This window comes from Vibrio splendidus 12E03 (genome assembly GCF_000272105.2).
Taxonomy (GTDB): Bacteria; Pseudomonadota; Gammaproteobacteria; order Enterobacterales; family Vibrionaceae; genus Vibrio; species Vibrio splendidus_I.
This window is the reverse complement of record NZ_AJZD02000071.1, coordinates 1-86533: the sequence shown is the minus strand read 5'-3', so window position 1 is coordinate 86533 and position 86533 is coordinate 1. Positions and strand designations below refer to the sequence as shown.

General features: G+C 45.7%; 64 protein-coding genes and 2 pseudogenes. 44 read left to right on the top strand and 22 right to left on the bottom strand.

Going from position 1 to position 86533, the window contains the following annotated elements; translation table 11 throughout:
• The 9 genes and pseudogenes from A142_RS24710 to A142_RS06820 form a co-directional block, all read left to right on the top strand.
• Window positions 1-99, top strand: a pseudogene (locus A142_RS24710) (heme exporter protein CcmB); the annotation flags it as partial.
• Window positions 100-247: 148 nt separating this feature from the next.
• Window positions 248-988 carry a heme ABC transporter permease gene (locus A142_RS06855; protein WP_017064107.1) on the top strand — a complete coding sequence of 247 codons (741 nt, stop codon included), beginning with the start codon at window positions 248-250 and terminating at the stop codon, window positions 986-988.
• 14 nt (window positions 989-1002) lie between these two features.
• Complete coding sequence (gene ccmD / locus A142_RS06850) at window positions 1003-1209, top strand: heme exporter protein CcmD (protein WP_009848525.1); 207 nt, start codon at window positions 1003-1005, stop codon at window positions 1207-1209.
• Window positions 1206-1688 (top strand): cytochrome c maturation protein CcmE, encoded by a 483-nt coding sequence (gene ccmE, locus A142_RS06845; protein WP_019824849.1) that lies wholly within the window; start codon window positions 1206-1208, stop codon window positions 1686-1688. The genes ccmD and ccmE overlap by 4 nt, the downstream gene beginning before the upstream one ends.
• The gene (locus tag A142_RS06840) at window positions 1685-3655 is read left to right on the top strand and encodes a heme lyase CcmF/NrfE family subunit (protein ID WP_019824848.1); all 1971 of its coding nucleotides are present in this window, start codon (window positions 1685-1687) and stop codon (window positions 3653-3655) included. The genes ccmE and A142_RS06840 overlap by 4 nt, the downstream gene beginning before the upstream one ends.
• 5 nt (window positions 3656-3660) lie before the next feature.
• Window positions 3661-4212, top strand: coding sequence for a DsbE family thiol:disulfide interchange protein (locus tag A142_RS06835; RefSeq protein ID WP_019824846.1), 552 nt, complete (start codon window positions 3661-3663; stop codon window positions 4210-4212).
• Window positions 4209-4697, top strand: a complete 489-nt coding sequence (locus A142_RS06830; RefSeq protein ID WP_019824845.1) for a cytochrome c-type biogenesis protein — start codon at window positions 4209-4211, stop codon at window positions 4695-4697. Before A142_RS06835 ends, A142_RS06830 begins: the two co-directional genes overlap by 4 nt.
• Entirely contained in the window at window positions 4697-5917 is a 1221-nt protein-coding gene (gene ccmI, locus A142_RS06825; protein WP_019824843.1) for a c-type cytochrome biogenesis protein CcmI, read from the top strand. Before A142_RS06830 ends, ccmI begins: the two co-directional genes overlap by 1 nt.
• Before the next feature lie 118 nt (window positions 5918-6035).
• Entirely contained in the window at window positions 6036-6821 is a 786-nt protein-coding gene (locus A142_RS06820; RefSeq protein ID WP_019824841.1) for an MlaA family lipoprotein, read from the top strand.
• Between the two features lie 89 nt (window positions 6822-6910).
• Here A142_RS06820 and A142_RS06815 read toward each other — a convergent pair whose 3' ends face one another.
• The 4 genes from A142_RS06815 to A142_RS06800 all read right to left on the bottom strand — a co-directional run bounded on the left by A142_RS06815 (window position 6911) and on the right by A142_RS06800 (window position 11315).
• Window positions 6911-8188: an outer membrane protein transport protein gene (locus A142_RS06815; RefSeq protein ID WP_019824839.1), complete on the bottom strand. Its 1278-nt coding sequence runs from the start codon at window positions 8186-8188 to the stop codon at window positions 6911-6913.
• Between the two features lie 297 nt (window positions 8189-8485).
• A complete protein-coding gene (locus A142_RS06810) occupies window positions 8486-9748 on the bottom strand; it encodes an outer membrane protein transport protein (protein ID WP_019824837.1) in 1263 nt (420 codons plus the stop codon).
• Window positions 9749-10045: 297 nt separating this feature from the next.
• Window positions 10046-10774, bottom strand: coding sequence for a DUF3379 domain-containing protein (locus A142_RS06805; RefSeq protein ID WP_019824835.1), 729 nt, complete (start codon window positions 10772-10774; stop codon window positions 10046-10048).
• Window positions 10767-11315 carry a sigma-70 family RNA polymerase sigma factor gene (locus A142_RS06800; RefSeq protein ID WP_029405621.1) on the bottom strand — a complete coding sequence of 183 codons (549 nt, stop codon included), beginning with the start codon at window positions 11313-11315 and terminating at the stop codon, window positions 10767-10769. The genes A142_RS06805 and A142_RS06800 overlap by 8 nt, the downstream gene beginning before the upstream one ends.
• Window positions 11316-11877: 562 nt before the next feature.
• On the opposite strand from A142_RS06800, the gene fadI reads away from it, so the two are divergent.
• Both fadI and fadJ read left to right on the top strand, forming a co-directional pair.
• A complete protein-coding gene (gene fadI, locus A142_RS06795; protein WP_019824831.1) occupies window positions 11878-13185 on the top strand; it encodes an acetyl-CoA C-acyltransferase FadI in 1308 nt (435 codons plus the stop codon).
• Window positions 13185-15401 carry a fatty acid oxidation complex subunit alpha FadJ gene (gene fadJ, locus A142_RS06790; protein ID WP_019824829.1) on the top strand — a complete coding sequence of 739 codons (2217 nt, stop codon included), beginning with the start codon at window positions 13185-13187 and terminating at the stop codon, window positions 15399-15401. Before fadI ends, fadJ begins: the two co-directional genes overlap by 1 nt.
• 300 nt (window positions 15402-15701) lie before the next feature.
• On the opposite strand, the gene A142_RS06785 is transcribed toward fadJ, so the two are convergent.
• Window positions 15702-18479: an insulinase family protein gene (locus A142_RS06785; RefSeq protein WP_019824828.1), complete on the bottom strand. Its 2778-nt coding sequence runs from the start codon at window positions 18477-18479 to the stop codon at window positions 15702-15704.
• Between the two features lie 305 nt (window positions 18480-18784).
• Between A142_RS06785 and sixA the strand changes: the two genes are divergently transcribed.
• Complete coding sequence (gene sixA, locus A142_RS06780) at window positions 18785-19249, top strand: phosphohistidine phosphatase SixA (protein ID WP_019824826.1); 465 nt, start codon at window positions 18785-18787, stop codon at window positions 19247-19249.
• Window positions 19250-19360: 111 nt separating this feature from the next.
• On the opposite strand, the gene smrB is transcribed toward sixA, so the two are convergent.
• Entirely contained in the window at window positions 19361-19891 is a 531-nt protein-coding gene (smrB, locus tag A142_RS06775) for an endonuclease SmrB (RefSeq protein WP_017064096.1), read from the bottom strand.
• A 62-nt stretch (window positions 19892-19953) separates the two neighbouring features.
• Here smrB and prmB point away from each other — a divergent pair, with 62 nt between their 5' ends.
• From prmB to hflX, 10 genes are all read left to right on the top strand, one after another.
• The gene (gene prmB, locus A142_RS06770; RefSeq protein WP_017060640.1) at window positions 19954-20886 is read left to right on the top strand and encodes a 50S ribosomal protein L3 N(5)-glutamine methyltransferase; all 933 of its coding nucleotides are present in this window, start codon (window positions 19954-19956) and stop codon (window positions 20884-20886) included.
• 253 nt (window positions 20887-21139) lie between these two features.
• Window positions 21140-21781: a LysE family translocator gene (locus A142_RS06765; protein ID WP_019824822.1), complete on the top strand. Its 642-nt coding sequence runs from the start codon at window positions 21140-21142 to the stop codon at window positions 21779-21781.
• 555 nt (window positions 21782-22336) lie between these two features.
• Window positions 22337-23794, top strand: coding sequence for a protein adenylyltransferase SelO (locus A142_RS06760; RefSeq protein ID WP_019824820.1), 1458 nt, complete (start codon window positions 22337-22339; stop codon window positions 23792-23794).
• Between the two features lie 157 nt (window positions 23795-23951).
• Window positions 23952-24680, top strand: a complete 729-nt coding sequence (locus A142_RS06755; protein ID WP_019824818.1) for a response regulator — start codon at window positions 23952-23954, stop codon at window positions 24678-24680.
• Between the two features lie 71 nt (window positions 24681-24751).
• Window positions 24752-26197, top strand: a complete 1446-nt coding sequence (locus A142_RS06750; protein WP_019824816.1) for an ATP-binding protein — start codon at window positions 24752-24754, stop codon at window positions 26195-26197.
• A gap of 111 nt (window positions 26198-26308) precedes the next feature.
• Window positions 26309-27556 (top strand): ABC transporter substrate-binding protein, encoded by a 1248-nt coding sequence (locus A142_RS06745; RefSeq protein WP_019824814.1) that lies wholly within the window; start codon window positions 26309-26311, stop codon window positions 27554-27556.
• A 180-nt stretch (window positions 27557-27736) separates the two neighbouring features.
• A complete protein-coding gene (locus A142_RS06740; protein WP_019824812.1) occupies window positions 27737-28675 on the top strand; it encodes a carbohydrate ABC transporter permease in 939 nt (312 codons plus the stop codon).
• Window positions 28672-29529 carry a carbohydrate ABC transporter permease gene (locus A142_RS06735; protein WP_019824811.1) on the top strand — a complete coding sequence of 286 codons (858 nt, stop codon included), beginning with the start codon at window positions 28672-28674 and terminating at the stop codon, window positions 29527-29529. The genes A142_RS06740 and A142_RS06735 overlap by 4 nt, the downstream gene beginning before the upstream one ends.
• Before the next feature lie 6 nt (window positions 29530-29535).
• Window positions 29536-30648, top strand: coding sequence for an ABC transporter ATP-binding protein (locus tag A142_RS06730; RefSeq protein WP_019824809.1), 1113 nt, complete (start codon window positions 29536-29538; stop codon window positions 30646-30648).
• Window positions 30649-30916: 268 nt separating this feature from the next.
• Window positions 30917-32284 (top strand): GTPase HflX, encoded by a 1368-nt coding sequence (gene hflX, locus A142_RS06725; protein ID WP_017060632.1) that lies wholly within the window; start codon window positions 30917-30919, stop codon window positions 32282-32284.
• A 113-nt stretch (window positions 32285-32397) separates the two neighbouring features.
• On the opposite strand, the gene pfaD is transcribed toward hflX, so the two are convergent.
• Genes pfaD through A142_RS25620 form a run of 5 tightly spaced genes read right to left on the bottom strand, consistent with a single transcriptional unit; the run spans window position 32398 to window position 50063 of the window.
• Window positions 32398-34035, bottom strand: a complete 1638-nt coding sequence (gene pfaD / locus A142_RS06720) for an eicosapentaenoate synthase subunit PfaD (protein WP_019824806.1) — start codon at window positions 34033-34035, stop codon at window positions 32398-32400.
• A gap of 38 nt (window positions 34036-34073) precedes the next feature.
• The gene (locus A142_RS06715; protein ID WP_019824805.1) at window positions 34074-39998 is read right to left on the bottom strand and encodes a beta-ketoacyl synthase N-terminal-like domain-containing protein; all 5925 of its coding nucleotides are present in this window, start codon (window positions 39996-39998) and stop codon (window positions 34074-34076) included.
• On the bottom strand, window positions 39995-42043 hold the full coding sequence (locus tag A142_RS06710; protein WP_019824804.1) for a PfaB family protein: 2049 nt from the start codon (window positions 42041-42043) through the stop codon (window positions 39995-39997). The genes A142_RS06715 and A142_RS06710 overlap by 4 nt, the downstream gene beginning before the upstream one ends.
• A complete protein-coding gene (locus A142_RS06705; protein WP_019824803.1) occupies window positions 42043-49872 on the bottom strand; it encodes a type I polyketide synthase in 7830 nt (2609 codons plus the stop codon). Before A142_RS06705 ends, A142_RS06710 begins: the two co-directional genes overlap by 1 nt.
• A complete protein-coding gene (locus A142_RS25620) occupies window positions 49872-50063 on the bottom strand; it encodes a hypothetical protein (protein ID WP_020628682.1) in 192 nt (63 codons plus the stop codon). Before A142_RS25620 ends, A142_RS06705 begins: the two co-directional genes overlap by 1 nt.
• A gap of 530 nt (window positions 50064-50593) precedes the next feature.
• Between A142_RS25620 and A142_RS06700 the strand changes: the two genes are divergently transcribed.
• The gene (locus A142_RS06700; protein ID WP_019824801.1) at window positions 50594-51409 is read left to right on the top strand and encodes a 4'-phosphopantetheinyl transferase family protein; all 816 of its coding nucleotides are present in this window, start codon (window positions 50594-50596) and stop codon (window positions 51407-51409) included.
• A 20-nt stretch (window positions 51410-51429) separates the two neighbouring features.
• Here the strand turns inward: A142_RS06700 and A142_RS06695 are convergent, their stop codons facing one another.
• Entirely contained in the window at window positions 51430-51837 is a 408-nt protein-coding gene (locus A142_RS06695; RefSeq protein WP_029405620.1) for a thioesterase family protein, read from the bottom strand.
• A gap of 346 nt (window positions 51838-52183) precedes the next feature.
• Here A142_RS06695 and A142_RS06690 point away from each other — a divergent pair, with 346 nt between their 5' ends.
• From A142_RS06690 to A142_RS06680, 3 genes are all read left to right on the top strand, one after another.
• Window positions 52184-53179, top strand: a complete 996-nt coding sequence (locus A142_RS06690) for a TRAP transporter substrate-binding protein (RefSeq protein WP_019824797.1) — start codon at window positions 52184-52186, stop codon at window positions 53177-53179.
• Window positions 53180-53243: 64 nt separating this feature from the next.
• Window positions 53244-53999 (top strand): TRAP transporter small permease, encoded by a 756-nt coding sequence (locus A142_RS06685; RefSeq protein ID WP_019824795.1) that lies wholly within the window; start codon window positions 53244-53246, stop codon window positions 53997-53999.
• 2 nt (window positions 54000-54001) lie between these two features.
• Window positions 54002-55363, top strand: a complete 1362-nt coding sequence (locus tag A142_RS06680) for a TRAP transporter large permease (protein WP_019824793.1) — start codon at window positions 54002-54004, stop codon at window positions 55361-55363.
• A gap of 45 nt (window positions 55364-55408) precedes the next feature.
• On the opposite strand, the gene A142_RS25085 is transcribed toward A142_RS06680, so the two are convergent.
• The 3 genes from A142_RS25085 to A142_RS06670 form a co-directional block, all read right to left on the bottom strand.
• A complete protein-coding gene (locus A142_RS25085; RefSeq protein ID WP_019824791.1) occupies window positions 55409-55582 on the bottom strand; it encodes a hypothetical protein in 174 nt (57 codons plus the stop codon).
• A gap of 78 nt (window positions 55583-55660) precedes the next feature.
• Entirely contained in the window at window positions 55661-57010 is a 1350-nt protein-coding gene (locus A142_RS06675; protein ID WP_019824789.1) for a sigma-54-dependent transcriptional regulator, read from the bottom strand.
• Window positions 57011-57039: 29 nt separating this feature from the next.
• Complete coding sequence (locus A142_RS06670; RefSeq protein WP_019824787.1) at window positions 57040-58860, bottom strand: sensor histidine kinase; 1821 nt, start codon at window positions 58858-58860, stop codon at window positions 57040-57042.
• Between the two features lie 163 nt (window positions 58861-59023).
• Here A142_RS06670 and A142_RS25615 point away from each other — a divergent pair.
• The 8 genes and pseudogenes from A142_RS25615 to A142_RS06635 form a co-directional block, all read left to right on the top strand.
• Window positions 59024-59206: pseudogene (locus A142_RS25615) on the top strand (hypothetical protein); the annotation flags it as partial.
• A 294-nt stretch (window positions 59207-59500) separates the two neighbouring features.
• Entirely contained in the window at window positions 59501-60799 is a 1299-nt protein-coding gene (gene tig, locus A142_RS06665) for a trigger factor (RefSeq protein WP_017106221.1), read from the top strand.
• A gap of 105 nt (window positions 60800-60904) precedes the next feature.
• Complete coding sequence (gene clpP, locus A142_RS06660) at window positions 60905-61531, top strand: ATP-dependent Clp endopeptidase proteolytic subunit ClpP (RefSeq protein ID WP_004736080.1); 627 nt, start codon at window positions 60905-60907, stop codon at window positions 61529-61531.
• An 81-nt stretch (window positions 61532-61612) separates the two neighbouring features.
• The gene (clpX, locus tag A142_RS06655) at window positions 61613-62893 is read left to right on the top strand and encodes an ATP-dependent protease ATP-binding subunit ClpX (protein ID WP_009847283.1); all 1281 of its coding nucleotides are present in this window, start codon (window positions 61613-61615) and stop codon (window positions 62891-62893) included.
• A 132-nt stretch (window positions 62894-63025) separates the two neighbouring features.
• Complete coding sequence (lon, locus tag A142_RS06650; protein ID WP_019824784.1) at window positions 63026-65377, top strand: endopeptidase La; 2352 nt, start codon at window positions 63026-63028, stop codon at window positions 65375-65377.
• 169 nt (window positions 65378-65546) lie between these two features.
• The gene (locus A142_RS06645) at window positions 65547-65840 is read left to right on the top strand and encodes an HU family DNA-binding protein (RefSeq protein ID WP_012604504.1); all 294 of its coding nucleotides are present in this window, start codon (window positions 65547-65549) and stop codon (window positions 65838-65840) included.
• Between the two features lie 218 nt (window positions 65841-66058).
• Entirely contained in the window at window positions 66059-67924 is a 1866-nt protein-coding gene (ppiD, locus tag A142_RS06640) for a peptidylprolyl isomerase (protein WP_019824780.1), read from the top strand.
• Between the two features lie 225 nt (window positions 67925-68149).
• Entirely contained in the window at window positions 68150-68449 is a 300-nt protein-coding gene (locus tag A142_RS06635; protein ID WP_017060617.1) for a ComEA family DNA-binding protein, read from the top strand.
• Here the strand turns inward: A142_RS06635 and rrtA are convergent.
• Window positions 68440-68988, bottom strand: coding sequence for a rhombosortase (gene rrtA, locus A142_RS06630; protein ID WP_019824777.1), 549 nt, complete (start codon window positions 68986-68988; stop codon window positions 68440-68442). The two genes, A142_RS06635 and rrtA, sit on opposite strands and share 10 nt — an antisense overlap.
• 9 nt (window positions 68989-68997) lie before the next feature.
• Between rrtA and A142_RS06625 the strand changes: the two genes are divergently transcribed.
• Complete coding sequence (locus A142_RS06625) at window positions 68998-69597, top strand: tRNA-uridine aminocarboxypropyltransferase (RefSeq protein ID WP_019824775.1); 600 nt, start codon at window positions 68998-69000, stop codon at window positions 69595-69597.
• A gap of 32 nt (window positions 69598-69629) precedes the next feature.
• Here the strand turns inward: A142_RS06625 and A142_RS06620 are convergent, their stop codons facing one another.
• The 3 genes from A142_RS06620 to A142_RS06610 all read right to left on the bottom strand — a co-directional run bounded on the left by A142_RS06620 (window position 69630) and on the right by A142_RS06610 (window position 73015).
• Window positions 69630-70973: an anti-phage deoxyguanosine triphosphatase gene (locus A142_RS06620; RefSeq protein ID WP_019824773.1), complete on the bottom strand. Its 1344-nt coding sequence runs from the start codon at window positions 70971-70973 to the stop codon at window positions 69630-69632.
• A gap of 55 nt (window positions 70974-71028) precedes the next feature.
• Window positions 71029-71613, bottom strand: a complete 585-nt coding sequence (gene yfbR / locus A142_RS06615; protein WP_019824771.1) for a 5'-deoxynucleotidase — start codon at window positions 71611-71613, stop codon at window positions 71029-71031.
• Between the two features lie 169 nt (window positions 71614-71782).
• Window positions 71783-73015, bottom strand: coding sequence for a pyridoxal phosphate-dependent aminotransferase (locus A142_RS06610; protein WP_019824769.1), 1233 nt, complete (start codon window positions 73013-73015; stop codon window positions 71783-71785).
• A gap of 296 nt (window positions 73016-73311) precedes the next feature.
• Between A142_RS06610 and A142_RS06605 the strand changes: the two genes are divergently transcribed.
• The 7 genes from A142_RS06605 to A142_RS25075 all read left to right on the top strand — a co-directional run bounded on the left by A142_RS06605 (window position 73312) and on the right by A142_RS25075 (window position 81069).
• Window positions 73312-74619: an isochorismate synthase gene (locus A142_RS06605; RefSeq protein WP_029405618.1), complete on the top strand. Its 1308-nt coding sequence runs from the start codon at window positions 73312-73314 to the stop codon at window positions 74617-74619.
• The gene (menD, locus tag A142_RS06600; protein WP_019824766.1) at window positions 74616-76340 is read left to right on the top strand and encodes a 2-succinyl-5-enolpyruvyl-6-hydroxy-3-cyclohexene-1-carboxylic-acid synthase; all 1725 of its coding nucleotides are present in this window, start codon (window positions 74616-74618) and stop codon (window positions 76338-76340) included. Before A142_RS06605 ends, menD begins: the two co-directional genes overlap by 4 nt.
• 9 nt (window positions 76341-76349) lie before the next feature.
• Window positions 76350-77150: a 2-succinyl-6-hydroxy-2,4-cyclohexadiene-1-carboxylate synthase gene (gene menH / locus A142_RS06595; RefSeq protein ID WP_019824764.1), complete on the top strand. Its 801-nt coding sequence runs from the start codon at window positions 76350-76352 to the stop codon at window positions 77148-77150.
• A 102-nt stretch (window positions 77151-77252) separates the two neighbouring features.
• On the top strand, window positions 77253-78119 hold the full coding sequence (menB, locus tag A142_RS06590; RefSeq protein WP_029222208.1) for a 1,4-dihydroxy-2-naphthoyl-CoA synthase: 867 nt from the start codon (window positions 77253-77255) through the stop codon (window positions 78117-78119).
• A 75-nt stretch (window positions 78120-78194) separates the two neighbouring features.
• Window positions 78195-79202, top strand: a complete 1008-nt coding sequence (gene menC / locus A142_RS06585; RefSeq protein WP_019824761.1) for an o-succinylbenzoate synthase — start codon at window positions 78195-78197, stop codon at window positions 79200-79202.
• A gap of 52 nt (window positions 79203-79254) precedes the next feature.
• Window positions 79255-80688 carry an o-succinylbenzoate--CoA ligase gene (menE, locus tag A142_RS06580; protein ID WP_019824759.1) on the top strand — a complete coding sequence of 478 codons (1434 nt, stop codon included), beginning with the start codon at window positions 79255-79257 and terminating at the stop codon, window positions 80686-80688.
• A gap of 213 nt (window positions 80689-80901) precedes the next feature.
• Complete coding sequence (locus A142_RS25075) at window positions 80902-81069, top strand: hypothetical protein (RefSeq protein WP_017056955.1); 168 nt, start codon at window positions 80902-80904, stop codon at window positions 81067-81069.
• A gap of 133 nt (window positions 81070-81202) precedes the next feature.
• Here the strand turns inward: A142_RS25075 and A142_RS06575 are convergent, their stop codons facing one another.
• From A142_RS06575 to A142_RS06565, 3 genes are all read right to left on the bottom strand, one after another.
• Window positions 81203-82123 (bottom strand): YeiH family protein, encoded by a 921-nt coding sequence (locus tag A142_RS06575; protein ID WP_029405617.1) that lies wholly within the window; start codon window positions 82121-82123, stop codon window positions 81203-81205.
• Between the two features lie 146 nt (window positions 82124-82269).
• Window positions 82270-84144 (bottom strand): MFS transporter, encoded by a 1875-nt coding sequence (locus tag A142_RS06570; RefSeq protein ID WP_019824756.1) that lies wholly within the window; start codon window positions 84142-84144, stop codon window positions 82270-82272.
• Window positions 84145-84161: 17 nt separating this feature from the next.
• The gene (locus A142_RS06565; RefSeq protein ID WP_017064073.1) at window positions 84162-84752 is read right to left on the bottom strand and encodes a TetR/AcrR family transcriptional regulator; all 591 of its coding nucleotides are present in this window, start codon (window positions 84750-84752) and stop codon (window positions 84162-84164) included.
• 200 nt (window positions 84753-84952) lie between these two features.
• Here A142_RS06565 and A142_RS06560 point away from each other — a divergent pair, with 200 nt between their 5' ends.
• Together A142_RS06560 and A142_RS25070 are read left to right on the top strand one after the other, a co-directional pair.
• Window positions 84953-85861, top strand: a complete 909-nt coding sequence (locus A142_RS06560) for a Tim44 domain-containing protein (RefSeq protein WP_019824753.1) — start codon at window positions 84953-84955, stop codon at window positions 85859-85861.
• A gap of 332 nt (window positions 85862-86193) precedes the next feature.
• The gene (locus A142_RS25070) at window positions 86194-86349 is read left to right on the top strand and encodes a hypothetical protein (RefSeq protein ID WP_162926809.1); all 156 of its coding nucleotides are present in this window, start codon (window positions 86194-86196) and stop codon (window positions 86347-86349) included.
• Window positions 86350-86533 lie beyond the last annotated feature (184 nt).

Sequence of the window (86533 nt, the reverse complement as noted above, 5' to 3'; positions counted from 1 at the left end):
TAAAACGGCCAATTGGCGGTGCTTGGGGCAATGTTAATGGGTGCGATGACTATGACGCCTTTTGCGATCAGTGCCGCACTTAGAGTGAGTGTGAACTGATTGGGGTTCCGTTATCGTATAGCCAATGTGAACCAAACGTGTCGATTGGACTCATAGAGTCAGTAAAACTGAAAGCAAGACAAATAAAATTATTATAATTATAGCTTTAATAGCTGTAAGCAATATGAAGTAAGAGTGAGATTACAACATGTGGAAATGGCTCCATCCCTATGCCAAAGCAGAAACCTCTTATCAGCTTGCTGGTAAACTTTTGCCATGGTTTTCGATCCTAGCGCTATTGTGTCTATCCGTCGGTACCGTGTGGGGGCTTGCATTTGCGCCTTCTGATTACCAACAAGGCGATAGCTTCCGTATCATCTACATCCATGTTCCGTCTGCAATTTGGTCGATGGGCGTATACATGTCGATGGCGATTGCTGCCTTTATCGGTTTGGTATGGCAGGTAAGGCTATCAGATATGGCTGCACTGGCGATGGCACCGATTGGTGCTGTGTTTACCTTCATTGCGTTACTAACCGGCGCGGTTTGGGGTAAACCAATGTGGGGTGCTTGGTGGGTTTGGGATGCGCGTTTAACCTCAGAGCTGATTCTTCTATTCTTATACTTAGGTGTGATTGCACTTCACCACGCTTTTGACGACCAAAAAACAGCAGCCAAAGCGGCAGGCATTTTGGCTATCGTTGGTGTCATCAACCTACCTATCATTCACTTTTCAGTAGAGTGGTGGAACACACTTCACCAAGGCGCGACGATCACTAAGTTCGACAAGCCTTCTATTTCAAGTGACATGTTATGGCCGCTTCTTCTTAACATCTTCGGCTTCGCTTTTTTCTTTGGTGCTGTGACTATGGTTCGTTTCCGTAACGAAATCATCAGTAAAGAAAGTCACCGTCCATGGGTTCGCAAGCTTGCGGCTGAAAAAGCGTAGTAGGGTAGGTAATTATGTATTTTGAATCTTTGAGTGATTTCTTTGCCATGGGAGGCTATGCCTCGTATGTATGGAGTGCATTTGGAATCACATTCCTCGCGATGATCATTTTACTGGTCGTAAGCGTTCGTCGTGGTAAGCAATTACTAAATGAAGTACAAGCTAAGATTGATCGTCAAGCTCGTATCGATGCAGCAAAAAATATGGAGAACACTCTATGAACCCAAGACGTAAAAAGAGGCTGGGCATTGTCTTAGCGATCTTTTTTGGTATCAGTGCGACTGTTGGATTGATGGTTTACGCACTTAACCAGAACATGGATCTGTTCTACACACCAACTGAGCTGGTCAACGGCAAAGATGGTAAGAAACCTGAAGTTGGTCAACGCCTACGTATTGGTGGCATGGTCGTAGTCGGCTCTGTAAGCCGTGACAATGAATCACTACGTGTAAGCTTTGATTTGCAAGATGTAGGCCCTAAAGTAACGATTTTATATGATGGCATCCTTCCTGATCTTTTCCGTGAAGGCCAAGGTATTGTTGCTCAGGGTGTCCTTAAAGATGCGACGACAATTGAAGCGTTCGAGGTGTTGGCAAAGCACGATGAAGAGTACATGCCTTCTGAAGTTGCAGAAGCAATGAAGAAGACTCATGAGCCTTTGCAATACACAACTGAACAAAAAGAAGGAAATGCTCAATGATAGCCGAGATCGGCCATTTTGCGATGATCCTGTCTTTGGGACTTGCATTGCTGCTAAGCGTGCTCCCATTGTATGGAGCCGCTCGAAATAACACATTATTGATGAACAGCGCACGACCGTTGTCGTGGGGTATGTTCGGATTCTTAGCGATTTCGTTCTTTATCTTGTGTTACGCGTTCTACACAAATGATTTTACGATTCAATATGTAGCGAGTAACTCGAATAGCCAACTGCCTTGGTACTACCGAATCACGGCGGTTTGGGGCGCTCACGAAGGTTCATTACTGCTTTGGGTTCTTATCCAAGCAGGTTGGACGGTTGCAGTAGCGACGTTCAGCCGTGGTATGCCTCAAGAGTCTGTGGCTCGCGTACTGGCTATCATGGGTTTGATTACTGTCGGCTTCTTGCTGTTCATTATCGTAACCTCTAACCCGTTCCTACGTACATTGCCTTTCTTCCCTGTAGATGGGCGAGATTTGAACCCACTACTGCAAGATCCGGGTTTGATTATTCACCCGCCAATGCTTTACATGGGTTATGTAGGTTTCTCGGTAGCGTTCTCTTTTGCAATCGCTTCTCTAATGAGTGGTCGTTTAGATACGGCATGGGCTCGTTGGTCTCGCCCTTGGACAATCGCTGCTTGGTTATTCCTAACGGTAGGTATCGCACTAGGTTCTTGGTGGGCTTACTACGAACTTGGCTGGGGTGGCTGGTGGTTCTGGGATCCAGTAGAAAACGCTTCATTCATGCCTTGGTTGGCTGGTACTGCTCTAATGCACTCACTAGCGGTAACTGAAAAGCGTGGCACATTTAAAGCTTGGACAGTACTGCTGGCTATCTCTGCATTCTCGCTAAGCTTACTAGGTACATTCCTAGTTCGTTCGGGCATCTTGGTATCGGTTCACGCATTCGCGTCGGATCCTGCTCGTGGTATGTTTATTCTAGGTTTCCTAGTCTTTGTTATCGGTGGTTCACTGCTGTTGTTCGCTGTTAAAGGCGCATCGGTTCGTGTTCGCGGTAACTTCGATTTGGTTTCTCGTGAAAACGCATTGCTTGGTAACAACATCTTATTGATTGCAGCGCTTGTCGTTGTATTAGTCGGTACGCTACTGCCATTAGTTCACAAACAGTTAGGCTTGGGCTCGGTATCTATCGGTGCACCATTCTTTGACATGTTGTTCTTCTGGTTAATGATCCCGTTCTCGTTCCTGCTTGGTATCGGTCCTCTGATCCGCTGGAAACGTGACAACCTATCTAAGCTTGTTAAACCAATGCTGATTTCAGGTGCATTTTCACTTGGCTTGAGTGCGCTAATGGTTGCTCTACTGGCTGACCGCTTCAGTGGTACTGCTTTTGCTGGTTGGGTAATGGCGTTCTGGATCATCTTCATGCACGGCTTTGAGCTGCATGAGCGTGCGACTCACCGTCATACATTCCTGAAAGGTCTAACTAAGCTACCTCGTAGCCACTGGGCAATGATGTGCGGTCACATTGGTTTAGCCGTGACAGTGATTGGTATCGCGATGGTGCAAAACTACAGCATCGAACGCGATGTACGTCTGGCGCCAGGTGAAAGCTACCAGCTTGAAGAATACAGCTTCCTGTTTACAGGGGTTCGTGACAAAGATGGTCCTAACTACGATGGTTATATTGCTGACTTTGAAATTACCAAAGAAGGCAAATACATCAACACGCTTCACGCTGAAAAACGTTTCTACACCACAGCTAAGTCTATGATGACAGAAGCAGCGATTGACCGTGGCGTAACGCGCGACCTTTACATCGCAATGGGTGAACGTTTAGACGACAACAAATCTTGGGCTGTACGTATCTACTACAAACCATTTGTACGTTGGATCTGGGCAGGTTCTTTGATTATGTCGATTGGTGGTGCTATTGCTATCAGTGACCGTCGTTACCGTTTCCGTAAGCCAACCAAAAAGTCGGCTCAAGAGCAGGAGGCTTAATTCGAATGAACAAGAAGATTTTATTCATTCCTTTGATTGCGTTCATGGTTCTCGCTGGAATCTTTGCAACGCAATTGATGCGCAATCAGTCGGGCGATGACCCGACTAAGCTTGAATCGGTATTGATTGGTAAGCCTGTTCCTGAGTTCGGTCTAGAAGACTTAGAACAACCAGGTAAGTTTCATGATCAAGCGATCTTTAAAGGTGAGCCACTGCTTCTTAACGTATGGGCAACTTGGTGTCCTACTTGTTACGCAGAGCACTCTTACCTGAACAAGCTCGCAGCTCAAGGCGTTAAGATCATTGGTCTTAACTACAAAGATGACCGCAACAAAGCGGTTGGTTGGTTAAAAGAACTGGGTAACCCGTACCTTATCAGTCTGTTTGATGGCAACGGTATGCTGGGTCTTGACCTTGGCGTATATGGTGCACCTGAGACCTTCTTAATTGATGCCAACGGCGTGGTTCGTTACCGCCATGTCGGTGATGTGAACCCAACCAACTGGGCATCGACGCTTGAGCCGATGTATCAAGAGTTGTTGGAGGAATCGAAATGATTAGAAAGGCACTGATTACGCTATTCGCTACGTTCGCAATCTCAGCGACAGTTGCGGCTGCGCCTATCGAATTTCATGAATTTGATACTGTGGATCAAGAACAGCAGTTCAAAGAGTTGAGCAATACGCTGCGTTGCCCTAAATGTCAGAACAACACGATTGGTGATTCGAACGCTGAACTTGCGGTCGACTTACGCCAGAAAGTGTACGAAATGACAAAAGACGGTAAGTCGAAGCAAGATATCATTGATTACATGATTGCTCGCTACGGTAACTTCGTTACTTATAACCCGCCGCTGACGCTGGCAACTTCAATTCTTTGGATTGGTCCATTTGCGGTCGTTGTGTTCGGTTTCGGTTTGATTATTTTACGAAGCAGAAAATCAAAGTCGAAAGCCGTAGAGTCAGATAAAGACTGGGATGCAGACAAAGAAGCTCGCTTAAAAGCGTTACTCGATGAAGAGAACGACGGAGATAAGAAGTAATGACTCTATTTTGGATTTCTACCATTATCCTTTCGCTAGCGGCAATTTTCTTAATTGTTCTACCCTTCATTAATAAGAAGGCGAACAATGACGAAATGCTTCGCGACGAGTTGAACAAAGCATTCTATAAAGACCGTCTTGTCGAGTTAGAAGTAGAAGCAGAAGAAGGCCTTGTTGATAATCAACAAGAACTGATCGCTGATTTGAAACAGTCTCTACTGGATGATGTACCTGCTCAGCAAGAGATGAAGAAGACTCAGATTTCAACGCTTGGTGTGGTTGTACCGTCGATCATCCTTGTCGTGGTTGTGACTTATGGTATGTACTTTAAGTTTGGTGCATTGGACAAAGTTCAACACTGGCAAGAAGTGAGCTCAAACCTTCCTGAATTGTCTAAAAAGCTAATGTCATCGGAAGGCGGTGCATTAACGGATGACGAACTGGAAGATTTGACTCTAGCGCTTCGTACCCGTCTACATTACCAACCAAAAGATTCAACAGGTTGGTTGCTATTGGGTCGTATTGCACTGGCTAACCGCGACGCTGAAACAGCAAAAGATTCTATGGAACGAGCTTACAAGCTTGAACCTAAGAATGAAGATGTTCAGTTAGGTTTCGCGCAAGCACTGATGCTTTCTCCTGATGAAACTGATCAAAACCAAGCTCGCTTGATTTTGAGCCGATTGATTCAAAACGACTACGTCGACCTTCGCGTGTTCTCACTGCTAGCGTTTGATGCGTTTGAGCGTCAAGACTATCCCGGTGCAGTGAAGTACTGGAGTATCATGCAGCAAATGATTGGTCCACAAGACAGTCGCTACGAAATGCTTTCGCGCAGTATTGAAAGTGCTCAGCAAAAAATGGGCGACGCGATGGGTGTCGACCAAGGTAAGACTGTTGCTGTAACACTAGACCTTTCTGCTGATGTGAACGCAGATCCTAACTCTGTGTTAATCGTGTCAGTACACAGAGCTGATGGTTCTCCAATGCCTATCGCTGCGGCTCGTTACCCACTAGGGACTTTCCCTCGTACTGTTGTGCTTGATGATGGCAACAGCATGTTGGAAGGGCAGGAACTGTCTAGCCTAGAAACTCTCATGGTTAGAGCTAGGCTTGATACAGATGGTAACGTTTCAACTCGCGACGGTGATTGGTACGGTGAAAGTGAAGTGGTAGAACTGGGTGCTCCAGTGACCATTGATATCAATAAGCAATATTAATCATCACTTTGCATAAGCGCTAGCTATTCCGATTTGTTGATAAACGGTATAGACTTACGCAAACAATTGAGGTCAGCGATTGCTGGCCTTTTTTATTATTCCTTATGGAAAAGGTGATATGTCTGTCAGTGTTTTAAGACTCTCGAGTTTACTTTTTATCGCAAGCTTAACGGTGGGTTGTTCAAGTGCGCCGGACGAAAGTGTTAACGATGATAACCTCGAAACCTCTGAATACGTCGAAGAGTCCCACCCGAATGATCCTTTTGAAGGCTTCAACCGCGCGATGTGGGATATCAACTACGAATATCTAGATCCTTATCTGGTTCGCCCTGTTTCCCTCGCTTATGTTGACTACACCCCTGTGCCAGTGCGTTCTGGTATCTCCAATTTTTTAGCCAACTTAGACGAGCCATCAAGCATGGTGAACAACCTTATTATGGGCAACGGTGAAAAAGCACTCGACCATTTCAACCGTTTTTGGATCAACTCAACGATTGGTTTGTTAGGCTTAATCGATATTGCCAGCGAAGCGGGGATCACCAAATACGATGATAAGTCGTTCTCTGATGCGATTGGTCATTATGGGGTAGGGAATGGTCCGTACTTCATGGTGCCGGGTTATGGGCCGTTAACAACGCGAGAAGTGACTGAAACCGTCGATGGCTTGTATGTTCCTTTATCTTTCTTGAACTTCTGGACGAGCTTAGGTAAATGGGCATTTGAAGGCATGGAAACACGTGCTCAATTAGTATCACAAGAAGCGCTGTTGGATGATTCTCCAGATCCATACGCATTAACGCGTGATGTATATATTCAACGCCGTGACTTTAAAGCCGAGATCGAGCCTGAAGAGGTCGACCTTGAAGAAGAAGATTTGATCGATGGTTATCTAGAAGATTACTAGAAACATGATTTAGAAAATCGATAAAAGAAAGGCTCGATGTTGATGCAACATCGAGCCTTTTTAATGCTTTCTACTTTTAGGGAGGTAGATTAGAAGCGGTAGTTAGCTTGTATACCTACTAGCCAGATGCTACCTGTTACTTCACCTTCGAAGCTGCCACCAAATAAATCTGCTGCAGCATCGGTTTCATGCATTTTAGCGTCTTTCGCTAGGATGTAAGTGAAACCAGCATCTAGAGTTAGCTGCTTAGACCATTGGTAGCCTGCACCAATGCTCAGCCAAGTACGATCTGTTTCTGGGATAGTCGCAGTGCGGTGCTCTTCGCTTACTGCCGAAGTGTCGTAAGCAATACCAGAACGCAGAGCCAGTTTTGGTGTCATTTGGTAAGTCGTACCAATTGCAAAGCGGTAGTTGTCTTCCCAGTTCTCTTGCTTGATCTCAACGCTGTTTTCACCAGGGAAATCCGCTACAAGTTCTTTAAAGCTGCTCCAGTTTGTCCAGTTAACACTCGCGTGAACTGCAACTTTTTCTGTTAGCTGGTGGAAGCTCGCAAGTTCTGCTGTTGCTGGAAGTGCAAGGTCCATTGAACCATTTTTGTGCGCCGCCGGGTTTGCTTGGTTGAAACCAAAGCCTTGTGCATAACCTTCTAGAGTTAGATCAACTTCTGACTTGTAAGTAAAGCCAAGGCGGTTGTTTTCATTAATCTGCCACGCTGTACCAATTTGCCAGCCCCATGCAGTGTCATCACCTTCCATATATTTTAAAGGAGTACCTGCTGGTAATGGAACAAGCGAGTTTGCTGTAGATACTGCACCAAAGCTACCTTCAGCCATAATGTAACGAATGCCACCACCAAGAGAAACACTCTCCAGTACTTGGTATGCAGCATTAAGGTTTAGCTCCATTGTAGTAACACTTGCTTCGTTACCATGGTTAGCGCCACCAAAGTCTTTCCCTAGGTCTGTTTCCATACCGTAGTTAGTACCAGCAGCAAAACCTAAAGCAAATTTTTCGTTGTACTTATGAGAAACGTAAAAGTTTGGGATAACTGCACTGTGTGCAAAATCACTAGAATTTGATGAAGTTGTTTTGCCCATCATAGACGTAGAAGTACCGTCGATATCGATGTTCGGGTCAACATAGATAGCACCAACAGAAACCTGAGTGCCTTCTAGATAAGTCAGCATGGCAGGGTTACGCCATTGTGCGTCTGCACCGTCAGCCATTGCAGCTTCACCCGCGTATGCACGGCCTAGGCCTGTTGCTGAGTATTCTGCTAGCTGAAAACCTGCCGCTTGAGTCACGGTAGAAGTCGAAAGTAGTCCAACTGCCACTGCAGCAGATAGAAGAGTCTTATTTATTTTCATTATTATGTTCGCTGAATCATAAGTATTTAGTGGCGTGATTCTACTTTTAGAGTCATTACTTTAAAAATGAAATTCGAATAAAACAGTGTTTTAGGGGTTTAATAATCAATTGTGACTAATTATTAGGTAAATATTCTGAATGTTTCGGCTGTGTTGCGAGGTTTGAGCGTACACTTGTAGTCATTTGTAGCTAGCGCAGGCTACAGTTGTAAGCTTAAATTGATGCGGGTCAGTGGTTTAGAAAATAAAAAAGGGTCGCGTAATGCGACCCTTTGGGTATTTATAACCTAGCTTTTATTAGAAGCTGCGGCTGTATTGCAGGCCTAGTAGGATTGCATCAGCATGCGTTGTTGCGCTAACAGAAGTTGCGCCTAAGCTTTCTTCAACTTTAGTATCATCACCTAGTAGGTAAGTGAAACCAAAGTCTACGTTAGAATCGGTATTAATGTGGTATGTGAAACCAGCAGAGAACCACTGACGATCTGAATCTGGTACAGAGATAGAAGTTAGTGAATCTTGTGCACTTGTGTCGTACATGTAACCAGCACGAAGCGTCCAATCAGTGTTCAGGTAGTATGTACCACCAATAGCGTAGTGCCAACCATCTTGCCATTTGTAATCTTTCTGGTACGCGCCTGTGCCGCCGCTCAATGCGTAAGCCAGTGTCGATTGAGTAGGATCTAGCTTCTCAAAATCAATTGAGTCGAATGCACTCCAACCAATCCATTGAACAGAGTAGTGAACAGCGAATTTAGTGTCTTCAATTTTGTGGAAACCAGAGAACTCTGCCATATCTGGTAGAGGCAGTGTGATTTCTTGACCGTTGTCATCTTCCGCGGTGAACTCAGGGCTGTAACGGTAAGATAGACCAAAACGGTTGTTTTCATCTAGCTCGTAAACTGTACCTACGTTAAAGCCAACAGCCCAACCAGTTGCACCATCTACGTCAAGTAGTTTTTGTCCTGCGGCTGGGCCAAAGCCGACACCAGCAGTACGCTTCATTGTGCCTTCACCGTAGATCAGGTCAAGACCGGCACCAAAGCTCCATTGATCGTTTAGACGGTAAGAGCCTGCAAGACCGAAGTTGATGCTCATTACATCTGTTAAACCGCCATATTCACTAGCTAGGTAATCATCTGAAAACTCAGTTTTAGTACCGAAGTTAGAGTAAGCGTTCACACCCCAAGCAAACTTTTCATTAACAGGAACAATGAGGTGAATGTTTGGAGCTACAGAAGTATCACCAACATCATCAACGTTATCGACTGGCATTGCGCCACCAAGCGTATTGTAGCTAGTATCTTTCACTTCAATCATTGAAGTGATTGTTTCAAAACCAAGAGAAAGCTCAGTTTTGTCAAACAGTGCCATTGCTGCAGGGTTACGTGCCATTACTGACGCGTTATCTGCGATTACTGCATCACCAGCGAAAGCACGGCCGATGCCGGTAGCTGATTGTGCGTTAAGTTGGAAACCTGCTGCCATCGCTTGCGAAGACGCCAGTGTAATTGTTACTGCTAAAAGAGACTTTTTAAACAGACGCGTGTTGTTGGTAGTCATTCATTTATTCCTTTATATATCCGCCTCTACAGGGCGATTAATTTGAGCAATTGCTCAATGGTGGCTGATCCTATTCGCAAGTATACGATATACAAATCCGACCATTGGAAATTTTGAGTGGAAAATTATGGAAATGACGCCTATCTGGCACGAAAATGGTGCGAAATGCTGTTTTTTAGAGTTTTAACTCTAGAGATATTGGTGGTGTGAATGGTTTTTCGGTTTATTTATAAATAAAGCCCAGCAATATCAGTAATATAATTGCTGGGCCTTTTGTGACGGGGCTTTAAGAGCGAATTAGCTCATCGGTTTGATCATTTTTGTCAGATTTTCGGCGATTTTGGAAACATCCTCACCATCTTCACCAACAAGGATCAGGCTACTGTTATCGATTGGTGTAACTGAACCAGACATACCTTTTTCGTCAAAATCGACGGCTTTGTCTGTTGGGATTCCAGTTAAAAATAGAGTTACTTTACCTTTCTCACCTTGGAAGACCATGTGCATTGCATTGGACTTACCAAAACCACAATGGTTCAAGTAATACACGTGATAAGGAAATGCCTCATCGAATTGATATGCAAATGGGTTCATCTTGGCGTTGATCTGCTGCGATGTAACCTGCTCATCGATAGAACTAACGAAGCTTTTTTCATCAACCACATGTTTCATCGCGGTATCGACCAAACTTGCTTGAGCGGGAGATACGAGTGCATTTCCCCAGTTAACTTGGCCAACCAATAAACCGGCTACAAATGCTACCGAGGCAGCCATCGCCATTGCTCGTCGAGCAAAAGTCGGCCTTACCACTTTGCTTTCTTCGCTTGAGGTCTGATTGAACAGAATGCGATCAGCAAGATCGTCTGGCACATCCACATTCATTGCAGAGTGGATCTGTTTATCAAGCGCTAGTACATCGTCTAAGAAGTTACTATTGGCTTCGCTATTCGCGGCCGCATCAACAATATCTTGTGTACGTTGTTTAGGTTCCGACAATACACGACGACGAAATTCCAAATCATCCATTATGTTGCCCCCTCTCTGCCTCTTCTGTATCCAACAGCTCTTTCAACTGATTTCGAGCTCTGAATAAACGTGTCATCACCGTGTTTTTGTTGAGATCGAGAATATCGGCAATCTCATCACCACTAAAACCACCAATCACTTGCAAGAAGAGAGGTTCACGGTAATCAATTTCAAGTTTCATGATCTGGGCTTGCAACCACTGATGCTGATGGTGCGGGTCATCACTGACACTAGCATCGTTACCGTGATCGTCGATATCAACCAGATCAAACTGTTTGCGTTCAAAACGTCGAGCGTTCTCGCGTCTCAAGATGGTAATCAGCCAAGATTTAGCGGCTTTTTCATCTTGAAGGCTATCGAGTGACTTCCATGCACGAAGGCAAGTTTCTTGCACTAAATCTTCGGCAATGCTTTTGTCTTTGCATAACCAATAGGCGTAGCGAAAGAGGTCACGGTGATAGGCACGTACGAGTGCTTCGTATTTTCTTTGTTTGTCCATATCAGAGTTGACCGGACGCTTGGCTTTTTTCTTTCCAAACATTTTTATTATTGACACACGAGCCTCCATAATTGCTCTGCGTATAGCTGTCCTCTATACGTTGTGCTTCGTTTATAGTCTGTTTCGTCTTTAGAGCGAACGGCGGCTGGAATTCGTAAAATCACATTAAAATTGATCTACTTCAAAATCTAAGACCCTGAAAAAGTTATAGTACACCTTGTCGTCTAGTTAGTCATTCGTGGCTAGCATGTTGAGCAAGACGACACTTCCTTTTGAAGGCTGACTTTACTTTCTCCTAATCAGGAAACTGATTATTTTCAATTGGCGTCAAGTTAATTGCTTTATACACATTCCGACCACACAGCTTTGTGTGGTTTTTTTTTTGCCTCGAGAAAACCAATCTCCTACACCGCTATAACAGTCTTTGCTTACAATAGTTTAGTCTCTTACGACAACCTTTCACCCAAAAAGGTTCGCCTGAATGTGCAGTTATATTTTCAAACAGTGAGATACTCGTATCACGTTTATTTAAACGCTCGTTTGATTTAATTAACAACTTCTTTACAATGTTTCAGGTCAGACCTCTTAACTTTAAGGAGAAACCATGGGCAAACAGGAAGTCAAAACGCGTTCTGGAGAACGTGTTGCCGTTGTCGCTGGATTACGAACCCCATTCGCTCGTCAGAGCACAGAATTTAGCCAAGTGCCTGCGGTCGACTTAGGCAAAATGGTTGTGAGTGAAATGCTCGCAAGAACTGATGTCGATCCTGCGCTAATCGAACAAGTCGTGTTCGGCCAAGTTGTTCAGATGCCAGAAGCACCAAACATCGCGCGTGAAATAGTGTTGGGTACCGGTATGGATATCAATACCGATGCTTACAGTGTGACTCGAGCGTGTGCGACCAGCTTTCAAGCAGCAGTCAACGTGACCGAAAGCATTATGGCTGGCACGATTGATGTCGGTATTGCTGGTGGTGCCGATTCTTCTTCTGTATTGCCTATTGGCGTTTCCAAAAAGCTAGCTGCAAATTTATTAGCACTGAGCAAAACCAAAACCATGGGCCAAAAACTGAAAATTCTCAAAACACTTTCAGTAAAAGATTTGATGCCAGTACCGCCTGCCGTTGCTGAATATTCGACCGGTTTATCCATGGGACAAACTGCTGAGCAGATGGCTAAGACACACGGTATTACTCGTGAAGCTCAAGATGCACTTGCTCACCGTTCTCACTCTTTGGCTTCTCAAGCATGGAAAGAAGGCAAGATTAAAGACGAAGTAATGACGGCATTTCCGGCACCGTACAAAAAGTACCTAGCGGAAGATAACAACATTCGTCATGACTCAACGGTTGAAGGCTACGCTAAGCTTCGTCCTGCTTTCGATAGAAAATACGGCAGTGTGACCGCTGCGAATGCAACGCCGCTGACTGATGGCGGCGCTGCGGTGATGTTGATGCGCGAAGGCAAAGCGAAAGAGCTAGGCTTAGAAGTACTGGGTTATATTCGTGGCTATGCGTTCTCAGCTATTGGTGTTGAAACGGATATGCTGATGGGACCAACGTACGCTACCTCGCAAGTATTGAAAAACACTGGCTTAGAACTATCGGACCTTACGCTTATCGAGATGCATGAAGCATTCGCAGCTCAAGTTCTAGCGAATGTGAAAATGTTTGCGAGTGATGAGTTCGCACAGAAGAACCTTGGCCGTGACAAAGCGATCGGTGAGATTGATATGGATAAGTTCAACGTGCTGGGCAGTTCAATTGCTTACGGCCACCCGTTCGCAGCAACTGGTGCGCGTATGATGACTCAAACATTACGTGAATTAAAACGTCGCGGTGGCGGCTTAGCACTGAATACAGCATGTGCTGCTGGTGGTTTAGGTGCAGCAATGATCTTGGAGGTAGAATAATGTCTACGACTCTTGATGCAACAACAGAAAAAGAAGCAGTCACTAACGTGGATTCAACTCCAGTGACTGAAGCACCGAAAAAGAAAGCGACTGCATTCTCTCTTAACATCGATGACCAAGACATTGCTTGGCTAGCGATTGATGTACCAGGCGAGAAAATGAACACGCTACAAGCGGCTTTTGCTGAAGAGATGAAAGCGATCTTTGAGCAGTTAAAAGAGAAGCAAAGCCGCGTTAAAGGGCTAATTGTTCATTCTCTTAAGCCTGATAACTTTATTGCTGGCGCTGATGTTCGAATGCTTGATGCGTGTAAAACGGCTGACGAAGCACAGTCTCTGGCTCGCCAAGGGCAGGAGATGTTCCAAACTCTGTCTGAACTGCCGTACCCAGTGGTCGCAGCGATTCATGGCCCATGTTTAGGTGGTGGTTTAGAGCTCGCACTGGCGTGTGATTACCGTGTATGTACCGATTCAGATAAGACTCGTCTTGGTCTGCCAGAAGTACAATTAGGCTTATTGCCGGGTTCTGGCGGTACACAGCGTCTGCCTCGCCTTATCGGTTTGTTACCATCGCTCGACCTAATCCTTACGGGCAAGCAACTGCGCGCTAAGAAAGCGAAATCGCTTGGTGTTGTGGATGCTTGTGTACCTGAAACAATACTGCTTGAAGTCGCTAAAAGCTTTGTTGAAAAGAATACGGGCAGTAAAAAAGGTAAGCGTCTAGCATCGAAAAGCCAAGCGTCGACCAAAGAAAAGCTGATTTCACGTAACGGCCTTGGTCGTAAAGTGATTTTTGAACAAGCTTCTAAGAAGACAAATCAGAAAACACGCGGAAATTACCCAGCAGCAGATGCGATTCTAGATGTCATTCGTTATGGCCTTGAGAACGGCTTTGACAAAGGCCTTCAGTATGAAGCGAAGCGTTTCTCAGAACTGGTTATGACTTCTGAATCTAAAGCCCTTCGTTCGATTTTCTTTGCGACTACGGAAATGAAAAAAGAGCACGGCGCAGACGCAGAACCCAAAGCGGTTAAGCGTGTTGGTGTGCTGGGCGGTGGTCTTATGGGCGCAGGCATCAGCCATGTCAGTGTTGCTAAGGCGAAAGTGCCTGTGCGCATTAAAGACGTATCAAATGAAGGTGTGTTGAACGCGCTTAACTACAACTTCAAGTTGTTCGATAAGCAGCGTAAGCGCCGCATTCTGAGCAGAGCGGGCCTTGAAAGTAAGATGCTTCAGCTTTCTGGTGGTATCGACTTCACGAGTTTTAACCACACCGATGTGGTGATTGAAGCGGTATTTGAAGATCTCGACCTCAAGCAATCAATGGTTGCAGATATTGAAGCCAATGCTAAGCCAGAGACTATCTTCGCGACAAACACTTCTTCATTGCCAATCCATAAGATTGCAGAGAAGGCGCAGCGACCAGAAAACGTTGTCGGTCTTCACTACTTCAGCCCAGCAGAGAAAATGCCGCTGGTTGAAGTTATTCCTCATGAAACAACGTCAGAAGAGACGATCTCGACGGTGGTTGCATTAGCGAAGAAGCAAGGTAAAACGCCGATTGTTGTGAAAGATACGGCTGGCTTCTACGTGAACCGTATTCTTGCTCCGTACATGAATGAAGCTGCGCATTTACTGCTAGCAAACGAGCCGATTGAAAAGCTCGACAGCACGTTATTGGACTTCGGTTTCCCGGTTGGCCCTATCACATTACTAGATGAGGTGGGTGTTGATATCGGAGCTAAGATCATTCCTATTTTAGTGAATGAGTTAGGCGATCGTTTCCAAGGCCCTGATGTGTTCGACATTCTTCTGAACGACAACCGCAAAGGCCGCAAGAGTGGTAAGGGTTTCTATACCTACAAAGGGAAGAAGAAGGAAGTCGATAAGTCAGTTTACAAGCTGCTTAAGCTGCAACCTGAACCTAAGCTAAGTGATAACGACATCGCAATGCGTTGTGTGTTACCTATGTTGAATGAAGCGGTTCGTTGTCTAGATGATGGCATTATCCGTAGCCCTCGTGATGGCGATATTGGTGCTATTTTTGGTATCGGTTTCCCGCCATTCTTAGGTGGTCCGTTCCGTTATATGGACCAAATTGGTATTAAGTCACTGGTTGAGATGATGAACGATTTTGCTGTGAAGTATGGTGATCGTTTCGCGCCATGTGATGGCCTACTGACACGTGCTGGTTTGGATGAGTCTTTTTACAAGTAACTCTCTCTAGAAGTAACTTTCTAGTACATTGATTATGAAGCCCGTATCAAACGATTGATGCGGGCTTTATTTTTTATGGGGACGTGCAAAAAGAAAGAGATTCCCGACTCAGTTGTTCCTTCTTGTCGGGAATGGGTAGTCATTGGTAGCACATAAGTTCCTTGGGGAGAATATCGACTCTGCTGTACCGTCATCTCCTAAAGCGACGAAGGAGCGTAATAGGAGATCTGCTTTTAAACTGCATCCAATAAAAAAGGTTGATGCTCGCACATCAACCTTCTGATTTTCTGTTAGGAATGACTAACCAAGTTCAGTATCTTTGGGCCGTAACTGAAACTCATCAATCGAGCCTATTTCCACACCTGCGGATAGCTTTTCTTCGTCCTGATGAGCATTACCATGTGCGTGCATAATCAGACGATTCGCTGTACGAGGTTTTAGCTGACTCACCACAAAACGCATCATGTCCGAACGAGTTAACCCCTTAAGGTCTTCCAATACACGCTCTCTTTGGTTGAACTCAAGATCCTTATTGCCTATTGCAACCCATAGGCGTTGAGCACGACCGCGCAAGGTGGTATCTGGCGTTGAGATCTGATTCCATAGGCCGCGTTTACTGCTGTGCCATTGGTAGTCATTTAGCTCTAACAACACCATATAAAAAGCATTGAGGAACTCATCTATTGAGGCTAACAAGTCAGCAGGGGCTGCATTAGGCGATTGCACGTACAACACAATACCTGGGTGTCGGTTGAGCGGCATATTGCCTGTGCCTACCATGTAACCTAGCTGTTGCTTGGTTCGTATCTCATGGAAAAAAGTAGCCGACATCAAATGGTTTGCCAGTGAATACAGCGCAATATTTTTAGGCGAAATATCTGGGCATTGATAATAAACCACGATTGCTGAATCATCTTGGTTACACACCACTTCACGCTGGAAGCTGCCGTTTTCACCCAACATGATTAGCGGACGTAGTGACTCTTCATAAGCCTGATCTTGAACTCGTAGGGCATCCTTGAGTGTTTCAGCCATTTTGTGAGCGTCTGCTTGTCGCCAATCACCATAAACAAACATCTCAACATGAAGCTCAGCCAAAATGGATTGAACAAATGAGGAGAGCTCATCGACTTCAATCGTCTCTAGCGCTTCAATCAACACCGCATAAGGAGGGTTGTTGGGCTGTAAGATGCCTGTCATTGCATTGAACAGTTGCGAAATAGGACGATCTTGCGACGCGTTATTCCAGTTTCTTAGCAATTGATGCTTAATTGTTTCGAAGCGTGTTGGACTAAAGTCGCGTGCTTGAAAGCGTTCAAGGATCATATTGAGCAATTGTGGCTGCTTTTCGCTGAATCCAGACAGAGTCAGTGTGACACCACCTTGGTGGGTATACATGTTGTAACCCATACCTGCAATTTCAGCCTGATACGTATCTTTCTCCAGAGAATCTAAGAACATCTCTACACATAAGCGTGTTTTGACGATGTTTCTAGGGCTAGCCACTGAGTGCGGGCTATCGATGGCGATATACACCACACCTTTCGGAACTCGAAATTGATGGTCTTGCAGGTGCCATAGCTTAAAGCCGTCCAACTCTTCTAACAGTTGTGGGTGTTTAGCGTCGCCTTCGAGCTCTGCCGGATCTAAGTCGTAGCAAATAAACGGATTTTTGCTTGGCAGCTCGAACTGCCAACCGGGGTTGATGCACGTAAAGCTCTGAACCTGTTCTGCGCTGAAAGGAGTGACTGAGTAGGGCGTAAAATACCACTTCGCTTCTCTGTCATACTCGAACCCTTGAGCAACAATGGTCGCACGCATGTTGTCGACGTTTAAGTAAGGGAGCAAAGAACGCTGTAATTCGTCATCGAAATGCGACATCTTGTAATCGCCATACACCACATCTTGCTCTTGGTAGTGCTGCATGTTGATCACCAGGTGACTCACTACATCAAGTGGTCTTGCTGGTTCTTGAAAGCGGAAAGCTGACTCTAAAACGGCACGCTTTTCTAGGTAACGCCACTCTTCAATACCTTGTTGCTCAATCAACTTGATGTATTGGAATACCGCTTGGATGATGTTATCGGTTTTGGTTAAACCTTCGATGGTCAATGAACAACTGACTGTGAAATCACGATAGTTACTGCCACTTGCGCCACCACCTGCTGAGAGAGAAGTAATCCAACCTTTCTCTTTCAACTGCATCATCAAACTGCCTTCCCCTTCATATCCTAAAAGGTGGGCAAAGAACGACAATGGTTTAATGCCGTAGTGTTCGTCCATGCTTGGCATAGGGAAGGTTAAAATCAGTTTGCGTACTTCTTTAATCGGCTCAACACGAACTTGAACGCCGGTGCTTAATTCGCCAACAATCGGTACTTCAACCTTTTTTCCTTGCAGGTTGTGATTGGTAATCGAGCTAAAACGATCCTCAACCCAGCCTTGCATTTCATCTAAGGATTGATTGCCAGACAGCGTCAGTGTCATTAGGTCTGCAGAATATTGTTGCTGGTGGAACGATAAGATCTCTTGTCTAATCGTCTCGCCGTTTCTGTCGCCCAACGTATCGATATTACCGACAGAAAACTTCGAGAATGGGTGATTGTGGTTCACTAGTTCTTTGGTAACTTGGTACAAGCGTCGAGAATCGTCGTTGAGTTTCATCTTATATTCTGAATCAACGGCTTGGCGTTCTTTATCTAATGCTTCTTCGTTGAACAGGGGAGCAGTGAAAAATTGGCTGAAGCGATCGAGTGCGGTTTCAAACGCATTCAACTCAACGTCAAAAAAGAAGCAGGTGTGCTCTGTTCCCGTCCAAGCATTGTTGCTGCCGCCATGTTGGCTGATAAAACTTTGGAACTCTCCGACCTTTGGATACTTTTCAGTTCCCAAAAATAGCATATGCTCTAAGTAGTGAGCTAAACCCTCTCGGTCTGTAGGGTCATCAAAGTGCCCCACATTAACGGCTAATGCGGCTGCTGCTTTTTGAGCATTTTGGTCCTGAACTAACAGTACGCGTAACCCGTTATTTAAGGTTATGTAACGGTATTGATGTTCATCATTTGGGCTTAAGTGCACAGGAGCATCTCCAGAGAAGGTGGTTTTTAAATTATGTACCCGATGATTCGGCGTGCAAACCTTGTAATCATATTTTGGGATATGAAGTGCTTTTTGGCGATTTCTACATCACTTTTATCGATTTTTATCAGTAATTTATTTTCTTTTAACAAGATTGTTAAGAAAGTCGAACTCTTTAGCAAGTGACTTGATATAATTATTTATATAGACTGCGGCTCCCTCTGGATTGAGGGCCAAACGCTAAGTAGCGTATCGCTGATATGGGATATATCGACTTTCGAAATGTTACGTAGACAGGATTGAACATGAAAATATTCATTATGCGCCACGGTGAAGCAGAGCATTTTGCGGACTCGGATGCAGAACGAGCGTTGACCAAGCGCGGGAAAATGGCTTCTCTTGCAGTGGCACAAGCTGCAAATGAGCAGGGGATTAGTCAATTCGATAAAGTGCTGGTGAGTCCATATTTAAGGGCACAAGAAACGTGGTTAGAGATCTCTCAGGCGTTTTCTGGCAAGAAAGTCGAAACCTGTGATGACATTACGCCTTATGGAATGTCCGACGATGTGTTTGATTTGACCTTGGCAATGGCTGAAGTAGAAAAACTAGAGACCATTTTATTTGTTTCTCATTTACCTCTAGTGGGCTACCTAACGGCAGAGTTTGCAACAGGCATGGCGCCGCCTATGTTTCCCACTTCGGGCTTAGCGTGTATCGACTTCAACCTTGAGACACAAAAAGGTGAGTTGCTTTGGAACATCAATCCATAAGCTCGTTGAGCTCTGTTTGATGACAAAGTTGCAGACAATTAGAAAGGGCATCTCAATATGATTGGGATGCCCTTTGTTGTTTTTTGGTGAGAGAGAATTCGTAAACCAGAATTATTTCTCAGGAACCGAAAGCAAGACTAACAGCGCGCCATTGCCGCCAAACTCTAACGGTGCTTGGTGGAAAGCCATCACATCTGGGTGCTGTGCTAACCACAAAGGCACCTTCTGTTTAAGGATGTGTTTACCGATACCGTGCTGAACACAGGCACACGCCACGCTCTCTTTCACGCAGTGCGCAATCATTGCGCCAAGCTCACGTTTGGCTTCTTGTTGAGTCATACCATGCATATCGAGATACACGTCAGGCACGTAGACACCACGACGTAGGCGCTTGACCTCATATTTAGAGACATCATCACGCGCATAGCGTGTTGGGCCGTCTTCGCTAAGATGCGGAATGAACTCATCCGAGAAATAAAACTCGCTATCACTGGCTTGTCTTGCCGTTCGAGTAATTTCTTTTTGCTTGGCATTTCTTTTTGGCTGCTGGACTATGGTATCCTGTTGCAACTTTTTAACGCCCTTTACTGCATCGTTGAACAGGGCGAAATCGTCATCGAAGTCGGTGTCTTTTTTGCTCATCAGGTTATGAATTCTAATTAGAAACGTAATTAGCAGTATTGTAGCGCTTTTCGGAGACAATTTTGGATAAGATTTTTGTAGAAGAAGCGGTATCAGAACTACACACGCTTCAAGATGTGATTCGTTGGACTGTTAGCCGCTTTAACGCAGCGGGCCTATTTTATGGTCACGGCACTGATAACGCGTGGGATGAGGCAGTACAACTTATCTTACCTACTCTTTATCTGCCGATTGATGTTCCTTCGCATGTGATGAACTCTCGTCTAACGAGCAGCGAACGTCTACGTATTGTTGAGCGCGTAATCAAGCGTATTAATGATCGTACACCAACGGCTTACCTAACCAACAAAGCTTGGTTCTGTGGTCTTGAGTTCTTCGTTGATGAACGTGTTCTTGTGCCTCGTTCGCCAATTGGTGAGCTGATCGAAGCTCAATTCCAACCTTGGTTAACTGAAGAGCCAACTCGCATCATGGATATGTGTACGGGTAGTGGTTGTATCGCTATTGCTTGTGCTCACGCATTCCCTGACGCTGAAGTAGATGCGATTGATATCTCTACAGACGCATTGCAAGTTGCAGAGCAGAACGTTCAAGATCACGGCATGGAGCAGCAAGTGTTCCCAATCCGTTCAGATCTTTTCCGTGATTTGCCAAAAGAGAAATACAACCTGATCGTATCTAACCCACCTTACGTGGACGAAGAAGATATGAACAGCCTGCCAGATGAGTTTACTCACGAGCCAGAACTTGGCCTAGCAGCGGGTACAGACGGTCTGAAATTGGTTCGTCGCATCTTAGCTAATGCACCAGACTACCTAACTGACGACGGTATTCTTATCTGTGAAGTAGGTAACTCAATGGTTCATATGATGGATCAGTACCCAGAGATTCCATTCACTTGGATTGAATTCTCTAACGGTGGTCATGGCGTATTCATGATCACTCGTGAGCAGCTTGTTGCTTGCGCTGATGAGTTCTCTATCTACAAAGACTAGTTTGTAGCTATTAAGCGAATGATCCGGTCATCGGGCTGTAAGCTTAGAACCTGAAACTGAGTAAGACGTTCGATTTGAAACGTTTTTATTTAAACGTCATGCAGCAATGCATGGCGTTTTTTATTGCCTAGATTAAAGATTTTTGCATTTATATCGAAGAAGTTCAGCGCAATATTTAGTTGATTAATGTGAGGGCTTATTACATATTGGTGTTTAATATTTAGTCGTTTTAGTGAGTTAAGGAGGATTCACGATGAGCTTTGATACATGGATTTATTATTTATTAGCGGTGCTGATCTTAACGGCATCACCTGGCCCAAGTTCTCTATTGTGCATGACCAAAGGTGTGCAATCTGGCTTTAAATTATCGATGTTTACCGCGTTGGGGAGCTTAACTGCGATTACTGGCATTTTAACCTTATCGTTTACCGGGCTAGGGGTAATTATTGCTTCGTCTGAAGTGGTATTTAATGTCATAAAATGGACAGGTGCGGCTTACCTTATCTTCCTTGGCTGGAAATCTCTGCGCTCTAGCCAACAAGATTATGACAAGTTACCGGATCAACAAGGCGGCTCTCGATCTGTCAAAGAAAGTGCTGCGCAGCATTACCTAAGTGGCTTTATTGTTGGCGCGAGTAACCCCAAAGCTATCCTGTTTTTTACCGCACTTTTCCCACAGTTTATTGATCCCTCAATTGCGCTCTTACCACAGTTTACCGTGTTTGCTTTGACCTTCGCAGTCATGGAATTGTCTTGGTTACTGGTGTACGCCTACTTGGGCGCGAAGTCGTCAAATTGGTTGTTTGCGAAAGGTCGAGCTAAGGTCTTTAATCGTGTCACTGGAGGTGTCTTTATTGGGGCTGGTGCACTGCTTTCGACGACCAGTCGAGCATAACTTTCTGTTTTATCAGAGAGGTGAATGATTACAGAATATTCTTGATGCTGTCATAAAAGGTTAATATTAATGTGCTTGCTGCTTTTGGCGAAAAGCCGATATATTGTAGTTACACCATCATGTTCTCAAGGAGAGACATATGCAGCATCAAGAAATGATTCAACACAGTAACTTTGGCGTAATCAGTCGTACTTGGATTTTCTCTACCCTTTCTCTAGTGGGTATTCTTGCTCTAATGTAGTCAGCTTCATGGCTCTATATTTTTAGTTTTTATTATGAAATCACTTGTTAAAAAGTCTTCAAAGTCAGAACTCTTTCTCTTATAAATGTGGCTTTTCTCATCAGGCTAGCCACTTAATTTTTTCTTAGTCATCTTCTTCTAGCAAGCTTCTCCTAGTTGCCACTTTCTCGTTGTCACTTCTTGCCTTAAGTCACGACCTTCTTTCAGTGGACTGGTTTGTCACCTTATCTCTATAAACAAGCATCATTGCACTTCTGAAGTTGTTACGAAACTGTGATAATCTTAAGTTATCTTTTATCTACAGTGTATCTCTCATGTCTGTCTGGGATTCTATTTCATTTAACAATCGATTTACTGCATTACCTCGACTGTTCTATACCCCAATTCAACCTACACCGCTAAATAATGTTCAATGGCTCGCATGGAACCATAAGCTTGCGGATGAACTCGGCTTTCCGTCATTTGATGATGCTTCCGAGGAATTGCTTGAAACGTTATCTGGCAATGTTGAACCTGAGCAGTTTTCGCCTGTAGCAATGAAATACGCAGGCCACCAGTTTGGTTCTTATAACCCGGATTTAGGTGATGGAAGAGGGCTGTTATTAGCTCAAGTTGTCGCTAAAAGTGGTGAAACGTTCGATTTACACCTCAAAGGTGCAGGTAAAACGCCTTATTCTCGTATGGGTGATGGACGCGCTGTTATTCGATCAACGGTTCGTGAGTACTTATGTAGCGAAGCGATGGCAGGGCTCAATATCCCAACCACACGTGCATTAGCCATGATGACCAGTGACACGCCAGTTTATCGTGAGAAACAAGAGTGGGGCGCATTATTGGTGCGTGCTGCAGAATCTCACATTCGATTTGGTCACTTTGAACATCTGTTTTATACCAATCAGTTGGCAGAACATAAATTACTGGCTGATAAAGTGATTGAATGGCACTTCCCAGAATGCCTCGATGAAGAGAAGCCCTACGCTGCCATGTTTAATGAGATTGTCGATCGCACTGCGGAAATGGTCGCGTTGTGGCAAGCCAATGGTTTTGCTCATGGTGTGATGAACACCGATAACATGTCGATCATTGGGCAAACTTTCGATTATGGTCCGTTCGCGTTTCTTGATGAATATGACCCTCGTTTGATCTGTAACCATTCGGATTACCAAGGTCGTTATGCCTTTAATCAACAGCCTAGAATTGGATTATGGAATCTATCTGCACTGGCTCACTCACTTTCTCCGCTGGTGGATAAGGCCGACTTAGAGGCCGCTTTAGAGCAGTACGAACCGCAAATGAACGGTTATTTCAGTCAGATGATGCGTCGTAAATTGGGGCTGCTTTCGAAACAAGAAGGCGACAGTCGTTTGTTCGAATCTATGTTCGAGCTGATGTCACAAAGCAAAGTCGACTACCCAAGGTTTTTTCGAACGTTGTCGAACCTAGACACTTTGCCTGCGCAAAAAGTGATTGATTTGGTTCTCGACCGAGATGCAGCAAAACTGTGGCTAGATAACTACTTACAACGCTGTGAACTGGAAGAGAGCTCAGTGGCAGAGCGCTGCGAAAAGATGAGACAAGTAAACCCTAAATACATCCTTAGAAACTACCTAGCTCAGCTTGCGATAGATAAAGCGGAACGCGGTGATAGCAGTGATATTGAAGCATTAATGGTGGTACTGGCTGACCCATACGCAGAACACCCTGACTACGAACACCTTGCTGCGTTGCCTCCTGAGTGGGGTAAAGCGATGGAAATCAGCTGTTCCTCTTAACCTTCGATGATTCTTTGAGTCGCTAAGTACAGGTAGAGGTCACTAAGATGTGATCTTTATCTGTTCGTTCTTCTAACTTTACAAACATGTCAATAATCAAATAATCGGCCAGCCTATACACTATGTGAATAAGTTGTAAATTTAATAGGTTTGGGCGATGCCAACAAATACTCGAATTCTCGTGGTGGATGATGATCAAGAAATCCGCGAGCTGCTGGAAGAGTACCTAACAAAATCTGGTTTCGATGTGTCTTCTGTGGGAGACGGTGTTGAACTAGAGACCCACCTGCAAAACCAAGGTTATCCCGATCTGATTCTGCTTGATGTGATGCTACCCGGTGATGATGGTTTTACCTTGTGCCAACGAGTACGTAAGCAATCGAATGTGCCTATCATCATGCTGACTGCAGTCTCGGATGAAACCGACCAGATCATCGGCTTAGAAATTGGTGCCGATGACTACATCGCCAAGCCTTTTAGCCCTCGTCAGTTAATGGCTCGAATCAAAGCGTTATTAAGACGTGTTCAAGTGGTGGATGACAAGCCGAGTGATGCACTACCAAAGCAGATTATTTTTGGTGATTGGACGCTTGATACCCTAGCGCATCGGATCTCCCATAATGAAAACGCAGAAGAGATGGACTTGTCGGGCAGTGACTTTTCTTTATTAATGCTGTTCTTAACTCGTCCTAACGAAGTTCTCGACCGAGATACTATCTCTTTCGCAACCAGAGGCCGAGAATCGCTGCCTTTTGAGCGAGGCATTGATGTGCAGCTTAGTCGCCTGAGAAGTCGACTGGGCGACAGTGGTAAATACCCTCATTACATCAAAACCATGCGTGGCAATGGCTACATTCTTGCTGTGCCTGTTCAGTATGAGCACTAAGCATGACCTACTGTTAATCAAGTAATCTAATAAAGTATTTCCAATGAAGTATTCCGTATGAAGTATCTCGTATGAACTGGTTGAGCCGGTTAAAGCCAAACTCCTTGGTAGCAAGAACCTTGTTGCTGACCTTGTTAGCCGTGGTGATAGCTCAGGGGATCGCAACGTCTATTTGGTATAGCGAATCCAAACACAAAGAATTAGAGGGGATTCGTTCTGCCTCTTCGAGCATGGCGAACATGTTTGCCTCAACGGTAACCTTCTTCCAGTCTCTGCCCGTTAAATATCGTCATATCGTATTAGATCAGATCCGCAATATGGGCGGTACGCGCTTCTTCGTTTCTTTTAATAAAGAGGCTTTGATCGTTGAACCGATACCCGATACCCGCTTAAAAACCGCCTCGATTGAAGCGATAGAAAGTGTTTTGAGTAGCAAGCTCAATAAAGTGGAATCAGTTCGTGTTGATTTCTCTCGCCCTGAACATCTTCGTTTGCTTAAAAATGACATTTACTTGAGCGATCTCCCGCGATCGTGGGCACATCATACTTTAACTTTAGAACCTCTTAACCCTCCTATTCTGGTTGTTCAGATAGAACTAGCCAGTCACGAATGGGTGTATATCGCCGCGTTGTTGCCTGCGCCATACGTAAAACTGGATGACACTATTCTTGGTCGTGAACAGGTGATCTTCTTAGTTTCCTCGACACTCATTCTTTTGGTTTTGACTTACTTGATGATTCGTCGCCAAGTGCGACCTCTTAAAAAGCTAGCGAGAGCCGCCAATGAGATGAGTATGGATATTCAGCAGCCTCCGCTAAACGAAGAGGGAGCAACGGAACTGGTGACGGCGACCCGAGCCTTTAATCGCATGCAGCAACGGATTCGTCGCTATGTTGCCGACCGAGAGCACCTTTTCTCGGCAATCTCCCATGACTTAAAGACACCAATAACGCGGCTTAGATTACGTGCAGAGTTGTTGGAGAGTGAAGTAAAGAAAGACAAATTCAACAAAGATCTCGATGAGCTTGAGATGATGGTTAAAGGTGCTTTACAAGCGGTAAGAGATACCGACCTTCATGAAAACAACGCCATTATCGACCTCAATGAGATGATGCTCTCCGTGATTGAACTGCACAACCAACATCAAACCTTGGTTGAGTTTGAGCCCATTGTGGTTGACCCGTTAGTCGCCAAACCATTAGCCATTAAACGTGTGCTGACCAATCTTATCGACAACGCTGTGAAATATGGGACATCAGCTGAAGTCGATATTAACAGTGACTCGGTGTGGGTTATCGTGACTATTCAAGATCACGGAAAAGGTATTCCTGAAGACAAGTTAGAGTTGGTGTTTGAACCTTACTTCAGGCTCGCCACTGACGACCAAGGACACGGTTTAGGGCTTGGAATCTGTCGAAACATCCTACACGGACACGGCGGAGATCTCATTATTCGTAACTCCCCTCAAGGCGGCTTAGAAGCTAAAGTCTATGTTCCACGCGGCCTAGAAGTTTAATGTAACAATTGTGTTACATTGAGCTTACCTTTTGTTTCAATCTTACAAATCAGAATAAGTAGACTCTGTATTGAACCGGACGTCGAGTCCGCTAAAACATGGAAGATAATAATGAAAATCAATAAAACCCTACTTACTCTATCTCTTCTTGCTGCCTCAACATTTTCTCAAGCTGGTGAAGTGGAAGTGCTTCACTGGTGGACTGCCGGTGGCGAAGCGAAATCCGCAGCTGTACTGAAAGAGATGATTGAAGAACAAGGCCATACTTGGAAAGATTTCGCTGTTGCTGGTGGCGGCGGTGAAAGTGCGATGACTGTTTTGAAAACTCGAGCAGTGTCGGGCAATCCTCCATCTGCGGCGCAGATCAAAGGTCATGATATTCAAGAGTGGGGTGGTTTAGGTTTTCTAACGTCTCTCGATGCAACTGCGAAACAAGAAAAATGGGATGAGCTACTGCCAGAAGTGGTCACTAAAGTGATGAAGTGGGATGGCGAATATGTCGCAGTTCCTGTCAACGTTCACCGTGTTAACTGGCTTTGGGCGAACCCTGTTGTTTTAGAAAAATCAGGCGTGACGGTTCCAACTACGTTAGATGAGTTCTTTGTTGCCGCAGACAAGATTAAAGCGGCTGGCTTCATTCCACTGGCTCACGGTGGTCAACCTTGGCAAGACGCGACGGTATTCGAAGCGGTGGCACTTGATGTGCTAGGCAGTGAAGACTACAACAAAGCGTTCGTTGACCTGGATATGGACGTGTTGTCTGGTGACAAAATGGTGGAAGTATTCACCAAGTTCAAAAAGATGCGTGATTACATCGACAGTAACTCTCCAGGCCGTGATTGGAACGTCGCAACTTCAATGGTTATCAATGGCGAAGCCGCGATGCAAATCATGGGTGACTGGGCGAAAGGTGAATTTACTGCGGCAGGCAAAGTGCCGGGTAAAGATTACATCTGTGCACCAGCTCCAGGTACTGACGGCCAATTTACCTTCAACATCGATAGCTTTGCGTTCTTTGAGTTAAGTGACAAAGAGAACCAAAAAGCGCAGCAAGACCTAGCGAAAACCATTCTTACCAAGGATTTCCAAGAAGTCTTCAACCTTAACAAAGGTTCTATCCCTGTACGTCTAGATATGGACATGTCTAAATTCGACCAATGTGCGTTGGATTCAATGGCTACCTTTAAAGCGAGTGCTGAATCGGGCGATCTTGTTCCGAGTATGGCTCACGGCCTAGCGACAACAAGCTACGCTCAAGGCGCTATCTATGACGTGGTGACCAACTTCTTCAACGAGAAAGATGCCGATCCTAAACAAGCTGCTGCCAAGTTAGCTAAAGCAGTGAAAGCCGCTATCTAATCTAACTTGATAAGCAACATACAACGCACGTGAGTGACGGGTTGTGTTGCTTTACAAACCCCCAGGGTGGGTAGGCTCGTAGGGAGCCTATCTACTCTTCACTCCCAATTCTGATATGCGTGATGCTGATGTGGTGCCGAAAGGCAAGCCATTGGCTCGATTGTGCAACAAGGATAAGTTATGGAGCATGTTTTGACTGAGTCGACTCCAAAACCCACAAGGAGCCAGCCTGCACCGAAACCGAGTTTTGCTGACAGGTTGCAACATTGGTTACCTAAGATTGTGCTAGCGCCGACCGCGTTAGTGACCGTGGTGTGTATCTACGGCTACATTTTTTGGACGGCAGCGTTGTCGTTCACTAACTCTCGATTTCTACCGAGCTTCAACTTCGTTGGTTTAACCCAATATGAAAAGCTGATGGATAACGATCGCTGGATCACCTCAATCACCAATCTCGGTGTGTTTGGTTTTCTATTTATGGCGATTGCTATCTTGCTTGGTGTCTGTTTAGCGGTATTGCTTGACCAGAATATCCGTCAAGAAGGGGCGATTCGCACTATCTATCTCTACCCAATGGCGCTGTCATTCATCGTGACAGGTACGGCGTGGAAGTGGATCCTTAACCCAGGTCTTGGCATTGAAAAGTTGATGCAAGACTGGGGATTTACTGACTTCAAATTTGATTGGCTAGTCGACTCCGAAATGTCGGTATATACCTTGGTTATCGCAGCACTTTGGCAATCATCGGGCTTCGTGATGGCGATGTTCTTAGCGGGTTTGCGTGGTATCGATTCTTCGATCATTAAAGCTGCGCAAATCGATGGGGCAAGCTTACCCACTATCTATCTCAAAATCATTCTGCCTTGCTTGCGCCCTGTGGTTTTCAGCGCGGTGATCATCACGTCACACATTGCGATTAAGAGCTTCGACCTTGTGACGGCAATGACAGCAGGTGGCCCGGGTTATTCATCGGATCTTCCTGCGCTATTTATGTACGCACACTCCTTTACTCGTGGTCAAATCGGCCTTGGTGCTGCCAGTGCCATGATGATGCTTGCCGGTATCTTAGCGATTCTCGTGCCTTACCTTTACTCTGAACTTAGGGAGAAAAAGTCATGATGAATAACATCAATTTTGCTCGAATCTTTATTTATTCAGCACTGCTTTTCTTCTGCTTAGTGTATTTAATGCCATTGTTCGTGATGGCGCTGACGTCATTCAAAACTCTGCCTGACATCAAGGCGGGTAACTTAATGAGCTTGCCGAAAGAGTGGGTTTTCGATGCTTGGTATAAAGCGTGGGATACCGCCTGTACGGGCGTGAAATGTGAAGGTATCAAAGGCTACTTCTGGAACTCGTTCCAAATGGTGATTCCTGCGGTTGCGATTTCAACATTGTTGGGTGCATTCAATGGTTATGTAGTGACGAAATGGCAATTCCGAGGCTCGAATCTGTTCTTCAGCTTGCTGTTGTTTGGTTGCTTCATCCCATTCCAAGTGGTGTTGTTACCAATGGCAACCATGCTCGGCAAGATGGGGCTAGCGAACACAACTATCGGTTTGGTGATTGTGCACGTTATCTACGGCATGGCGTTTACCACTCTGTTTTTCCGTAACTTCTACATCTCGATTCCTGATGAACTGATCAAGGCGGCAAAACTCGATGGTGCAGGTTTCTTTATCATCTTCTTCAAGATTTTATTACCGATATCAACGCCAATCATCATGGTGACGGTGATCTGGCAATTCACCGCGATTTGGAATGACTTCTTGTTCGGAGTAGTCTATTCCGGCTCAGAAACTCAGCCGATCACCGTGGCATTAAACAACCTAGTCAACACCAGTACTGGCGTCAAAGAATATAACGTCGATATGGCTGCCGCGATCATCGCCGCACTGCCAACGCTGTTGGTGTATGTCTTCGCAGGAAAATATTTTGTTCGTGGCCTAACGGCAGGATCAGTAAAAGGATAATTACCCATGGCAACATTAGATTTAAAACAGATCCGTAAAACCTATCGCAACGCGGACAACGAAACGTTAAAGGGCATCGACATCAGTATTGATTCGGGGGAATTTTTGATACTTGTCGGCCCTTCGGGGTGTGGAAAATCCACCCTAATGAATACCATCGCTGGGCTAGAAAATATTAGCTCGGGTGAAATCGTGATTGACGGTGTTGACGTGGCCCAGGTTGAACCCAAAGACCGCGACATCGCGATGGTATTCCAGTCGTACGCACTTTACCCAAACATGACGGTACGCGGCAATATCGCCTTCGGCTTGAAGATCCGCAAGATGCCACAAGACGAAATCGATGCAGAAGTGAATCGCGTCGCTGAAATGCTGCAAATTGAGCAACTGCTTGATCGTAAACCATCACAGCTATCTGGTGGTCAGCGTCAACGTGTCGCGATGGGGCGCGCTTTGGCACGTCGTCCTAAGCTGTATCTGTTCGATGAGCCGCTTTCTAACTTGGATGCCAAGCTGCGTGTTGAAATGCGTCATCAGATTAAACGACTGCACCAAAAGCTGAACACCACCATTGTCTACGTGACCCATGACCAAATCGAGGCGATGACCTTGGCTGACCGGATTGCGGTGATGAAAGATGGTGAACTGCAGCAACTCGGTACGCCACAAGAGATCTACACCAAGCCCAACAACATGTTTGTGGCGGGCTTTATGGGTTCACCATCAATGAACTTCATTAAAACTATGGTGGACTTGGATGAGGAACAAAATCCGATAATTAAAGTGGTCGGTACCGCAGATCAAGAACACCACATTCGTTTGCCACAAAGTATGCGCGACCAAGATGGCAAAGAGTTGGTGATTGGGTTGCGTCCAGAACACATTACCGAACAAGAAAGTGATGATGTCTCTGCCTCAACCAAGCTAGACTTGCAGCTGGAGGTATTGGAACCGACAGGGCCCGATACCATCGCAATGGTCAAAGTGAACGATCAAGAAGTCGCGTGTCGCTTGTCACCGGAATTTGAGGTATCGGTTGGTCAAATGGCACCACTGCATTTTGACCTATCCAAAGCAGTATTCTTTGATGCTCAGACGGAAGCGAGAATTGATTTCTAGTTTTTGAGACAGTAGCTCAATGAGAGTCTAAGCTTAAACAAAGGCAGTATCACTACTTATAATAAGTAACGTGATGCTGTCTTTTTGTTGTTTTAGCCTGTTTTATTTCCTCACGAAAACAGAGGGATAAACGAGATAAATGGATTAACTGCAATAATATCGCTAATTAGCCTCCGTTAGCTCTATAAAGCTGACCGAGAACAGCGTAGGATCGCGCTACTTTAGACCAAATACTAGGTTGCACATTAGTGCATAAACAGAAGAATACATGAAACTAACAGCAAAACCCTCAGCTAGTAACGCTTTACTTATTTCTATTACGACACCGGACTTCAAAGGTGACGAAGCAAAAGAGTCTCTTGCCGAACTTGCTCGCTTAGTAACAACCCTAGGGTTTAAAGTGGTCGGTACCCAATCACAACACCACAGTTCAACACAACGACAAAACGTGTTGGGCGCAGGTAAGCTTGCAGAAATTGCACACCTAACCGGTTACCAAGGTTCGATTGAAGAAGCCGAAGATGAAGATTTTATCGATGAATCTTTTGATTTTCGCGCTGGTATCGATGAATTAGATTTTGATGATCTTCCATCTGAAGACGTGGAATTTGGTACTGCTGACGTTGTGGTATTTGACTGTGATTTGAGCCCATCGCAACTGCGTAATGTAGAAGCGCACTTGGGTGTCGAGGTGTTTGACCGTACTGGTATCATCATCGAGATCTTTAGCCGTCATGCTCGTACTCGTACCGCACGTCTGCAAGTTGAAATCGCTCGCCTAAACTACCTAGTGCCTCGACTGCGTGAAACGGCCGATGGTGATAAAGAACGTCAAATGGGTCAGGGTGCTGGTGAAACTTCACTAGAGCTAGACCGCCGTAAGGTTCGTGATCAAATTGCTGCGCTTAAGCGTGAGCTGGTTAGTGTACAAGACGAAATGAAAAACCGACGCACACAGCGTTCGGAGCTTTTCACTGTTGCTTTAGTTGGCTACACCAATGCCGGTAAATCTTCGATGATGCGCGCGATGACTGCAACCGAAGTGAGCGGTGAAGATAAGCTGTTTGCCACTCTAGACACCACGGTTCGTGCTCTTCAGCCGATCACTCAGCCGCGTATCCTAGTGTCAGATACGGTGGGTTTCATCAAGAAATTGCCACACGATCTGGTTGCTTCATTCCACTCAACACTCGCAGAAGCGCACGATGCTTCGTTGCTGCTTTATGTGGTTGATGCTTCTGACGTTTCATTCCGCGCACAACTTGATGTGGTACACGACGTATTGGCACAGGTGGGTGTTGAAGGCAGCGAAAAACTATTAGTGCTGAATAAGTGTGATAGATTGACTGAAGAACAGCAATTAGAGCTGATCGAAGAATTCCCAGATGCGATGCTAACGTCGACTCGTGATCCGCTAGATATTACGAAACTGCACAAGTACATCGTTGGTGTTGCTGAAGAAGGCATGATCGAAGAAGAGATCACGATTCCTTATTCTGGCCAAGGCATCATCGGTGAGATTCGCTCAAACATGAGTGTGGTAAAAGAAGAGTACGACTACGAGTGCATCAAGCTTACTGTACGCTCAAGTGCAATTGATTTAGCGCGCTTGAAAAAGCGTATGCAGAAGTCTTAATTTTGCAGCGAACCTGAAAAGAACAACCAAAAGAAAAGCGACCCGATAAGGTCGCTTTTTTGTTTCGTGTCGCTGAGTAATTAGTTACTCGTCAACCAGCCCATTTCGGTCATTTACGCCATTCTTTGAGTTGGCTTCCAACGTGCTAGTTCTGGGTCAAGTTTGATACCTTGCGAAGTCAACAGGTTAACACGTGCTAAGTAAGCCGCACCGTGCATCAGGTGCTTAGCAAGGTCGACCGCATTACGCTGTTGGTAATCATCTAGGTAGCTGTCTTTTGCCCACGCGTTGAATGCGCCAAGTGCAGGGCCGGCCCATACTTGGTAATCCATTTCACGACCTTGTTCGCCTGTGTTTGACCAGCGGCTAGAAAGCCCCAAGTACCAACGGAAAATCAACGCCATTTTACGCTTCGGATTGCCTTCAGCACGTTCGATCTGTTTAGGGTCTCGCTCGTTGAAGTGCGCAACAGTCCCTGCCCAGATGTCATCCAATGTTGAACGGAATACTTGTTTCTCAAGTTTTTGACGTTCTTCAACTGGAATCGCTTCAATCGAGTCATAACGCGTGTAGATTTCGTAAAGCTTGTTTGCACGCATTGGGAACAAAGTACCGCGCTTAACCACTTGCAGCTTCACGCCCATTTCGAACATGTCTGCCGCTGGAGCCATAGTCACGTCAGCCATTTCAGTTGTCGAAAGCAGCTTACGTGTGTGTTCGCTCGCGCCAGCCTCGACACATGCTTGGTTGATTGAACCGGTAACAATGTAAGCTGCGCCCATGTTAAACGTCGCTAGAGCAGCGTCAGGCGTACCTACGCCACCACCACAACCGACACGTAGCGGAGTTTTGAATTGGTACTGAGCTTGGATCTGTTCTTTTAGTGCCATAATCGTTGGTAGTAAGGTAACCAGTGGACGATTATCGGTGTGACCACCTGAATCGGCCTCTGCTGTAATGTCATCAGCCATAGGAACAAGCTGTGCCAGCTCCATCTGTTCTGTTGTGATTCGGCCTTCATCAACCAAGGCTTGCAGCATTTTAGCTGGAGCTGGCTGCATGAACTTACTTGCGATTTCAGTACGGCTTACCTTAGCAATAACCTTGTTGCCAATCTGAATCTCACCTTGTGCATCGCGGCTAAGGCCAGCGGCACGATAGTGAACGATTTGCGGTGTTAGACCTAAGAAGGCAGAAGCCTCAACCGTTTTTACTTTATGTTTCAAAAACAGCTCAACACTGCCGCGCTCTAGTGCGGGTTCGCTTGGGCTGTGAATCAGGTTAAACGCGTAAGGACCGTTTGGCAGTGCAGCTTGAATGCGGTTAATCGCTTGCTCAACACGAGACGGGATTAAACCCGCCGCGCCAAATGAACAAAGAATGCCAGCCTGACCAAGCGCAATCACTAACTCTTCAGATGAAATGCCGTTTGCCATTGCTCCTGCGTAGTAAGCGTATTTTACGCCGTGGCAGCGACGAAAGTCTTCGTCGCCTAGGCTTTGTGTACCAAGAGCGGGAGCAAATGCGCTAACAGGTTGGCTGTTCGCAGAGCTTGCTGAATCGCCTGATGCAATCTCAGCTTGTTGGCTTACGCCTAGGCCTTTTTCTGGGTGGTTCACTACGTAACAAGCAAGGCTTAAATCTTTCAAGATTGTCGACATTGCTGTGTTATCGAAACGCGTTGTGTTCTCTTCGATCTGCCAAGGCCACGGAGATAGCTTTTCGTTATTGATTGTAGTTTGAGTTGTCATACTAAATTCTTTCCTAATTCTCTGTCTCTAATGGCGACTTATGCTTTCTTGATACCAGGAGCTTTATCGATAGCAGGGGCTTCTTCGATACAAATCGCGATGTCTTTCACTTCGTAAATACGTAGACCATCTTTACTCAGGTTTGCGTCACCAACGATGATGCGTTTGCCGTCTTCGTCTTTAATCGCAGTGATGTGTACATCCAGAGACATCTGTTTGTTCAGAGGGTTAATCTGACCACGGTATTTCCATTTCACTTCAGATTGGATTTGACCGAACTTCGGATTACGGAAGCCAGCGCCAAGATCTTTGTTTAGCGCGTAGGTTTGCATTAGTTCGATGATCGCTTCGACACCTAGAGAACCTGGCATTACCGGATCTTGATGGAAGTGGAACTGGAAGAACCAATCGCTTGGATCAATCGTACGCTCAGCGTATAGGTAACCCAGACCGTTTTTACCACCATCGCTGGTGATCTGCACCGTATCGATAAAGTTCAAGCGACCGCCAGCCAATTGGTAGTGCTCTTGCACTTCACCCGTAGCAGAAACAGGTGCATTGAAGTAACGCGTTGTTTTATCTAGCAGGTTGATGTTTACATCCGGCGTGCGGTTGTTATCAACGTGCCAAGGGTGAGTCACTTTACCGTTGTCCAAACCAAGTTGATCTTTCAGCGCAGCGCCTTTGAAGTAACCAAATACCGCCGTACCTTGGTAGAAAGGCACGCCGTCAGTGCTCAGTTCGAAGCTGAAGCTCTGTACGATATTGGTGCCCATCATTACCGTTGAAAGTAGACGAGAATCGTTGGTAATCGTTTTGCCACGCAAGTCGACGTTACGCAGCATTTTGCCGCTGCCATCTAGGTTGCGGAAAAACAGTTCTTCACCTGGGAAGCCCAGTGTTGTACCCATGTAGCCAGAGATAAATCCGTTTGGCTGCAGTGAAATCTCCATCAATACCGAATAAGGCATCAAGGTGTGGTGGCTGTTTTCATCAAAGTACCATGCGTTTTCTGGCACTTCGTACTCTGCGATACACGATGAAGGCTTCTTGAAGTCGCCACGCTTACCGTCGATCTCAACAACACGAGTGGTTAGCTGCAGGTCGCCACACGGAGTACGTGGCGGAATCATGCCACGGTAGATAGAGAAATCAGGACCGAAACATTTCTCGATATCGCCAGTCGCGAATTCGAACATGTGATAAGGCGTGAACGGAACCGTATCGGGTGTGCGATTTGGGTAATCAGGAGTCACCGGAGCTTCAACGTGTTGAAGAGGAACGACACCTTTGTTTGGTGCAGTTTCTAGGTCTTCAATTTGAGCCATAAGTGGCGCATTTACTGAAGCTTGTTGGTTCACTGCTGGCGTATGGCCCAAGTTTTCGATAGCAGGGGTCGCTACAGCTGTTTCTAAAGAAGGCAGGTAACGAGTACATTCGTCGTCTTCTTTGATCATCACACCCAAGTTTTGGAAATCAACGATCACTTTGCCGTTGAGCAAAATATCGATGTTAGCTTTTGCGTATGGGCGAGGGCTTAGACCAATCTCAGTCACTTCCATGCGGTACGTCAGCTCTGCCGATTGTGGTAGCACCTGTCCACGACAGCGTACTTGTTGAGGGGCATTTTCAAGCGGTTGGAAACGACCATTTTGAACAAGCGTATGCATGCCAAGGTGCATCATGAAGAATTGAAGCAGTTGACCACAACCTTCTGCCATCAAAGAACCAGCCATTACTGAGTCATCTTTGAAGTGACAAGGGAAGTACCAATGCTCAGGCTCTAGCTGTTTGTGACCTTCAATCAGACCAAGTCCCCATGTACCGCCTTGCGGTTCAACACGGCTAACCTTTTCGATCATCATGAACTTCTCTGAGCTGAAGCACAAAGAAGGCTGGTGGCGATCAGATTGGTGAGTTGGGCCAAAACACTCTGTAATGTTTGCAGTCAGCAGGTGGCGCAGTTCTTGGTGGTTAAACTGGGTTTTAGGACAGTGCAACATAGGATCGAAGCGTTGCCTAGTTGCCAGCTTACGAGCCTTGATTTCATCTTCAGTATGAATCACACCTTTGCCATCTGCTAGCTCTTCATCAGTGAAGAAGCCCGCACAGCCGTTATCCATTTTCAGGATCATCTTGTCGCCAACGAAACATTCGTACGAGAAGAAGAACAGCAGCGTGTCGCCATTGCGAGCAAAGCTGTTGATTGAGATATCGTAACGCAGCGTATCGCCACCACGAGGCAAGTCACCAAGGAAAGTTAATGTGCAATCAAGCAGACGATAAACACGCTCACCTTTGTTTTCGAAATCAATACCTAAGTAGCTGATCAGCATTAGGTCACACTGACCAGATTCAACTGCAACAGCCCAAGGGATCTGACCATCAACAAGATATGGCGCATCAACTGGGATGTCGTATTCGGTGGTCATGGTGCTTGGCTTGTACTCGTTAACGGTCGCGTTGAGCTTGGTTACACGAGATACCAGTAGGTAGTCGGTGGTTGGCAAGCGAACGCGGCGCGAGTAGCTATCGATGATCGCGTAATCAGGGCCAAATACGTTCGCAATATCGCCTTCAGCGTATTCAACCAGATCATCGTAATCCCAGATACATGGCTTACGGATAGGTTTTATTGGTGCTGGCGTCGCAAGTACGTTGACTGGCGTTGACTGAACCTGAGCTGGTTGAGCTTGAACAGGCTGAGCTGGTGTTTCGGTTGAGCTATCTAAACCAGACGTAATTGCGTTTAACTGTGCTTTTAATAGCGCATCAGCCATTTGCATGCCTTGGGCACGAGTGTGCAGGAATGCTTTGTGTACCTGTTGAGCTGCTTGCTGATTTTGAGCAAAAGCTTGGTTGTGTGGTGTTACAGACGGCTTTAATGCTGCATCCGTATTAGCGTCGATTTGAGACGCGTCATTTTTAGCGGATAGGACATGAGTCATATTGCTGTGGTTACCTGTTAGCTGACTGTGGCGAGTTGGCGCCAGAGTAGGGGATACTGATGTAGGAGTTTCGATGACTGGCTCTACCGCGTGCTGCGCTAATGCATTCTTCTCTAGCTCTTTTTGCGCAAGGGCTGCTTGAATGCTTGCTGTCGTTGGAATCGACGCCACTCTTGCTGCTTTTTTACCAGAAGCTTTCTGTTGAATCGTTGCCAAGTTGGTCACTGGGGTTTGGGCAATATGTTGATAAATATCGCGACCACCAAGAGTCACTTGCTTAACCAATTGACGTTTAGCATCGCTCGCCAGTTCACTGTTCAAACGAACCGATAGTGACTGAGATTCAACACTCGATTGGCTTAGTAGCAGCTGTGAACATTGTCCTTCGCTGATGTTGGCAACAATCGCACTCTTAGAACTGATATTTGGATTCAGAGGTGCAAGGTTCAGGTTGAGCAGACCGTGTAGCAGGCTTGCCATACCAGAAGCTGCAGAGCAATGACCAACACGTTGACTCGCTTGAGTGGTCTTGGTAACCCCAAAGTTGAGAGATACAAGCTCGTGTGATGAAGATTCTGGTGCATGGTTAAGCTCAAGCAGATATACATCGTTTGAGCTCATGCCGACTTGAGTCAGTAACTCATCAACAACGGCGTTGTTATTCTCGCTTGAACCAAAAGCCAATGCGTTGATGCTGCCGTAAGCCGTATCTTGGTTGCTCACCACTCGACTCTCTTCAACAAGAACAATTGCACCTGCGCCTTCGCCCACATTCCAACAGCCGTCTTGCGGTTGTCCGAATTTTGGAGCAAGTGACACTGGGCTCACGCTGTTCTTCAGAATCACATGTTCTGCACTGCCACTAAGGTCAACGGCTGCAATTACAACGGCGTCCATAGATTCTTGCGACATGAGGTTTTGTGCGACATCGATACAACGAGCAACTGACTGTTCAGCGGCTGAAATCGTAAAGGCAGGGCCGTTAAAGTCCCACAATGAAGAGATACGCGAAGCCATGATGTTGCCGATGAAACTGGTGTATTGGTTCAGCTTGGCTGCGTCCATTACACTGTCCATCGCGATGGTTTCTAGCGATTGGTATTCGTCTTGTGTCAGCTCAATACCCATGTTGGCAAAGCTGTCAGCCAATTGGCTATGCAGGTTTACGCGTCCACGGAATTGGTGCATCTCAAGCTCTGTTTCCATCGCAACTAAAACCGCAACCTTTTGGCCTGCAACAAGCTTGGCATCTTTGATGGCTTCGTCTGCAACTTTCATCAGTAGCAACTGCTGAGAGATCAAACGGTCATCTTCATTTGGCGGCACTTTGAAGCGCAGGAAATCGAGATCGAATTGATCGATGTACGCGCCGTTTGGAATGCCGTGTAAACCAAACTGATTCAGTAGTTCTGGATGTTGGTCTAAGCCTTTCCAGCGTTTCTTAGGCAAAGCAATGAAAGCATCGTTGTTGGTTTCAATCGCAGTGCTTAGCGCATTGATGCTTTGCAGAGAACCGAAGTGCGATGCGAGGCCAGTAATGCTTAAATTAGGCGATTGTAGGCTTGGAGATGCTGACTCTAGAGTCTGGTTTGCATGACCCGTGCCTGAATACGCTTCAAGAAGTAAGTGAGCGTTACAACCACCGAAACCAAATACAGAAACACCCGCGCAGCGCTCTGAGTTGCCCGCTTTACTTGGCCAAGGTTGCACTTGTGTTGGTAGCGTCTGTGAGCCAAACAAACCTTCTGGCGACGATAGTGGCTTGTCCAAGTTAATACTTGGCGGAAGCACGCCTTCTTTCATCGCAAAGATCATTTTCATGATCCCCGGCATACCCGCAGCAGTCAGTAAGTGGCCGAGGTTTGACTTCGCAGAGCCAATCAATGGCGGGTTAGAACCATTCAATTTGTCAGCAAAGAATCGCTCCATTGAGGTTAACTCAACCTTGTCACCTAATGGTGTGCCAGTTGCGTGACACTCAATCACTTCAATGCTGTCTGGTGTTAGGTTTGAAGCCTCGTAAGCGCGTTCAAAGGCTTGTACTTGTCCTTTGCTGTTTGGGCTTAATACGAACTGGCCACGGCCATCGTTCGACAAGCCAATACCGCTGACGACTGCGTAGATATTGTCGCCATCACGCTTTGCATCAGCCAAACGTTTTAGCACTAAAACACCGGCACCTTCGCCAGCAAACAGACCTTTACTATTGCTATCAAACGGAACCGAAACACCGTGGTCAGGGTAAGCGTGGAAGATCGAAAAACCCATGTTGATAAAGAATGGGTCAGCACCGGATACCGCGCCTGCCAACATCATGTCGGCCTTGCCCGTGTTCAAGTAATCACAGGCTAACTTCAATGAATACACTGAGCTTGCACATGCCGCATCTAGGCTAAGTTGCACGTTGCCTAAACCTAGCGCATCAGCCACTAACTTAGAGGCGTTGTGTGCTGCAGCACCGTTGATCGGGTTGAGGTCTTGAGCGTTTTCATTGGTTGGTAGCAATGAAAATTGGTCATTAGCCAATTTACCTTTAAGTGCTTTCTCGACCACCGAGTGATACATCGGCAGAAACAGATCGTTTGAGCGTGTGGTTGGGAACGAAAGGGCACCCATGATCACGCCTGTGCGTTCTAAAACATCGGCATTCAGATCAATGCCAGCGTCGACTAACGCCTTACGACTGGTATCCAAAGCCCAAAGGAAACTCTGGTCGACACCTTTGAACGATTCTTCTGTTAAGCGGTAGCCATTGCTATCGAAATTGAAGTTTTCAATGTAGCCACCTTTATCACAGTAAAAGCGGTCTGACTCACCTTGCACACCCTGATAGCTTTCAGGTTTAGCGCCTAACTTTTCAGCGCTTAATGTGGTTCGAGAATCTTTTTTATTCAGCAAGTTTTGCCAGAAGTCTTTTGGCGTGTCAGCTTCTGGGTATTGGTTAGCAATACCGACAATCGCGATCTTATTGCATTTCACTTGCTGCTTATTTTGAGCCTGATATTGAGAACTCATACTAGCTCTCCTTGATGATTCACTGCGCTGCCTTGAGACACACCACTTAATTGCTTAGCGGTGGTGATCTGTTGTTCTAGCCCTTGAATAAGTGGCTCGACAGACAGTGGAATTTGATGAGTAATGAGCTGACCAATGCATTTGATGAGCGTGACAACATCGTCACCGCCTTTGGCATTGGAAGCGATTGTGCAGTATTGGTCGGCTACGTTGTCGCTACGATTGATCTTGTCGATCAATGTGCTGGTTTGACGATCGGCACCGACTTCTACAAACAGACGAGCACCTTGCTGACGCGCACTCTGAATCAACGCGGTGAAATCCAGCGTTGAACAGAAAGTGTCGGCAATCGAAAGGGCGATGCTGTCACTGTCGATATTGATTGGTGCGCCAGTCGGTAGACCTGCTGCGCTGATAAAGCGGATATGCTTTGGCAACTCGTCGAACAGTGGTTGTGTGTAAAAATCGCGTACTTGGCTATGCTGGCTTAGTGCTGGTGTGGTGTGCATTGCAGTAACACGATTCGCGGCAATGCCACGTTTACCCAGTTTCTTGAGCAATGCACGACATGTGCTTTCACAACCTGCCAGTACGCAAGTGTCACCTTGGATGATAGCGAGGTAAGCGCGTGGGAATTCTGGTAACAGAGCCTCAATCGCTTGTGCATCACTGCGAACCACAAAGCTATTCCATTGGATGCTTTCGTCGCCGTTCAGCTGCCAATCTTGACGCACTGCGGTGAGTTCGCCAGAAATAGCCGTCGTGAAGATAGGACTGGTTTGAGTCATCTCAATCAGCGCATGTGGATTTTTCCAAACATTTAAGCTGGCCCACATGGAGGCTTCACCCTTGGAGTAACCCAAGGCGAAATCTGGTTGCACTTTGAATTCATCACATAGCAGTTGTGTTAACAGATAGCTGCTGCCTACACCTGCAATTGCCAACTCACTAAGAGACATTTCTTGCGAGTCTTCAGCGTAGGTTTTGTCAGCCTGCAACATTTCTTTCAAGTTACCTTCGCGCTCTAAACGAGCAAATAACTGTGGGAAATGGTGGTGAAACTCGCGCAACATGCCGGGATAAACTGTGCCAACACCTGGGTAAACAAATGCAACTCCACCTTTGCTTTGAGGCATCGGTGAGAAACAACTGCCCGCTGGCGTTTTGTATTGGCTATTTTCAGCCATTACTTTTGGCAACGCATTTTCTAGCGCTGTGATCTCTTGTATTGCAGCCTCAGTTGAAGCTGCCTGAATCACGATGTTCGCACCAACGCCAGCATTGTGCTGAACGCTTTGGAAGTGACTTAGGTTTGAATGCATCAAGGTGGCGATAGCAAGTTCGCTGTCCGCCGAATCGCTAACGCATTTAAGCTCTGCTCTTAGTGAAGCTAGCTGAGAAACCAAATTGGCTTGTTCGTTGCCTGAAACCACAAACATCAAACGATCGCTTGATAGCAAGGGTTTTGGTTCTTGCAAACCGGTCGCTTGAGTCAATATCAGGCTGGTGGCTTTTTGGCTATTGTCACTGAAAGTTAACGCAGCAACACGTGCTTTGTTCGGCTCAGTAAACCAGTAATTGTTAGGTAATGAATGGCTCGGCAATGAACGGCTCGATATCGCATTAACTATATTCAACAATTCATCAAACTGCTGCGAAGCCGATAAGTCAGAGTGTTGCTGTTGATGACTTAAATCTGTCGCGGGGCGGCGCGCAATATCCAGAGCTAGCTGAATGCTATCTCCGGTAGCTATATCTGCAAAACCCGCTAGATAAGCGTGTGGATGAATCTTGTTTTGAGCAGCCGTCAACGCGCTCAACATCACCAATGATGGAGAATGAGAATCCAAACAAAGCTTAACAACATTACCTTGATTGACTGTCTCGATGGCGTGAGCAAGTGCTTGATTAAAATTGCCATCAACCACAACAGTAACCATCTCAGGAAGCGAAGGTGATAAGTCGGCAGAAAGCTCAGCCGCGTTTGCTGGCTGAGCTAAAAGAGCGATGCGCAATGGCATCGCTTTATTAGTAGGAACAGTCACTATGACAATTGCTCCTTTTCTGCGTTTTTAGTCGCCTCTTTCTTTGATACTGCTGAGCCAGACTTCGGCAAAAATGCGTCGTTTAAGCTCTTGCTGATGGTGACTTTGGCACCTTTCATTACTGCGCTTAAACGACCATCTTGGTGGTAAAGCGAGATATCAGCTTGCAGCGAACGAGCCGTGCTTTTTATCACGTTCAGCTCTAGCCAACCTTGGTCAGCATTGTGCATTGGTGCGTAACAAATAAACTCACCGATTGCAGACGGTAAACTTGCCGCGCCGTATTTCAATCGAGCCCATACCAACATGGCTTGCAACAGATAATCTTCGGCAAATGGCTGGCTATCGCCAAAGCCTTGCTTAGGAATAAATGCTCCACAGTCGCTGTTTTCAATCTGAGGCAACTGGCATTGAGCCAATAAACCTAAGTCGTCAAAGCGTTCGACTGAGGTAATACCTTGCAGTCTTGGTCCGTGAAACAGAGTGCCGTCGCTGTATAGAGCTTGTGCCGTTGTTACAGGTGCTGAAGTGTTGGCCTCAAAGCGTTTTACTGACGCTTGTTGAACATCTTCAGACACTTGCACAGAGGCAACTTGCAACTGAGCTTGATACTGTGGTCGCCCTTGGCAACTGATCACCGCTTTTAGCTGATCTTTTGATTTAGCATCAGAAGAAAGAACCAGTTTCAGCTCTTGCACTTCATCAGTATCAAAAATCACACCCTTAAGCAGTTTGTAGTTGTGAACGCTAACGTTCACCCCTAACAGTTGCTCTGCGACTTCACGCATCCATTGGATGGCACACACTGTCGGTAACACAGGGTTACCGGCAATGCAGTGATCTTGAATGAAAGGCAATGCCTTTGGATCAAGATGACGTGTCACAGTGATGCTTGTATTCAGCGGACTCTTTGCAAGATGCACAGACTCCGCATTAAGCTTTTTTACAGCAGCTTCCTTGTTGTCAGAACCTTGCATGCTCGTGCCAACCAGCAGTTGAATGCCAGTTTCGTTCAGTAGTTGAGAACTAAATAGCTCTGCACCCGCCTGAAGAGGAATCACGTACACGCCGCGCTCGGTGAACATACGTTTCAGTGCTGCGTTGACCATGCCACCGTCCCACGGTCCCCAGTTGAAGCTCATCACTTTCGCTTGAGGGTTGCGAGCAGACAGCTGTAGAGCCGCTTTGTTCAGGATCTCGTTAGACATCGAGTAGTCACTTTGGCCTGTGTTTCCGTAGAAACCCGCCGCCGAAGAGAACATCGCAATCAGTTTTAGCTTACTGCTATCAAGACCACCAAGAACCGCTTCTAATCCACCCACTTTGGTGCCGTAAACCATGTTCAGCTCATCAAGCGTTTTGTCTTGAATGTGCTTATCAGCCAGTACACCTGCACCGTGGATAAGACCTGTGATGCCTTCGAAATTCGCCAGCGTTTTCGCTACTGACTCATGGTTTGATACATCTAGGCTTAGGTATTCAGCGCTCGCGCCAATCTCATTGAAAGCGGCAAGTGCTGCGTTGATTTCAAGGCTGCTCAATACAGGTTTTAGTAAGGCATCAACTTTTTTCGGCGTTGGCTTGTCACCTGTTGCTTGTAGGTGAGCGATAGCCGCTGGTTTTAGCTCTTTCTCTTGCCTGCCTTGTGCCCACTGAGGTAGCTCAGCTGAAGTAATATGCTTACTACGACCTGCAAGAATGAAATGAGACTTACATTGCTTAGCAAGCGTCAGTGCACATTCAAACGTCACGCCTTTAGCGCCACCCGTTACGAGAACTTTGTCGCTCTTGGTGAGTTGAGCGCCTGTGTTTTTGGTTTGTGCAGCACCTGGTGTTGCAGCAATCAATGTTGCACGACCAGATTCACCGTTTTCCGCATGGCTAAGGCCGATTTCAACCGTGTTGGTATCGATATCGAACAGTTCGCCTGTAATAGCCTCAGATAGGTGACGAGCATCAATAGAAGCGTCAGCATCTAATGCACGGCAGAACACGTTTGACCATTCATGGCTCAGTGTCTTAGTTAGACCAGACAACGCGGCTTGGTTAAGTTCTGCATTTGCTAATTGCTTAGTATCTAGGTAACCAAAGCCACCATCGATACGGCTTAGCGTGAAGAACACGCTGCGACCTGAAACGGCATTCAGTTGGCCATTTAGGTGCTTCGCGAATAAGAACGCTGTGGTTAGTGAAGCTCTTGAGTCTGCATTTAAGTTAACCGCTTGCTCGTTGCTTTGTTTCGCATCAACGATAGCTTGTAAATGAATGAAGCCAGCAATCACTTTGTTCGACGTTTTAAGGTCTGCTTCGATGTCATTAATCACAGCTGTCACACCATCATCATCGATACTGTTAAGTGTGTAGCTTGCGATTTCACTGTTTAAAGGTGACGCGGCAGAAAGAGCACTACGCACTACAGCAACTTGAATGCCGTTAGCGGTCAACTTTTCTGCTAGAACACCAGCGTTGTGACCATCATCTGTGATCACGACACAAGCGTCTTTTGAGAAACAATCGACGAGTCTATCTGCCGCTGGTAGCTTTTTTAGCGCTACCTCATTGTGTGGAGGAAGTTCCGCTGTCGCTGTTTCTGCGATAGGCGTTACTGATTCAGCTTTTGGAGTCGCTACGGGTGCAGCAGCGGATAGCTTGCTTTGCATGTAAGTAACGATTTCACCAAGCGTACGACACTCAGCTAAGTCTTCAGGGTTTAGCTCTGGCAGCGTTGGTAGCTGGTCTTGAACTGTACCTAGGATCTCAACGCGTTTGATAGAGTCGATACCAAGGTCTGCTTCCATGTCCATCGCTAGGTCGAGCATTTCTGCGGGGTAGCCAGTTTTATCGGCAACCACTTCCATCATGGTTGATTGAACATGAGCAGGGTTTAGGTCGTTGCTTGCGCTTTCTGCAGCAGGAGCTACTGCAGCTGCTTCCGAACTAGGAGCTAACTTGCTGTTCATGTAGTCAACGATTTCGCCAAGAGTACGACACTCAGCTAGATCTTCCGGGTTCAGCTCTGGCAATGTTGGTAGCTGGTCTTGAACTGTACCTAAAATCTCAACACGTTTGATTGAGTCGATGCCAAGGTCTGCTTCCATGTCCATTGCTAGGTCGAGCATTTCTGTTGGGTAGCCAGTTTTATCAGCCACTACGCTCAGCATTGTGCTTTGAACTTGTTCTGCGTTTAAACCGTTTGATAATGCTTGCGCTGGTGCAGATGCTTGAGCTGCTACTGGAGCAGAAGCTGGAAGCTTACTGTTCATGCTTTTAGTATTCATGTAAGCAACAATTTCACCCAGAGTACGACACTCAGCTAAGTCTTCAGGGTTTAGCTCTGGAAGAGTCGGTAATTCGTCTTGTACCGTACCTAGGATTTCAACACGCTTGATTGAGTCGATACCAAGGTCAGCTTCCATGTCCATTGCTAGGTCTAGCATTTCAGTCGGGTAGCCCGTTTTCTCTGCGACTACTTCTAACATGGTTTTTTGAACGACAGCTGCATCTAAACCGCTAGCTGCTTGAACTGAAGTCGCTGCAGTTTGAGCGACTGCAGGAGCCGAAGCTGGAAGCTTGCTGTTCATGTAGTCAACAATCTCGCCAAGAGTGCGACACTCAGCTAAGTCTTCAGGATTTAGCTCTGGAAGAGTAGGCAGTTCATCTTGAACCGTACCAAGAATCTCAACACGTTTAATTGAGTCGATACCAAGGTCTGCTTCCATATCCATCTCTAGATCAAGCATTTCCGTTGGGTAACCCGTTTTCTCAGCAACCACTTCTAGCATGGTTTGTTGAACGACTTTCGCATCAAGACCGTTAGCGGCTTGAACAGGAGCGGCTGCGCTTGGCTGTGCTGCCACAGGCGCTGATGCTGGCATCTTGCTGTTCATGTAGGTAACGATTTCACCAAGAGTACGACACTCAGCTAAATCTTCAGGGTTCAGCTCAGGTAGGTTCGGCATTTCGTCTTGAACGGTACCAAGGATCTCTACGCGCTTGATTGAGTCGATACCAAGGTCTGCTTCCATGTCCATTTCTAGATCAAGCATTTCCGTTGGGTAACCCGTTTTCTCAGCGACCACTTCTAGCATCACTTTTTCAGCATCGGCTGTTTGTACTGCTACTGGTGCAGCCACAGGAGCTGGTTGTGCTTTTACTGGCACAGGCTGAGCTGCAACCGGTGCTGCTGCTTGAGCGACTACTTGTGGTGCAGGCACGGCTTTCTGGACTGGAGCTTGCTGAACTGTTGTATTTTGAACTGGCGCAGCCTGTACAGGAGCAGTTTGTACTTGAGCTACAGGCTGTTGGACGATAGCTGCTGGAGTAGTTGGAGCTTGAATCGCTGGTTGAGCATTTACTGGCGCAACGAAGGTTGGTTGTGCCGTTTGTACTGAACCTTGCGTCAGCATATTAAGTGCTGAGTTGTTGCTGTGCGCTTGCATTTCTAGGTAATGAGCGTGCGCTTTTAGCGTTTCAGCTTGGTGCTGGTGGAACATTTCCATAGAACGCTGTAGGTTCTCAGGAATTGCTACGCCTGCTGTTGCCATTTTCGCTTGCTCAGACATTAGGGTGTTGAATGTGTCACCGTATTGCTGAGGAATCGCCAAGAACTGCTGATGTACTTCTGCTGCTTGTTGTTGAGCATTGAAGAACGACTGCAGTGAAGATTCATCTACCGTTACTTGAGCTGTTGGCTGAATAGTTGCTGGGGCAGTTTGAACCACTTGAGGCTGCTGATCTGCTGCTACTTGTGCGCTTGGTGCTGGAGCAACTGACTGTTGTACATTTGAAGTTTGAGGAGCAGCCACAGGTACTTCAACGATTTCTGTTTTAATCACTTCTTTTTCCACGATTTTCTCGACTTCAACTTTCACTTCAACAATCTCAGTCTTTTCGGTGACGTTGCCCGAAGCCAATGATTGATCCATCTTCTTACGAGTAGCTGGGCTGATGTAGTTGGTTGCATTCAGCTTGATGTTCATTGGTGATGCCTTTGCAGGTTCAGCAATGTCAGCTTGGTAAGGGTCAATGTTGTCTAATGAAACACCTGCCACGCACAGTTGAACCGCAGCTAAACGAAGCTGTTGGTCACTGTCGCCTTTAGGGCTTGGGTTGATGCTGATTGCGTAAAGCTCTTCGTTCTTATCAGCCAATGTTTTCTCAACCAGCTTTTGAAGGATGTTTTTCGGACCGAACTCTACGAATACGCGCGCACCGGCTTCATACATCGCTTCAATTTGCTCGCTGAAACGAACCGATTGCAGCATGTGCTGTTTGAATGCTTTCTTAATTGCTTTAGCGTCTTTGCTGTGCAGTTTGCCTGTTGCGTTTGAGTAAAGCGGCAGCGTTGGAGCACTGAATGCAGCTTTATCAATTGCCGCAGCAAATGGTTTTTGAGCGTGGGCAACAAGCGGTGTGTGGAAAGCACCAGATACTGGCAGAGCAATCGCTTTGAAGCCTTGTTCTGTTAGCGCTTGTGCTGCTTGTTGAACCGTCGCAGTTGGACCTGCAATAACCAGTTGAGTCGGAGCGTTGTAGTTGGCAATGCTCACGCCTTCGAATTGACTGATGCAGCTTTCAACGGCTGGAAGCTTGTCTGCGTCTAGGATGACCGCAAACATAGTACCGCTGTCGCCTTGTTCTGGTGTCGCCGCCATCGCATCGCCACGAGCGAAAGCTAACTGGTAGTAATCGTCTTGCGAGATAACACCCGATGCACATAATGCGCTTAGCTCACCAAAGCTGTGGCCTGCAACCATGTCTGCTTTGAAGCCAGCTTGAGTCATGATGTCGAACTGACCCATAGACACAGTACCAATTGCACTTTGAGCATTGGCCGTGTTGGTTAACACAGCTTCTTGAGCTTTGCTTGCTTCTGGTGTGAAAGTTGGAATTGGGAACAGAATTTGCGATAAAGCCGTCTTCTTGTGCTGACCAAATACTTGATCCGCTTGAGCAAGCTGTTGACGCATTTCAGGGTAGTGACACGCAAGCTCACGGCCCATATTTAGGTATTGTGAACCTTGACCTGCAAATAGTGCCGCTACTTTGCCTGCACCGTTTTCAGCAATCAGTGCCGACTCACGGTAGCTAGTACCGTTTGGCATTTGCCAATGTGTTTTGGTTTGGCTCTCAAGCATTGAAACGGCTTGAGTCAGCTGCGCTTGAAGGTCTGCTTGGTCAGTGACAACTAAACCAAGACGAGCATGCTCAGTATTTACTTCACGTAGAGCATGTTGCTCAGCAAGTGCTTCCAGTTTGAACGTAGCGTCTGCAGCTTGAGTTGAAACTTGTTTAAGCTCATTGATCAGTGCTTGACGAGATTCCGCGCTAAATAACAGAGTTTGCGGTACTTGGCGCTGACGGTATTTGTCACCGCGAGCGTGCTCTGGCGTGTACTCTTCCAATACGACGTGGAAGTTAGTGCCACCAAAACCGAATGAGCTGATACCTGCACGGCGTGGTGTACCGTCGACACGTTGCATCCAAGGACGCGTTTGCGTGTTTAGGTAGAACGGTGAGTTCTCGATATCCAACTTCGGATTCGGAGCCGATACGTTAATCGTTGGCGGCAGTACTTTGTGGTGTAGTGCCAGTGCCGCTTTGATTAAACCTGCAGTACCGGCGGTTGACTTGGTGTGACCAATTTGAGATTTCACAGAGCCTAACGCAATGTGTTGCTTCTCTTCATTGTTCTCACTGAATACTGAGTTTAAGCCACCAAATTCAGCAACGTCACCTGCCGCTGTACCTGTGCCGTGCGCTTCTAAAAGGCCAAGCGTGTGCGGTGCGAAACCAGCATCATCGTAAGCACGTTTTAGCGCTTTTGCTTGTCCTTCAGGGCGAGGCGCGTAAATACTCTTGAACTTACCATCCGAAGAAGAACCGACACCTTTAATCACTGAGTAGATTCTGTCGCCATCGCGCTCTGCATCTTCAAGTCGCTTAAGAGCAACCATGCCGATGCCTTCACCAATCATCATACCTTTTGAGTCGATGTCGAAAGGTTGAATGGTTTCATTGGTGGTAAATGCAGGTGTTTTAGAGAAGCTCATGTACATGGTTGGCGAGTTATCAGTACACACGCCACCCGTGATCATCATTTCACTGCGGCCTTCAACCAGCTCACTCAGGGCCATGCGCATTGCGGCTAGAGAACCTGCACAAGCAGCGTCTACTACACAGTTGATGCCACCAAGGTCAAAGCGGTTAGCGATACGACCTGAAATAACGTTACCCAATGAACCAGGGAACGAGTTCTCTTCCCAGTGGATGTATTGGTCTTGGAACTTTTTGATCAGCATTTCGCTGTCTTCGTCGTTGATACCACTGCTCTTGAATACTTTTTTCAAAACAGGGTATTGAAGACGAGCATTTAGGCTTTGAGCGATCTTCTGACCACCACCCACACCGAGCGTAATACCGATCTTATCGCGATCGTAACCTTCAGGCAGCTTGGCATCTTCAAGTACTTCTTTTGCAACGATCAGAGAAAGCAGCTGTGAAGTATCAGTCAGTTCTAGGATGTTTGGCGGAAGGCCGAACTCCATAGGGTTGAAGTCAACTTCTGGGATGAAACCACCGCGCTTACAGTAAGATTTGTCTGGCGTTGTACGATCTGAATCGTAGTAATCTTCTGGACGCCAGTGCGTATCAGGCACTTCGGTAATTGCATCGATCTTTTCGCTGATCAAATCCCAGAACTTGTTTAAGTAACGAGAGTTCGCAAACATGCTTGCCATTCCAACGATAGCAATAGGCATGTCTTTAAGACGTTTATTAAGTCGAGTGTCGTCGACTGATTCCGGTGTATTTTTTTCGGGTTGGCTCATTATGAGTCTCCACTAGAAATCACAGAAAGTGATGTCGTGTTTTGAGGCTGCGCTTTTAAAGCTATAGAAAGAAAATCTGAAACAGACTTAGGGAAGCGCAGCTGAAAATTCAGGTTGCTGAGTGGTGGCAACCAGATAGAAATTAGGCTTTCGAAGTGCGTTGACTTACGAGAGTAGGGGAGGTGTTTCATGCGCGACGGTGGCATTCAAATGTTGAGGCGATGTCCATTAAAATCCTGTTCAAAGTCTGACTAAATGACAAGTCGGTATCCGCAAAGAAAACGTGTGAATTTGTTTAATGGTTGAGCAGGCTACCCGAGGTGAGTGGTCGATACAATGCTCCCAGAGGCCACTATGATCTGTTCAGACCAGATGAAATTTGTGTGTTTTTGAATTTTGTATTTTTAATGTAATTAACTTGTTGATAATTAATGGGTATGGCTTATTTTTTAGTGTTTATACTCTATATTTTGACTTGGTGAGATCTATGTCAGATTTTTGTAAGTAACATTTAATAGATGCCTGTTCCGTAAGGCTAAGTGTGATCTGTGTTTTAATTTGTTATTATTTGAAAAATTAGTTTTAAGTCCGCATATGAAGGGTGTTTCCTGCCCAAATTCTCTATGTTTCTCTCAAAATATAGGTGAGTTAAATTTGTTCGTTTTGATGTTTTATTGATGGCTTTATGAAGAGTGGTTTTTAAGAAGTGAGTGCTAGAAAGATGGAAACACCAGTCGTTGATTTGTGGCTTTGTTCTCTAAGCGATTTGGATAAAGGTACTGAGCATGTGTCGCGCCTCAAACAGAAACTTACCGACGATGAAGTCGCCAAGGTTGAACGTTATCGAATGCCTTCATCTCAGATCCAAGCGCTCTATGTTCGTAATTATTTGCGAGAGGTGTTGTCGTTCTACTCTGATTTAGCGGCTGAAGAGTGGCGGTTTGAGTACGGTGAGAAAGGCAAGCCAAGCTTGATCGCAGAGCAGCAATACAAAACCGGACTGAATTTCAATATTAGCCACAGCCAAGAGCATTTACTGATTGCTGTCTGCCAAACGAAAGGGCAATCACTACAGCTTGGCGTGGATATTGAACATGCAAGAAGCTCGACCAACATAGCGGCGATTATGAAGCATTACTTTTCAGAGTTTGAGATTAACGATTTACTCGAGCTGGATGAGCTATCTCAAAGAGAACGTTTTTTTGATTTGTGGGCATTGAAAGAGTCTTACATCAAAGCGACAGGAAAGGGATTGGCCACATCATTGAAAAGTTTTTCGTTCGATTTCTCTAATTTGACCAAGCAAGTAGTGGAACTCGGCTCATCGGATGCTAAATCAGGCTTGGATAGCGAAATCAGGCTACATAGCGGGATTGGGTTGAATTTGGATTCTGCTCAACAAGACGATAGCTCTACAGATTGGCAGTGTTGCTTAGGTCGGTTGGATGAACAGTATCGGTTTGCGGTGACGCTTGGCGGGAATTTGCTACCCATGCAGATAGAGATGAGAACCTTTTCGTCGTCTCACCTCTTTTAAGCTAGCTTGGTGAGGGGAAGTTAGCTCGTTTCGCCAAGCATCGCTTTTAATACTTCAGCGGGTACAAGCTGAAGTTGTTTGTCTTTATCTAGGCAAACCATCTCGATATCACCAATCACGGCGGGTTTGGTCGCATCTTTACGCCATACCTCTTGTCGCCATAAGGTTTTGTATTTGCCATCGATTTCAAAAGAGGTTCGGATGTCGCAGATCTCAGCGAACTCAACCCCATCTTGAAAAGTCATGTTGGCTTTATAGACCGCAAAACCTAGTCCATGCTCATTCCACAATTCCGCCAGTTTATCGCTACCCAAGACGTGTTCGCGTGCACGCTCGAAGTATTTAAGAAAGTTAGGGTGATAAACCACACCAGAGTGATCGGTATCTTCATAGTAAATTTGTACTGGGTGATGGTAGATCTGACTCATGGGTAGCAACTCTTGGTAAGTAGTGGGACAGTAAATCTGGCTAAGTTGTGCAGCACTCTACAGGATAGGTCGAAATTACTTCAAGACATCATCGGTAATGTGGCTTTTGGTCAGACCTCATTCATTACTATTACATTGGTCAGCTTCCACCCATTTACAAATATTCTATGTGTCATTTTCCACCCATTAATTTTTGTAGCGAGTTAGCGACAACTGCAAGCAGATCTGATGAAGCCTTGTGGTTAAAGGCTTGTTAATGAATTGTGTTAATGTGGCTCGCTAATTGCCTTAGTGAAAGCACGCAGTTCCCATTGAAGGGCTGCTTTGTTTACTAAGGAGAATAATAATGTTTAAGCCTCTTACCCTGCTGTCTGTATCTGCTCTGGCGCTCACAAGTTTTAATGCTGCTGCAAACTGTGACCCTGGTGAAATAGTGATTAAATTCAGTCACGTAACCAATACCGATAAGCACCCGAAAGGCATCGCCGCTTCTTTACTGGAAGAGCGAGTAAACACGGAGATGAATGGCAAAGCTTGTATGCAAGTTTTCCCTAACTCAACACTTTACGATGATAATAAGGTACTGGAAGCCCTGTTAAATGGTGATGTTCAAATGGCGGCGCCATCGCTGTCTAAATTTGAGAAATTCACTAAGAAATACCGCATTTTTGACCTTCCTTTCCTATTTGAAGACGTAGAAGCCGTTGACCGTTTCCAAAACTCAGAATCTGGTGAAAAGCTGAAGAACGCGATGAAGCGTCGTGGCCTGCAAGGTCTCGCGTTTTGGCACAATGGCATGAAACAGATGTCGGCGAACAAACCTCTTATCAGCCCTGAAGATGCAAAAGGTTTGAAATTCCGTGTACAAGCATCAGACGTATTGGTGGCTCAGTTTGAACAACTAGGCGCTAACCCACAGAAGATGTCTTTCAAAGAAGTGTACGGTGGCCTGCAAACCAAGGTTATCGATGGCCAAGAGAACACATGGTCAAACATCTACGGTAAGAAGTTCTTTGAAGTACAAGACGGCGTGACTGAAACCAATCACGGTATCTTGGATTACCTAGTTGTAACGTCAAACGCCTTCTGGAAAGACCTACCTGAAGATGTACGCACACAGCTTGGCACTATCGTTCAAGAAGTGTCTGAGACGCGTAATGCAGAATCTTCAAAAGTTAACCTAGCGAACAAAAACAACATCATTGAAGCGGGTGGTGAGGTTCGTACACTTACGCCTGAACAGCGTGAAGCATGGGTAGCTGCACTTCAACCAGTATGGAAGAAGTTTGAAAAAGACATCGGTTCAGACCTTATCGATGCAGCGTTAGCTTCAAACCAATAACACCGCTAAGGGAGTGGCGAGTATTCGTCACTCCTTATTAAAACAATTATAAGCGGAGTCAATTATGGAAAAGCCTCAAATGGAACAACCAAATTCTAGCGAATCAGCACTGGAAACCTCTCTTTTTTCCAAAGTCGGAAGAGTTACGGATGTGATTGAAGAGTCATTAATCGCATTTTTCCTTGGCGCAATGACGCTACTTACTTTTGCCAACGTGGTATTCAGATACGCATTCAATGGCAATATCTTGTGGGCATTGGAACTGACGGTATTCATGTTTGCATGGATGGTACTGGTTGGCGCTTCTTACGGCGTTAAAAAGCACTTTCACATTGGTGTTGATGTCATCATCAACCTTGCCCCTGAAAAGCTACGCAAAGTGTATGCGTTAATTGCCGTCACTAGCTGCCTTGCCTTTTCAATCTTACTTCTCATCGGCTCATGGAATTATTGGTACCCATTCGCGACTGATCGCGCATGGTATGAAACCGATGATATTCCAATGCCAGAGATACTGCAGTTCTTAGCTGACTGGCTGAATGAAGGTGAGCGATACGAGAAACTACCACGCTTTATCCCTTACATGGCGTTGCCGATTGGTATGGCATTACTAACGTTCCGATTCATCCAAGTTGCTTACCAAGTTGTGACGGGCAAACTCGACCGCATGATTGCAGGCCATGAAGCCGAAGAAGAGTTGGATGCGTTGAAAGCGGATGTACTTGCGGGTTCTGACGAAGACGCGACTGCAGTATTGGATTCGACTACGAACAACAAGACCAGCGCGTCGGGTACAAAGCCTAACGGTAAGGAAGACTAATCATGGCAATGTTATTTCTATTTTTGATGGTAATTGCTTTTATGTTGGTCGGTGTGCCAATTGCGATTTCCTTAGGTTTATCAAGCATCTTGTTTTTGTTGATGCATTCAGATGCGTCATTGGCATCGGTCGCACAAACTCTGTTTAACGCCTTTGCTGGCCACTACACATTGTTAGCGATTCCTTTCTTTATCTTGGCCTCGAGCTTTATGTCTACTGGTGGCGTGGCGAAACGAATTATCCGCTTTGCTATCGCGATGGTTGGCTGGTTCCGCGGTGGCTTGGCGATGGCGTCGGTTGTGGCATGTATGATGTTCGCAGCGTTGTCTGGCTCTTCACCTGCGACGGTAGTGGCGATTGGTAGTATCGTTATCGCAGGTATGATCAAAAACGGCTACACAAAAGAGTTCGCGGCAGGGGTTATCTGTAATGCGGGTACTTTGGGTATCTTGATTCCACCGTCAATCGTGATGGTAGTTTACGCTGCGGCGACGGATGTATCTGTAGGTCGTATGTTCCTCGGTGGCGTGATTCCTGGCCTGTTGGCAGGTGTGATGTTGATGATTGCTATCTACATTGCAGCACGTATTAAGAAGATTCCTGCACAGCCATTCGTGGGTTGGGGCGAGATGTTCGCAGCCGCAAAAGATGCGAGCTGGGGTTTGCTGCTGATTGTCATCATTTTAGGTGGTATCTACGGCGGTATCTTTACTCCGACAGAAGCTGCGGCAGTGGCTGCGGTGTATGCCTTCTTTATCGCCAACTTTATTTATAAAGATATGGGGCCGTTTGCGGACAAGAACAATACAAAGCCTGCTTTGGTGAAAGTGTTCCAAACTTTCTTCCATAAAGATACTAAAGACACGCTTTACGATGCAGGTAAGCTGACGATTATGCTGCTGTTTATCATTGCCAACGCTCTGATTCTTAAGCATGTACTGACCGAAGAACGCATTCCTCAGATGATCACTGAGTCTATGCTTTCTGCGGGCTTAGGGCCGATCACCTTCTTGATTGTAGTGAACGTTTTACTCTTGATTGGTGGTCAGTTCATGGAGCCATCAGGCTTGCTGATCATCGTTGCGCCATTGGTATTCCCAATCGCTATTGCACTCGGTATCGATCCAATTCACCTAGGTATCATGATGGTAGTGAACATGGAGATAGGGATGATAACGCCGCCTGTCGGGCTCAATTTGTTTGTGACCGCAGGTGTTGCCAAGATGTCGATGATGAACGTCGTGAAAGCTGCACTGCCGTGGGTAGGCGTGATGTTCTTATTCCTGATTATCGTCACTTACGTGCCTTGGGTATCAACATGGTTACCGACGACATTGATGGGACCGGAAATCATAACCAAGTAGTTATTTGGTGACATGGAATTTAACCCATAAGAAATGAGGAGGTCACTAGACCTCCTCATCTATATTTCTGCCACGATTTGAATGAGGGTTTATTTGCTCATACAGAGCGCGTTTTGCCTCTAATTCTGGCGTGTGTAGATCGACATGATTATCAGTATAAAAAATACCATCTATCTCGAAAGTATCGGTAATCGATGGCACTTTTGTTTTCTCACCCATAACGACTTCCTTATTATATTTATTGCATAACATCCTGTTAGTGAAATAAGTATAGGTGATCTTGCTCTCAAATCTAATTTAGTTTGGTTCTACCTTATAAGATTCTTTCGTGAGCTGGTGTTTTTGCATCTTATCGTAGAGGGTTTTCCTCGGTAATTGCAGCCTCTCCATGGTCTCTTTTATGCTGCCATTGCATTCAATAAGTGCCTGCTTCAACGTGTTTTTTTCAAAGTCAGATACCAATTCTGCCAAAGACAGCTCTTGAGTAGTTTCAGTGGCGCTGTCTGATAAGTGAGAAAGCTTACCTAAAAGTACAAAACGCTCTGCAGTATTACGTAATTCTCGAACATTTCCCGGCCAATCATGAGCCAAAAGTGCGTGCAGCTCCTTTTGTGGAAGGGCTGGGGCTGTCTTGCCATAACGCGCCGCAGCGACTAGCAAGAAGTGATGGAAGAGTGCTGGGATATCTTCTTGTCGGCTTCTTAACGGCGGTAAATCTAAGGTCACAACATTGAGTCGATAATAGAGATCTTGGCGGAAAGTGCCTTCTTCAGCGGCTTTCTTTAGGTCGACTTTAGTTGCCGCAATCACTCGAATATCGAGAGGGACTAAGCCATTAGACCCTACCCTTTCGATGACGCGTTCTTGCAAGACGCGCAACAGGCGAATTTGTGCCTGCATTGGCATTGATTCTATCTCATCTAAGAATAGGGTTCCGCCTTGAGCAAATTCAAATTTACCGACACGTTTGCTTTCTGCGCCAGTGAACGCACCTTTTTCATGGCCATACAGCTCACTCTCAATTAGGTTTTCAGGGACCGCTCCACAGTTGACCGCGACAAAGTTTTGTTCCCGCCTGCTGCTTTGTTCATGCAGAGAGCGTGCAACTAATTCTTTGCCGGTGCCTGTTTCGCCAAATAGCAATATGTCGGCATTGGTATCGGCAACGTGAGTGATGATAGACCGCAGCTCCGTCATTGATTGCGTGTCACCAATGATCCTTGGACCAAGTGCTTGGCTGGCCTTAAGTGAACGTTTTAATTCAAGGTTCTCAAGGGTGAGCTGACGTTTTTCTATCGCTCGCTTAGTGGTTTCGATTAGGCGTTCATTAGCGAAAGGTTTTTCAATGAAGTCATAGGCGCCGTATTGGATGGCTTGAACGGCCATTGAAATATCGCCGTGACCAGTAATCATGATCACGGGGATCTCTTTGTCTTTGTGCATCACGGTGTTGAGCAGATCATGCCCGGATAGACCTGGTAGGCAGATATCAGTGATGATCACGTGAGGTAAGCCGTTTTCTTGAATCGCGAGCAGAGCGGACTCCGCATCGGGAAAGAATTCGGCATCAATGTCAGCGAGCTCGAAGCTCTGTTCAATCGCCATTCTTAGGTCGGATTCATCATCAATGAAATAGACGTGACACATAGTGATTCCTTTACTTCTTTGTATTCTGGTTATTGCTGAGTTTTTACTTGCTGTTCTTGTTCAACAAGGGGCAACTCTATGCTGAATCGAGCACCACCTTGAGGGCTGCTTCCTGTAACGAGCTTGCCATTTATTCCGCTGATTATTTGTTGAGAAATTGATAGCCCAAGTCCAAGTCCGTTTTTCTTGGTGGTATGGAAGGGTTCAAAAAAGTTTCCGTTCGAAGGGGAGGTGAAGCCGGGGCCGTTATCATCGACATGAATCAGCAAGGTCTTGGCTTGTTGATGGTCGGACTCCTTAATCTCTAACAGAATAGCTAATTGTTTGTCGTCTTGTTGTTCCATCGCCTGAATTGCGTTGGTCAGCAGGTTAATGATCACCTGTTCCAGTTGAATGGCGTTGGCGATCACGCATGCATCAAAGGTTTCAGGGAGTTCGTTGACCTTAACTCGTTCACTCTTAAGTTGTGGCTTCATCAACTCTTTCGATGAATGTAAAACTGGGAGTATTTGTAATGTGTGTAGCTCTTCTGCGGTGGATTTCTTGGCGAAGGAGCGAAGCTGGTGGCTGATTTTCGCCATACGATCAGTGAGTGCCGAGATTCGTGATAGGTTGTCGTCGACTCGATCTGTTTTTTCTTTGGCAAGAAACAGTCGGCCGTTGTCGGCATAACTGCGAATCGCGGCAAGCGGGTTATTCAGTTCGTGACTGATGCTCGCTGACATCTGCCCTAGCACTGCCAGTTTGGCGGCTTGGATGAGCTCGTCTTGGGTTTGCCTCAGCACATGCTCGGTTTCGATACGGTGTTTGATCTCGACATGCAACTCCGATGTACGTTCAAGCACTTGAAATTCGAGTTTTTGCTTGGCTTCGGATTGCAGCCTATCTATCTGAGCACGTCTTTGTTGTCGATGGTGGTTGAGCTGCATCGTTAGATAAATGATCGCAAAGATAAGGCTCAGAACTACAAGGTAAGCAACCAAGTCCCACCACACTAAGTGGGTCGGAGAAAATACCCGTATGGTGAGTTTTGGTTCGGCTAGGAAACGCGAAGAGCTAAAGAACTGCTCTTGGACAAGTTTGTGTGGCGACTCAATACGACTGGTGGCACTGTCTAAATCACCAGAGAAGTGCAGGCTTTCTATTTTGGTATCGAGATACTGCCTGCTTTCCTGAATTCGAGTGTGTTGCGCTTCGCTTAGCGGCTGAAGGCTTTTGAAAAGCCATTCAGGGTTACTCGACATGAATACGATCTGGTCTTTATCGTCAGCAACAAAAAAACTCTGTTTGCCTTTCCAACTTGCTTCAATCAGCGATAAATCCATCTTTACGACAATGACGCCAATAATCTCGGCGGCATAGGAGACGGGGTAAGAATAATAATACCCTCGCTTTCCAGAGGTTGAACCTAGCGCAAAATATTGATTTTCATTACCAATAATTGCCTCTTGAAAGTAGGGGCGGAAAGCAAAATTACGACGAATAAAAGAACGCGGTTGATTCCAGTTACTGGCTGCAATGGTGGTGCCGATACTGTCTAGTAGGTAGGTGTCGGATGCTTGAATCACCGAGTTTACGTGCTCTAGATAACGATTGGTGAGTTCGATTTGCGCAGAGTTACTTGGAGAGTGCAGGGCATCGACCAGCTCTTTGTCTTTTGAAAGCAGCTCGGGAATGTGCGCGAACTTATCCAATTGGCTTGAAATATGAACCGAAAAGCGGTCCAGCTTAGATTGATGATCATTTAACAAACTTTCATGGCTTGTGCTCCACACCCAATGACCGCCAAACACCATCAGTAAACTGTATGTGGCCATTAATAGTATTGGGATTCTAAAAGCTTGAAACATGAAGGCTCTCCGCTAGTTTCTTTGGTAAAAAATCAAGCCTGTCTTCTCTCGTTTATGGTAGCAAATAGCGGTAGTTTTTGCTGAAAGCAGAGAGTGAACAGATGGGTGTAGGTTAAGGGTTTGTAACGGGGATTGTTGAAAAAGTTATCGACTCTGAGGGGTAAAACAAGAGCAAGATCTCTTTTTAAGGTTTTTAGCAAAAAAAGCCCTCGATTCCCTTGAAAAAGTCGCTATTGTCCCCATTTCTGTTGTGCTAAGTGATGATTTGATCGTTTTTGTATCACTTAGTTGGACGAATTTAGAGCATTCATCATCATGCAGAGGTGAACGGCTCGACAGAGATTAAACAGATCGCTAGAATGTCGCGTCTAAAATTTCTGTCCTGAGGCTAATCGGAGATACCTTTCTTGTTTCTGAAAATAAGCTTTATTGCGTTTTAATCGACGTGTGAAGAACGAAGATATCGCTGATTAGTCTGGTGTTTGGTTGAATAATCAATTCAGACATCAATGCTCGATTTTAAATTAGGTGTTCGGATAGAGCACTACACAAGGATGCAGCCAACAACGTCTGCTTTTGAATTAAAGCTAAGTTACGGCTCATATGCTCAGATTACTGAGCCAGTTTTGAGGTTTATATAATGCAAGTTACTGTTGAAACGCTAGAAGGCCTAGAGCGCCGTCTTAATATTACTGTTCCTGCTGCTAACATCGAAGATGCAGTTACAGCTGAACTACGCAACATCGCGAAAAACCGTCGTTTCGATGGTTTCCGTAAAGGCAAAGTGCCAATGAAGATGGTTGCTAAAATGTACGGCAAAGCAGTACGTCAAGACGTGATGGGCGAAGTAATGCAACGTCACTTCATCGAAGCGATCGTTAAAGAGAAAATCAACCCAGCTGGCGCACCTACTTTCGCACCAGTTGAAAACAACGAAGGCGCTGATCTAGTATTCAACGCAACTTTTGAAGTTTACCCAGAAGTTGAGCTGAAAGGTCTAGAAAACATCACTGTTGAGAAACCAGCAGTAGAAGTTAAAGAAGCTGACGTTGAAGAGATGATCGAAACTCTACGTAAGCAACAAGCAACTTGGACTGAAGTTGAAGCTGCTGCTGACGCTGGTTCTCGTGCAACTATCGACTTCGTTGGTTCTATCGACGGTGAAGAGTTTGAAGGCGGCAAAGCTGAGAACTTCCCACTAGAGATGGGCGCTGGTCGCATGATCCCTGGCTTCGAAGACGGTATCGTTGGTAAAACAGCAGGTATGGAATTCGAAATCGACGTAAACTTCCCAGAAGATTACCACGCTGAAAACCTAAAAGGTAAAGCAGCTAAGTTCTCTATCAAGCTGAACAAAGTTGAAGCTCGTGAACTTCCAGAACTAAACGAAGAATTCGTTTCTAAGTTCGGTGCTGCTGACGGCGTTGAAGGTCTTAAAGCTGAAGTTCGTAAGAACATGGAGCGTGAGCTTAAGCAAGCTGTTAAGAACCGCATCAAAGAGCAAGCTATCGACGGTCTAGTTAACGAAAACAACATCGACGTACCTTCTGCTCTTATCGATCAAGAGATCGGTGTTCTACGTCAACAAGCTGCTCAACGTTTCGGTGGCAACACTGAAGCTGCTGACCAACTTCCACGTGAGCTGTTCGAAGAGCAAGCTAAACGTCGCGTAGTTGTAGGTCTTCTTCTTGGTGAAGTAATCAAGACTGAAGAGCTAAAAGCTGACGACGAGAAAGTTAAAGCTATCATCGAAGAGATGGCTACAGCATACGAAGATCCAACAGAAGTTATTGCTTACTACGAGCAAAACGAGCAAATGATGAACAACATGCGCAATGTTGCTCTAGAAGAGCAAGCTATTGATGCAATCATCGCTAAAGCTCAAGTTTCTGATAAAGAAGTTAGCTTCAACGAGCTAATGAATCAGCAACCTGCTTAATATAGTAATATCTGACGTAGAAGGTTGACGTACGGTCAACAATTCTGCTAACAATGGTCCGTATGATTTAATCATTCGGGCCATTTATTTTAGGGACATAAGAATATGAGCTACCAAGAAAAAAATACAATGCCATCGATTATGGACGCACTAGTTCCTATGGTGGTTGAACAGACTTCCCGTGGTGAACGTTCTTACGATATTTATTCTCGTCTATTAAAAGAACGTATCATTTTCTTAACAGGTCAAGTGGAAGACCACATGGCAAATCTTGTCGTGGCTCAACTGCTTTTCTTGGAATCAGAAAACCCAGACAAAGATATCTATCTTTACATCAACTCACCTGGCGGTAGCGTAACAGCAGGTATGTCTATCTACGACACAATGCAGTTCATCAAGCCAAACGTGAGCACAGTATGTATGGGTCAAGCTTGCTCTATGGGTGCATTCTTACTAGCGGGTGGTACTCCTGGTAAGCGTCACGTGCTTCCAAACTCACGTGTAATGATTCACCAGCCACTTGGCGGCTTCCAAGGCCAAGCGTCTGATATTCAAATTCACGCGCAAGAGATCCTAACGATCAAACAAAAGCTAAACAAACTATTGGCAGAGCACACTGGTCAGCCTTTAGAAGTTGTTGAGCGCGATACAGATCGTGATAACTTCATGTCTGCTGATCAAGCAGTAGAATACGGCTTAGTGGATTCAGTTCTTAATCACCGCGGTCAATAATTGCAGGGCAATTGTTTAACGCAAAGTGATTCAAATTGATATACACTCAAGCATAGAGAGTTAAGGCTAAGAGGTTAGCGAATGACAGATAAAAGCAAAGAGGGTGGTAGCGGTAAACTGCTTTACTGCTCTTTCTGTGGCAAAAGCCAACACGAAGTTCGCAAGTTAATCGCAGGTCCTTCTGTTTACATTTGTGATGAATGTGTCGATCTTTGTAACGACATTATTCGTGAAGAAATTAAAGATGTTCTTCCTAAGAAAGAATCGGAATCGCTGCCAACGCCGCGTGAGATTCGTGAGCATCTTGACGACTATGTAATCGGTCAAGAATACGCGAAGAAAGTGCTAGCAGTTGCAGTTTATAACCACTACAAGCGTTTACGTAATGGTGATACGACAGCTGAAGGCGTAGAGCTAGGTAAGAGTAACATTCTTCTTATCGGTCCTACTGGTAGTGGTAAAACACTACTGGCTGAAACATTGGCTCGTTTCCTAGACGTTCCTTTCACAATGGCAGATGCAACAACACTAACCGAAGCAGGTTACGTGGGCGAAGATGTTGAAAACATCATCCAGAAGTTGCTTCAGAAGTGTGATTACGACGTAGCGAAAGCGGAACGCGGCATTGTTTACATCGATGAAATCGACAAGATTTCTCGTAAAGCTGAAAACCCATCAATCACGCGTGACGTGTCTGGTGAAGGTGTACAGCAAGCTCTACTAAAACTTGTTGAAGGTACAGTTGCTTCAGTTCCACCTCAAGGTGGTCGTAAGCATCCACAGCAAGAGTTCTTGCAAGTGGACACGTCTAAGATCCTATTTATCTGTGGTGGTGCGTTTGCAGGCCTAGATAAAGTGATTGAACAGCGTGTAGAAACAGGTTCAGGTATCGGCTTTGGCGCAGAAGTGCGTTCAAAAGACGAAACCAAAACTATCGGTGAATTGTTCACTCAAGTAGAACCTGAAGATCTAGTGAAATATGGTCTGATTCCAGAATTCATTGGTCGTCTACCTGTGACAACTACACTGACAGAGCTTGATGAAGAAGCGCTAATCCAAATCCTATGTGAGCCAAAGAATGCACTGACAAAACAGTACGCAGCATTATTTGAGCTTGAGGATACAGAGCTAGAATTCCGTGAAGACGCCCTACGCGCAATTGCTAAGAAAGCAATGAACCGTAAAACAGGTGCTCGTGGTCTACGCTCTATTTTGGAGGGTGTTCTACTAGAAACTATGTATGAACTGCCATCTTCAACTGATGTAAGCAAGGTTGTGATTGATGAGTCGGTAATTAATGGTGAGTCAGAACCACTGTTGATTTACAGCAACTCAGACAACCAAGCAGCTGTTGCAGAGTAGGTCTTTTTTAGACAAGTCACTCAAATTGAAAAAGGAGGTAAGCAATTACCTCCTTTTTTTTATTCTTCCATTGAATCCAGTCGTTTAAGCCCCATATACTGCTTTATAAGTTAAAGCGGAAGAGAGAAATATATGAACTTGGAACGTTCCGAGCGTATCGAAATCCCCGTGCTACCTCTACGTGATGTAGTGGTTTACCCACACATGGTTATTCCATTGTTTGTCGGTCGTGAAAAATCGATTACATGCCTTGAATCGGCAATGGAAGCTAACAAACAAGTACTACTTGTAGCGCAGAAAGAAGCGGACACTGATGAGCCTTCAATCGACGACCTATTTAACGTAGGTACAGTCGCTACTATTCTTCAGTTACTAAAGCTCCCTGATGGTACGGTTAAAGTACTTGTTGAAGGTCAGCAGCGTGCAAAAATTCACCAATTCAAAGAAAGTGAATTCTTCCTAGCGGATGCCGAATACGTTGTTACCTCAGAACTTGACGAAAAAGAACAAGAAGTGGTTGTTCGTAGTGCGATCAATCAATTCGAAGGCTTTATTAAGCTGAACAAAAAGATTCCACCAGAGGTTCTAACGTCTCTGAACGGTATTGATGAGGCAGCTCGCCTTGCTGATACGATTGCTGCGCACATGCCACTTAAACTGGTAGACAAGCAGCACGTTCTAGAGATCTTAGATGTAACTGAACGTCTGGAATTCTTGATGGGCCAAATGGAGTCAGAAATTGACATCCTGCAAGTTGAAAAACGCATCCGTGGCCGCGTTAAGAAGCAGATGGAAAAATCTCAGCGTGAGTACTACCTGAATGAGCAAATGAAAGCGATTCAGAAAGAACTTGGCGAGATGGACGACGCACCTGATGAATTCGAGACTCTGAAGAAGAAGATCGAAGATTCTAAGATGCCTCAAGAAGCTCGTGAGAAAACTGAGCAAGAACTGCAAAAACTGAAAATGATGTCGCCAATGTCTGCTGAAGCAACAGTAGTACGTAGCTACATTGATTGGATGGTTGGCGTTCCTTGGGCTAAGCGTTCAAAAGTTAAAAAGAATTTAGCGAAAGCGGAAGAGATCTTAAACGAAGATCACTACGGCTTAGAGCGTGTTAAAGAACGTATTCTTGAGTACTTGGCAGTACAAAACCGTATCAACAAGCTAAAAGGCCCAATCCTTTGTCTTGTAGGTCCTCCTGGTGTAGGTAAAACCTCACTAGGTCGTTCGATTGCTGCGGCAACGGGTCGTAAGTACACACGTATGGCACTAGGTGGCGTTCGTGATGAAGCTGAGATTCGTGGTCACCGTCGTACGTACATCGGTTCACTTCCGGGTAAATTAATCCAGAAGATGTCTAAAGTTGGCGTTAAGAACCCACTGTTCCTATTAGATGAAATCGATAAGATGTCCTCTGATATGCGTGGCGACCCATCTTCAGCGCTTCTAGAAGTTCTAGACCCTGAGCAAAACAATGCATTCAACGATCACTATCTAGAAGTCGATTACGATCTGTCTGATGTGATGTTCGTGGCAACGTCTAACTCAATGGACATTCCTGGCCCACTGCTGGACCGTATGGAAGTGATTCGCCTGTCTGGTTACACAGAAGATGAAAAGCTGAACATTGCTAAGAGCCACCTATTGGACAAGCAAGTTCAACGCAACGGTCTTAAGCCTCATGAGATTGAGATCGAAGACTCTGCAATCATCGGCATCATTCGTTACTACACGCGTGAAGCGGGTGTGCGTAGCCTAGAGCGTGAAATCTCTAAGATCTGTCGTAAAGCAGTGAAGAACATCTTGCTAGACAGCGACCTTAAGTCTGTAACGGTTAACATTGATAACCTGAAAGAGTACTTAGGCGTTCAACGTCATGACTTCGGTAAAGCGGATGAAAGCAACCGTATTGGTCAAGTAACTGGTTTAGCTTGGACTCAAGTCGGTGGTGATCTACTGACTATTGAAACTGAAGCAATGCCGGGTAAAGGTAAGCTAACGCAAACCGGTTCACTTGGCGATGTGATGAAAGAATCGATCCAAGCGGCAATGACTGTGGTTCGTTCTCGTGCAGAAAAACTGGGTATTAACTCAGATTTCTACGAAAAGCGCGATATTCACGTTCACGTACCAGAAGGTGCAACACCGAAAGATGGCCCGAGTGCGGGTATCGCAATGTGTACTGCACTAGTGTCTAGCTTGACGGGTAACCCTGTTAAAGCTGAGGTCGGTATGACAGGTGAAATTACCCTTCGTGGTGAAGTTTTACCTATCGGTGGCTTGAAAGAAAAACTGCTTGCAGCACACCGTGGCGGCATTAAAACTGTACTGATTCCTAAAGACAATGAGCGTGATTTGGAAGAGATTCCAGACAACGTAATCGCTGACTTGAAGGTGATCCCGGTTCAGTGGATTGATGAAGTACTCAAAGTCGCGCTAGAACGAGATCCGTCAGGGGTCGAGTTTGACGTGAAAAAATAGTGATGCATAGCAAAAATAAGTAAAGAATTACGCTGATAGGCTCGAAAAGGCTTGTCAGCGTTTTTTTTGGACGCTAAGTTATTGAACAAAGCGGCAGCCCTTTTGCAATAAGGCTTGCGGCTAAATTAAAACCAAAATGGAACGTACAGTCATCGAGAAGTAGTCACAGATGACACATAGGGGAAAAACAGTGAATAAAACACAACTAGTAGAATCAATCGCAGAAAACGCAGACATCTCTAAAGCTTCAGCTGGCCGCGCTCTAGACGCATTCATCGAAGCAGTTGGCACAACGCTACAATCAGGCGACCAAGTTGCACTTGTTGGCTTTGGTACTTTCAGTGTTCGTACTCGTGCTGCTCGTACAGGTCGTAACCCAAAAACTGGTGAAGAGATCCAAATCGCAGAAGCTAAAGTACCTGGCTTCAAAGCGGGTAAAGCACTTAAAGACGCATGTAACTAATTTTCACTGCTGAAACCTCCATTTAAGAGGGGAAGGCAGTAAAATGCGTTTACTGTTTGAAAAATGATGTTTCATTCTCAGACAGTATGTGGACAAAGCACATTGAACTTATTTAAATTATGCGCATCCTACTGATGCGCATTTCTTTTTCTGATAATATCGCGTGAATAGATTTTTATTTTGAAGCCAATGCTTCATATCCGGAGAGCACTTAAATTATGATGGATCGATTACGCGAAGGCGTGAATAGCATCGCGGTAAAAATTATCCTTGGGTTGATTATCCTGTCATTCGTATTCGCAGGTGTAGGCAGCTACATCACCGGTGGCGGTAACAACGCAGCAGCTAAAGTTGGCAACACAGAAATTGCTCGTGGTGAGTTCGAACAGGCTTACCAAAACGAACGTAATCGCATGCAGTCTCAACTAGGCGATTACTTTGCTCAAATGCTTGCAGACCCTGCATACGTAGAGTCTTTCCGTAAATCAGTTCTTGATCGCATGATCAATGACGTTCTACTTGAGCAGCAAGCTGAGTCTCTAGGTCTACGAATCAGTGACACTCAAATCCGTACCATGATTCTAGAAATGCCTCAATTCCAAACGGCTGGTCAATTCGACCAAGAAGTTTACCAATCGGCATTACGTCGTGCAGGTTTCAGCGCAGAAAGTTTCGCTGAATACATGCGTCGTGATCTAATGCGCAACCAGCTTGTTACTGCTCTACAAGGCAGCGAATTCGTTCTTCAAGGTGAGATCGATACGCAAAGCAAGCTTATTGCTCAAACTCGTGACATTCGCACAGTGACTCTTTCTGTTGCTGACTTAGCGAAAGACATCGAGCTAACTGACGAACAGATCGAACAGTACTACACTGAGAACCCAGCAGCTTACACTCGTCCAGAGCAAGCTAAGGTGTCTTACATCGAGCTTTCTGCTGAAGCACTTAAGTCTCAGCTTGAAGTTAGTGATGAAGAAGCTCAGAAATACTATCAAGAGCACCTAGACAAGTACTCAACTGAAGAGCAACGTAAAGTTAGCCACATCCTAGTTCAAGGCGATGACGAAGCGAAAGCTCAGTCAATCCTAGACGAGCTAAATGCAGGCGCTGATTTTGCTACGCTAGCGGAAGAGAAATCTGACGACTTCGGTAGTGCAGATGTTGGCGGTGACTTGGGTTGGATTGAACGTGATGTTATGGACCCAGCATTCGAAGACGCGGCTTTCGCTCTTGAGAATATTGGCGATACGACTGGCCTAGTTAAATCTGATTTCGGCTACCACATCATCAAGCTAGACGAACTAAAAGCGTCTCAAGCTCAGCCTTACTCAGAAGTAGCGGCAGAGATCAAGCAAGAACTACTAGACCAGCACGCTGTAGACCAGTTCTACGAGCAGCAAACTGAGCTAGAAAAAGTAGCGTTTGAATTCCCAGATTCTCTAGATGATTCTGCAGAAGCTATCAACGCTAAGATCACAACGACAGATTTCATCTCTCAAGTTGACGCTCCAGAAGTTCTGATGACGCCTGCAGTTATGCAAGCAATCTTGAGCCCTGAAGTGAAAGAAGATGGTCTGAACTCGGAAGTTATCGAAGTTGCACCTGAGCACGTAATTGTTGTTCGTGTAGAAGAGACTCGTGATGAGACAGTTCTTCCTCTAGCTGAAGTGAAAGCTCAAGTTGTCGCTGCGCTGTCTGCTGTACAAGCAGAGCAACAAGCGGTTGAGCTAGGTGTTTCTCTAGTGAATGAACTTGAGCAAGGCAATGAAGCAGTACTAGCGGACAACAACCTTGAGTTCACTGAACTTGAAACGATTGACCGTAACTCGCCATTAGCGGCATCTGTATTCGCTCTAGCGAAACCAGAAGCAGGTCAAGCTGTGTTCGGTCAATCTAAAGACCAAGACGGTAACATCGTTGTTGTTGAGCTTTCTAAAGTAACGGCTGAGATCAACCCAGCTTACAGCACTCAAATTGGTGCACAGTTGGAGCGAGTTGGTAACCAGCAAGACTTGACTAACGTATTAAACGTACTGCGTAAAAACGCAGACGTTGAATACTACGTAGTGGGTCAAGGTCAGTAAGCGTTTGATTCCCTCAGTAGCAAGCTCAAGTTAGAGCTTACTACTGGGAATCAACACATGATTGTTAGGCTCTAATTCAGATTTGTGAGCCAACAAACAAGCTGATGAAAATAAGATGTATAACGAAGCGGGTCACTTAGGTGACCCGCTTTATTTTTGTCTGGTGATTGTGTTATCTAGCGCGGCAAATGCATAAGTTACGTTTTTTGAACAAAGGAACTATTTATGCGCACGATATATTCAACACTAATTCTTTCATTTCTGATGCTCTTAAGCCCTGCCGTGTTTGCAGACAGCCCAACCAAGGCTGAGCTTTACGAAGGCATTGAGATTACGGTCAACATCAATACCGCGACGGCAGAAGAACTTTCAGCACTATTGGTTGGCGTGGGTGACAAGAAAGCCAAAGAAATCGTCGATTACAGAGATCAGAACGGGGCATTTACTACTGCTGATGATTTGGTGAGTGTCAAAGGGATAGGTGAAGCGACGGTTGAAAAGAACCGCGAAAGAATTCAGCTTTGATTCGTTTTTCTATCCGTTATAAATAACACGACAGCCATGAAGCCTCCAGCCAGTGCACCTGCTAGGTGGGCTTCAATGGCGACACGAGCATTAATCAGTTCGCCAGTCGTGCTAGAAGGGCCAACAAGCTGCTCGCAAGCTATTTTAGCTATTAACCCCAACACTAGAAGCCAGCTTGACTTCCTGCCGCTCAGCGCTTCATTGAGAGCGAATAAGCCAAACAACCCATGTAATGTTCCCGATAAGCCAACATAGATTTGAATACTCGACAGTAACAGAGCGAATCCAGTGACTAAACTAATGAAAAGCAATGCGCTGAGCAGTTGTTTTTTATTGGGTTGAAACAGATAACTGATGATCCATAAGCCGGCTAGATTCATCAGCAGGTGCAAGTAGTTGGTATGTGAAAAGTTTCCTGTTAGGATCCGCCACCATTGCCCATCGGCGATCGCATTTTTATCCCAAACTACCCAAGCCTGCACAGGCTCTAGTTGGAATAAGACGCATAAAAGTGAAGTGAAAATTAAAACAGGGTACACATTAAATCCATGTCTCGTTATTGCCGCCAATGCAGCAAGGCTTTGAAAGCTTGTATATGTCAGTGGGTTACGCCACTCGAATCGAATGTTGAGCTTATCATTCTTCAGCACCCATCAGAAGAGCATCGCCCGATGGGAACAGCGCGTATTCTCTCGTTATCTCTAAATAACAGCGTGACGCTTGTTGGTGAAGACTTTTCAGAGAATGAACAACTCAACGCATTGTTGTGCGATGAACAGTACCAACATGTGATTTTATACCCAAGCGAAAACTCTGTTTCAGTTGAGTCGGCGACATGTCCTAATAAGAAGCTGCGTGTGATTTTATTGGATGGTACGTGGAAAAAGGCCTTCAAGATGTGGCAAGTATCGAGTAACTTGCATGCATTGAACACGGTTCACTTGCCGAAAGATCTCAAGGGTAATTACCGAATTCGCAAAGCGCCAAGTGAAAACAGCCTTTCGACTGTAGAGGCGGGTTATCACCTGTTGAGCTTGTTAGAAAATGACCGAGACTTTAGCCCTTTGCTAACGGCATTTGACCAGATGATTCAGTTTCAAATCAATCAAATGCCGCCGGGCGTGTTTGAGAAAAACTACTTAGATTAAGATTAAGCCGTTTCACTAGCACGAGTCAGAAATTAAAACTCAGTATGAGCCGAGAACAATTGCTGATGCATTTTCTGCGCAAGATCATCGGTCATTGATGAGATGTAGTCGGCTATCACGCGCATCTTTCTCGATTCATCGTCATGCTGTAGCCATTGCTTCTTGATGGGCAGTGGCAACAAACGTTCAGGATCAGCGCTGAATGCTTCAAACATATCCATGATGATCTGTTGGCCTTTGTATTCGATCACCTGAACCTGCGGAACTTGAATCACGAACTCGCTGACAAAGTGTTTCAGCTTATCGAGTGTGCCGTCCATGCTCGGTTCAAGTACCGCATTATAAGCCAAAAGCACATTCTCAAAGTTAGCATCCATGCGCTTAATCGAGATACTGGTTAACAGTGCGTTGACTATCCCACCAATCGCATCCTTTCGACGATACTGTTCACCAGAGAACAGCATTTCTGTAATAGAATCTAGGTGTTCACAAATCCATGGGTCGGCTATCTCTTTCAGTTGAGGGTAAGCCGATTCGACCCACTGAGCTTTGGTCACAGAGCCAAGTACAATCGCATCTTCTAAATCATGCACGCCATACGCGATGTCATCAGCCAACTCCATAATCGAACAATCTAGCGACTTATATTTGGTCTTGTTGTGCTCAAGTGGCTCGGTGTGTGTTTTTCTTTTCTGTTTTAGAAGCTGTTGGTCGCTGCTTGAAAGCGGCTCCAGTACCCAGTTAAACAACTCTTCATCATGATCGTAGATGCCTTTTGCTGGCATCCAATCTTTAGCTCGGAGCTGTCGTTGATGCTTAACGGGCTCAGAGTGCAATTTGGCTTGAACCTCACTCAGCAGAGAAGGGTACTTAATCAGACCTAACAAAGTGCGTCGAGATAGGTTCATCCCGTGATGCTCAGTGTAGGGTTCTAGCTGTGTGACAATGCGAAACGTTTGAGCGTTGCCCTCAAAGCCGCCGTGGTCGCGCATCATGTAGTTGAGTGCGACTTCACCGCCATGTCCATAGGGAGGATGACCGATGTCGTGAGCTAAACACAGTGAATCAATCAAGCTGTCTGAGGGTAATAGGTCTCGAAATTCGGGCTGCTTTTTCTTCAGTTGAGCGACGATACCGGTGCCAAGCTGAGCGGCCTCAAGAGAGTGAGTAAGGCGCGTTCGGTGAAAGTCGTTGACCGTGGTGCCATGGATCTGGGTTTTCGCTTGTAAGCGGCGGAAGGCAGCAGAGTGAAGCACGCGTGCACGGTCACGCTGATACGGGCTGCGATGATCATCACGTCTTATTTTGTGTTCATCGTCATTTCGATGCTGCCATTCTTGTTCGAGTACAAAGGGTGGTTCGAGTTGAGAATTCAAAATAGCACCTATCAAATTGATTTTATTTAGCTAATTAAAAACAACTTATACCCAGCTAGCTTATCTCGTCTAGTGATAATTCGAAGCTCGGCGCAAATGTGGTGAGAAAATAGTCCATTTCAGGGCTTTTGCGTTGTTCGAGTGTTTCTTCTAATCGGCGCTTGGCTTGCTCGTATTCATGGTTGCCCGCACTGAGCTCTTCCAAGCATTTCAAATAAGCACAGATAGTATCTGCTTGCTTGACGATGCTTTGCTCTTCTTTACTCGCAGTACCAGATATTAAGAAGGGGGCGAAGTCGTCTCGGAACTCTTCTGGCAACATCGAAAGCAGTCTTTGTTCTGCTGCGGCTTCTATCTTCTTATACTCTTGTGCAATGTCTGGATTGTAGTATTTAACCGGCGTTGGTAGATCTCCAGTCAGTACCTCACTGGTGTCATGGTACATACCAAGCAGGGCTATGTGCTCTGGATTGAGTTTGCCATCAAATTTCTTGTTTTTGATAAGTGCCAAGGCATGGGCGACGAAAGCAACCTGTAGGCTATGCTCTGAAATGTTTTCGCTTGAGATTGAACGCATGAGAGGCCAACGCTGGATAAGCTTCATGCGTGCTAGATGGGCAAAGAAATGGCTTTGTTTCATAATCGTCCTTTCTAAACTGTGCTCCACTCGCAATAGTTTTCTCACAAATAGTGCGAGACAGCGGGTACGAAAAAGGCTCCTAAACAGGAGCCTCTTAAGCATAGAAGCGAATGAATACAAATTAAAGTCTTTTAAAACAGCAAATTGTAGCCATCTTTCTTTGTGCTCATTAACCTTCGATGAGGTCGTCTTGACTGTAGGTCTGTAAGAAGCGCTCTAGACGACCAATCGCGATTTCTAGATCTTCGATGTGCGGCAGAGTCACTATGCGGAAGTGATCCGGTTTCGGCCAGTTGAAGCCAGTACCTTGAACCAATAACACCTTCTCTTGCTTAAGGAAGTCGAGTACAAACTTCTGATCGTCTTTGATGTTGTACATCTTGGTGTCGATTTTAGGGAACAGGTACATTGCGCCTTTCGGTTTCACACAAGAAACGCCAGGGATCTTGTTGATCAGTTCCCATGCACGGTCGCGCTGTTCAAGCAGTCGACCGCCAGGAAGAATCAGCTCATTGATGCTCTGATAGCCACCGAGTGCGGTTTGGATGGCATGCTGCATCGGAACGTTGGCGCACAAACGCATTGAGGCCAGCATTTCTAGCCCTTCTACATAGCCTTTCGCTAGGTGTTTAGGGCCTGTTAAGAACATCCAACCACCACGGAAACCACATACGCGATAAGCTTTAGATAGGCCGTTGAACGTCACCATTAATACATCTTCAGCAAGCGTTGCCACTGAAGTGTGTACCGCACCGTCGTAAAGTACTTTGTCGTAGATTTCATCGGCGAAGATGATCAAACCGTGCTCACGAGCAATCTCAACCACTTGTAATAGGAAATCACGGCTGTAAACCGCGCCTGTTGGATTGTTCGGGTTGATAAGAACGATGCCGCGCGTCTTTGGTGAGATCTTCGCGCGCATGTCGTCTAAATCTGGATACCAATCAGCATCTTCATCACACATGTAGTGAACCGGTGTACCACCAGAAAGCGCAACAGACGCTGTCCATAGTGGGTAGTCCGGAGCGGGAACTAAGATTTCATCACCATTATCCAGTAGCGCTTGCATAGACATAACGATAAGCTCTGATGCGCCGTTACCAATGTAAACGTCTTCTACATCAAGGTTACGTAGGCCTTTTTTCTGGTAGTGCTGAACAACCGCTTTGCGGGCTGAATAGATGCCTTTTGAGTCGCAGTAACCTTGAGATGTCGGTAGGTTACGGATGACGTCAACAAGGATTTCATCAGGGGCGTCAAAACCAAATGGGGCGGGGTTACCAATATTAAGCTTCAGTATTTTATGCCCTTCTTCTTCCATGCGCTTAGCATGTTTGAGTACAGGCCCCCTGATTTCGTAGCATACGCTGTTGAGTTTTGACGACATCCCGATATTTTGCATTGCCGATTTCCTGAAATTAATTTAAATACTTTATTAAAGTACCGCAAAATGGCGTTTGATAGAATAAAAATCTGATGAATGTCGCATTTCAGTGTCACGTTTAGCCTTTTTGTTGTCACTCTTTTCTAAATTTTAATTAATCGCTTTCTTGGTTATTGGCTAAGATGAATAAAGGGGCGGGATCGCTTAAAATCACAGGAATGTTGAAAAGATATAGTACATTCTTGATCTAAGTGGGTACTGCCCATAAAGTATCAAACTAATATAATAATAATTTAGATGTGAACGAGGTCGATTTGTCACATTTCCAGCAAACTATCTCCGCTTTGATTGAGCGAGTACAAAATGCCCAAGCAAGCGAAGTTCGTTGTGTTGAAGTTCTAACGCAAAAACCATCGTTTGCATTTATAGAATGGCTTCATGCTCAACCGCTCTTTCCTAAGTTCTACTGGCAGTCACGTGACACTCGTGAAGAGGTCGTCGCGCTCGGTCAACTGCACACTTTTTCTGATCCTGCTCCCGCGTACGCAATTCTTGGTGAAGACCAACGAATTTGGGGTGGACGTTCATTTGATGGGCATACCGCAAAGAACCGCCGCTGCATGGAATCGTTTTTCTTCCTTCCTCAGGTTGAATTGATCCGCTTTGACAATACTTGGTCGCTGGCGGTTAATTTGTCCCCTGATCGTGTTTCTTCTATTAATGCTTTGAATAAGCTTTCTGTTGAAGCCGCGATATTAGCGCCTTTGTCTGCCCATATTGAGCAAATTAATCACGTTCCAGAAAGAGAGCAGTGGGGCAACCTTGTCGATAAAGTGCTGCAAGGCATTAGCGACGAAGAGTACAAAAAAGTCGTTTTAGCGCGTAAAACCACACTGCAGCTCGATGCGCCTATCTGCGCAGCTCAATTACTCAAGGCCAGCTACCTGCAAAACCATCACAGCTTTCATTTCATGTTGGTGCTGGATTCTAAACACAGCTTCATTGGCTCGACGCCTGAGCGCTTATATAGCCGACATGGTACTGAGCTTGATACCGAAGCGCTTGCTGGAACCATTGGTCGCGGAGAGAACGCAACTGAGGATATGGAACTGGCCAACTGGCTTTCTCAAGACAGTAAAAACCTCAATGAGAACCAGTATGTGGTAGATGACATCATTGAGCGCCTTACTCCTCATTCTCAAACGGTCCATGTTGAAAAGGATACGCGTCTTGTGCGCTTGCGTAAGGTGCAGCATCTTAAGCGTAATATCCACGCTCAGCTTAATAATGGCGTTAACGGTGTGCAGTTGCTTGCTGCATTACAGCCGACTGCTGCGGTGGCGGGTTTACCGCGTAAAGAGGCGATGGATTTCATTCTTGAACACGAACCGTTTGCTAGAGGTTGGTATGCAGGGTCTGTAGGCTATATCAGTCATCAGCGAGCGGAATTCTGCGTGGCGATTCGAAGCGCCTTGATTGTAAACGATCAAGTACAACTGTTTGCTGGCGCGGGGATCGTGCCGGGATCGGTTGCTGAACATGAATGGCAAGAGCTGAACAAGAAGATGTCTACTCTGCTTAGCTTAATTTCAGATCACCCTCCATTGGGTGTCGCGTCATGAATCATGACCAAGCCGTATTAAACAGAGTTTGGTGTCACACGTTACTTGAAGAGCTTGCACGCAATGGCGTTGAACATGTTTGTGTTGCGCCGGGCTCTCGCTCAACGCCGTTAACTCTCGAAGCTGAAGCCAACTCCAAGTTAACCTTACACACGCACTTTGATGAGCGTGGTCTTGGATTCTTAGCTTTAGGTTTAGCAAAAGCAAGTGATAAGCCAGTTGCGGTGATTGTGACATCAGGAACTGCTGTGGCGAATTTGCTTCCTGCGACGGCTGAATCTGGGCTGACACGAGAGAAACTGATCTTACTGACCTCTGATAGACCCATCGACTTGGTCGACTGTGGTGCTAATCAAGCGATTCAGCAGCATGGTATCTTTTCTTCCCATGTAGAAAGTGCTTTAAACCTGCCAAGCCCAACCACACAGATTTCTTTGAATTGGCTTCTATCATCGGTTGATAGCGCGCTTGCGAAACAACGCAATGTGGGCGGTGCGATTCACATCAATTGTCCGTTCCCAGAGCCGCTCTATTCTAAGAACAGTGCTGACATGTATGCTGACTACACTAACAGTATCGCTGGGTGGAGCTCGTCAACAAGCCCGTATTCTAATACCTATTTACCCAACCATTTGACTGTACAGCCGATAGCGCCGGGCGATTACCTAGCGCGTAAAGGTGCGGTGATTATTGGTTCGATTGATAAAGGAGCGGCAACAAAAGCGCAGCAGTTTGCTTCGGCTTTGGGCTGGCCAATTTTCTGTGATCCCCAATCGGGCGTGAGCAGTGATTGGAAGCATTATGATCTGTGGTTACAGGGTGACTCAGTCAAAGAGCAACTCAACCAGTGTGATTTCATTCTTCAGTTTGGTGAGCGCATTGTTTCTAAGCGATTAAACCAATGGGTTAAGTCACAAGCGGCTTGGTTCGATTGCACGCAATATGTCGTGGTTTCACCTGATGCGCACCGTATAAATCAAGACCATCTGCCTCAAACCCATATCGTCGTAAACATCGAACAATGGTTGTCTGAGCAGCATTTACCCACCTTGTTAGGTCAACATGCAGGTTGGGCAGCACCTTTGGTCGAAATCGCGAATACGGTTCAACAATTGGCATTGGCGCAAATATCCAATAATGACCAACTGACCGAGTTGAGCGTTGCAGTTGACTTGTCGACTAGACTTAAAGACAGAGAGCTATTTGTGGGAAATAGCTTGATGGTAAGGCTGGTGGATATGCTGTCATCAATATCTGCAAATCAAGTTTACAGTAATCGTGGCGCATCGGGCATTGATGGCTTGGTAGCAACGGCTGCGGGCGTGGTAAAAGCTAACCAGAACCCCTTGATAATGTTGATTGGCGATACTTCTTTGCTTTACGACCTCAACTCACTGGCTCTGCTGACTCATAACTTAACGCCGATGGTTATTGTTGTGACCAACAATGATGGCGGTGCGATCTTTGATTTATTGCCGGTACCAGAACAACAGAAACAGTCACTTTACCAAATGCCTCATGGTTTCAGTTTTGAACACGCTGCTGCGCAATTCCAGTTGGGGTACGCTGCGCCAGAAACCTTGAATTGCTATCAAACCATTATCGAACAACATTTCGAACAGGGTCAGGGTACCTTGCTCGTGGAAGTTAAGACGCCTCCCGAACAAGCGTCTACTTTGCTGAAACAATTCAGTTCAATGCTCACCGAGGCATTAGCCTAAGGACTTTACATGCTTTACTCCGATTATTACCCAGCTGTACAAGATTCTTCTGACAAACCTTTACTTGTTTTCTTACATGGTTTACTCGGAAGCGGGGATGATTGGAGTGCATGTCATCCATTCCTCGAGGATTTTCCTCTCCTTTGCATAGATTTACCCGGACACGGACAAAGTCGCTTTATCGATCCGGTAGGGTTTGACCATTGCTGCAAGAAAATTGTCCAGTGCATCACATCCCAACTGGCTCTCAACGATCTTCCTGCCGATTATCCTATCGTAGTGATTGGGTATTCTATGGGCGGAAGGCTCGCTATGTATGGGGTGACCAGCCCTTGCTTTGAGACACTCAACCTAGAGAAAGTCATCATTGAAGGTGGCAACTTTGGCTTGGAATGTGATGAAGAAAGAGCACAAAGGTTAGTACATGATACGCAATGGGCTGTTCGCTTTGCACAGCAGTCGATTGAAGATGTTTTAGACGATTGGTATCAACAAAGCGTCTTTTCTTCACTAAATCATGAGCAAAGACAAACTTTGGTCATAAAGCGTAGTGGTAACCTTGGAGTATCCGTAGCAAATATGTTGTTATCTACTTCGTTAGCTAAGCAACCGGATTTACGTGCCACATTGAAATCTCATGAGCATTTATTGCATTATGTATGTGGAGAAAAAGATCGTAAATTCATGGAGCTAGCTGAGAATAGTGGCTTTGAATATAGTCAGGTGGATTACGCGGGTCATAATGTTCATTTTGAACAACCCGAGCTGTTTGCCAACCTGATCATCCAATGTATCGCCAGTCGTCGTTAATCTGACTGAGCGATTCTCTCGTATCAAGCACTATCAAAAGCAGAGCAACACCGTCACGACTACTCGTTAGTCGTGGTCTCTAATAGAACAATGGGAATCACCATGGCTAAAACAGTAGGCATCACAGAAGAAGAACTTTACGCGGCAGTTAACTGGAGCGATGAAAGCAGTCAATTCGAAGATATTCAGTACCACAAATCTGACGATGGTATTGCAAAAATCACGATTGCGCGTCCTCAAGTCCACAATGCGTTCCGTCCACAAACCGTAAAAGAGATGATCAATGCACTGGCTGACGCTCGTTACGACGAGAAAGTAGGCGTAATCATTTTGACGGGTCTTGGTGAGAAGGCGTTCTGTTCTGGTGGTGACCAAAGTATTCGTGGTGACTACGGCGGCTACCAAGATGATTCAGGTACACACCACCTGAACGTACTTGATTTCCAACGTCAAATTCGTACTTGTCCAAAACCAGTTATCGCAGCGGTATCGGGTTGGGCTGTAGGCGGCGGTCATGTACTTCACATGATGGCAGACCTTACTATTGCCGCTGAAAACGCGCAGTTCGGTCAGACGGGTCCTAAAGTGGGTTCTTTCGATGGCGGTTGGGGTGCTTCTTACATGGCTCGTATCGTTGGTCAAAAGAAAGCGCGTGAAATCTGGTTCTTGTGCCGCTTCTACGATGCACAAGAAGCACTGGACATGGGCCTTGTAAACACCGTTGTTCCTGTCGCTGACCTAGAAAAAGAGACAGTTCGTTGGTGTCGTGAAGTGCTTCAACACAGCCCAATGGCGCTGCGTTGCTTGAAAGCTGCACTAAACGCAGACTGTGATGGCCAAGCCGGTCTTCAAGAGTTGGCGGGTAACGCAACCATGATGTTCTACATGACAGAAGAAGGCCAAGAAGGCCGCAACGCATTCAACGAGAAACGTCGACCGGACTTCGACAAGTTCCCGCGTAATCCATAGTCTTTCTCCTCTTCAAAATGAGTCGCTAATAGCGGCTCGTTTTGTTTTGATGTTCCCCGTTTTTTAGGAAACTTTATGAACTCAGTGAATTCTCAGCGTCACGCTAAACTTTACCGTTATCAATTACCTATGGATAGTGGCGTGGTTCTTCGTAACAATAAGTTGAACGAACGCGTTGGCTATATCATCCAACTTGAGTGTGATGGTAAAACTGGTTTTGGCGAAGTTGCGCCTTTGCCCGGTTTTAGCCAAGAAGATGCCGAACAAGCTGGCATTCAGCTTCAACACGAATTAGAGCTTTGGAGCCACAATAAGTCTCAAACGCCTTTCGACGAGCTGTATCCTTCTGTCGCGTTTGGCTTTTCAATGGCGATGATGGAATTACGAGGCGAACTCAACGCTCAAGGTAACTACCAAGCGGCACCGTTGTGTACAGGCGATCCAGATGAATTGATTCCGGTGCTGAATGAGATGAAAGGCGAGAAGGTTGCCAAAGTGAAAGTCGGTCTCTACGAAGCGATTCGTGATGGTATGTTGGTGAGCTTATTCCTTGAGTCGATCCCTGATTTAACCTTAAGACTTGACGCCAACCGCGCGTGGAAGCCAGAGAAAGCGAAGCAATTCATTAAATACATTTCGCCGTCACTGCGTCAGCGCATAAGCTTTATTGAAGAGCCTTGTCAGAAGCCAGAAGACAGTTTGGCATTTGCCATCGACCACGGCGTAGCGATTGCGTGGGACGAAACACTGCAAGAAGCGGTGCGCAGCCCAGAATTTGATCTTAGCGACCTGACTGGTGTTAAAGCAGTCGTGATCAAGCCAACTCTTATTGGTTCTGTCGAGCGTTGTGTGGCAATCATTGAGCGTGCACAGCAGCTTGGCATTAAGCCTGTATTAAGCTCAAGTATTGAGTCGAGCCTTGGCTTAACTCAGATTGCACGATTAGCGCAACAATACTTACCAAATGAAGTGCCGGGGCTTGATACTATTGGTTTGTATCAACAACAACTCGAAGTCTCCTGGCCAGGTTGTCAGCTTCCGGTTTCTACTCTTGAACAACAACAGTTGATTTGGTCTTCTTAAGCTGATCGTTCGATTGGCTTAGACCGTTTTCAACCTATAACTTGGTTATCTTATGATGCGCCCACAATCTAATCATCACCCGCTTTGGGTACAGTGGGCGCAGCAAAACCCACATCAAACAGCGTTAGTGACTACTCACCACACTTATACTTGGCAGCAAGTGTCTGTGCTCGTGAGTGAGTACCAACAACAGCTATCTCATCAAGGCCTATCTGAAGGTGATGTCCTAACGATTGTCGGTAAGAACCAAGCTGAAGTGATTCCTGCTTATTTTGCCGCACTCAATTTGGGTGTTATTTGCGCTTTCACCATGCCTCAACCTCGCTTACGCCTGAAGAAAAAGCTCGATTCCTTAAATCAAGCAGGTCAACAAAACTACCTTTGGCTTTTGGACAGTAGCGGGATAGAGCAATCAGAGACTGTCGATTTGAATACTCAGTTGGTGACCTTATCTTGCTTAAATGAAGTGAAGGTCGATGGTGATGATAATCGGATAACGGCATCTCAATACTCCAACTTCAATCCGCAAAATCTAGCGAGCATCGTATTCACTTCTGGCTCTACCGGAAACCCGAAAGCGGTGGCTCACACGTTGCAGCAACACTTATGTTCAGCTCAGGGGTTACTAGATGTTTTCAACTTTGAACAAGGTGACACTTGGTTACTGAGTTTACCTATGTACCATGTGTCGGGGCTGGCGATAGTTCATCGTTGGTTAGCGGCAGGTGGTTGCATCAAAATAGGCACAGGTCAGCTTGAAACCGACATCGAAGGTTGCAGTCACGCTTCATTAGTGGCTACGCAGCTACATCGATTACTAAAGAGTAAGCAAGCACTTACTTTAACTCATGTACTTTTGGGTGGTAGCCATATTCCAGAAGCTCTTGGGCTTGAAGCTCAACACATGGGTATCGAAACATGGCTTGGCTACGGCATGACAGAAGCGGCTTCAACAGTGACTGCGAAGCCCGTTGATGCCAGTAGCACGGCCGGTTTTGTCCTTAGCCATCGCCAACTAAAAATTGAAGAACAACGTATCTTTATTGGCGGCGAGACGCTCGCTTCCGGTTATTACCACCAAGGTAAATTAACGTCCTTAGTTGATGAGAATGGCTGGTTCGATAGCAAAGATCTTGGTGAGTGGATAGGCGGACAAGTGTCGATTATTGGTCGCGCCGACAATCAGTTTATTTCTGGTGGCGAGAACATTCATTGCGAGGAGATTGAGCGAGCACTCAACCAATTGTCTGAGGTTAACCAGTCTTTTATTGTTCCTATTGAAGACGATGAGTTCGGATTCCGACCTGTCGCTATTGTAGATTGTACTGATTTACCAACTAAAGAATGGTTTATCGAGCAATTGACTGGTCGTCTTGAACGGTTCAAATTTCCTGTTGAGTATTATCGAATGCCTAAGCAAGAACAACAGGGTATTAAGGTCTCACGCGCTGGGTTGGCACAGTGGTTGTCTCAGCATAGGAGTTAAAGGTAAGCGCTTACCTCGACGTTATTTGCGAAGCTGTTAGGTGATTCAGTTGTTAGGTGACTAAGTTGTTAGGTGATTAAGTTGTTAGGTGATTAAGTTGGCAGGCGGTTAGTTAATTTAGCAATTAGATAGTTCAAAACAGAATTTATTATCTTTATAACCATCCATCATAATAAGCCATATAAATAACGGATTATAGAATAAGGTCTTATTATGAAAATTGCCCTCATCATTGCGGTTTTACTGCAGATAGGCCAAGCGGTCATCTCGTCAGGGTTGACTCGTTCGTTGGCTGAGCTCACCGCATTTGTGTTGGTTGTGGTACTTGTTTTAATGAAAAGAGAGAGTAAGAAGAGTGATAAGCCCCTGTTTGATTCGTGATTGTTACAACAAAGAATACCCTTACCACAAACGATAAAGGCAAAGCCCATTGGAGTTTTGCCTTTTTGTTTTGTTGCTCGCTAACCTGAGTGTCTAGGTAACCGAACAACCATCTAAAGCATTTCTATGCGGGCTAGGCGAGAGTTAACCACGCCAAAGAACCTGTTGAGATCATGACCCACATTGTAATACCAAACATCAGTGGTTTCGGCCCTGCCGCTTTTAATTTCTCAACTGAAATACCACAGCCAATTAAGAACAGACACACTACCAGTGCTCGCTTAGACACATCAAAGATTCCTTGATAGACCATCTCAAATTGTGGCAGTAAGTCACTCACCGCGATAGCGGCGCAATAGAAGAAAATGAAGTAGGGAACCGTAATCTTCTTTTGATCGTTCTTGAAGAGCATCGCACTGATTAAAGCGATTGGGATGATCCAAAGTGCGCGAGCGAGCTTCAATGTGGTCGCTGTCGTCAGTGCTTCTTCACCATAAGCCGAAGCTGCACCTACCACAGAAGATGTATCGTGAATCGCAATGGCGGCCCAAGTACCAAATGTTTGTTGGCTTAACTCAAGCGCGTGGCCAATCATCGGGAATAAGAATAGGGCTACAGAGTTCAACACGAATACAGTAGCTAATGCTAAGCCAATTTGTTCATCGTCTGCTTTGATCGCGGGTGCCACTGCTGCTATCGCGCTACCACCACAAATCGCGGTACCAGAAGAGATAAGATAGCCCGTAGTGCGGTCTAGCCCCATTCGTTTAGCCAAGAACCAACCAATGACTAATGTACCAATGATGGTCGTTACAATTAGCCCAATACCATCGCCTGTTACTGCTAATGCTTTTTCAAACTGAATACCAAAACCCAAGCCAACAATAGAGTAGGCCAGTAGCTTTTTGGTAAGTTTGCCGACTTCCAAGTGTTCAGGGACTAATCCTAAACTAGCAAGCAGGAAACCGATAACCAGGGCTGTCGGTGAGCTAACCCAAGGCGTTAAGCAAAACAGTGCAGCAAGATAAAATGGAACGGACTTTTTTAGGTTCATTGTATTTAGAGTCTTGTTTTGTTGTGGTGTTATTGTGATGAGACCACTATACGTTCAATAAAATGATAAGTAAGTCTAAATGAATTGAACAAACGTTAAGGAAAACTTAACGCTTGTTCAACTGATATGAATAAAAGGCTGGTTAACTAGCGTAGTGATCCGCGAAGGTCAGAGACTGACTGTCGAAGCGTTTCACAAGAGGCTTGTTTAGGTGAAATCGGCTCGCCAGCTTCTATCTCTAACTTGGTCCAGAAGCGAGTGGGTAACCCTTTGCAGGCACGGCCTTTGTAACGACTAAAGTAGCTGCCCCATAACCCTTTGAGAGCCATTGGAATCACAGGGACAGGGGAACGTTTGATGATCAGCTCCATACCACGCATGAACTCAGCCACTTCGCCATCAGAGGTGAGCTTTCCTTCTGGGAAAATACACACAATGTGACCTTCATGTAGCGCACGCTCTACTTCTTTGAAAGCGTTTCGAATCGAGTTGCGGTTGGTCGCGGAGATTGGAATCACCCCAGCTCTTTTCAAGAAGCGTCGAATTGGCGGTAACTTGGTGTAATCCTCTTCCATCACAAAACGGATCAAGCGAGGGCAAACCGCACTCAGCAGCAGTGCATCCATATAACTCACATGATTGCAGACAATCAACGCACCGCCTTTTTCTGGCAGGTGATGTAAGTTCTTATGTTTAACTCGGTACATGGTGTGAGTGACCACCCACGTAAAGAAGCGGAAAGCGTAGATAGGCACCTGATAAAACAGGTACAGCATCACCAAAGTGTTGCCCAGCGCGAGCAAGATAAACAGCTGTGGAATTGAAAGCTCTAGAACACTAAGGCAAACAATACCTAAAACCGCACTTCCCACCATGAACAGTGAGTTATAAATATTGAGCCCGGCAATCACTTGGGCACGTTCATCTGGCTTGGCGCGTAACTGCATCAGTGAATACAGAGGAACGATAAAGATACCGCCAGAGATACCCAATAGAAGAAGGTAAGCAAATAGCGGCCACAGTTCTGAATAGGTGACGAATTGGTGGAAAGAGCTAAAGTCAGGCAAAGACTCCGGGATGGATATCGCCATCAAAAGGCCGAATATCGAGATACCTAAGCTGCCCATTGGCACTATGCCGATTTCAATTCGGTGATTCGATAACTTATCGCAAGCCAAAGAGCCGATTGCAATGCCTACCGAGAATAGTGCCAGTAAAAAGGCGACCGAGCTTTCAGTGCCGTTTAGATGCAGTTTAGTGAAGTTGGGAAACTGAGTTAGGTAAGCCGCACCAAGGAACCAGAACCAGCTGATAGACATCAGAGCTTGAAAGGTCGGGCGATCTTTTTTTGCAATCGCTAGTGTCGCGCGGGTCAGTTTTACAGGTTGCCACTTTACTTTAAGATCTGGTGCATTGCTTGGTGCTTGTGGGATAAAGCAACTTGATACATAGCCCAGTACGGCGAACGAAACAATACACACCGCAGCAATGAGCTTCGCGCCTTCTTCAGATGCAATGATGCCTGCGCCTAGAGTACCAATCAGGATCGCTAAGAATGTACCTGTCTCGACGAGAGCGTTACCAGATACCAGTTCTTTTGTTTCTAACTGCTGTGGAAGCAGGGCGTATTTCACCGGACCAAAGAAAGCACTCTGCGTTCCCATAAGGAACAGAAGCAGAAGTAATATTCCGTAGCTCTCGTAGATGAATCCGATCGCACCCAGTGACATGATCACTACTTCAAGGAGCTTAACTTTACGGATAAACCACGATTTTTCGTATTTGTCGGCCAGTACACCGGCCAAAGCTGAAAATAAGAAGAAGGGCAGAATAAAAAGGCCAGCGGCCAAATTAATGAATAGATTGCTGGAAATAGGCAGCGTGTCTACGCTTGCGAAAGCAACAAACAGTAACAGGACATTTTTGAATATGTTGTCGTTAAAGGCTCCTAGAAATTGGGTAATAAAGTAGGGTAGGAACCTTTTTTGCGTTAACAGCGAAGATTGGCTGCTGTTGTTCATTATCTTTCCTTGGACGATTACCAGTTGGTTAAGTAGTTTGAGACTAGGTTATTGATCAGCTCTTTACCATCAATAGGCTCAGAGGCGAAAAATTTATCATCAACGCTAAGTAGAGTAATTCCGTGTACTCCAGACCATAATACACGGCTGGCTTTAACGACTTCGCTTTTCGTATGTTCAGGAGCAATCGCTACGAGCAACTGCTCTAGCATGCCTGTCATTCTATCGATGCGGTTTGACTGCCATTCAGGAAGGTTTTCACCGTTCATGTTGTGCTCGAAGATAAGCTGCCAGCGGTGTGGGTGTCTCTGTGCAAAATCGTGGTAGCAGTAGGCAAGGTTGAATAGAGCTTGTTGAGGGTTGCTCGATTGTTCAACAGCTGCAGCCGATTCTGACGCCAGTTCATCTAATGTTTGAGCGACCACATGCAAAAGCAGTAGGTTGTAGTTACCAAATACATTTACTAAGGTACTTGGAACGTAACCAATCATATTGGCGATTTTACGTAGACTTAGCTCGTGATAAGAGTGCTCTTCTAAGAAGTCGGTCACCGTTTTTAAGGTTAATTGCACTAATTGCTCGCGAGTATGATCGTTTCGTCTTGCCATGGGTACTTTCTATTAAATGAACATCGTTCAATATTTTAATGCTGCCCCTGAGTGCCGTCAATCCCTTCGCTAGTTTAGTAATCAATTAATAGCTGCAATATTATGATACATGTGTAAGCACGGTGAATATTTCATTGTTCTTTGTTAACGAGTATGATTAAGGTGTCGAAAGATAAAGAACCCTATTATAAAGGATAATAATGAAACGATTTTTCTCACTAGTCGCGATCCTGTTGGTAACAGTCGCGGTGACGCCAATCGCGGAAGCGAAAAAGTTTGGTGGTGGTAAGTCATTTGGCAAAAGCTTTAAAACGGCTCCAGCACCAAAACAACAAAACACGAATTCGATCCGTCAAGATCAAACAGGTAAGAACACAGCAGCTAACTCTAGCAAGAAAGGCCTTATGGGCGGTCTGCTAGGTGGCTTACTTGCTGGTGGTCTTTTAGCTGCATTCTTTGGTGGCGCATTTGAAGGTATCCAGTTCATGGATATTCTGATCATGGGTCTGATTGCTTTCCTAGCGTTTAAATTCCTACGTGGAATGTTGGGCGCGAAGCAGGGCTCAATGAATCAGCAGAATGCACGTGGCCAACAGCCAGCATTCGGCGGCATGGGTCAGAACAAGTTTGAACAACCTAAGCAACAACCAAATGTTCATAACTTCGAGCAAGCACAACCTCAACCACAAGGCGCTGCTGGTGGTTTCGGTTTTGGTGCACAAAGCGATGTCCCACATAACTACCCACCGGGCTTTGATCAAGCGGCATTCATCAATGGTTCTCGTGAGCACTACCGTACACTGCAAGGTGCATGGAATCACAACGAACTAAACACAATTGAAGAATACGTATCTCCAAGCCTATTTGAAGACCTAAAAGCTGAGCGTAATAAGCTAGACGGTGATCAGCACACTGACGTAATGTACGTTGATGCTGAAATCGTTCGTGCAGACCACGATGGTAGCAAAGCACAGCTAAGCCTTCAGTTTAGCGGTCGTTACCGTGACACAGCGGATGGCGTTGAAGAAGATATCACTGATATCTGGCACTTAGAGCGTGACCTAACAACTAACAATGCACCTTGGTTAATTGTTGGTATTCAAGGTTAACTCCAGGATTTAACTCAACATCAATAGGATGTAGTTATTCGGAATAACACCAAATAATAGAAAGCCCCTGCTGAGAAATCAGCAGGGGCTTTTTTGCCTTTAATGATATGTATCGATAAGTCGCTGCATGGAAATTGGTTTTGAGCTTTTTTGGGTGGGGGGGAAGGTGTTTAGATTCAAGGAACAATGTCAACATGACGAAACGTGCGGAATCAATAAAGAACATGAGTAGCGGAAGTGTGTCATCACGACAAATATTAAGAGATGTATGTTGCTCAAAGGTTGGATTAGCCTAGAGCTAACCAATTGATTCTATTTGGATGTGAGGAGTAATGACAAAGTTTTTTGAACCCGTATTGGAGCCTGAGATTACTTTGCAGCAGAAACAGAGAATGGCGAATGAATGCGAAGAACATGTATCGACCAATTGTTTAGGCTGCGCTGCTTATCTGGTTTGTGAGCGTCATGCTGAAGTATGGGACCACTGATGTTTGAATGATTTAGCTCGATTAGTTATTTGTAGTAGCGGGTTAGTGTTTAGGAAGTTGAGGGTTGTTTTAGAAGATACGTTTAGCAAGAGATAAAGCTCAGAAACGAAAAAAGCCAACTCAATGAGTTGGCTTTTCGATTTTCCAATTAAGGAGAATATGGTGGAGGGAGACGGATTCGAAC

Excerpts from the sequence above, each read along its gene's own strand:
- A142_RS06855 (WP_017064107.1), top strand. The coding sequence starts at position 248 with ATGTGGAAATGGCTCCATCCCTATGCCAAAGCAGAAACCTCTTATCAG.
- ccmD (WP_009848525.1), top strand. The coding sequence starts at position 1,003 with ATGTATTTTGAATCTTTGAGTGATTTCTTTGCCATGGGAGGCTATGCC.
- ccmE (WP_019824849.1), top strand. The coding sequence starts at position 1,206 with ATGAACCCAAGACGTAAAAAGAGGCTGGGCATTGTCTTAGCGATCTTT.
- A142_RS06840 (WP_019824848.1), top strand. The coding sequence starts at position 1,685 with ATGATAGCCGAGATCGGCCATTTTGCGATGATCCTGTCTTTGGGACTT.
- A142_RS06835 (WP_019824846.1), top strand. The coding sequence starts at position 3,661 with ATGAACAAGAAGATTTTATTCATTCCTTTGATTGCGTTCATGGTTCTC.
- A142_RS06830 (WP_019824845.1), top strand. The coding sequence starts at position 4,209 with ATGATTAGAAAGGCACTGATTACGCTATTCGCTACGTTCGCAATCTCA.
- ccmI (WP_019824843.1), top strand. The coding sequence starts at position 4,697 with ATGACTCTATTTTGGATTTCTACCATTATCCTTTCGCTAGCGGCAATT.
- A142_RS06820 (WP_019824841.1), top strand. The coding sequence starts at position 6,036 with ATGTCTGTCAGTGTTTTAAGACTCTCGAGTTTACTTTTTATCGCAAGC.
- A142_RS06815 (WP_019824839.1), bottom strand. The coding sequence starts at position 8,188 with ATGAAAATAAATAAGACTCTTCTATCTGCTGCAGTGGCAGTTGGACTA.
- A142_RS06810 (WP_019824837.1), bottom strand. The coding sequence starts at position 9,748 with ATGACTACCAACAACACGCGTCTGTTTAAAAAGTCTCTTTTAGCAGTA.
- A142_RS06805 (WP_019824835.1), bottom strand. The coding sequence starts at position 10,774 with ATGGATGATTTGGAATTTCGTCGTCGTGTATTGTCGGAACCTAAACAA.
- A142_RS06800 (WP_029405621.1), bottom strand. The coding sequence starts at position 11,315 with ATGTTTGGAAAGAAAAAAGCCAAGCGTCCGGTCAACTCTGATATGGAC.
- fadI (WP_019824831.1), top strand. The coding sequence starts at position 11,878 with ATGGGCAAACAGGAAGTCAAAACGCGTTCTGGAGAACGTGTTGCCGTT.
- fadJ (WP_019824829.1), top strand. The coding sequence starts at position 13,185 with ATGTCTACGACTCTTGATGCAACAACAGAAAAAGAAGCAGTCACTAAC.
- sixA (WP_019824826.1), top strand. The coding sequence starts at position 18,785 with ATGAAAATATTCATTATGCGCCACGGTGAAGCAGAGCATTTTGCGGAC.
- smrB (WP_017064096.1), bottom strand. The coding sequence starts at position 19,891 with ATGAGCAAAAAAGACACCGACTTCGATGACGATTTCGCCCTGTTCAAC.
- A142_RS06765 (WP_019824822.1), top strand. The coding sequence starts at position 21,140 with ATGAGCTTTGATACATGGATTTATTATTTATTAGCGGTGCTGATCTTA.
- A142_RS06760 (WP_019824820.1), top strand. The coding sequence starts at position 22,337 with ATGTCTGTCTGGGATTCTATTTCATTTAACAATCGATTTACTGCATTA.
- A142_RS06755 (WP_019824818.1), top strand. The coding sequence starts at position 23,952 with ATGCCAACAAATACTCGAATTCTCGTGGTGGATGATGATCAAGAAATC.
- A142_RS06750 (WP_019824816.1), top strand. The coding sequence starts at position 24,752 with ATGAACTGGTTGAGCCGGTTAAAGCCAAACTCCTTGGTAGCAAGAACC.
- A142_RS06745 (WP_019824814.1), top strand. The coding sequence starts at position 26,309 with ATGAAAATCAATAAAACCCTACTTACTCTATCTCTTCTTGCTGCCTCA.
- A142_RS06740 (WP_019824812.1), top strand. The coding sequence starts at position 27,737 with ATGGAGCATGTTTTGACTGAGTCGACTCCAAAACCCACAAGGAGCCAG.
- A142_RS06735 (WP_019824811.1), top strand. The coding sequence starts at position 28,672 with ATGATGAATAACATCAATTTTGCTCGAATCTTTATTTATTCAGCACTG.
- A142_RS06730 (WP_019824809.1), top strand. The coding sequence starts at position 29,536 with ATGGCAACATTAGATTTAAAACAGATCCGTAAAACCTATCGCAACGCG.
- hflX (WP_017060632.1), top strand. The coding sequence starts at position 30,917 with ATGAAACTAACAGCAAAACCCTCAGCTAGTAACGCTTTACTTATTTCT.
- pfaD (WP_019824806.1), bottom strand. The coding sequence starts at position 34,035 with ATGACAACTCAAACTACAATCAATAACGAAAAGCTATCTCCGTGGCCT.
- A142_RS06715 (WP_019824805.1), bottom strand. The coding sequence starts at position 39,998 with ATGAGTTCTCAATATCAGGCTCAAAATAAGCAGCAAGTGAAATGCAAT.
- A142_RS06705 (WP_019824803.1), bottom strand. The coding sequence starts at position 49,872 with ATGAGCCAACCCGAAAAAAATACACCGGAATCAGTCGACGACACTCGA.
- A142_RS25620 (WP_020628682.1), bottom strand. The coding sequence starts at position 50,063 with ATGAAACACCTCCCCTACTCTCGTAAGTCAACGCACTTCGAAAGCCTA.
- A142_RS06700 (WP_019824801.1), top strand. The coding sequence starts at position 50,594 with ATGGAAACACCAGTCGTTGATTTGTGGCTTTGTTCTCTAAGCGATTTG.
- A142_RS06695 (WP_029405620.1), bottom strand. The coding sequence starts at position 51,837 with ATGAGTCAGATCTACCATCACCCAGTACAAATTTACTATGAAGATACC.
- A142_RS06690 (WP_019824797.1), top strand. The coding sequence starts at position 52,184 with ATGTTTAAGCCTCTTACCCTGCTGTCTGTATCTGCTCTGGCGCTCACA.
- A142_RS06685 (WP_019824795.1), top strand. The coding sequence starts at position 53,244 with ATGGAAAAGCCTCAAATGGAACAACCAAATTCTAGCGAATCAGCACTG.
- A142_RS06680 (WP_019824793.1), top strand. The coding sequence starts at position 54,002 with ATGGCAATGTTATTTCTATTTTTGATGGTAATTGCTTTTATGTTGGTC.
- A142_RS25085 (WP_019824791.1), bottom strand. The coding sequence starts at position 55,582 with ATGGGTGAGAAAACAAAAGTGCCATCGATTACCGATACTTTCGAGATA.
- A142_RS06675 (WP_019824789.1), bottom strand. The coding sequence starts at position 57,010 with ATGTGTCACGTCTATTTCATTGATGATGAATCCGACCTAAGAATGGCG.
- A142_RS06670 (WP_019824787.1), bottom strand. The coding sequence starts at position 58,860 with ATGTTTCAAGCTTTTAGAATCCCAATACTATTAATGGCCACATACAGT.
- tig (WP_017106221.1), top strand. The coding sequence starts at position 59,501 with ATGCAAGTTACTGTTGAAACGCTAGAAGGCCTAGAGCGCCGTCTTAAT.
- clpP (WP_004736080.1), top strand. The coding sequence starts at position 60,905 with ATGAGCTACCAAGAAAAAAATACAATGCCATCGATTATGGACGCACTA.
- clpX (WP_009847283.1), top strand. The coding sequence starts at position 61,613 with ATGACAGATAAAAGCAAAGAGGGTGGTAGCGGTAAACTGCTTTACTGC.
- lon (WP_019824784.1), top strand. The coding sequence starts at position 63,026 with ATGAACTTGGAACGTTCCGAGCGTATCGAAATCCCCGTGCTACCTCTA.
- A142_RS06645 (WP_012604504.1), top strand. The coding sequence starts at position 65,547 with ATGACACATAGGGGAAAAACAGTGAATAAAACACAACTAGTAGAATCA.
- ppiD (WP_019824780.1), top strand. The coding sequence starts at position 66,059 with ATGATGGATCGATTACGCGAAGGCGTGAATAGCATCGCGGTAAAAATT.
- A142_RS06635 (WP_017060617.1), top strand. The coding sequence starts at position 68,150 with ATGCGCACGATATATTCAACACTAATTCTTTCATTTCTGATGCTCTTA.
- A142_RS06625 (WP_019824775.1), top strand. The coding sequence starts at position 68,998 with ATGTCTCGTTATTGCCGCCAATGCAGCAAGGCTTTGAAAGCTTGTATA.
- yfbR (WP_019824771.1), bottom strand. The coding sequence starts at position 71,613 with ATGAAACAAAGCCATTTCTTTGCCCATCTAGCACGCATGAAGCTTATC.
- A142_RS06610 (WP_019824769.1), bottom strand. The coding sequence starts at position 73,015 with ATGCAAAATATCGGGATGTCGTCAAAACTCAACAGCGTATGCTACGAA.
- menD (WP_019824766.1), top strand. The coding sequence starts at position 74,616 with ATGAATCATGACCAAGCCGTATTAAACAGAGTTTGGTGTCACACGTTA.
- menH (WP_019824764.1), top strand. The coding sequence starts at position 76,350 with ATGCTTTACTCCGATTATTACCCAGCTGTACAAGATTCTTCTGACAAA.
- menB (WP_029222208.1), top strand. The coding sequence starts at position 77,253 with ATGGCTAAAACAGTAGGCATCACAGAAGAAGAACTTTACGCGGCAGTT.
- menC (WP_019824761.1), top strand. The coding sequence starts at position 78,195 with ATGAACTCAGTGAATTCTCAGCGTCACGCTAAACTTTACCGTTATCAA.
- menE (WP_019824759.1), top strand. The coding sequence starts at position 79,255 with ATGATGCGCCCACAATCTAATCATCACCCGCTTTGGGTACAGTGGGCG.
- A142_RS25075 (WP_017056955.1), top strand. The coding sequence starts at position 80,902 with ATGAAAATTGCCCTCATCATTGCGGTTTTACTGCAGATAGGCCAAGCG.
- A142_RS06575 (WP_029405617.1), bottom strand. The coding sequence starts at position 82,123 with ATGAACCTAAAAAAGTCCGTTCCATTTTATCTTGCTGCACTGTTTTGC.
- A142_RS06570 (WP_019824756.1), bottom strand. The coding sequence starts at position 84,144 with ATGAACAACAGCAGCCAATCTTCGCTGTTAACGCAAAAAAGGTTCCTA.
- A142_RS06565 (WP_017064073.1), bottom strand. The coding sequence starts at position 84,752 with ATGGCAAGACGAAACGATCATACTCGCGAGCAATTAGTGCAATTAACC.
- A142_RS06560 (WP_019824753.1), top strand. The coding sequence starts at position 84,953 with ATGAAACGATTTTTCTCACTAGTCGCGATCCTGTTGGTAACAGTCGCG.
- A142_RS25070 (WP_162926809.1), top strand. The coding sequence starts at position 86,194 with ATGACAAAGTTTTTTGAACCCGTATTGGAGCCTGAGATTACTTTGCAG.